This is a genomic window from Alicycliphilus denitrificans K601, assembly GCF_000204645.1.
GTDB lineage: Bacteria > Pseudomonadota > Gammaproteobacteria > Burkholderiales > Burkholderiaceae_C > Alicycliphilus > Alicycliphilus denitrificans.
In genome coordinates this window covers 3,560,998-3,670,096 of record NC_015422.1, presented here as the reverse complement: position 1 = coordinate 3,670,096, position 109,099 = coordinate 3,560,998, and the positions used below count along the sequence as shown (strand labels likewise).

The window sequence follows — 109,099 nt, the reverse complement described above, 5'->3', positions numbered from 1 at the left end:
CCAAAAAGCTCTCTCTGGGGTATGTGCACAACCTCTCGAAGCGCACCGCAATCTACGGCAGCTACGCGCGTGTACGCAACAGCGGTGGCGCCACAGTCGCCCTCAACGGATCGATTACCGGAGCTAATCAGTCCTCTTCCGGCGTCGATCTGGGCATCCGCCACGCTTTCTGAAATTTTCGTCTCCAAGGTTTGCACCGGGCGTCGACCCGGTGCCTTTTTCTGAAACGGTGTTCAATATGAAGCGATTTCTGTGCGGCGCAGCCGCAATGCTCATCCTGGCTTTGCCTTTAGCCGCGCGCGCCGAATGGCCGGAGCGCCCCATCAAAATTATTGTTCCCTTTCCTCCGGGAAACTCTTCGGATGTGGCCATGCGACTGTTGGGCGAAAAGCTCTCCACTCGGCTGGGGCAACCAGTAATCATCGACAACAAAGTTGGCGCAGGCGGCATAGTTGGCACAGGTCAAGCGGCGAAGGCTGCTCCTGACTGAACAGCCCCGGATTTCGAGGAGGCACCAACTCTTGAGAAGATGGAGCCATGAACAAGTCACCGAAGTTCTCCCCGGAAGTCCGCGAGCGCGCCGTTCGCATGGTGCAGGAGCACCGAGCCGACTACCCGTCGCTGTGGGCAGCCATTGAATCGATTGCGCCCAAGATTGGCTGCGTGCCGCAGACCTTGAATGACTGGGTCAAGAAGGCCGAGGTCGACAGCGGCCAGCGCCCCGGCACCACCACGGCAGACGCCCAGCGCATCAAGGAACTGGAGCGTGAGGTCAAAGAGCTGCGCCGGGCCAACGACATCCTGAAGACGGCCAGCGCGTTTTTCGCGCAGGCGGAGCTCGACCGCCGATTGAAGTCTTGAAGAACTACATCGACCGCCACCGTGATGACTACGGGGTCGAGCCCATCTGCCGGGTGCTGCAGATGGCCCCGTCGTGTTACTGGCGCCACGCAGCCCGGCAACGCAACCCGCAACTGCGCAGTCAACGCGTCCAGCGTGACGAGGGTTTGAAAGCCGACATCCAGCGCGTGTGGCACGCCAACTGGCAGGTCTACGGGGCCGATAAGGTCTGGCTGCAGATGAACCGCGAGGGCATCGCAGTGGCGCGCTGCACGGTCGAGCGCCTGATGCGTGCCATGGGCTTGCAAGGAGCACGCCGTGGCAAGACAGTGCGCACCACCACGCCGGACACATCGGCACCGTGCCCGCTGGACCACGTCAACCGGCAATTCAAGGCCAGCCGGCCCAACGAGCTGTGGGTGTCGGACTTCACCTACGTCTCCACCTGGCAGGGCTGGTTGTACGTGGCCTTCGTGGTGGACGTGTACGCCCGGCGCATCGTGGGCTGGCGGGTCAGCCGCAGCATGCAAACGGACTTCGTGCTGGATGCGCTGGAGCAGGCGCTGTATGACCGCCAGCCAGCAGCCCATGCCTTGACGCACCATTCCGACAGGGGCAGTCAATACGTTTCCATACGCTACACCGAACGCTTGGACCAGGCGGGTATCCAGCCATCAGTGGGCAGCCGGGGTGACAGCTACGACAACGCACTGGCCGAGACCATCAACGGGCTGTACAAGGCCGAGCTGATTCACCGCCGGGGACCCTGGAAGACCAGGGAATCCGTGGAGCTGGCCACCCTGCAGTGGGTGCACTGGTTCAATCACGTCCGACTGCTCACGCCGATTGGGGGCATCCCTCCGGCAGAAGCTGAGGCAAACTACTGGAGGCAACTCGCCGTCAGCGACACCTCGACAGAGGTGTCAACTTAAACCAATCGGCCTCCTTGAAAGCCGGGGCGGTTCAGTCGGCCGAAGACGGGGTTACCGCGAAAGCATCGCCCTTTTACCGCGCGCTTGTCGTAAAAGTTCCCGATGGAACCAAGCTGACCGCAGCGGAAACAGCCGTATGCGGCTGGCGAACCCATCTTGAATGAGGTGGTAAGGCTGAGCAAGATCGTGTGCACGCAACATTGGCGTGGACACGATGCTCAAAGACCCTCAGACCCCGCGCTATGCGCAGCGGCGCACGCACCGCACCTACACCCCGCAATTCAAGGCCGAGCTGGTGGCTGCCTGCCGACAGCCAGGCGCATCGGTCGCGGCGGTGGCCCTGCAACATGGCATGAACGCCAACGTGCTACACCGCTGGCTCAAGGAATGGGCGCAGGGATTTCACCGTCTTGAAGCTGGCGTCAGCACTGCAGTCGTTGCTTCCCCACCCCCGGCCTTTATCCCCATCGACCTGAGCGCAGTACCGCCGGCGTCTGCTGGTGAGCTGCCATCCGCGTCCTTGCCAACGCCAGCGGACGGCATCCGCATCGAATGCCAGCGCCCCGGCATGTCCGTGACCGTGCACTGGCCCTTGTCTGGCGCCGCCGAGTGCGCCCAGATGCTGCGGGAGTTGTTGCGGTGATCCGTATCGATGAGGCCTGGCTGGCCACCACCCCGCTGGACATGCGCGCGGGCACGGACACGGCCCTGGCGCGGGTGATCGCCACCTTCGGCGCGGCCCACCCGCACCATGCCTACGTCTTCGCCAACCAGAGAGCCAATCGCCTGAAGGTCCTGGTACATGACGGTGTGGGGCTGTGGCTGGCCGCGCGCCGGCTGCACCAGGGCAAGTTTGTCTGGGCACCTGCGGGCAGTCCGAACGTGGCGTTGGAACACGCCCAGCTCAACGCCCTGGTGCTGGGCCTGCCCTGGCAGCGTGTGGGCTCGCAAGGTGCCATCAGCGTGGTCTGAATCGTCGGCGCAAGGGCGTGGCCGTGGCAATCGGGAGATGCGTCAATGGCTGGACCCAGGGTGAGCGGGCACACTGCCAGCCATGGTGATCGACGAGCAAGCCCTGAGCGAACTGGACGCAGAGCAACTGCGCGAAGTGACCCAGCGCCTGCTGGCCGAACTGCGTCACCAGCGCGCGCTCAACGAGAAGCTCACCTATGAGTGCGCGCTGCTCAAGCGGCTGAAGTTCGCCGCCCAATCCGAGCGGCACAGCGCCGATCAGAAGAGCCTGCTGGAAGACGAGATCGATGCCGACCTGGCGGCGGTCGCTGTCGAGATTGAGCAACTCCAGCCGCCTGCGGCTGCGCCCGAAGCCAAGCAACAGCCCAAACGCCAGCCGCTGCCGGCCCACCTGCCGCGCCGCGAAATCCGCCACGAGCCTGAGTCGACCACCTGCGCCTGTGGCTGCCGGATGCAGCGCATCGGCGAAGACGTGGCCGAGAAGCTGGACTACGTGCCCGGCGTGTTTACCGTGGAGCGCTACATCCGTGGCAAGTGGGCGTGCACCCAGTGCGAAACTATCACCCAGGCGCCGGTCGAGGCCCATGTGATCGATAAAGGCATCCCGACTGCCGGCCTGCTGGCCCAAGTGCTGGTGGCCAAGTACCAGGATCACCAGCCCTTGTACCGGCAGGAGAACATCTTTGGTCGCGCCGGCCTGGCGATTCCAAGATCCACCCTGGCGCAGTGGGTAGGCACCTGCGGTGCGCGGCTGCAACCGCTGGTCGATGCCCTGAAGGCCGAGGTGCTCGGCCACCGGGTGTTGCACGGTGATGAGACCCCGGTGGCCATGCTCAAGCCGGGCAGCGGTAAAACGCACCGGGCCTACCTGTGGGCCTATGCCCCGGGAGCGTTTGAAGCCACGCGGGCCGTGGTCTATGACTTCTGCGAGTCCCGCGCCGGAGAACACGCCCGCGCCTTTCTGGGGGACTGGCGCGGCAGCCTGATCTGTGACGACTATGCCGGCTACAAGGCCAGCTTTAGCCAGGGCGTGACCGAAGCCGGTTGCCTGGCACACGCCCGGCGCAAGTTCTTCGACCTGCACGCAGCGGGCAAGAGCCAGATCGCCGAATTGGCCCTGATGCAGTTCGCCCGGGTCTATGAGATCGAACGGCAAGTTCAGCCCCTGGCGGCACCAGAGCGGTTGCAGGTGCGCCAGCAGCACAGTCGGCCCATTCTGGACGCGTTGCACCAGTGGATGGTGCTGCAACGCCAGCAGGTGGCGGGCAACTCGGCGACGGCCAAGGCGCTGGACTACAGCCTCAAGCGCTGGGCAGCGCTCACGCGCTTCGTCGATGACCCGCAGCTGCCGCCGGACAACAATTGGATCGAAAACCAGATCAGGCCTGTGGCCCTGGGGCGCTCGAACTGGTTGTTCGCCGGCAGCTTGCGCGCGGGCCAGCGGGCGGCCGCCGTGATGAGCCTGATCCAGTCAGCGCGCATGAACGGGCACGACCCATATGCCTATCTCAAGGATGTGCTGACCCGGCTGCCCACGCACAAGGCCAGCCGGATTGAAGAACTGCTGCCGCATCGCTGGCAACCCATCGATATCTGATCATCAGCCATGGCCGCCAGCGGCGGTCAACATGGGTTTGCCGTGCGCTTACAAACAGCCAACCTCAAGTCCCTCTGCAACGACTTGGTCCCTCTTTTTATCGAAGAGCTCCAGGCGCCTGGGTTCTGGAACAACGCGGTAAAAGTGAGTGGGTTACAAGGTGAGGTGACCAACAGGCTTTTGTACACAGGTGTCGATATCGCACTCGCCAACGCGGAGCCTTGGGCGCGAGACCTCGTCATGCTAGCCAAAGCACGCACCAACGACCTGCTGGCTCCGTAAGACGGCGGACAATCGGGGCCATGCAGGAAACGCCGATTTCTTTCACTGTTGAGCGCTCGAACCGCAAAACCATCGGGCTCTATGTTGAGCGAGATGGCTCTGTGCTTGTTCGAGCCCCCCTGACGGAAGCACTTGAGCGCATCAAGGCCGTGGTTGACGCTAAGCGGAAGTGGATTTATAGAGCACAGGCCCGATGGGCTGCCCTGAACCCCCTGCAGCCTGGTCGTGAGTTTGTTTCGGGGGAGTCGGTGTATCTACTCGGGCAGCCTCATCGCTTGGACTTTCGAACGGAGGCAAGTCGAGGGGTGCATAAAGAGGGAGACCTTCTCGTCATGCGAACGGACGACAAGCCGCGGGCCGAGGAGCTGCTCAAGAGCTACTTCCGCGCAGAGGGCTTGATGAAGCTTCCCGAGCTTGTTCAGCAGCATGCCCGGAGCATGGGTCTTTCGCCTGGAACGGTGCGGGTCCAAGAACTTGGACTCCGCTGGGGCTCTTGCTCAGACAAGGGAAACCTGAATTTCAACTGGAAAGCCATGGCAGCCCCAGTGGAGGTACTCCGCTATTTGGTAGTCCACGAACTCGCTCACCTGCGCCACAAAAATCACTCTCCCCAATTCTGGCGGGTGGTAGAGGCTGAAATGCCGGACTGGGCCAGGCATGCCGAATGGCTTACTGCCCACGGGGCCGAGATGGTTCTGTAGGTCGTCCGCTCAGTATCAAGGGCAGGCGCCTAATTTTCTTTCTGTAGCCCCAAAAAACATCATAAGTTGTTGTTTTTATTGGTTTTTGGTCATCTGCGTATTAACACCCGCGCAAAACAAAAAAACCGCCCGAAGGCGGTTTTTCTGCTTTGCTGACAGCGCACCCGTTGCAAACGGCGGGCGGCGGGGCCGCCCGGGCTGTTGCCTGAAAAGGTCAGGCGGCGAGTGCCAGGGCTTTCACCTTGGCGGACAGGCGGCTCTTGTCGCGAGCGGCCTTGTTCTTGTGGAAGATGCCCTTGTCGGCGATGGTGTCCAGCACGGACTGGGCCTTGGCGAACAGTTCGGTCGCCTTGGTCTTGTCGCCGGCCAGGACGGCCTTCTCGACGTTCTTGACGGCGGTGCGGTACTTCGAGCGCAGCGAGGTGTTGGCTGCGTTCAGCTTGAGTCCTTGGCGGGCGCGCTTGCGGCCCGATGCCAGGCGGGGGTTCTTTTTCTTCGGCTTTCCAGATGCCATGGTATGTGTTCCTTGTGTCTGAGGATGTTGTCAGCAAAGCCGGCCATTATAGTTCACGCCTCGTTTCAAGGCCAGGGCTGCGCCAAACGCATACACTCGCGCGGGTGTCTCTGTTCAAAGCCGCCTCCACCGTATCGCTCCTGACCCTGGCCTCGCGTGTGACGGGCCTGGTGCGCGACCTGCTCATGGCCTCGATCTTCGGGGCCAACGTTCTCACCGACGCGTTCAACGTCGCCTTTCGCATCCCCAACCTGTTTCGCCGCCTGTTCGCCGAGGGAGCCTTCAGCCAGGCCTTCGTGCCGGTGCTCGCGGCGCACAAGGCGCGCCATGGCGAGGAGGCCACGCGCGGCCTGGTGGACGCCGTGGCCACGGCGCTTTTCTGGGTGCTGCTGCTGACCTGCGTGCTGGGCGCGGTGGGGGCTCCCGTGCTGGTGTGGGCCCTGGCCAGCGGGCTGCGCCAGACGGCCGAGGGGTTCGACGCCGCCGTGTTCATGACGCGCTGGATGTTCCCCTACATCGGCTTCATGTCGCTGGTGGCGCTGTCGGCCGGCGTGCTCAATACCTGGCGGCGCTTTGCCGTGCCGGCGGCCACGCCCGTGCTGCTGAACCTGTGCATGATCGCGGCGGCCTGGCTCGGGGCGCCGCAGCTGGAGCGGCGCGGCATCGAGCCCATCTATGCCATGGTGGGCGGCGTGATGGCCGGCGGCGTGCTGCAGCTGGCGGTGCAACTGCCCGTGCTCTACCGCCTGGGGCTGCTGCCGCGCATCGGCATGACGTGGGGCAGGGTGCGCAGCGCCTGGCAGGACGAGGGCGTGCGCCGCATTCTCACGCTGATGGCGCCGGCGCTGCTGGGCGTGGGCGTGGCGCAGGTCTCGCTCATGATCAACACCCAGATCGCGTCCTATCTGGTGCCGGGCAGTGTGACCTGGCTGTTCTATGCCGACCGGCTCATGGAGTTCCCCACCGCCCTGCTGGGCGTGGCGCTGGGCGTGGTGCTCACGCCGCAGCTGGCGGCGGCCAGGGCGGCCGGCGATGCCGAGCGCTACTCCGCCATGCTGGACTGGGGCCTGCGCATCGTGGTGCTGCTGGCCGTGCCCTGCGCCGTGGGCCTGCTGACCTTCGCCACGCCGCTGGTGGCCACGCTGTTCCACCACGGCGCGCTGCACGACGGCGACGTGGGCCAGATCGCCGTGGCCCTGGCGGGCTATGGCGTGGGCCTGCTGGGCCTGGTGGCCATCAAGGTGCTGGCGCCCGGCTACTACGCCAGCCAGGACATACGCACGCCCGTGCGCATCGCCATCGTGGTGCTGGTCGCCACCCAGGCCATGAACGTGGCGCTGGTGCCGCTGCTGGCGCACGCGGGCCTGGCGCTGTCGATAGGCCTGGGCGCGCTCATCAATGCGCTGTGGCTGCTCGCCGGGCTGGTGCGCCGCGGCAGCTTCCGGCCCCGGCCCGGCTGGGGCAGGCTGGCGCTGCAGGTGGTGGGGGCCAGCGCGCTGCTGGCCGTGTTCCTGGCCTGGGCGTCGCTGCATTTCGACTGGCTGGCGCTGCGTGCGCACAGCGTGCAGCGCGCCGGCTTGCTGGCGCTGCTGCTGTGTGCGTCAGCCCTCCTCTATTTCGGCGCGCTGTGGGCCTGCGGGCTCAAGCTGCGCGATCTGCTGCGCCGGTAGGCGCCGGGCATTGGCGATGCCGCTGAGTTACTCCGTCCCCACGCCGCTGGAATATTTCGCCGCGCTGGTGCAGGGGGGGCAGGAGGAGGGCATCGCGCTGCTCGAGGCCGCCGCCTGCATCGCGCATGTCGAATACCCGGACGTCGACGTGCAGCAGTTCCTGGACGACATGGACAGGCTGCAGGCGCGGTTGCAGCGCCGCATGCCCGCAGGCGCCGCGCCCCTGCGGCGGCTCAATGCGCTCAACAGGTTCTTCTATGGCGAGCTGGGCTTCGGCGGCAACCTCAACGACTACTACGCGCCGGACAACAGCTACCTGCACATGGTGCTGCGCACGCGGCGCGGTATCCCGATCTCGCTGGCCCTGCTGTGGCTGGAACTGGCCCAGGGGGCGGGCCTCAAGGCGCAGGGGGTGTCGTTCCCCGGGCATTTCCTGGTCAAGGTGCTGATGCCGGCCGGGCAGGTGGTGCTCGATCCGATGACGGGGCATGTGCTCTCGCGCGAGGCGCTTAGCGAACGCCTGGAGCCCTTCCGGCTGCGCCAGGGCGCCGCGCAGGAGGAGGTGCCGCTGGGCCTGTACCTGCAGGCCGCGCCCGCGCGCGACGTGCTGGCGCGCATGCTGCGCAACCTCAAGGAGATCCACGGCGCTCGGCAGGACTGGCGGCGCCAGTTGGCCGTGCAGGACAGGCTCGTCACGCTGCTGCCCGATGCCTGGGGCGAGTGGCGCGACCGCGGCCTGGCGCATGCCGCGCTGGGCGACGCGCGGCTGGCCGTGCAGGACCTGGAGCGCTATCTGGCGCATGCCGCGGATGCCGGCGATGCGCAGGCCATCGCGCTGCGCGTGAAGGCGCTGCGCGGCTCCTGAATCAGGACGTTGCCTTGACGGCCAGCACCGGGCAGGCCACGTTGAGCAGGATCTCCTGCGCCATGCTGCCCAGCAGCAGCTTGCCCACGGGCGAGCGCTTGCGCAGGCCGATCACGAGCACGGAGACCTGCAGTGCCGAGACCATCTCTTCGATTTCCTCGATCGTGCTCTTGCCGCGCACGAACTGCTTGAACTCCGCTTCGATGGGCAGCGTGGCCAGACGCTCCTCGACACGCTCGACCTCGTAGCCGTTGACGATGTTGGGGTCGTCCTGGCGTCCGCCCGGGCCGGCGTTGACGACGACCAGGCGTTCATTGCGCCGGGTGGCGATTTCGATTCCCTTGTCCAGAGCGGCACGGCCTTCGGGGCGAGGAACGTAGGCGACGAGAATGGTCATGCAGTGTCTTCCTTGTGTGGTGTTGACGGTGTGTCCGGCGCAATGGCGCCAGCCGGCAGAATAGCCCAACCACCCCTGCGTTGGCGAGTGCCTGCGTCGCGCTCCGGAAATAAATCGCGCGGCGCGCTGGCTTGCTGGAAAATTCCAATGAAAAACGCGTCAAGCGCCTGCCTGGCAAGCGCTTGCAGCTCTTGAATCAGGAGCGAAAAGGGCAGGGCGCTGGGCGCAGGGCTACACCAGGCGCGCCGCCTTCAATTCCTTCTTGAGGTAGGCGTAGAACAGCGGCGCCGCCACCAGTCCGGCGGGGCCGAATACCGCCTCGGTCACGAACATCACGGACAGCAGCTCCCACACGCCCATGTGGGTGCGCTTGCCCACCACCTTGGCGTTGATCACGTATTCGGCCTTGTGGATCAGGATCAGGAAGGCCAGGCAGGCCACGGCGGCGATCGGCGACACCGACAGCCCCACCAGCGTGATCACCGCGTTGCACAGCAGATTGCCCACGATGGGCACCAGGCCGGCCAGGAAGGTCAGCGTGATCAGCGCCGGCGTGTAGGGCAGCCCCAGATCCCACAGGGGCAGCACCACCAGCAGGAACAGGGCGGTGAGCAGGGTGTTGAAGGCGGCTATCCAGAATTGCGCCGCCACGATCTGGCGGAAGGCCTCGCCCATGCGGGCGACGCGCAGCACCAGCTGCTGCGTGAGAGGCCCGCGCCTGGTGCCCGTGCCGCGCACCGCGGCCAGTGCGCCGATGAGCAGGCCCACGTAGGCATAGAGCAGGCCCGTGAGCCAGGCGCGGCCGGCCATGGCCAGGGCCCCGGCCTTGGCGGCCAGATAGGAGGCGATGACGTGCTGGATCTCGGCCGTGCCCGCGGGCAGCTGGGCGGCGATGTCGGGCGGCAGCTTCAGGCGCAGCTCCAGTACCGTGCGCGCCAGGTAGTCCAGCAGCTCGCGGTATTGCTGCGGCGCATCGACGATGTAGGTGCGCGAGTGCGACAGCGCCAGCGCCAGCAGCAGCAGGGGCGAGAGCATCACCAGGGCGGCGGCCATGCTCTGGCCGCTGTGCGAAAACCCCCGGCCCCGCGGGCCCAGGCGGCGCAGCCGGACCAGGCGCGGTGCCAGCCAGCGCGTGAGCAGGAAGCCCAGGCATACGCACAGCAGGCCCGGCAGCAGGCCGCGCAGCATCACGAGCAGCAGCGTGCCGGCCATCAGCAGATAGCTGGCAATCACCACGCCGCGGGTCGCCGGCGCCCATGCCTGCCTGTGCGCTGGCGGTGACTCGGGGGAACCTTGTGGCGGCAGTTCCGATGGCATCGTTGCTGCTGCTGCGTCGGCGGATCAGCCCACGACGACGGCCGGGCCCGTGCCGCGCTCGGCGATGGTGCCGATGGCGTACACGGCCTCGCCCAGCGCGCGTAGCGTGGCGGCCGTGGCCTCGGCGGCGGCGGCGGGCACTACGACGACCATGCCGATGCCGTTGTTGAAGGTGCGGTTCATCTCGATGTCGTCGATGCCGGCGGTCTTCTGCAGCCAGGCGAACAGCTCGGTCCTGGGCCAACTGCCGGCCTTCAAGCGCGCGGCCGTGCCCTCGGGCAGCACGCGCGGAATGTTCTCCAGCAGGCCGCCGCCGGTGATGTGCGCCAGGGCCTTGATCGGGTGCTGCTGCAGAGCGGCGAGCACGTTCTTCACGTACAGGCGGGTAGGTTCCATGACGGCCTGCCTGAACGGCTTGCCGTCCAGCGTGGCGGGAAGATCGGCGCCCGCGCGCTCGATGCACTTGCGCACCAGGCTGAAGCCGTTGGAATGCACGCCGCTCGACGCCAGGCCCAGCACGACGTCGCCCGCGGCCACGTCCTTGCCGGTCAGGATCCTGCTTTTCTCGACCGCGCCCACCGCGAAGCCGGCCAGGTCGTACTCGCCCGCCGGGTACATGCCGGGCATCTCGGCCGTCTCGCCGCCGATCAGCGCGCAGCCCGACAGCTCGCAGCCCTTGGCGATGCCTCCGACGACCGCGGCCGCGGTGTCCACGTCGAGCTTGCCGCAGGCGAAGTAGTCCAGGAAGAACAGCGGCTCGGCGCCCTGCACCAGCACGTCGTTGACGCTCATGGCCACCAGGTCGATGCCCACGGTGTCGTGCATGTTCCACTCGAAGGCCAGCTTGAGCTTGGTGCCCACGCCGTCGGTGCCGGAGACCAGCACGGGCTCCAGGTAGCGCTTGGGCACCTCGAACAGCGCGCCAAAGCCGCCGATGCCGGCCATCACGCCTTCGCGCAGGGTCTTCTTGGCCAGCGGCTTGATGCGCTCGACCAGCGCGTCGCCCGCGTCGATGTCGACGCCGGCGTCTTTGTACGAAATGGGAGGGGTGGCGGAGGAGCTCATGGGATTCAGGATAGGGTTGGCAGGTCGGCCCGCGGACCGGCAATTTTAGGGGCGCGGGCGGCCTGGGGCGCGGAGAATGCCCCCCGGCGCGGCCGGCTACCAGCAAAAAGCCCTGCCGCGGGGGGCAGGGCCTGGCAGTGGGGCGTCGGGGCGGGTTCAGAGCGACCCGTCGCCCAGCACGATGCCTTCGCGTCGGGGGTCGGCGCCGCCTTCCAGCAGGGTCCGGCCGTTCTTGGTCACGCGCATGATGGTCGCCACGCCGCTGGACTGGGCAGAGGTGGAGACGGTGTGGCCCTTGGCCTTGAGGCCATCGACCAGCGCCGCCAGGTCGAGCGTGGTGTTGGATCCGTCCACGCCCGTGGTGGGGCTGTTGGTCGCGCCGAAGTTCACCAGCGAGGTGGCCTGCTGGGCGTCCAGGCCCCAGTCGAGCGCGCCCACCACGGTCTTCATCACGTACTGGATGATGGCGCCGCCGCCGGGCGAGCCGGTGGCCATGACGAAGTCGCCCGGGGCGCTGCCCTTGAAGACCAGCGTGGGGGCCATGGTGCTGCGCGGGCGCTTACCGGGCGCCACGCGGTTGGCCACGGGCTGGCCGCTGCCGTCCACGGGGCTGGCGGAGAAGTCCGTCAGCTGGTTGGTCAGCAGAAAGCCCTCCACCATGTGGAAGGAGCCCATGCTCGACTCCACCGTCGTCGTCATGGAGACCACGTTGCCATAGGCATCGACCACCGAGAAGTGCGTGGTGCCGTGCTCCACCGTCTTGTCCACACCCTGGGGCACGGGGCCGAAGTCGCCCGCGGCGGCCGTACCCATGCTCCTGTCGGGACTGATCAGGCTGGCCCGCTGCCTGAGGTAGTCGGGGCTCAGCAGCGAGGACAGGCCCTGGGCCGGCAGCGGCACGAAGTCGGTGTCGGCCACGTACTTGTCGCGGTCGGCATAGGCCAGCCGCTCGGCCTCGGAGACCAGGTGCACGCCCATCACGCTGGGCACGCCGCCTTCGTTGGCCGGGTTCGCGAGCCCGTACTGCGCCAGGTTGAACTGGCCCAGGATGCCCAGCGACTGCGCGATCGCGATGCCGCCGGACGATGGCGGCGCCATGGTGCAGACGTAGTAGGCGCTGCGGTAGCTGGCGCACACCGGGTCGCGCTTCTTGGCCTTATAGCCGGCCAGGTCGGCCAGCGTCATCAGGCTGGGGGTGATCGGGGTCTTGGCGCCGTCGTCGCCCACGGACTGCGCGGCCTTGGCGACGATGGCCTTGGCCAGGTCGCCGGTGTAGAGCGCATCCGCGCCCTGCGTGGCTAGGGTCTTGAGGGTTTTGGCGTAGGGCAGGTTGGTCATGGTCTCGCCCGTGGTGCGCGGCGATCCGTCGGCGTGGAAGTACGTGGCCATGGCGTTGGCGTCCAGCGCCAGGTTGCCGGCATTGCTGGCGATGGCAGCGCCCAGGCGGCCCGGGATCTGGAAGCCATCGGTCGAGAGCTTGATGCCGTAGTCGAACAGGCCGCTCCAGGCGAGCATGCCGTGTTCCTTGTGCGCCATGTCCAGCATGCGCATCACGCCGGGCACGCCGATGGAGCGGCCGCTGCGCCGCGCCGACGGCACGGGCGCGGACGAGCCGGGGTCGCCCTGGTCCTGCCGCGAGAGGTAGTAGCCCGTGGCGGCGGCGGGTGCGGCTTCGCGCCCGTCGTAGGCCGTGACTTTCCTGGCCTTGGCGTCGTAGTACATCATGAACGCGCTGCCGGCGATCGTGCTCGACTGCGGCTCCACCAGCCCCAGCACGGCTTGCATGGCCACCGCGGCATCGACGGCCGAGCCTCCGGCCTTGAGGACGTCGCAGCCGGCCTTGGTCGCCAGGGGCGTGTTGGCCACCACCATGTATTTGCTGGAGTATTTCGCCGTCAGGCCCAGCCGGTAGCCGGAGGCGTTCTCCGGCGCGGCCGGGTCGCCGCTCACGCCCGATCCGACGACGATGGGGGCGCCGCCGCTGCTGCGTACCGTGCAGCTGTCGGGGTCGTTGTCTACGACGGGGAGTTGGCCGTGGCCGCCGCCGCAGCTTGCCAGGAAAGCCGCTGCCGCCAGCGGCGCCATGATCCAGAGCATCCGTTTACGCATAGGTCACCTCGTCTGTTGCCAAACCGTTCCCACGGCGTCGGAGGTGCGCCCGGCGCCACCATCGTTCGAGCCAGAAAGCTTAGCCATGGGCGCGGGGTGCGGTCGCTGGTAGATACCCTCGGGGTCTTCCCGGGGCGGGCAGGCGGCTGCGGGGGCGCGGTTGGCCGGCATGCCGGCACGCCGCGCAGGCGCCGACTAAAATCAGCCGTTTACGCTCCGTTTTGCACCCTGCTGCTGCTGCGTGCCGCAGGCGTCGCTTTCAAATGCCGCACTTTCCGCACATGCCCACATTCACCGCCAGCGCCATCGACCGGGGGCTGCCATGAGCCCCATGCGGCAGTTGGCGCTGGACATCGGCCTGGCGCCCGTACCGACCCTGGCGCGCTTCTTCGCCGGCCCCAACGAGGCCGCGCTGCAGCATCTGCGCCTGGCGGTCGAGGGCGCCAGCGGCGGCGCGCTGCGCTCCTGCCTGCCCGTGTACCTGTGGGGCGAGGCGGGCAGCGGCAAGACGCATCTGCTCAAGGCCGTGCAGGAGGCCCTGCGCACGCAAGGCGTGCGCGTGGGGTGGATGCAGGCCTCCACCGAGAACCCGCCCGCGTTCGACGAGGACTGGGCCGCCGTGCTGCTTGACGAGGTGCACCTGTACTCCACCGGGCAGCAGGCGGCGGCGTTCAACTGGTTCGTCAACGCCACCAGCCCGGCAACGGGCGCGCCGCGCTGGGTGCTGGCCGCCGGCGACCTGCCGCCGGCCGACCTGCCGCTGCGCGACGACCTGCGCAGCCGCCTGGGCTGGGGCCATGTGTTCCAGCTGCACCTGCTCGACGAGCCGGCCCGCCGCGCCGTGCTGCGCCAGGAGGCCGACGCGCGCGGCGTATTCCTGGGCGACGAGGTGATGGACTACATGCTCAAGCGCTTCTCGCGCGACCTGGGCAGCCTCGTGCAGCTGCTGGACCGGCTCGACAGCTTCGCGCTGCGCACCCAGCGGGCCATCACCATCCCGCTGCTCAAGACCATGCTGGAGACCGAATGAGACTGGCCCTGTTCGACCTCGACCACACGCTGCTGCCGCTCGATTCCGACTACGAGTGGGGCGAGTTCACCATCCGCATCGGCTGGACCGACCGTGAGGAGTTCGGCCGGCGCAACAAGGCTTTCTACGACGACTACGTGGCGGGCCGGCTGGATGTACACGACTACGTGCGCTTCGCCACCGAGGCCGTGCGCCAGCGTGGCGCGCAGGCCGCGGCCCGGGCGCACGCGCAGTTCATGCGCGACGTGATCGCGCCGGCCATCCACGACGAGGCGCGTGCGCTGCTGCAGCGCCACCGCGACGCGGGCGACGAGATCGTCATCATCACGGCTACCAACGAGTTCATCACGCGCCCCATCGCCCAGGCCCTGGGCGTGCAGCAGCTGCTGGCCCTGGAGCTCGAACGCGGCGCAGACGGCTGGATCACCGGCGGCATACGCGGCGTGCCCACCATGCGCGAGGGCAAGGTGCGCCGCATGGAACAATGGCTGGCCGAGCGCGGCCTGCGGTGGCAGGACGTGGACAGCACCTTCTACAGCGACTCCATGAACGACGTGCCCCTGCTCGAAAAGGTGGACCACCCCGTCGCCACCAACCCCGACCCGCGCCTGCGGGTGCTGGCCCGGGAGCGCGGCTGGCCCATCCTGGACCTGTTTCCCTCACAACAATGATCAAGACCTTCATCGACAAACTGCTGGGCAAGGGCGCCGCCGGCGCGGGCCGAGGCGCCAGGCGCCGCTTCGGCAAGCGCGAAGAGGTGCCCGCCTCGGTGCACGGCATCGACCCCGAACTCGTGGACCGCCGCGCCACCGACGTGGTGCGCACGCTCAAGCAGGCGGGCTACGAGGCCTACATCGTCGGCGGCGCCGTGCGCGACCTGCTGCTGGGCCTCAAGCCAAAGGACTTCGACGTGGCCACCAACGCCACGCCCGAGCAGGTCAAGGGCCTGTTCCGGCGCGCCTTCATCATCGGCAAGCGCTTTCGCATCGTGCACGTGGTGCACGGCCGCGGGCGCGAGCACGAGGTGATCGAGGTCTCCACCTTCCGTGCCTACATGGACAACGCCGCCGCCGAGCAGGTCAGCGGCAACGAGAAGACCAGCAAGGCGCAGCTTTCCGGCATGCAGCACGCCGTGGACGCCAGCGGCCGCGTGCTGCGCGACAACGTCTGGGGCCCGCAGGATGAGGACGCCACGCGGCGCGACTTCACCGTCAACGCCATGTACTACGACCCCGAGACGCAGGTCGTGGTGGATTTCCACAAGGGCATAGAGGACGCCAAGCGCCGCGTGCTGCGCATGATCGGCGATCCGGCCACGCGCTACCGCGAGGACCCGGTGCGCATCATCCGCGCGGTGCGCTTCGCCGCCAAGCTTAGCCCGCTGGGCTTCGCGCTGGAGCCCAAGACGGCCAAGCCCCTGCTGGCCTGCGAGCCGCTGCTGCAGGAGGTGCCGCAAAGCCGCCTGTTCGACGAGATGCTCAAGCTGCTGCAGACCGGCCATGCGCTGGCCTCCGTCGCGCAGCTCAGGGGCCTGGGGCTGGAGAAGGGCATCTACCCGCTGCTGGACGTGGTGGTGGGCCGCGCGGACCAGCCCTTCGTGCAGGCCGCGCTGGCCGACACCGACCGCCGCGTGGGCGAGGGCAAGACCGTGGCGCCCAGCTTCCTGCTGGCCTGCGTGCTGTGGCAGGACGTGAAGGCCGGCTGGGAGCAGCGCCTCGCCGCGCAGCAGCACGCCTTCCCGGCGCTGCAGGAAGCGATCGACGACGTGTTCGACAAGCGCATCGGCGACGTGTCCGGCCGCGGCAAGCTGGCGGCCGACATGCGCGAGATCTGGGTCATGCAGCCGCGCTTCGAGAAGCGCTCGGGCAGCACGCCCTTCAGCATGATCGCCCACATACGCTTTCGCGCCGGCTTCGACTTCCTGCGCCTGCGCGCCGACGTGGGCGAGGTCGAGGAAGGGCTGGCCGAATGGTGGCAGGAGTTCTCGCTGGCCGACGACGCGCGCCGCGAGGACATGATCGATCAGGTGCGCGAGGAACAGCGCGTGCGCCAGCGCAAGGCTCAGCCCGCCGCACGGCGCGCACCCAGGGCGGCCGAGGCCGTGGCCGATGCGCCGTCCGAGGAGGAGGCCGCCCCCGCCGACGCCGCGGCGCCTAAAAAGCGCCGCCGCCGTCGCCGCAAGAGCCCGGCCGGCGGCGCCAACGGCGGCCCGGCGTCCGCGGCCGGCGACGCGTGAGCCCCGCCCCGGCCACCGGGGAGGCCGACGGCGCGGCCGTGACCGCATGGATCGGCCTGGGTGCCAACCTGGGCGATGCGCGCGCCGCCCTGCGCGGCGCCGTGCGGGCCATGGGGGCGCTGCCGGACACCCGGGTGCTGCGGGTCTCCTCGCTGTACCGCAGCGCGCCCGTGGCTGCGGGCGGACCCGACTACCTCAACGCCGTGGCCGAGCTGCGCACCTGCCTGGCCCCGCTGCGCCTGCTGCACGCGCTGCAGGCCATCGAACAGGCCGCCGGCCGCGAGCGCCCCTACCGCAACGCGCCCCGCACGCTGGACCTGGACTTGCTGCTCTACGGCGAGCAGCGCCTCGGCGGCGCCGAGCTCACCGTGCCCCACCCGCGCATGTGGGAGCGTGCCTTCGTGCTGCTGCCGCTGGCCGAGCTGCGGCCCGGCTGGGTGGCCCCCGCACGGTTGCAGGCAGTGGCGGCGCAGCGCATCGAACGCGTGGATGCGCCGGCCGACTGGAAGGATTGAGCGCTTCGAGCGGGCGTAAAGCCTGATGTGCCGGTGCGGCGCATGAGAATTTTCATGCAATTCATGCTGGCGCCTTGTCTTGTTAAGGCTTCCTTCAGGGTCCGTGCGGCAGACTTCCGCGTTGCCCGATGTTCGTGGGTAGGGAGGGAGTTTTTTGTGAGCCACCCGCCGTTTCCATCAGAGACAACACTACCGATGGCAGCCTCGCACGAGGCGGCCGTGCAGCGCGCGCTGCCGTCGATCTCCTGCGTCGTGCCCTGCTACAACGAAGCCGATAACCTGGAGAACCTGCTGCCGTTGCTGAGCGCAAGGCTCGCGAGCCTGGCCCCGCAATGGGAGATCGTGCTGGTCGACGACGGCAGCACTGATGCGACTGGCGAGCGCATGGACCGGTGGATCCGGCAACCGGGAGTGCACGCGTTGCAGCTGTCCCGCAACTTCGGCAAGGAGGCCGCGCTGACCGCGGGCCTGGAGGCGGCCGCGGGTGCGGTCGTGGTGATGATGGACTCCGACATGCAGCACCCTCCAGCGCTGCTCGACACCTTCGTGCGCCACTGGCGCGCCGGGGCCGACGTGGTCTATGCCGTGCGCGAGCACCGCGAGGCCGAGACCGCCTTCAAGCGCGTGGGCACGGGCTGGTTCTACAGGCTCATTAACCACGGCGACCGCTTCGAGGTGCCGCAGGGAGCGGGTGATTTCCGGCTCATGGACCGCAGGGTGGTGCAGGCGCTGCTTGCGCTGCCCGAGCGCAACCGCTTCATGAAGGGCTTGTACGCCTGGGTCGGCTTCGAGTCGGTGGCCGTACCCTACCTGCCCGACGAGCGCCAGCATGGCCGCAGCTATTTCAACAAGCTGCGGCTCCTGCGGCTCGCGTTCGCAGGCCTCACGGCTTTTACCGTATGGCCGCTGCGTGCGGTGATCGCTCTGGGCTTCGTGCTGGCGCTGGCGGCGTTCGGCTACGGCGCCTACCTGACCCTGGTGTACCTGCTGTACGGCCATGACGTGAGCGGCTGGACTACCATCGTCGTGAGTCTGATGCTGTTCGTGGGCATACAGCTCGTGTCGCTGGGCGTGGTGGGTGAATACGTGGGGCGCATCTACGAGGAAGTGAAGCGGCGGCCGCTGTACGTGGTCAAGCGCGAACTCGGCCAGGGATTGCGGAAAGACGAAGCATGAGGGCCGCGGCTTCTCGCACGGCCTGGCAGGGCAGCCTGGCCGTGCTGGCACTCACTTTCGCCTGGCTGGCCGCCACGGCCTGGATGCGCCCGCTGATGCTGCCCGACGAGGGCCGCTATGCCACGGTGGCGTGGGAGATGCTGCGCTCGGGCGACTGGCTCACGCCCGCGCTGGACGGCATGCCGTTCTTCCACAAGCCGCCGCTGTTCTACTGGATCACGGGCGCGGCCCTGTCGGTGGCGGGGCTTACCGAGATCGCGGCGCGCGCCGCATCGCTCGTGGGCGCCACGCTGGGCGCGTTCTCGCTATACCTGTTCACGCAGCGCTGGAGCGGCGGCGCGGCCGCGCGCCGCGTGCTCGTGCTGCTGCTGGTGCAGCCGCTGTTCTTCGCGGGCGGGCAGTTCGCCAACCTCGACATGCTCGTGGCGGGCTGCATCACCGCCACGGTGCTGGCGCTCGCGCATGCGGCGCTGTGCTTCGAGCAGGGGCTGGCCTACCGCCGCGTGCTGTGGCTGGCCTATGGCCTCGCGGCGCTGGGCGTGCTGGCCAAGGGGCTGATCGGCTTCGTGATTCCGGCCATGGTCGTAGGCCTTTGGCTCGTGCTTCGCCGGCGCTGGCGCACGGTGGCAGCGCTGCTGTCGCTGCCGGGGCTGGTGCTGTTCCTGGCCGTGGCTGCGCCCTGGTTCGTGGCCATGCAGCAGCGCTTCGACGGGTTCCTGCACTATTTCTTCGTGGTGCAGCATTTCCAGCGCTTCGCGGCGGGCGGGTTCAACAATGCGCAGCCGTTCTGGTTCTATCCCGTGGTGGTGGCGGTATTCAGCCTGCCTGCCATCTTGTGGGTGCGCGGCGTGTTCGCGCGCGGCTACTTCACGGCTGGCGGGGCGCATGGTGCGGTGCGCCTCTTGATGGCGCTGGCGGTGGGCTGCGTGCTGCTGTTCTTCTCGCTGCCGCAGTCCAAGCTACTGGGCTACATCCTGCCGGCCGTGCCGCCGCTGGCCTGGCTAATCGCCGATGCGAGCATGCGCGCGAATGAATCCGCATCGCGCCGCAACCGGTGGCGGGCCACGCTGGCCTGCGGCGCGCTGCTGGGGCTGGGGCTGGTGGCCGGCTTGGCGGCAAGCCAGTACCACTCCACGCGCGGCCTGGGTCTGGCGCTGCGCGAGCATCACCAGCCAGGGGAACCGGTGTTCATGCTCAAGGCTTACCCGTATGACGTGCCCTTCTATGCGCGCTTGCGGGAGCCTGCGTTCGTGGTCGATGACTGGAACAGTCCCGACGTTGCACGGCGCGACAACTGGCGCAAGGAGGTGGCAGACGCCGGGGCGTTCGCTCCCCTGCTGGCGCAACGCCTGCTGTTGACCCCCGAGGCCTTGCCAGCGGCGCTGTGCCGCGAAGGCGTGGCATGGGTGGTGGGCGCGAGTCAGCTGAACGAGCACTATGCGTTTTTGGAGCAGGCCCAGGTCATGTACATGGACCGTGGCGAAAGCCTCTGGCGCGTCGATGCGCGCAAGGGTGCGCTGGCTACGGCACTGGACTGCGCAGAAAGGCCCAATGGCGGCTCAGCAGGTAGGTGACCCCGGCCACGCCGACGAGCACCGCGGCCAGCAGCACGTCGTAGCGGACGCTGGTCCAACGCAGCAGCAGGGCATAGGCCGACTCGTTGACGAGAAAACCCCCGGCTGATATCGCGAAGAAGCGCAACCCCGCGCGGCCGATGGAGCTACCATGCCCGCGAAAGCTGAGCCGGTGGTGGCCGGTGAACGAAACGCCCAGCGCCACGAGCCAGCCCGCGACATTGGCCCGCAGGGGCGGCCAGCCGGCCAGGGCGACGAGGGATGTGGCCACGCACCAGTGCACGGCGGCAGCGGCGCAGCCCACCACGATGAACCAGCCGATGCGGCCGTGCTGCAACCGGGTGCTGCGGCGCGACATCGAGGGAGAACGGGAACGATGGGGCATGAAACGCCGCAGCATAGCAGTTGGCGTCACATCAGTATTTGCGTGGATGACTTCGGCCTGCACGAGGGCATCAACGAGGCTGTGTTCGCTCTGACTCGCCAGGGGCGCGTGCAGGCTGTGTCCGCCATGGTGGGTGGGCGGGCATGGGAAGAGGGCGCCCGGGCGCTGCGCATCCTTGATCCGCGGCGGGTCGAGGTGGGGCTACACCTGGACCTGACCGAATGCCCGCTGCAACCTGCGCTGCGAACACCCTTGGGGCGCCTGATCGCGCGCGCCTACCTGCGCCGGCTCGACGCGGCGGACTTGCGCACCGAGATCAGAGCCCAGCTCGATGCCTTCGAGCGAGCCATGGGCCGCGCGCCAGCCTACGTCGACGGCCACCAGCATGTGCACCAGTTGCCTGTGGTGCGCACGCTGCTGTTGCAGGAGCTGGCGCGCCGCTACCCGGCGGGCGGGCTGTGGCTGCGTGCCACGCACAGCCCGCAGGGCGCAGCGCATGCCGATGCGCGCACGGGCTTCAAGAGCCATGTGATCGCGTTCCTGGGAGCACGCGCGCTGTCGGCGCTGGCGCGGCGCCAGGGGCTGCGCCAGAACGCGCGGCTGCTGGGTGTGTACGACTTCACCGGGGGCGCGCAGCAGTACCGCGCGCGGCTCGGCCGCTGGCTGCGCGCCGCGCGCGATGGTGACCTGCTGATGTGCCACGTGGGCCTGCCCGCCCAGGCACCCGACGTGCTGGCGCGCGCGCGGCAGGACGAATTCGCGGTGATCGCTGCACCAGACTTCGAGACCCTGCTGCAGGGCACACGCGTGCGCCTGCGGCCCATGGGACAAATGTTGTGCCAGCAGCTACTTTTTTGATAGCTACAAGCGCTCGCCAGTCAAGCGCTGGAAGTTAAAAAAGCATTAATCCACTTTGGCGCCCGAGGCCTTCACCACCGACTGGTACTTGGCGCGCTCGGCGGCCATGAAGGTGTCGAACTGCTCGGGCGAGGTGGGCACGGGCTCGGCCATCAGGGCCTCGAAGCGGGTCTTGGTCTCGGGGGCCTTGAGCGCGTCGGTGAAGGCCTTGTTCAGCCTGGTGATCACCGGCTTGGGCGTGCCGGCGGGCGCCACCAGGCCCCACCAGGTGTCGATGGAGAAGCCCTTGAAAGTGTCCGACAGCGGCGGCACGCCGGGCAGCATGGGGCTGGCTGCGAGCGACGTGACGGCCAGCGCCTTGAGCTTGCCCGCCTTGATGTTGGGCGCGGCGGCGGCCAGGTTGTCGATGTTGAAGTCCACCTCGCCGGCCAGCAGCGCCAGCTGCGCGGGGCTGGCGCCACGGTAGGGAATGTGCAGGGCGTAGATGCCGGCCTTCTGCTTGAACATCTCGCCGGCCAGGTGGCCGGCGCTGCCGTTGCCGCCGCTGCCGTAGTTGAGCTTGCCGGGGTTGGCACGGGCGTAGGCGATCAGGTCCTGCACGGTGCGGATCTTGAGCTGCTCGGCGCGCGCGGCGTTCACCACCAGCACATTGGGCACGCGCACCATTTGCGTGATGCCGGCGAAGTCCTTGGCCGCGTCGTAGGGCATGCGGCTGTAGAGCCAGGGGTTCACGGCATGCGTGGCCGTGGCGGCGATGCCGATGGTCAGGCCGTCGGGGGCGGATTTGGCAACCAGGTCGGCGCCGATGTTGCCGCCGGCGCCGGCCTTGTTGTCCACGACGACCACGCCCAGCGAGTCGCGTACGCGTTCGGCCAGGGCGCGCGCCGTGACGTCGATGGGGCCGCCCGGCGCGTAGGGCACGACCAGGCGGATCGGACCGTCCTGCGCATGGCCCATGGGAGTTGCGAGTGCCGCACCGAGGGCGGCGGCCGTAAGGAGGATGCTTCTGCGGTTCATAGCCCTCCATTGTGCAAAAAACGGCCAGGCGATGCCTGGCCGGCGCGGGCTACTGGACCTGGACGCCGCTTTCCTTGACCACGCGCGCCCACTTGGACGTCTCGGCCGCCAGGTGCTCGGCCAGGGCCTGGCGCGAACCGCCGAGCGGCGCGGCGCCCATGTCGGCCAGGCTCTTCCTGACCTCGGGGTCCTGCAGGATCTCGTTGACCTCGGTGTTCAGGCGGTCGAGGATGGCGGCCGGCGTACCCTTGGGCGCGAGCAGCGCGAACCACGTCGACGACAGCAGCTTCGGATGGCCGAGCTCCGCGGTGGTCGGGACATCGGCCAGCGCCGGCGAGCGCGTCGGCGACATCACGGCCAGGGCCTTGAGCCTCCCGGCCTTCACCTGCCCGACCACGCCGGGCACGAGCTGGAACATGGCCTGTATCTCGTTGGCCATCAGGTTCGTCGTGGCCTGTCCCGGCGCCGCATAGGGCACATGCACCAGCTGCGCGCCCGTTTCGCGCTTGAAGAGTTCGCCGGCCAGGTGCATGGAGCTGCCGTTGCCCGTGGAGCCGTAGTTCAGGCGCCCCGGATTTGCCTTGGCGAAATGGATGAACTCCGCCAGGTCACGCACCGGCAGCTCGTTGTTGACCACGAGGATGTTGGGCACGTCGGCGACGAGGGCGATGGGTGCGAAGCTTTTCTGTGGGTCGAAAGGCAGGCCGCGGTACAGGCTGGGGTTCACGGCTAGTGTGCCTGCCCACGAGAACAGCAGCCTGGATCCGTCGGCTGGGGCCGTCGCCGCGGCCGACGCGCCGATGTTGCCGTTGGCGCCGCCGCGGTTGTCCACGATGACGGAGGCCTTGAGCCTCTTGCCAAGGCGGTCGGCCATCAGGCGGGCGATCGTGTCGCCCGTGCCGCCGCCGCCCGGCGCCGGGACGATGATCTGGATCGGCTTGTCGGCCGCGGGCCATTCGGCGGCCGATGCGGGCGCGGCCAGGCCGGTGGCCAGCGTGCCGGCCAGCGCGAGGGAGAAGAGGGAATTGCGCATGGTTTGTCTCCTTGGGTCTTTGGTTGCCGATATCGCCGGCCTTGCGCTGGCGTCAGGCGCAGGCAAGGCCTTCCTGGAATTGGTGGGTGGCGCGCACGGCGGCGCGGATGCTGGCGTCCGTGGCCGCCACCGGCAGCACGCAGCCCGGGCCGATCATCAGGCGGCGCCCCGCGGCCTGGGACAGCGCCTCGTGCACCTGGTCTTCGATGTCCCGCTCGCTGCCGCGCAGCAGCGTGCCGTGCTCATCGATGCCGCCCACGAGCAGCCGGGGAAAGCGCTCCGCGGCCTGCGCGATCGTCGGATCGGTCAGGCGGTCGTGCCAGTTGAACATCTCCGCCGGGTAGTCCGAGAGCAGGTCGAACATGATGTCGTCGCCATGGGCGTGCAGCATGTTGAAGCGGGCCTTGTCGCGCAGCGCCTCGAAGACCATCAGGTCATAGCGCTTGCCGAAGCGCTCGTACTCCGCCGTGCTCAGCAGCCGGTGCGATGCCTGCTGCGTTGCGAAGAACACGCCGTGGGCGCCCAGGGCCAGCGCGTCCAGCGCGAAGCGGATCGTGACCTCGGTGATGACCATCAGCGCGCGCTCCAGCTCGTCGGGGAAGCACCGCAGGTCGGCGAACATCTTCTCGGTGGACATCTTGCGCGCCGTCGTCAGCGGGCTGAACACCGTCTGCAGCAGCGGCACCCGCCCCCCGAGTCCTCTGGCCGCGGCGGCAAGGGCCTCGTTCTGCCGGCCGTAGGAGCCCTGGCGCACGTCCAGGGGGGCGATGCGCCGCCAGTCCTCGGTGCGCAGGACGGCCGGCTGGACCACCTCGCGCGCGCCGTTGGCCGCCCCGCGGTACGCGCTGACCGCGCCCCAGTCCTCGACCCCGTAGGTTCCCGAGGGCATGAACTTCACGAGGTCGAACTGCCACTTGTCCTGCCACTGCAGCGTGTGCGCCACCAGCTTGTCGGGGTGCAGGTCGTCTTCGGGGAAGTGGCGCCACAGGGCGATCGGGGGGCGGTCGGTCGCTTCGCCGCCGATCGCCGCTTCGATGCGCTGCCAGTGGTTCATGGGCTGCATGGACTGTCTCCTTGGATTGCGTCGCCGGACTGCGGGCGGGTGCGCAAGGCGCCATGTTCCCGGGGGCGGGCCTGGCCCGGGCAGTTCTGCGACGAGGTTGAGATGCAGCCAGTCTTTCACGGCGCACGCGCCGGGACAAACGAGTTAATCCAACAGTTCAGTTTGTCAAAGGCAAACGCTCATCCAGGATGGCCCATTCGCGGCGGGTCTTCAGCCGGCCGCGGGGCCGCGATAGGCCCCGCGCAGCTGCTGCAGCAGGGCCAGGGCGTGGCTGGACAGCAGCTTCTCGTCGCTTCTGGCGCACACGCTCAGCTGGCGCACGGCCCAGGGCTCCAGCAGGGTCAGGGTTCTGACGCCGTCGTCCTGCAGATTGCGCATCACCGAGCGCGGCACGATGGCGATCCCGGCGCCCGAGCGTACCAGCGCGACGACGGCGGAAAAGCCTGCGACCTGTATGCGCACGTCGATCGGATAGCCCAGCGCCGCAGCCTTGCCGGCGATGAAGGTGTGGATCGCCGTTCCGCTGGCCAGGGAGACGATGGGGTGTGCAAGGCACTCGACGAACCGGACCTTGCCGTCCTGCCCCAGCTCGGTCGCGGCCGGCGCTACGATGACCAGCTCGTCCTCGTGGTAGGGCCAGAACGTCACGTCGGGGTGCTCGTCGCTCCAGGTGACCACGCCGATGTCCGCCCGGCCCTCGGCCACGGCCGCGACGATCTCGTGGCTGAGCCGTTCCTCCAGCGACACCCGCACGGCGGGGTAGGCGCGCAGGAAGACCGAGAGGTTCTCCGGCAGGTAGGACGCGATCGCCGTGCTGTTGGCGAACAGCGTTACGTGGCTCTTCACGCCCTCGGCATAGGGCGCCAGGTTGGCGTGCATCTGTTCGAGCTCGGCCAGGCAGCGGCGGCAATGTTCGAGCATCACCTGGCCCGCGCGGGTCAGCGATACGCCGCGGGCCTCGCGGACGAAAAGCCGGGTGCCCAGGCTTTCCTCCAGCTGCTTGATGCGCAGGCTGGCCGAGGAAGGGGCGAGAAAGCAATGCGCCGCGCCGCGCGAAACGTTGCCCGCATCGGCGACGGCGACGAAGAGCCGGATGTCGACCAGGCTGTAATGCATCAGCTTTTGCATTTGACAAATGCTGGTTGTGAGAAAGCCCGTTTGTACACCAGCCCCGGCAATGGAAGACTTTGCGCATCCGGGCACAGGGCCGTGCTCCGGACAACGACACGAAGGAACACCAGGAAATGCCATCGATTCAAGTGACGTCCAGAAGCTGGGTTCTGGAAGCAGTGCGGCGCATAGAGCGCGATTTCCAGCGCTCGTCCGACACCCATCTGCTGCAGCTCGACCTGCCCGCCATGCCGCAGGTGCGGCTCTACCTGAAGGATGAATCGACCCACCCCACGGGCAGCCTCAAGCACAGGCTTGCCAGGTCGCTGTTCCTCTATGGGCTGTGCAACGGCTGGATCCGCGAAGGCACGACCATCGTGGAGGCGTCCTCGGGCAGCACGGCCGTGTCAGAGGCCTATTTCGCGCGCCTTCTGGGCCTGCCCTTCGTCGCCGTGATGCCGCGCGGCACGTCGGCCGCCAAGATCGCGCAGATCGAGTTCTATGGCGGCCGCTGCCACTTCGTCGGCAGCTCCGCGCAGCTGTACGCCGAGGCCGAGCGGCTGGCGCGCGAGTGCAACGGCCACTACATGGACCAGTTCACCTACGCGGAGCGGGCCACCGACTGGCGCGGCAACAACAACATCGCGGAATCCATCTTCCAGCAGATGCGCGGCGAGCCGCACCCGACGCCGGCCTGGATCGTGGTCGGCGCGGGCACGGGCGGGACTTCCGCCACCATAGGCCGCTACATCCGCTATCAGGGATGCGCCACGCAGCTGTGCGTCGTGGACCCCGAGCATTCGGTGTTCCACAGCTACTTTCACCACCGCGATGCCTCCATCACCAGCGCGCGCGGCTCGGACGTGGAGGGCATAGGCCGGCCGCGCGTGGAGCCATCGTTCGTGCCCGACGTCATCGACCGCATGGAGCGGGTGCCCAACGCCGCGTCCTACGCCGCCATGCGCGTGCTGCAGCGCCTGGTGGGGCGTCGCTACGGGGGCTCGACCGGCACCGACTTCTACGTGGCCATGCAGCTGGCCTGCGAAATGGCGCAGCGCAACCAGGCCGGCTCCATCGTGGCCCTGGCGTGCGACTCCGGCGATCGCTACATGGACAGCTACTACGACGACGCGTGGCTGGCGTCGAACCACTACGACATCGCGCCCTATGTCGTGCAGCTCGAAGAAGCCTGGCTGCGCGGCGTCTGGCGCGATGGGGGCGGCTCCCGACCGGCTGCGCAGCCGAGCGCCAGCGAAGCTGCGGCACTGGCCGCCGCCGGGTAGTGCCGCTCAGCCTGCGAGCTTGTCCGCCTCGGACGTGAAGGCGTCGGCGTAGAACTCGTACTCCGGCAGGCCGGCCTGCTGGACGAAGTCGCGGCGCGCCGAGTCCACCACGATGGGCGCGCCGCAGGCATAGACCTGATGGCCCGAGAGGTCGGCGATGTCCTCCATGACGGCCTGGTGCACGAAGCCCGTACGGCCCGTCCAGCCGTCTTCGGGCAGGGCGTCTGACACCACGGGCACGTAGCGCAGCTGGGGCATGGCGGCCAGGCGCTCGCGCACCCAGCCGTCCATGTACAGGTCCTGCGGGCGGCGCCCGCCCCAGTACAGCGTGGCCGGGCGCACGATGTCCTTGTGCTGCATGTGCTCGATCAGCGCCTTGATGGGCGCGAAGCCCGTGCCCGAGGCCAGGAAGACCATAGGCTTGTCCGAGTCCTCGCGCAGGAAGAAGCTGCCGAACGGCCCCTCCACGCGCAGGATCTCCTTTTCCTTCATGTCGCCGAACACATGGGTGGTGAACTTGCCGCCGGGCATGTGGCGTATGTGCAGCTCCACGCCGGGCGCGCTCTCCTGCATGTGCGGCGCGGTGGCCATGGAGTAGGCGCGGCGCGCGCCGTCGCGCAGGATGAATTCGATGTACTGGCCCGCGTGGTAGCGGAAGCTGTCGTTCGCCGGCAGCTGCAGGCGCACCTGCATCACGTCGTGCGAGGCGCGCGTGAGCGCGGACACGCGCACGGGCAGCTTGCGTATGGGGTAGGCGCTTTCGTCCGTCACCTGGCGCGATTCGAGCACCACGTCGGTCAGGGGCTTCGCGCAGCAGGTGAGCACGTAGCCGGCTTCTTCCTCCTCGACGCTCAGCGCCTTGTGCTGGTGCTCGCCATGCACCACCGATCCGCTGAGCTTCTTGCATTTGCACGAGCCGCAGGCACCATCCTTGCAGCCGTAGGGAAGGCCCACGCCGCTGCGGATGGCGGCCGTCAGGATGGGCTCGCCGGCCTGCGCCTCGAATGCGCGGCCGCTGGGCTGCACGGTGATCTGGAAGGTCGCCTCTGCGGTCTGTGCGCTCGTCATGTATGGGTATCCTTGGCGTTCTGTCTTTTCTGGGGCCATGCCCCGCTCATCGCTCGACGGAGCCGATTTTGCCCTCAAACCAAAACCCTCTCGGCGCCCTGCCGGCGCGCTTTCGGCGCCAGCGCCTGCTCATCATCGGCTGCGGCGACGTGGGCTTGCGCGTGGCGCGCAGCCTGGGCGCGGGCGGCCCGCGCCCGCGCGTGCTGGCGCTGACTTCCTCGCCCGCGCGCGTGCCCCAGCTCCGCGCCGCCGGCGTCATGCCGCTCGTGGGCAACCTGGACGACGCGGCCTCGCTGGCGCGCCTAGCCGGCCTGGCCACGCGCGTGCTGCACCTGGCGCCGCCGCCGGGCGAGGGCGCGGTGGGGCCGCGCTGGTGGCTGGACCGGCGCAGCACGGCGCTCGTGCGCGTGCTGCGCCGGCGCGCACTGCCGCAGGCGCTGGTCTACGCTTCCACCAGCGGCGTGTATGGCGACTGTGCGGGCGAGTGGGTGGCCGAGTCGCGCCCCGTGGCTCCCGCCACGCCGCGCGCCCAGCGCCGGGTGAACGCCGAGCGCGCGGTGCGCCACCTGGGGCGCGCGGGCGTGCGCGCCAGCATTCTGCGCGTGCCCGGCATCTACGCCCCCGACCGCGAGGGCGGCACGCCCGAGGCGCGGCTGCGCCGCGGCACGCCCGTGCTGGCGGCGCCCGACGACGTGTATACCAACCACATCCATGCCGACGACCTGGCGCGCGCCTGTGTGGCGGCCCTGTGGCGCGGGCGGCCGCAGCGCGCCTACAACGTGGCCGACGACAGCCAGCTGAAGATGGGGGATTACTTCGACTTGGCGGCCAACCTGTATGGCCTGCCGCGCCCGCCGCGCGTGGCGCGCAGCCTGGCGCAGCAGCAACTGCCCCTGTCGCTGCTGAGCTTCATGGGGGAGTCGCGCCGACTGGTCACCACGCGCATGGCGCGCGAACTGCGCCTGCGGCTGCGCTACCCCACGGTGCGCGAGGGGCTTCAGCGCGGATAGGTGTTGCCCTGCGCGTCGTAGCAGCGGAACACGTTGCAGTGCGTGATCTCGCGCCGGGGCGCGGGCACGGCGGGGCGCGGCGGCACGACCACCATCGGGGGGCCGTAGTAGGAAGGGACGGAGCGGTAGCCGCGGCTGCGCTCGGCGCGGGCGTACTCGGCGTGGCTGAGGCAGGCCAGGTCGGCCTGGCGCTGGGCGGCGTCGAGCCTTGCCTGCTCGTCGTACATACCCTGGCCCATGGTCGCCAGCACGTCCTGCAGGCTCTTGCGCGCGCGCTGGCATTCCATCGACCGGGCGGGGTCGCTGCCCGCGGCGGGGCGGGCGGAGCGCTCGGCCTGCTGCGTCTCGCGGCGCTGCCGTGCTTCCATCTGCTGGCGCTCGTGCTTGCGCTCCAGGGCCTTGGCCGCCTGTTCGCGCTCCTGTTCTATCTCCTGCGGGCTCTTGCGCGCCTCGACCTCGCGGGCCGCCTCGCCGCGGCCGCAGTCGCCGTCGGTGTAGGTGACCTTGCCGGTGGCCGGGTCGGTGCAGCGCATGACCTGGGCCGCGGCCGGCAGCGCGCAGCACGCGGCGATCGCCATAGCCAGGGCCATGTGCGCGGCGGGCTGGAGCGAGATGGACATGGGGCGCGCTGTCGCCGGTGTGTCGTGGAAGGGGTCAGCGCCAATCGGGGCGCGGGCCGCCCGGTCGCTGGTCCATGCCCTGGTTGCGGCGCTCGCGCTCGGCCTCCATCTCGGCGCGGCGCTCGCGCTCGAACTGCTCGCGGCGTGCGCGCACGACGTTGGGGTCGGGGTGCTGCAGCAGGCGTTCTTCTTTGGCGCGGCGCTCCATCTCGCGGCGCCGGTCGGTTTCCCAGCGTTCGGCCTCCCGCCTATCGGCTTCCCGGCGGCGGTCGAACTCCCGGCGCTGCGCGTCGCGGCGCTGCTGGGCCTCGCGCCACTGGCGTTCGCGCCATGCGTCCTCGCGCCAGCCGGGCGGCGGCGGGGGATAGTCGCGCCAGCCCAGCGGGGGGGCGGTGTAGATCACGCCGGGCTGCTCGTACACCGTCATGGACGACGAGCCAGAGTAGTAGCCGCCGCCGTCATAGTAGGGATCGCCCGGCACGGCAACGCAGCCGGCAGCCAGCAGGCCAAGCATGCAGGCGGCGGCGGTGCGCGACGGGAGAGGGTGGAAAAGGGGCATGGAGGTCTCCCTGTGCAGTGGTGGCGGCTCGTGCCGGGGCTTTAGTGTCAGACGCGCGGCGGGGCTCTTTGGTTGACCCGGCGGCACCGGCTTTGCCGGGTTTTGCGCATTCTTCACCATTGTGTCGCCATGTTGCAGGGGCTCCAGCAAAAAGCCCCGCCGGGGGAGGGCGGGGCCTGCGGGCGTGCGCGAGCGGGGGAACTCAATCCATCGTGAGCTTCTGCTTGTCCACCACGTTCTTGTAGGCGGTGTACTCGGCCTTGATTTCCTGCGCGAACTTCTCGGGCGTATCGGCGACGATCAGCGAGCCCGTGTCCTCGATGCGCTTGCGGATCGCGGGGTCCTTGAGCACCTTGCGCACGGCGGCGTTCACCTTGTCCACGATGTCCTTGGGCAGGCCTTTGGGGCCGACGATGCCGTAGTACGCCATGCGGTTCACGTTGGGCGCGCCCACCTCGGCCAGCGTGGGCACGTCCGGCAGCACGGCCAGGCGTTGGGGCGCGGCCACCACGAGGGCGGTGAGGCGCTTTTCCTTGATGAAGGGCAGGGCTGAGGGCAGGTTGTCGAAGATCAGCGGAATCTGGCCCGCCACGGCGTCGTTGAGGGCGGGGCCGGAGCCGCGGTAGGGCACGTGGATCATCTGGGCGCCCGTCTCCAGCATGAACATTTCCATCATCAGATGGCCGATGCTGCCGGTGCCGGGCGAGCCGAACGAGTACTTGCCGGGGTTCTTCTTGACCTCTGCGAGGAAGCTCTTGTAGTCCTTGCCGGCGAACTGGGGGTTGGCGGCAATGACGTTGGGCGTGGCCGCGATGTTCACGACGGGCGTGAAATCCGTGAACACGTTGTAGGGGATCTTGGGGTTGATGGCCGGGTTGGTGGCCGTGGTGGAGACGGTGGCCACGCCCAGGTTGTAGCCGTCGGGCGCGGAGCGGGCGGTTTCGGCCGCGCCGATGGCGCCGCCGCCGCCGCCCTTGTTCTCCACCACCACGGGCTGGCCCAGTTCGCGGCCCAGCGGGTCGGCCACCACGCGGGCGATCAGGTCGGTGGTGCCGCCCGCGGCGAAGGGCACGAGCAGGCGGATGGGCTTGGTGGGGTAGCTCGACTGGGCATGGGCCGTGGTACCCAGCAGGGCCAGCATGCCCAGGGTGAGGGCGGTGCGACGGATCATGTGCTTATCTCCTTTTTTGAAATGTGCAAGCAATGCGATGCCAGTGATGGCGGGGGTGGGTGAAAAAATCAGACGGCCCTGCTTTCCCTGAGGGCGGCGATGGCCGGCGCGTCCAGGCCCAGTTCGCGCAGGATCTCGTCGGTGTGCTGGCCCAGCGCGGGCGGGGCGCCGCGGTAGGCCACGGGCGTGGCGGACAGACGCATGGGGCTGGCGACGGTGGCCACGGTGGCGATGCCGTCGCCGGCATCGCGCGGCAGGTCCACGCGGGTGCCGCGCGCGCGCACCTGCGGGTCGTCGAAGGCCTGGGCGATGGTGTTGATCGGGCCGCAGGGCACGGCCTTGTCCTCCAGCAGCGCGATCCACTCGGCCGTGCTGCGCTGGCGCATCAGCGGCGCCAGCCGCTCCAGCAGCGCGGCGCGGTGGCGCACGCGCGCGGTGTTGGTCGCGAAGCGCTCGTCCTGCGCCCAGGCGTCATGGCCCACGGCGGCGCAAAAGCGCGCGAACTGCCCGTCGTTGCCGATGGCCAGCAGCACGTTGCCGTCGCGCGTCTGGAAGTCCTGGTAGGGAGCCAGGCTCGGGTGGATGTTGCCGGCGCGGCCAGGGGCCTGGCCGGTAGCGAGAAACCCCGCGGCCTGGTTGGCGAGGACGGCCATGCCCACGTCCAGCAGCGCCATGTCGATGTGCTGCCCCTCTCCCGATGCGTTGCGGGCGTTGAGCGCGGCCAGGATGGCGTTGCTGGCGTACAGGCCGGTGAACACGTCGATCACGGCCACGCCCACCTTCAGCGGGCCGCCGCCGGGCTCGCCGTCGGCGTGGCCCGTGATGCTCATGAGGCCGCAGGCGGCCTGCACCATCAGGTCGTAGCCGGCGCGCCCGGCGTACGGCCCCGTCTGGCCGAAGCCGGTGATGGAGCAGTAGACCAGGCGCGGGTTCAGCGCCCTGAGGCTGTCGTAGTCCAGGCCGTACCGCGTCAGGCCGCCGACCTTGAAGTTCTCCACCACCACGTCGGCCTGCTGCGCCATGCGGCGCAGCAGGGCCTGGCCCTCGGGGTGGGCCATGTCCACGGTGATGCTGCGCTTGTTGCGGTTGCAGGCGGTGAAGTAGCTGGCCTCGCGCGTGTCGCGGCCGGCGCCGTCCTGCAGGAACGGCGGGCCCCAGTGGCGCGTATCGTCGCCGGCCGCGGGGCGCTCGACCTTGACCACGTCCGCCCCCAGGTCGGCCAGCATCTGCGTGCACCAGGGGCCGGCCAGCACGCGCGACAGGTCCAGCACCTTGATGCCGGCCAGGGCGCCCGGGGTGGGTATGCTCATTTTTAAAGAAAAAGTGTCCCCAGCGCTTACGCAGCAAGCGCCGGCAGCTATGGTTTTCGTTAGTTCGCGAACGCCGCGATGCCGGTCTGCGCGCGGCCCAGGATGAGCGCGTGCACGTCGTGCGTGCCTTCGTAGGTGTTGACCACCTCCAGGTTCACCAGGTGGCGCGCCACGCCGAACTCGTCGCTGATGCCGTTGCCGCCCATCATGTCACGCGCCAGGCGGGCGATGTCCAGCGCCTTGCCGCAGTTGTTGCGCTTGATCAGCGAAGTGATCTCCACCACGTTCTGGTGCTCGTCCTTCATGCGGCCCACGCGCAGCGCGGCCTGCAGGCCCAGGGTGATCTCGGTCTGCATGTCGGCCAGCTTTTTCTGGATGAGCTGGTTCGCGGCCAGCGGGCGGCCGAATTGCTTGCGGTCCAGCGTGTACTGGCGCGCGGTGTGCCAGCAGAACTCGGCCGCGCCCATGGCGCCCCAGGCGATGCCGAAGCGCGCGCTGTTCAGGCAGGTGAAGGGGCCTTTGAGGCCGCGGATTTCGGGGAAGGCGTTCTCCTCGGGCACGAACACATCGTCCATCACGATCTCGCCGGTGATCGAGGCGCGCAGGCCCACCTTGCCGTGGATGGCGGGGGCCGACAGGCCCTTCATGCCCTTGTCCAGGATGAAGCCGCGGATCTGGCCCACGGCGCCCGAGGGTTCCACCTCCTTGGCCCAGACCACGAACACGTCGGCCACGGGGCTGTTGGTGATCCACATCTTGTTGCCCTTGAGGCGGTAGCCGCCGTCCACCTTGTAGGCGCGCGTGGCCATGCTGCCGGGGTCGGAGCCGTGGTCGGGCTCGGTCAGGCCGAAGCAGCCGATGAACTCGCCGCTGGCCAGCCTGGGCAGGTATTTCTGCTTCTGCGCCTCGGAGCCGAACTCGTTGATCGGCACCATCACCAGCGACGACTGCACGCTGGCCATGGAGCGGTAGCCCGAGTCCACGCGCTCAATCTCGCGCGCCACCAGGCCGTAGCTCACGTAGTTCAGGCCGGCGCCGCCGTACTGCGCGGGAATGGTCGGGCCCAGCAGGCCCAGCTCGCCCATCTCGCGGAAGATGCTCACGTCGGTCTTCTCGTGGCGGAACATGTCCAGCACGCGCGGCGCCAGCTTGTCCTGGCAGTAGGCGCGGGCGGCGTCACGGATGGCGCGCTCGTCCTCGGTGAGCTGCTGGTCGAGTTGGAAGGGGTCGTCCCATTGGAAGGCGGCGCGGGTCATGGTGTCTCCAGTGCAAAACGCGGTGAACGTGGTGGGCGGATGGATCCATGCATGCGGAGGCGGCATGGAAAGGAGTGGCGGAAGTGATCGTATCTCCGTGGATGCGCCCGCCGCAAGCGAGTTATTCGCATCCAGAAATGAGTATTCGGAATGTTTGACTAAGATGCGCCCATGCGACGACATCTGCCATCCACCCAGGCGCTGGCCTGTTTCGAGGCCGCTGCGCGGCACGAGAGCTATACCCGCGCCGCGCAGGAGCTGGCGCTCACGCAAAGCGCCGTCTCGCGCCAGATCCTGGCGCTCGAAGAGCAGCTCGGCGTGCAGCTGTTCCGCCGCACGCGCCATGGCGTGGTGCTCACGCCCGCGGGGCGGCACTACGGGCGCCAGGTGGCGCGCTGGCTGCAGGGGCTGGAGCAGGACACGCTGGACGTGATGGCGCACCAGGGCCACGGGGGGGCGCTGTCGCTGGCGGCGGTCGCCACCTTCGCCACGCGCTGGCTGATCCCGCGCCTGCCGCTGCTGGCCGAGCGCCACCCGGAGATCGTGGTCCACATAGAGACCCAGACCCGCCCCTTCCTGTTCACCGACACCGGCTTCGATGCCGCGCTCTACGCCGGCACGCCCGAGCAGGTGGCCAACTGGCCCGGCGTGCAGGCGCAGCTGCTGATGCAGGAGGACGTGGTGCCGGTGTGCAGCCCGCGCCTGCTGGAGACGGCCGCGCAGCAGTCGGGCATGCCGCGCGGCACCGGGCGCGCGCACCAGGGCGTGCCGCCGCAGGTGCTGGCGCGGCTGCCGCTGATCCAGCAAAGCACGCGGCCCCATGGCTGGCGGCAGTGGTTCGATGCCATGGGCGTGCAGGACGCGCCGCGCGCGCTCGACGGGCCGCGCTACGAGCTCTTCTCCATGACGGCCGTGGCCGCGGCCCATGGGCTGGGCGTGGCGCTGATGCCGCCCATGCTCATCGAGGCCGAGATGGCGCGCGGCGAGCTCGTCGTGGCCTGCCCCCAGCCGCTGCGCGGCGAGCGCGGCTACTACCTCGTCAGCCCCGCGCAGCACCAGCCGCCGGTGCTGGCGGCCTTCGCGCAGTGGCTCGGGGAAATGGCCGCGGCCGGGGCTTCATAGCCAGCCCAGCAGCGCCACGCACACCGGCGCCAGCACCGCCGTGGCCACGCCGTCCAGCCCCATGGCCAGGGCCGTGAAGGCGCCGGCGGTGGGGTGCACCTGCAGCTCGCGCGCAGTGCCGATGGCGTGCGCCGTCAGGCCGATGGCGAAGCCCCGCACCGCCGGGTCGCGCACGCGCAGCAGGCGCAGCAGCGGCCCCGCCATCACTGCCTCCGCGATGCCCATGATGGCCACGGCCACGGCCGTCAGCACCGGGATCAGCAGCGGATGCGCGCCGCTGCGCCGGTACAGCGCCAGCGCCAGCGCGTAGGCCACAAGCGTCAGCACCAGCCAGGGCAGGGGCGAGGCGGCCAGCCAGGGCGCGAGGGTGCGCAGGGCGTCCATCATCAGGGCCGCTCCTGCTCATCGGGGCGTTCGCTCTGCGAGTCGCGCAGCAGCCAGTGCAGCGTCCCTGCGGTTGCCGCCAGCGTGATGGCCGCGCCCGCCACGCCGGCCACGAGAAAGGGCCGCCATTCCTGCGCAATGCGGTCGAAGTGCAGCATCACGCCGGTGATCGCCGGAATGAACAGCAGCATCGTGTGCTGCAGCAACCCGCCGGCGGCGCGCTCCAGCGCCTGGGGCACGCGGCCCAGCGCCAGCAGCCCCGCCAGCAACAGCAGCATGCCCGCCACCGCGCCGGGCAGGGGCAGGCCCAGCAGCTAGACGAGAACCTCCCCCAGCAGTTGAAAGGCCAGAAGCGCGGTGAGGGCGTAGAGCATGGGGCGGGGAGGGATCTGGGCGGGTTCGACGTGGCGCGATCATCCCCCATGGCGCAAGACTCGTGCACCCACCTGGGTGATTGGCCGATTGCGCGCCGCGCCCGGCCGCAATACCCTGGTGCGCACGCGGCGCCGGGCATGGCCGAATCCCGGTGGAACGGATCCGGCGCCGCGTGATCCAATCCCCATCGGAAAAGGAGAGCACATCATGGCCACAGCCCAGCCCCTGTACCACGCCCCGACGTTCGAACCCACGGTGGACGAGATCGCCACGCTCAAGCAGCTCGAAATGGGGCAGGCCATCGCCGTGCCCGACGCGCTCAAGCACCACCTGTCGGGGCGCCTGCTCGAATGGGGCTACATCGGCAAATCGCCGGCTGGGATCTTCCACATCACCGATACGGGGCGCAAGCTCATCAAGCGCCAGGACAATTGAGGCGCGGCGCGAGAAAGAGGAGACCGCAGGCCATGATCCCGCGCATCGCACACGCGCACCGCGAACCGGCGGACCAGCCCGTCGAGCCGGACATCCCCGCGCCGCCGCCCGAGCCCGCGGACACGCCGCCTCACGCGGCCTGCTGAAATCCACTCACCGGGGGTCAGCCGGCGGCGCCTTGCGTCAGGTATGCGGGCTGCCGCTGCCCCGTCTCCTTGTGCTTCTTGAGCGCTGCGATATGCGGCATTGGCGCCGCGGGCTGGGCAACCAGGGAGGCTTGCCGGTCTTCGGGGGCCAGTTCCGCCTCCAGCCGCGCAACGCGGTGGCGGTACATCTTGGCCAGGGCCATATGGTGCTCCGCGGCGTTTTCATGCTCCAGCGCGGCCATGCGGGCTTCGTCCAGGCAACTCTGGACGCGGCGGGCGTAGATGGTTGCGGGATCAAAGAATCGCTTGAGCATGATCGTCCTCCTGGGATGATGAGGCCATGCGCTTCGGATTGGAGCCAGGCCAAAGCGCTTGCGTCCGGCCGACGGAGGCAGTATCAGTTCTTCATTGACGCAAGGCAACGCATGCACGCCGCGCGAGCACGGTGTCGCGTACTTGTCCTACACGGTCAAGTCGAAGCTGCGACTGCAGCGGTGCGCCGGCGCTGGCGCACGCCGACCATCCCGACGAGGCCCACGCCCAGCAGGGCAAGTGCACCGGGTTCCGGCACTGCATACCAGACACCGGAATAGATCGGGCGATTGTCCGGGGTGGTCGGTCCACGATCCGAATTCAGGTACCCGGACCATAGATCGGATCCGTTCGTGGACATGAAAGTATCGGCGTACATCGTGCTGAGCGTTCTGATGATTCCCTGAAGGTATCCATCGTTTGCTTGCAGGGTTGCCACCATCTCGCACAGGACCGGGGACTCGCAACGCCCTTCCTGCATGTTCACAAAAATATCGAGGGCTGCGAAATCGACGGCGACGATGTTGGAGTTGTAGTACTGCGTGCTCTCGATGGGGGTTCCCCAATCGACCGTCCTCACGTTCAGCTCGCCAATGGGTGCCGACATGCTGATCGTCAAGGAGTTGAGTTCGCTGCTCCAGTCTTCGCAGTGCGACCCCGAGCACTCCATCGAAGTCACTTGAAACTGGTAGACGATCGTGGCGTTGGCCCCTGTCATCATGCAGCCAGCCATTGCAATGGCACCGAGAATCTTGCGCATACGTTTTGTCTCCGTATTGCCGACGAGGAGTCCGTCGATGTGACAAAAGTATTGCAGGTTGACTGCCTGGTGCCAAGGGCCGGTGGCCTGCCCGGAGGGACTCGAACCCCCGACCTATTGCTTAGAAGGCAATTGCTCTATCCGGTTGAGCTACGGGCAGCTGGTGAGGTCTGCCGCGGCCGATGCCGATGGCATGGCGCGGGCAGAAGTGTCGAATCATACCGGGTGAGGGCCGCCGATTCGCCCCTCGCGGGCGGCATTCTTCAGTCCGTGTCCTCGAACACCAGGGACGGCGGTGCCATGACGCGCGCGGTATCGCCCAGGTTGGGGATGAGGCGGTTGGCGAAGTAGCTGTTCTGCGTGTCGGGCTCCAGCGCCGCGACGGCCAGGTTGGCCAGGGGCTGGTTCAGCGGCACGTAGTAGCTCTCGGCGGGCACGTCGATGGCGCTGCGCGTGGGCGTGACCTGCACGCGGACGATGCCCTGGCCGCCGGCCACGGTGCCGCGCACGTCCTGCCGCTGCGCGGTCGTGCGGCCGGTTTCCTGGTAGGTGTCGGCCAGTATGGAGCCCGGCTCGGCCACGCGCATGACCTGCAGGCCCAGCAGCTTGAGGCGCTCCACCGCCTCGCTCGCGCCGCCCGCGAGCCAGTAGCCGCAGGGGCGCGGGCGTTTCTTCAGCGTGACCAGCTCCAGCGACGAATTCCAGTCCACGCGCAGCGTGCGGTCGGCGCCGGTGTCGGGGTCGAGCATGACCAGCTCGCGCTGGGTCGGCGTGGGGCCGGCCTCCACCACGATGTCGCCGCGGCAGGCTTGGGCGGAGATGTCGCGCGCTTCGTAGGAGCGCACCTGCTCCAGGTCGTTGGCGCGCTCCACCGTGCTGCGCAGTGCGCTGGTGATGGCGGTGACATGGGAGTGCACGCGGCGCTGGATGTGGGTGCGGCCGATGCCCACGCCGCGGGTCTCCAGCAGCATGCTGACGGCATTCTTCAAGCCGTTGACGTTGCGCCCGGTGTCGGGCTGGGTGCCGCCCATGGAGATGCGCAGGTCGTCGGGGCGGGTGGAGGTGGTGTAGTACCACTCCTGGGTCAGGCTCTCGGCGCCCAGCGCCTTCACCATGGGGGCGCGGTACCACTCCAGGGCCGCCTTGGTCATGAACTCGGGCAGGTTGGCGGTGGTCGCGTGCTGCAGCAGCACGTCATAGCGCTGGATGGCGTGGAACTTCTCCAGGAAGCGCCCGGCAACCGTGTATTCGTGCGCGTCGATGATGGCCATGGGGCGGTAGTTGCGCACCAGCCTGGCCAGCGCCTGGGCCTCGGGCGTTTGCAGCAGCAGGTGGTCGCGGTTCATGTCGGCGCCGCTTGCCGTGACGCGCGTGCCGGCGTCGGCGCCGTCGGGGTTGGCGCGCGGCACGACGATCACGTTGATGCGGTCGAGCATGGGTTCGAGCAGCCCCTGCGCGAGCTCCCGCGCCACGACCAGCAGGGCCTCGCTGCCCGCGGGCTCGTCGCCGTGCTGCTGGCCGATCAGCAGCACCGTGGGGCGGCGGCTGGCCTCCAGGGCCATGGCGTCCGTGCCCGCGGCGCGCGTGAGCACCAGCGCATGGATGGGCGTGCCGCGCTGGGACAGGCCCAGGTCCAGCATCTGCATGCGCGTGGCGCCATGCTGCGCTGCCGCCAGGTCGCGCAGCCATTGCGTGAGCTCGGCATTCGTGGTGAAGGCGCGCCGCCCCTCGGCCAGGCCCGGCGTCTCGTAGCGCACCGATGGATCGGGAAAGCGCGCCGCGACGGCCTCGCCGTAGGGCAGCGGGGCCGCTGCGGAGGGTTCGGGCGCGTTCGGTCCGATGGGCGTGATCGTGACCGGCGCGGCGGGCGCCTCGCCGCGCGGCGCCGTTCCCAGGGGCGGCGGCACCGGCCGCCTGGCCTGCGCGGCAGCGGGGGGCTGCGCCGCCGAGGGCGGCTGGGTGGTCCAGGGCGGCAGCGGCGTGCTGGAGCAGGCGGACAGCACGGCCGCGGCCACCAGCGCCCATCCCTGGCGCAGGGCCCGGGCGCTCGTGCTCTGGAGGGCAGCGGCGGGCTGCCATGCGGTGCTGTGGTGCGGGGCTTTGGGCGTCATCATGATCGCTGGATGTGTCTTTGGGCTGGTGGATGTTACCCGGCGCAGCGGCCAGCAAAAAGGCCCGGCATTTGCCGGGCCTCGTCGTCAGTGCGCCATGCCGTCAGCGGCCGAAGCCGCCGCCGCGCGGGCCGCGCCCGCCACCGCCGCCACCACCGCCGCTGCGAAAGCCCCCGCGGCGCCCGCGGTCGGCCATGCTGTCGACGCTGGTGCGCATGGGGTCGGGCTGGCTGGTGCGGTTGCCGCCGTGGCGCGGGCCCAGGTTCACGTGCGCGAGCTGGGTGCCCAGGTGGGCGTTCTCGCTGCGCGGCTGGCTGTCGTCGAAACGGCGGTTGCCGCCGCCACCGACATTGCCGCCGCCGCGGCGCCCTTCGCCGGCGTTGCGGGGCTGCTGCTGGCCGCGGCCGGCCGGCCGGCCGCCGTTGCCGCCACGGCCTGCGCCGCCGCCGCCCTGGCCCTGGGCCGCGCGCTGGCCTTCACCCTGGCCGCCGCCCTGACGGCCGCCGCGCGGCGTGCCCTGGGTGGCCTTGTTGGTGCGGATGCGGTCCATCATCTCCTGGCGCGCCGCCTTGGCGGCCGCCTGCATGACTTCGCGGCTCGGCGGCTTGCCGGCGCCGCCCCAGATGGTCTGGCGGCCCATGGCGATGGGTTCGGCCTTCTCGCCCTCGTCGGGGCCGAAGCCCTCGATGACCTGCACGGGGATCTCCTGCTTGGTGAAGCGCTCGATCTCCATCATGAAGCCTTCCTCGTCCATGCAGACCAGGCTCACGGCCTGGCCTTCCTTGCCGGCGCGGCCGGTGCGGCCGATGCGGTGCACGTAGTCCTCGGGCACGTTGGGGATCTCGTAGTTCACGACATGCGGCAGGTCGTCGATGTCGATGCCGCGCGCCGCGATGTCCGTGGCCACCAGGGCACGGATCTGGCCGCTCTTGAAGCCTTCCAGGGCCTGCGTGCGGGCGCTCTGGCTCTTGTTGCCGTGCAGCGCCATGGCCTGCACGCCGTGCTTGGTCAGGTATTCGGCGACGTTGTTGGCGCCGAACTTGGTGCGCGTGAACACCAGCACCTGGCTCCAGTCGTGCTGCTGGATGATGTGCAGCAGCACCTGCTTCTTCTTGCCCCGGCCCACGGGGTGGATGACCTGGCTGATGCGCTGCACCGTGGTGTTGCGCGGCGTGACCTGGATGCTTTGCGGGTCGTTCAGCAGGCCCGCGGCCAGTTCGCGGATCTCGTCGCTGAAGGTGGCCGAGAACAGCAGGCTCTGCTTGGCCTTGGGCAGCAGCGCCAGCACCTTCTTCACGTCGTGGATGAAGCCCATGTCGAGCATGCGGTCGGCTTCGTCGAGCACCAGGATCTCGACCTGGGACAGGTCCATGAAGCCCTGCTGCTGCAAATCCAGCAGGCGCCCGGGCGTGGCCACGAGCACGTCCACGCCGCGCTTGATGCGCTCGATCTGCGGGTTCATGCCCACGCCGCCGAAGATCACGGTGGACTTGATGTCCAGGTGCTTGCCGTAGGCGCGCACGGATTCCTCGACCTGCGCCGCGAGCTCGCGCGTGGGGGTGAGCACCAGGGCGCGCACGCCGCGGCCGCCGAACCTGCTCGTGGGGGCCTGGCCCTGGGCCAGGCGGTGCAGCATGGGCAGGGTGAAGGCCGCGGTCTTGCCGGTGCCGGTCTGCGCGCCGGCGAGCAGGTCATGGCCTGCGAGGACGGCGGGAATGGCCTGGGCCTGGATGGGGGTCGGGTTCTGGTAACCCTGTTCTTGCACGGCCTGCAAAAGGGCCGGCGCCAGCTTCAGTTCTTCGAATGTCATGTGTGAGTTGGATGCGCCCAACCGGGGCGCTGGGTATCGGCCTGTCGCCGGCGACTTTACGGGTCGCCGAGCCAGTTCTGACGGCTGATGATTTCGAGAGCGGGAGCCAGGATTTGCTTCCTTCGTCCCCAGCTTGTCTAGGCTGATGCCCTGGGCAACTGGAGCCCATGGCGGTCGCTATTGTCGCATGCGCCGATAATTCATGTTTGCGCGCCGTTTTCCGGGCGCCTTCCTTTGCTCATTTTTTTGAAGAATCCATGGCCCAATACGTTTTCTCGATGAACCGTGTCACCAAGACCGTGCCGCCCAAGCGGCAGATCTTGAAAGACATCTCCCTGTCCTTCTTCCCCGGCGCGAAGATCGGCGTGCTGGGCCTGAACGGCTCGGGCAAGTCCTCGCTGCTCAAGATCATGGCGGGCGTGGACAAGGAGTTCGAGGGCGAGGCCATCCCCATGCCGGGCCTCTCGATCGGCTACCTGCCGCAGGAGCCCCAGCTCAACCCCGAGCACACGGTGCGCCAGGCGGTGGAGGAGGCCATGGCCGAGGTGAACAACGCCCGCGCCCGTCTCGAAGAGGTCTACGCAGCCTACGCGGAGGAAGATGCCGACTTCGACGCGCTGGCCAAGGAGCAGGGCGAGCTCGAAGCCATCATCGCCGCCGCCGGCACGGACAGCGAGCACCAGCTGGAGATCGCCGCCGACGCCCTGCGCCTGCCGCCCTGGGACGCGGTGATCGGCAAGCTCTCGGGCGGCGAGAAGCGCCGCGTGGCGCTGTGCAAGCTGCTCTTGTCCAAGCCCGACATGCTGCTGCTGGACGAGCCCACCAACCACCTGGACGCCGAATCGGTGGAGTGGCTGGAGCAGTTCCTGCACCGCTTCCCCGGCACCGTGGTGGCCATCACCCACGACCGCTACTTCCTCGACAACGCAGCCGAGTGGATCCTGGAGCTGGACCGCGGCCACGGCATTCCCTACAAGGGCAACTACTCCGAGTGGCTGCTGCAGAAGCAGAACCGCCTGGAGGCCGAGCAGAAGGGCGAGGAGGCCCGCGCCAAGGCCCTGAAGAAGGAGCTGGAGTGGGTGCGCCAGAACGCCAAGGGCCGCCAGGCCAAGAGCAAGGCGCGCATCGCCCGCTTCGAGGAGCTGTCCGACTACGAATACCAGCGCCGCAACGAGACGCAGGAGATCTTCATCCCCGTGGCCGACCGCCTGGGCACGCAGGTCATCGAGTTCCACGGCGTCACCAAGAGCTTCGGCGACCGCGTGCTGATCGACAACCTCTCGATGAACATCCCGGCCGGCGCCATCGTGGGCATCATCGGCCCCAACGGCGCGGGCAAGTCCACGCTGTTCAAGCTCATCGCGGGCAAGGAAAAGCCCGATTCGGGCGAGGTCATCGTCGGCCAGACCGTGAAGATGGCCTTCGTGGACCAGTCGCGCGACGCGCTGGCCAACGACAAGACGGTGTGGGAAGACGTCTCGGGCGGGCTGGACATCATCAACGTGGGCAAGTTCCAGATGGCCAGCCGCGCCTACTGCGGGCGCTTCAACTTCAACGGCCAGGACCAGCAGAAGAAGGTGGGCAACCTCTCGGGCGGCGAGCGCGGGCGCCTGCACCTGGCCAAGACGCTGATCCAGGGCGGCAACGTGCTGCTGCTGGACGAGCCGTCGAACGACCTGGACGTGGAAACCCTGCGCGCGCTGGAAGACGCGCTGCTCGAATACGCGGGCACGGTGCTCGTCATCAGCCACGACCGCTGGTTCCTCGACCGCATCGCCACGCACATCCTGGCCGCCGAGGGCGACAGCCAGTGGGTGTTCTTCGACGGCAACTACCAGGAGTACGAGGCCGACAAGAAGAAGCGCCTGGGCGAGGAGGGCGCGGCGCCCAAGCGCATGCGCTTCAAGGCGCTGAAGTAACGGTCAGGCGCCGGGCACGCGCCTTTGCACAAGCTGTATGTGGTTGCGCAGTGCGTACAGCTCGTCGGCGTAGGACAGCGGCACGCTCACCTTCTCGACCTGCGCCTCCAGGCGGGCGAGCCGCTGGCGCAGCTCCTCGGGCGCGGCGCGGCCGGCCTCCATGTCGTCCTCGATCTCGCGCAGGTGCCCGTACCAGCGGAACACGCGCGAGCGCACGCGGAACTGGTACAGCGGCGGCACCACGCGCGACAGCGGCAGCATCACGGCGATCAGGATGCCCAGCACCAGCCACATGCGCTCGACGAGGTTGGCGATCCAGAACGGCAGGTAGCGCTGCAGCAGCGGCGTGGGCTCGTTGATGGCGCGCTCGCCCTCCTTGGCGATCGGCAGCTCCGCGTGGCGCGTGCTCGGGAACTCGCGCGCGCGGTTGAACCAGCCCGCGCCGCCGTGGATGGTCTGCGCCGCCTGCGCGAAGAGCTGCAGCAGCGCCGGGTGCGTGCCCTCGCGCGCCAGCAGCGAGGTGGTGGAGGCCACCAGCCGCACGTCGCGCGGCGGCACGTTGGCCGCCAGGTCCACCACGCCGCGCGGAAGCGTCACGGGCGTGAGGAAGGGAAAGCGCCGGCCGTAGGCCTCGTTCTGCGCGAAGCCCATGAGCTGCACGCCGGGCGTCTGCAGCAGCATCTGCACCATGAGCGACTCGGGTGCCGAGGCGAACACCAGCGCGTCCAGCCGGCCGGCGAGGAATTCCACCGTGGCGGGCGTCTGCTCCAGCTGCGTGAGCGCGAGGTCCGCGGGCGGCACGTGGTTGGCGGCCAGCAGCCGCTCCATGAGCGTGGGCACGCCGCTGCCGGGCGAGCCCACGTTCACGCGCATGCCGCGCAGCTGGTGCAGGCCGTCCAGCCTCGCCGTGCCGTGGGCGCGCCGCGCCGCGTCGCCGCGGTAGAACAGCCAGACCGGCTCGACGAACAGGCTGCCCAGCGAGACCAGTTCGTCGCCGTCCCCGGGGCGCAGCTCGCCCGTGCCGCCCTGCACGAAGGCCAGGTCCGCCTGGCCGCTGCGCAGCAGCTGCAGGTTGGCCGAGGAGCCGTCGCTGGGCAGCAGCCTCACCTCGATGCCATTGGCCGCCAGGGCTTCCTGGTAGCGCTTGCCGAAGGCCTCGTAGGCGCTTTGCGCGGGGCCGGTCGCCAGCGTCACTTGGTGCGGCGGCGTGGGCTTGAGCCACTGGAAGGCCAGCACCACCAGGCCCACGCCCAACACGGCCAGCGGCCCGGCGGAGAGCAGCAGGTCGCGCAGCGACAGCAGCAGCGTGCGCAGGCGGCGTGGCAGCCGTTCCATGATGGCCTATCCGCGCGCGGCCAGCTCGGCGTGGCTGGGCAGCACCAGACCTTCGGGAGTGGCCAGCGTGCGCGCGGCCAGCACGGCGCGCACCGTGGCGCGGGCCACGGCCTCGGCCGCCATGGTGGCCAGCACCAGCATGCCGGGGTGGCGCGGTGCGTGGCCCGTGGCCAGGGCGAACAGCGTGTCGCCGTCGCTCATGGTGTGCACGGGGTTGATGGCGCGCGCCAGGCCGTCGTGCCCGGCCACGGCCAGGCGCTGGGCCTGCACCTTGGTGAGCTGCGCGTCGGTGGCGATCACGCCTATGGTGGTGTTGCTGCCCGCCAGCAGCTGGTGCGGCGGCTCGCCGCGCAGCAGGGCGCGCCGCGCGTCGCGCAGGGCGCTGCCATCTGCGGTGCGCGCGCCGGCCAGGGGCAGGCCGGTGTCGGGGTCCACCACGTCGCCCACGGCGTTGCAGGCGATGAGCGCGCCCACCGTCACGCCGTCCACGGTGACCGAGGCCGTGCCCACGCCGCCCTTCATGGCGTGCTGCATGCCGAAGGTCTTGCCGACCACGGCGCCGCTGCCCGCGCCCACGTTGCCCTCGGCGGGGGGGCGGCCGCTGGCGGCGGCGCAGGCGGCGTAGCCTGCCGCGGCGTCGGGGCGGATCCTCATGTCGCCCACGTGGAGGTCGAACAGCACGGCTGCGGGCACCAGCGGCAGGCGGCCCACGCCCACGTCCAGGCCTATGCCTTGCTCCTCCAGCCAGCGCACGGCGCCGCTGGCTGCGTCCAGGCCCCAGGCGCTGCCGCCCGCGAGCATGACGGCATGCACCTGCTGCACCAGGTTGCCGGGCGCGAGCAGGTCGGTCTCGCGCGTGCCGGGCGCCGCGCCGCGCACGTCCACGCCCGCCACGGCGCCGCCCGGGGCGATGACCACGGAGCAGCCCGTGGGGCGGCGGGTGTCGCTGTGGTGGCCGACCATGATGCCGGCCACGTCGGTGATGGCGCCGCTGGCGCCGTGCGGGGAGAGGGCTTGCATGGGCGCCGATTATGGAGCCCCGGCCCGGCCCCGCCGCATCAGCGGTAGCTGGTGAACACGCGCGTGGACACGTCGCTGTTCATGAGGTTCTTGGTCACCAGCAGCACGTCATAGGGGTCCTTGCGGCCGTTGTAGGCGGGGCCGTCCATGCCGGGGCTGCCCACGGGCATGCCGGGCACGGCCAGGCCCAGGGCCTTGGGCTTTTCCTTGAGCAGCTTGCGCACGTCGGCGGCGGGCACGTGGCCCTCCAGCAGGTAGCCGCCCACGAGAGCCGTGTGGCATGAGCCCAGGCGCTGGGGCAGGCCCAGCCTGGCGCGCACGGCGGCGTTGCCGCTCTCGTGTGTGGTGACGGCGAAGCCGTTGGCCTGCATGTGGTCTATCCAGTCCTGGCAGCAGCCGCAGCTGGGGTCCTTCCAGACCTCGACGGCCGTGGCGTTGCTGGCGATAGCGGGCAGGGCGGTGCAGGCGGCTGCGGCGGCGATGGCCGTCAGCCATTGGCGGCGGTTGGTATCGTGCATGGTGCGGTCTCCAGACAAAAGGGGGGTCAAGGCGTGACGGTGAAGGTGCCGCGCATGCCGGCTTCGTAGTGGCCGGCGACCAGGCAGGCGAAGTCGAAGCTGCCGGCGCGGTTGAAGCGCCAGACGAGGTCCTGCGCGCCGCCCGGCGCCACGTGGGCCATGTGCGCCTCGGAATGCGCCATGCCGGGGTGCTCGCGCATCATGGCGGCATGCTCGGCCAGGCTGGCCTGCGTGCCCAGCACCACCTCGTGCAGCACCTTGCCCTTGTTCTCCACGCGCAGGCGCACCGTCTCGCCGACCCTGGCCTTGAATTGCGCGGGGGTGAAGCGCATGTCGTCCGTCATGCGCAGCGTGATGGTGCGCGTGGCCTCGCGGGCCTGGCCCGCAATGCCCCAGGCCTGCTGCTGCGGCGCGGGGGCGGCGTGGCTGCCATGGCTGGCGTTTTCATGGGAAAAAACGTGGCTTGTGCTTACCAGTAAAGCGCAAGCAGCTATGAATTTGATGGTCTTCATGCGGAATTCTTGAATGGGTTGAGGCGCATGGCCGCGGCGCCATGGCGCGCGCCGGCCGGGGGCGTGCGTCCTGCGGCAGACGCACCTTGGGTGTCAAGGCTCAGGCGATGGGCGGCTTGATGGCCTGCGCGGCCGGGGCGCTGGCAAAGCGCGCATCGCGCTGCGGGAGCGGGGCGCCGCCCGGCGCGGCTGGAGGCGCCGGCATCCACGCCAGGATCCCCGGCGCCGAATGGCAGGCCCCGCAGGCCGTGCAGTCGGCCTGGTGCTGGGCATGCTCGCCGGGGCTGCAGCAGTCCTGCCCGCTGTGCGCGCCATGGCTGGCGGCGTGGGCCATGTCCGCCGCCATGTGCGGCGCGGGCTGCGGCGCCACGCCCATGGCCATGGCGTCGCCCAGCAGGACCCGCAGGACCAGCAGGATGGCCAGGAAGATGGATGTGCAGCGGCGCATGGAGCCGATGATAGCGGTCAGGCCCCGATGTAGCGCCCGGGCCGGTGGTTCATGGCCAGCACGAGGTTCAGCGCCACGGCGCCGATCACCGACCACAGCACGCGCATCGGCTCCACCGTGGCCAGGGCCGCCAGCAGGATGCAGCAGTCCACGGCCATCTGCACCTTGCCGGCGCGCCAGCCGAAGCGGTCCTGCAGGTACAGCGCCAGTATTCCCAGGCCGCCCAGGCTGCAGCGGTGACGGAACAGTACCAGGAAGCCTATGCCCATGATGAGCCCGCCCGTGACGGCGGCGTACAGCGGCTGCGGCTGGGTGATCTGCAACAGCCGCGACTGCAGCTCGGTCAGGGCCGACAGCAGCAGCACCGCCACGAAGGTCTTGAGCGTGAACGCCAGCCCCAGCTTGCGCAGCGCCAGCCAGTAGAAGGGCAGGTTGAGCACGAAGAACAGCTTGCCCAGACCTATGCCCGTGGCGTAGTGCAGCACGAAGGCCAGGCCGGTGATGCCGCCTGTGAGCAGGCCCGCGCTGGCGACGAAGGCCACGCCCACCGAGACCAGGGTCACGCCCGTGGCGATGGCCACGGTGTCTTCGGTGCGCGTGTGGGCGAGCATGGTGGCAGGGACTGGAAGTGCGGGGGCGGACATGGTGGCGATGAGGCTGCGGCGGCGGGCCGGGATTGGGCCATGGCCAGGGGCTGCCCGCCTTGCGCTGCGTCAAGGCAGTGCAAGACTCTACTATCGAAAAGAGAGTGGCTTGCGCTTGCCGGGCGGGCGCTGCGGGCCGTTTTGGCCTATTTTTCTGCGGCGTGCCGCCAGCGGCGCAGGCGCAGCCCGTTGGCCACCACCAGCAGGCTCACGCCCATGTCGGCCGCCACCGCCATCCACATGCTTGCCTGGCCCAGCAGCGCGAGCACGCAGAACACGGCCTTGATGCCCAGCGCCAGCGCGATGTTCTGCCACAGCACGCGGTGGGCGCGGCGCGCCAGGAGCACGGTGTCGGGGATGCGGCGCAGGTCGTCATTCATCAGCACGATGCCGGCCGTCTCCATGGCCATGCCCGTGCTGTGCGCGCCGCCCATGGCGAAGCCCAGGTCGGCCTGGGCCAGGGCCGGGGCGTCGTTGATGCCGTCGCCCGCCATGGCCGTGGGGCCGTGGCTGCGCTGCAGCGCGGCCAGCGCGTCGAGCTTGTCCTGCGGCAGCAGGCCGCCGCGCGCGTCCTCGACGCCGGCCTCGGCCGCGATGGCCTGGGCGGTGGCGGGGTTGTCGCCGCTGAGCACCACCGGGTGCACGCCCAGCGCACGCAGCTGCTCCATGGCCTGGCGCGCCTGGGCGCGCAGCGGGTCGGCCACGGCGAACAGGGCGCGCACGCCCTGGCCGTCGGCCAGCAGGGTCACGCTGCGGCCCTGTCGCTCGTGCTGCGCCAGGGTGTCCTCCAGCGCGGCATCCACCAGGCCCTGCTCTCGCATCAGGCGCAGGTTGCCCAGCAGCCAGCGCCGGCCGCCGATCTCGGCCTGCACGCCGAGCCCGGGCAGGGCCTGCAGCTGCTGCACGCCGTTGGCCCCGGCCGCGGGCAGGCCGGCGGCGATGGCGCGCGACACGGGGTGCTCGGAGCGGCTGGCCAACTGCCAGGCCGCGGACGCGGCGGCGCTTGCATCCGCGCCGTCCAGGGCCTGCCAGTGCACCAGCGTGGGGCTGCCCGTGGTCAGCGTGCCGGTCTTGTCCAGCGCCAGGACGCGCAGGCCGCGCGCCGACTCCAGCACGCCGCCGCCCTTGATGAGGATGCCGCGGCGCGCCGCCGCCGTGAGCGCGCTGACCACCGTGACCGGCGTGGAGATGACCAGCGCGCAGGGGCAGGCGATGACCAGCAGCGCCAGCGCCTGGTAGACGGCCTGGGTCCAGCTCCAGCCCATGAGCGGCGGAGCCAGCAGCGCCAGCAGCACGGCCAGCGCGAACACGATGGGCGTGTACACGGCGGCGAAGCGGTCCACGAAGCGCTGGATGGGCGCCTTGCCGGCCTGCGCCTGCTCCACGGCGCGCACGATGCGCGCGAGCAGCGTGCCGGCGGGCTCGGCGGTCACCTGCATCAGCAGCTCGCCGTGCTGGTTCACGCTGCCGGCGTAGAGCGGGTCGCCCGCGGCCTTGTCGGCCAGTCGGCTTTCGCCGGTGATGGGGGCCTGGTTCACGGCGCTGCTGCCGTGCGTGACCGTGCCGTCCAGCGGCACGTGGGCGCCGGGCGCGATGCGCACGGTGGCACCCAGCGGCACCTGGGCCACGGGCAGGCGCTGCGTGCTCCCGTCGGCCTGGACCACGTCGGCTGTCGGGGGCGCGAGCTGCAGCAGGCCGCGGATGGCGTGGCGCGCGCGGTCCATGGCGCCGTCCTCGATGCGCTCGGCCGCCATGTACAGGGCCATGACCATGGCGGCCTCGGGCCATTGGCCGATGAGGAAGGCTCCGGTCACGGCCACGGCCATGAGCGCGTGGATGCCCAGGCGCAGCCGCGCCAGATCCTTCAGGCCGCTCTTGTACACGCCCAAGCCGGCCAGCGCGACGGCCGCCACGGCCAGCGCCATGCCGGCCATGTCCTGCTGCAGCCAGTGCGCGCCTTCCGCGCCGGCGGCCAGGGCCAGGGCCGCGGCGATGCGCGGCCAGCCGGGCAGCGCGCCGTGGTCGTGCCCGTCGTCGGCCTGCGCGCCGTGGCCGCAGGCGCAGCCGCTGCAGCCGGCGGGCGCATCCAGGGACGGCAGGGCGGCCGCCACGCCGGGGCCGGGGGAATGGGCGTGGGGCTGGGATGTGTGGCTGTGACTCATGCCATGATTGGAAACCCTGAAGCCACTCGAAGGTCAAGCCATGCTCAAGCAAAGCCCCCGCCACCGCATCGGCAATGCCGCCCGGCTCTCGGGCGTGCCGCCGGCCAACATCCGCTATTACGAAAAGGAAGGCCTGCTGCCGGCCCAGGCGCGCGCCGACAACCGCTACCGCCTCTACAGCGACGAGGAGGTGCACCGCCTGCGCTTCGTGCGGCTGTGCCGGGCCATGGACATGTCGCTCGACGAGGTGCGCACGCTGCTGGCCCTGGACGTGGCGGCGCCCACGGCCGACCATGCCGCCTGCGCCACGCTGGACGAGCACCTGGATCATGTGCGCACGCGCCTGGCTGAGCTGCGCACGCTGGAGCAGGAGCTGCTGGCGCTGCGCGAACGCTGCGACGGCACGGGCGGGCACTGCCACGTGATCGAGGCGCTGCACGAGCGCGCCGACGCCGATCCCGTGCCGGCGCCCGCGCCGCTGGCCAGGCGCCACGTGTGATCCCCTTCACTATGCAAGTGATAGCTGCTCGCGCTTGTCCATAGGGCGCTGCAGGCCAATTTGTTACTTGAAATACGGCATGTTCCCCTATGATGGCCCCATGACCACCACCGGCCTGCACCCCGCCAGCCTGCCCCGGCGCGCCTGGGCGCTGGCCGTGCGCTGGGCCCTGGCCTGGTGGCGCATCATCGACCTGGGCGCGGTGGTGCTGGTGCTGGTGCTCTCGCCGTCGAGCTACCGGCCCGCCGCGCGCGAGCGCCTGGCGCGCCAGATGCTGGCGGACACGGCGCCCATCCTGCTGGGCTTCACGGCGCTGGCGGCGCTCCTGAGCCTGGTCATCACCCACATCGTGGTCGTCACCGCGCTCAGCTACGGCCTGACGCGCTATGCGCTGGAGATGGTGATCCGCGTGCTGGTGCTGGAGCTGATCCCGCTGACCGCCGCGCTGTTCGTGGCCATGCGCACCACCATCCCCAGCGGCGTGCAGCTGGCGCGGCTGCGTCAGACGGGCCGGCTGCAGGCGCTGCGCGAGCGCGGCGCCGACCCGGTGCGCATGGAGCTGCTGCCGCGCGTGCTCGCGGGCGTGCATGCCAGCATCACGCTGGCGGCGCTGTCGTGCGCGGTGGCTCTGGTCATGGCCTACCTGGGCGTGTACGGATTCAACACCGCGGGCCTGCCCGCGTACACGCGCATGTTCGGCCAGGTATTCACGCCCTCGATCACGCTGGTGTTCGCGCTCAAGACCCTGCTGTTCAGCCTGGCCGTGGCGCTGATCCCCATGGCCTCGGGCCTGTACCCGCCGCACTCCGGCACCGCACGGGATCGGCAGGACCAGACCGGGCAGGGCGGCTTGGCGCGCATGTTCGCCGTGCTGCTGCTGATCGAGACGGTTTCGCTGATGGGCAACTACTACTGAAGAAATCCCGACCGGACCCACATGAACGAACCCCTGCCACCCCCCGCGCCCGAGGAACTGCTGCGCCCCGTGGCCCATCTGCGCCTGAAGGCGGCGGCGCTGCTGCTGCTCACGCTCGCGCTGATCGTGGGCTCGGTGCTCTACCTGCTGTATGCGCGCGGCGCGTTCGAGCCGACCCAGCCCCTGGTGCTGACCACCGACGACTCCGAAGGCGTCTCGGTCGGCATGGACATGACCTTCTCGGGCTTTCCCATAGGCCGCGTGCGGCGCATCGAGCTGGCGGGCGACGGCAACGTGCGCATCCTGGTCGACGTGGCCCAGCGCGACGCGCACTGGCTGCGCGAGTCCAGCGTGTTCACGCTGGTGCGCGGCCTGGTCGGCGGCACGGCCATCAAGGCCTACAGCGGCGTGCTGACCGACCCGCCGCTGGCGGCCGGGGCCGAGCGCCCGGTGCTGCGCGGCGACGCCACGGCCGAGATCCCGCAGCTCATGGCCACGGCGCGCCAGTTGCTCGACAACCTGCAGCAGCTCACCGCGCAGGAATCGGCGCTGGGCGCCACGCTGGCCCAGGTGCGCCAGCTGAGCGAGCGCATGAACGCGCCGGGCGGGGCGCTGGGCGTGCTGATGGGCAACGAGGCCGACGCGCGCAAGGTGCTGCAGACGCTGGAGCGCACCAACCAGCTGCTCGCGCGCATCGACGCCATGGCGGCCCGGGCCGACCGGCAGGTCTTCGGCGCGGCGGGCGCGCCCGGCCTGGTGCCCGAGCTGCGCGCCGCCGTGGTGCAGATGAACGGCCTGCTGCAGGACGCGCGCCAGAGCCTGCTGCGCGTGGACGCCGTGCTGGCCGAGGCCCAGGCCGTGGGCGCCAACGCGCGCGAGGCCACGACCGACCTGGGCGCGCTGCGCGCCCAGGTGGAGGCCAGCCTGCGCAAGGTGGACGGCCTGGTCAACGAGATCAACCGCAAATGGCCCTTCGCGCGCGAGACGGAGCTGCAATTGCCATGAAACGACACCCCCCTGAGTCGCTTCGCGCCTTCCCCCCGCTCTCGGCTTCGCCGGGCAGGGGGACGCAGCCAGCGCGGCGGGGCGGCCCTTGCGCGGCTGCCTTCGCCTCGGGCGCGCCAGTTTCATGCGCCGTGGGTGGCGCGCGGCGCTGTGGATAACTGCCATGAAACCCCTGCCATGCACTGTCCCCCTGGCCGCCCTGCTCGCGGCTTTGTTGATGACCGCCTGCGGCAGCAGGCCGCCCGTGCCCGACTGGCAGATGAACGCCCACGGCGCGGCCGAGCGCGCCACTGCGGCCTATCTCGCGGGCGAAGACCGCGTGGCGCAGCAGGAATGGGCCCGCGCCCGCGCCGAGGTGGCGCGCACGGGCCGCCCCGGACTGCTGGCGCGCGTGGAGCTGATGCGCTGCGCAGCCCAGGCGGCCAGCCTGGAGGACGGGGCGTGCCCGGCCTTCGAGCCGCTGCGCCCCGACGCCGCGCCGCCCGAGCTGGCCTACGCCGACTACCTGGCCGGCCGCGCCACGCCGGCCCAGGCCGCGCTGCTGCCCCCGGCGCAGCGCGCCGCTGCCGCGAGCGTGGATGCCATTGCCGCCATTTCCGACCCGCTCGCGCGCCTGGTGGCGGCCGGCGCCGCCATGCAGTCGGGCCGCGCCACGCCGCAGCTGCTGGTGCTGGCCAGCGACACGGCCGCGGCCCAGGGCTGGCGCCGCCCGCTGCTGGCCTGGCTGCTGCTGCGGGCGCAGCGGGCGCAGGCCGCGGGCGATACGGCGCTGGCCGATGCGCTCCGGCGCCGCATCGTCGTCATCGAAAGCGGTGGCGCGCCCGCCGCTCAGGCGCCGAAGAACTGATTGAGTTCCTTGCCCGGCAGCGCGCCGGCAAAGCCGTCGAAGCGCCCCTGCGTGGCCAGCAGGCGCGCGGCGCGGTCGAAGCCGCCCCAGGTCGCGCGCGCCAGCGCGCCGCCCACGCTCACGCGGCGCACGCCCAGTGCAGCCAGGTCCTGCATCGTCAGCGCGCCGGCCGCGCCCACCAGCACGTTTACCGGCCTGGGCGCCACCGCCGCCACCACGGCTGCGATCTGCTCGCGCGTGGCGATGCCGGGCGCGTACAGGCAGTCGGCGCCGGCCTCGGCATAGGCGCGCAGGCGGGCAATGGCGTCGTCGAGGTCGGGGCGGCCCACGAAGAAGTTTTCGGCGCGTCCGACCAGCATCACGTCCTCGCCCGATGCGTCGATGGCCGCGCGCGCCGCGCGCATGCGTGCCACTGCCGCGTCCAACGGCAGCAGCGGCGCGGCCGGGTCGCCCGTGGAGTCCTCGATCGACAGCCCCGCCACGCCGGTAGCGATGGCCTGCTGCACGTTGTGGGCCACGCCCTCGGCGTCCTGGGCGAAGCCATGCTCGAAGTCCGCGTTCACGGGCAGGTCGGTGGCCGCCACCATCTCGCGCAGGTGCGCCAGGACCTGCGGGAGCGTCATCTTCCCGTCGGGCAGGCCGCGCGACCAGGCCAGGCCCGAGCTGGTCGTGGCCAGCGCCGCGAAGCCCAGGCCCGCCAGCCAGCGGGCTGAACCCGCGTCCCAGGGGTTGGGAATGGCGAAGCAGCCCGCCGCGTGCAGTTGGCGGAAGGCGGCGCGGCGCGCGCGGATCTGGGCGGTGCCGGGGTGCTGCATGGCGTGGTTTCCTGCGGCCGTCTTCATGCGCGTCCCAGGGCCTGCGCCAGCGCCGACGCCGTCAGCGCGCGAGCCCGGGGCCATTGGTCCGCCGCGGCGCCGTGCAGCCAGCAGGCGTGGCTGGCGGCGTCGAATGCGGCCGCGGCATCGGCCTGGGCGGCCGCGGCCAGGCGGGCGCCGGCCAGGCCGGCCAGCACGTCGCCCGTGCCGCCCGTGGCCAGCAGCGCGTTGCCCGTGGGGTTGATGCGCGGCGGCTGGCCCGGCGTGGCGACCACGCTGCCCGAGCCCTTGAGCAGCGCGGTGCAGCCGAACCGGTCGGCCAGCGCGCGGGCGGCGGCCAGGCGGTCTGCCTGCACGGCGGCCGTGTCGCAGGCCAGCAGGCGCGCGGCCTCCAGCGGGTGGGGCGTGAGCACGGTGGCGCTCTCCGGGCGCAGTGCGCGCTCGCGCAGCTGCCGTTGCAGCTGCGGGTCGGCGGCGATGGCGTTGAGCGCGTCGGCGTCCAGCACCAGGCGCCGCGCCTCGCGCAGCACCTGCGGCAGCACGGCGGCCACGGCCGCGCCGCCGCCGCAGCCGCAGACCACGGCGCCGCTTTGCAGCGCCAGCGCGTCGAAGCGGCGCAGCATGAGCTCGGGCTGCTGGGGCAGGGCGGGTGCGGGGCCCGCCGTCCAGCAGGGCCACCATCACGCGCCCCGGCGCCGCCCGTGCAGGGCCGCGCAGGCGGCCAGCAGGGCCGCGCCCGTCATGCCCATGCCGCGCGCGGCCAGGCCCTCGCCGCCGACGATGGCCACGTCGCCGTAGCTACCCTTGTGGCTCGCATGGGCGCGCGGCGCGGCCGGCGGCGGCCCGGCGAGCCAGGCGCCGGGCGCCTCGGCGGGCGCGGCCACGCCCAGGTCGTCGAACCAGACGCTGCCCGCCGCGTCGCGCCCATGGCCGGTGAACAGGCCGCTCTTGAGCGTGAGCAGTGCCAGCGTGTGGCGCGCTGCGGCGGGGGCGCCGGCCGTGGCGGGTGCGAGCCCGGGCGCGAACTGGCCCGTGTCCGCGATCAGGCCCGAGGGCAGGTCCACGCACAGCGTGGGCGCGGGGCCGGCGTGCATTTGCGCCAGCCACGCGGTCAGGCGCGGGTCGGGCGGCTGGGGGCGTGCCTGCGCCGTGAGGCCTATGCCCAGCAGCGCGTCCACGCACAGGTCCTGCGGGCCGAGCGGCGGCGGCGCGTTGGCAAAGCGCACGCCCGCCTCGCGCGCGCGCTGCCAGGATCGGCGCGCATCGGCCGGCAGAGCGTCGGGCGTGCCCAGCCAGGTGACGACCACGGGATGGCCACCGCGCTGCAGCAGCATGGCGGCCTCCAGCCCGTCGCCGCCGTTGTTGCCGCCGCCGCAGGCGATCCAGATGGTGCGCGCGTGCGGCGCCAGGGCCAGGGCCAGCCGGGCGGTGGCGCGGCCCGCGCGCTGCATCAGCGTGTGCGGCGGCAGGGCCGCGGCGGCCGCGGCCTCGATGCGGCGCGTGGCCGCGGTGTCGAACAGGGCGTGGGGATGGGCGGGCGAAATGCGCTGCATGGGCGCATTGTGGCGCCCGTGCCGCCGGCCTAGAAGCGCTGGATGCCGAAGGGCTGCAGATCGACGTCGGGCGCGCGCCCCGCGATCAGGTCGGCCAGGGCGCGCGCGCTGCCGCAGGCCTGGGCCCAGCCGCAGGCGCCGTGGCCGGCGTTGATCCACAGGCCGCGGGGGCCGCCGGCGCCGATCACGGGGGCGCCGTCGGGCAGCGTGGGGCGGGCGCCGCGCCAGACCTGCACCTGGGGCGACGAGGTGAGCGCGCCGCCCGGAAACCACCCCGACAGCGCCAGGTACATGGTCTGCAGCGTGGGCGCGTGGTGCGCGCCGCCGGCGTGGCCCAGCTCCGCGCCGCCGGACACGCGCACGCGCTGGCCCTGGCGGGCGATGCTGAGGCGGTGCAGCGGGTCGATCACCACGCCCTGCGGCGCGTGGGTGTCCTCGCGCAGCGGCGCGCTGATGCTGTAGCCGTGCACGGCCGCCATGGGCAGGCGCAGGCCCAGGGGGCGCAGCAGAGCGGTGCTGGCCAGGCCCGTGCACAGCACCACGGCGTCGGCGCGCCGGGGCGCGTCCTCGCCCGCGACCTGCAGGCCAGCGGGGTTGCCGCCCAGCGCCTGCACGCGCGCGCCGAAGATGAACCGCGCCCCCAGGTCCTGGGCCGCCTGGCGCAGGATCTGGGCGAACAGGCGGCAGTTGCCGGCCTCGCCGTCGGGCGCGTGCAGGGCGCCGGCCAGCGGCGCGTCGGCGGACAGGCCAGGCTCGATGAGGCGGGCGGTGTCGGCATCCACGTCGCGCACGGCCGTGCCGGCGTCGCGCAACGTCTGCAGCGCGGGCTGCAGCTGCTCCACGTCCTCGGGCCTGCGCAGCAGCACCAGGGCGCCGCGGCTCGATTCGATGTCCACCTCCAGCTGCTGCACCAGCGCGCGCGTGCGCGCCAGGCTGTAGCGGCCTAGGCCCTCCAGCGCCGCGAGCAGCGCCGGCGCCTCGGGGCGGCGGCCGGCCTGGGTCCAGCGCCAGCGCCAGGCCAGACCCGCGGCGCCGCTGCCGCGCGCCAGGCGCGGCGCGGCAGGGCCGCCCCAGGCGCAGCGCTGCGGCCCGATGCCGGGCACCGCCCAGGGCACGAGCAGCGCGGGGGCGAGCAGGCCGGCGCTGCCGAAGCTGGCTTCTTCCGCGGCGGCGCCGCGCTGCTCGAATACGGTGACTTCATGGCCGTCGGCGGCCAGTTCATAGGCGGTGGCCGCGCCGACGATGCCGGCGCCCACGATCGCTATCTGCATGGAGTTTTTTTGAATGAAATTGGCCTCTGACGCCTGTATGGCAAGCGCTGGCAGCTATTGTTCTTGTAGTTCCCGCTCGATTAGCAGGCCGATGTTCAGCACCGCGTCGTCGTGCAGCGCGGCATGCCACGCCATCAGGCCCACGGGCAGCTCGCCCGCGTGGTGGCAGGGCAGCGACAGCGCACAGCCGTCAAGCATGTTGACCACGCTGGTGTTGCGCAGCAGCAGGCCGTTGACGCGGAAGAACTCCGCGTCGCGCTCGCCGCCCGGCGCGACCGATTCGATGGTGGGCGCCACGATGGGCACGGTGGGCGAGAGCAGGGCGTCGTAGCCGGCCATGGCCGCCTCCATGTGCGCGATCCAGGCGCGGCGCGCGTGCAGCAGGTCGATGTAGTCGGCGGCGGACATGGCGGCGCCGCGCTCGATGCGGCTCCTCACGCGCGGGTCGTAGGCACCGGCATGCCGCTGCAGCAGCGCGCGGTGCCAGGCGTGGCTCTCGGCGGCGGAGAAGCCGCCGGTGGCGTTGATTTGGGCCAGTTCCGCGGTCTCGGGCAGGGCGATCTCGTCGATGCGCGCGCCCGCGCGGCGCAGGGTGGCGAGCGTGCGCTCGAAGGCCGTGGCGACGGCGCCGTCCATGCCGTCCAGGAACAGCGTGCGGGGCACGGCCAGGCGCCAGGCGGCCAGCGGCGCCGGGCTGCGCGTGACGCGCCGCGCGGCCAGGATCTCGTGCGCCACGATGGCGTCGCGTACCGAGCGCGTGAGCGCGCATGCCGTGTCCAGCGTGGTCGAGAGCGGCACGGCGCCGTCGGTGGGCACGAGGCGCGCGGTGTTCTTGAAGCCCACGACGCCGTTGAGAGCGGCCGGTATGCGGATCGAGCCACCCGTGTCCGAGCCCAGGGCGATGAAGGCCGCGCCCGTGGCCACCGACACCCCGGCGCCCGAGGACGAGCCGCCCGGCACGCGCGCCGGCCCGGGCAGGGCGCCGTGGCGTGCGTCATGCGCGGCGGGCGTGCCGAAGTGCGGGTTCACGCCCACGCCGGAGAAGGCGAACTCCACCATGTGCGTGTGTCCCACGATGGCCGCGCCCGCGCGGCGCAGGCGCGCCACGGCCGTGCAGTCGGCCGGCGCGGGCGGCGCATCGGCCAGCACGGTGGAGCCGGCGGCCGTGACCATGCCCCGGATGTCGAACAGGTCCTTGACCGAGACGGCCAGGCCCGCCAGCGGCAGCCGTGCCACGCCCGGCGCGGCGGCTGCGGCGCGGGCCTCTTCGTGGCAGGTCTGGCGGAACACGTGGGCGCAGGCGGGGCCCTGGGCGGCGGCGATGCTGCGTTCGAGCTCTTGAGGTGCGCTGCAATGCCCTGCAGCCACCTGGCTGCGGGTGAAGACGAGGTCGGCCAACATGGGGGATATGCTAGAATCCTTGGGTTTTGCTGAGAGCTGCCCGCCTTGCGGTGCAGCGCGGTTCATGCGGCGCCACCATCGGAGGCGAGGCATGCGGCAGAACAAATCGCAAACCGGCCCTTTCAAGGTGTTGCGGCTTGCAAGAAACAACGCATTGCCGTTGTTGCATGCTGCAATTATTGGGGCCGGATTTTAGACCCAACCTTCGGAGAAACCTCATGTCCGTCACCATGCGCGAAATGCTGGAAGCCGGTGTCCACTTCGGCCACCAGACCCGCTTCTGGAACCCCAAGATGGCCCCCTTCATCTTCGGCCATCGCAACAAGATCCACATCATCAACCTGGAAAAGTCGCTGCCGATGTTCCAGGAGGCGCAGAAGTTCGCCAAGCAGCTGGCCGCCAACCGCGGCACCATCCTGATGGTGGGTACCAAGCGCCAGGCCCGCGAGCTGGTGGCCGAGCAGGCCCAGCGCGCCGGCGTGCCCTACGTGGACCAGCGCTGGCTGGGCGGCATGCTGACCAACTTCAAGACCGTCAAGACCTCGATCAAGCGCCTGAAGGACATGAAGGCCCAGCAGGAAGCCGGCCTGGAGTCCATGAGCAAGAAGGAACAGCTCATGTTCTCGCGCGAGCTTGAGAAGCTCGAGAAGGACATCGGCGGCATCCAGGACATGAACGCGCTGCCCGACGCCATCTTCGTGATCGACGTGGGCTACCACAAGATCGCAGTGGCCGAGGCCAAGAAGCTGGGCATCCCGCTGATCGGCGTGGTCGATTCCAACCACTCGCCCGAGGGCATCGACTACGTGATTCCTGGTAACGACGACTCGGCCAAGGCCGTGGCCCTGTACGCCCGCGGCATCGCCGACGCCATCCTCGAAGGCCGCGCCAACGCCGTGAACGACGTGGTCAAGGCCGCCGCCGGCGAAGGCTCCGACGAATTCGTGGAAGTGGACGAAACCGCCGCCTGACCTCCGGGCCGCGCGCGCGATGCGTCGCAAGAAAAGCGGGGCCCTGGTGAGCCCCCTTTTTTTTAGCTTCCTATCTCTGTAACGAACTGAACTGAAACACTGGAGAAATTACCGATGGCTGCTATTACCGCAAGCATGGTCGCCGAGCTGCGTGGCAAGACCGACGCCCCCATGATGGAGTGCAAGAAGGCCCTGACCGAGGCCGGCGGCGACATGGCCAAGGCCGAAGAGCTGCTGCGCGTGAAGCTGGGCACCAAGGCCGGCAAGGCGGCCTCGCGCGTGACGGCCGAGGGCGTGGTGGCCGCGAGCATCAGCGGCGACGTGGGCGCGCTCATCGAGGTCAACAGCGAGACCGACTTCGTTTCCAAGAACGACAGCTTCATCGCCATGGCCAATGCGGCCGCCAAGCTGGTGGCCGAGCACAACCCCGCCGACATCGAGGCCCTGGGCACCCTGGCCTACGAGCAGGACGGCTTCGGCCCCACGCTGGAAGACGTGCGCAAGGGCCTGATCGGCAAGATCGGCGAGAACATGTCCTTCCGCCGCTTCAAGCGCTTTGCCGGCACCAGCCTGGCGCACTACCTGCACGGCTCGCGCATCGGCGTGGTCGTCGAGTACGAAGGCGACGCGACGGCTGCCAAGGACGTGGCCATGCACGTGGCCGCCATGAAGCCCGTGGCGCTCACGAGTGCCGACGTGCCCGCCGAGCTGATCGAGCGCGAGCGCTCCGTGGCCACCGCCAAGGCGGCAGAATCGGGCAAGCCCGCCGACATCGTCGCCAAGATGGTCGAAGGCTCGGTGCAGAAGTACCTCAAGGAAGTGTCGCTGGCCGACCAGGTCTTCGTGAAGGCCGCCGACGGCAAGCAGACCGTGGCCCAGATGCTCAAGGCCGCCAACACGACCGTGAAGGGTTTCACCCTCTACGTCGTGGGCGAGGGCATCGAGAAGAAGACCGACGACTTCGCCGCCGAAGTGGCTGCCCAGGTCGCCGCCGCCAAGGCGGGCGCCTGACCGCCCTGCCAGCCAACCCGCCCCTGTGTCACTGCCTTACGGAGAAATAGCCCATGACCTCTGCCACACCGGCCCACAAGCGCATCCTGCTCAAGCTGTCTGGTGAGGCGCTGATGGGCGATGACGCCTTCGGCATCAACCGCAACACCATCGTGCGCATGGTCGGCGAGGTGGCCGAGGTCACGCGCCTGGGAGTGCAGGTGGCGGTCGTCATCGGCGGGGGCAACATCTTCCGCGGCGTGGCTGGCGGCGCCGAGGGCATGGACCGCGCCACGGCCGACTACATGGGCATGCTGGCCACGGTGATGAATTCGCTGGCGCTGGCCGACGCCATGGACAAGCAGGGCGTGACCGCGCGCGTCATGTCCGCCATCGACATCCAGCAGGTGGTCGAGCCCTACGTGCGCCCCAAGGCGCTGCAGTACCTCGAAGAGGGCAAGGTGGTGGTGTTCGCCGCAGGCACGGGCAACCCGTTCTTCACCACAGACACGGCCGCGGCCCTGCGCGGCGCCGAGATCGGCGCCGAGCTGGTGCTCAAGGCCACCAAGGTCGATGGCGTGTACACGGCCGATCCCATGAAGGACCCCCAGGCCACGCGCTACGCCCGGCTCACGTTCGACGAGGCCATGGTGCGCAACCTGGGCATCATGGACGCGACCGCGTTCGCGCTGTGCCGCGACCAAAAGCTGCCCATCCGCGTGTTCTCCATCCTGAAGCCCGGCGCGCTCAAGCGCGTGGTCATGGGTGAGGACGAGGGCACCTTGGTGTACGCTTGAACGCTTTGCCGCGCCTGGCTCGCGCTGGCTGCACGCTGGAGGATTTCACATGACGATTGCCGAGATCAAGAAGAACCTGGATGCCAAGATGGATCAGTCCATCGCCGCGCTCAAGAACAACCTCTCCAAGGTCCGCACCGGCCGCGCCAATCCGGCGCTGCTCGACTCCATCCATGTCGAGTACTACGGCTCCATGGTGCCGCTGTCGCAGGTGGCCAACGTGTCCCTGCTGGACGCCCGCACCATCAGCGTGCAGCCCTGGGAGAAGAACATGGGTGCCAAGGTCGAGAAGGCCATTCGCGAGAGCGACCTGGGCCTGAACCCGGCCTCCATGGGCGACCTGATCCGCGTGCCCATGCCGCCCATGAGCGAGGAGCGCCGCAAGGAGATGACCAAGCTCGCGCGCAACGAGGGCGAGAACGCCAAGGTGGCCGTGCGCAACCTGCGCCGCGACGCCAACGAGGCCGTGAAGAAGCTGGTCAAGGAGAAGCTCGCCTCCGAGGACGAGCAAAAGCGCGCCGAGGCCGACATCCAGAAGACCACCGACAAGCACATCGCGGAGATCGACGCCTTGGTCGCGGCCAAGGAGCAGGACATCCTGGCAATCTGATCCGGGCCTCGATGTCGACCACTGCACAGACCGCCATTCCCCACCACATTGCCATCGTCATGGATGGCAACGGCCGCTGGGCTACACGGCGCTTCCTGCCGCGCCTGGCAGGCCACCGCCAGGGTGTGGAGTCGCTGCGGCGCTGCGTGCGCGCCTGCGTGGCGCGCGGTGTCGGCGTGCTCACCGTGTTCGCGTTCTCCTCCGAGAACTGGAACCGCCCCGCGGACGAGGTCTCGGGCCTCATGGACCTGCTGGCCAAGGCGCTGGCGCGCGAGGTGCCTCAGCTCTCGCGCGATGGTGTGCGCCTGCACTTCGTGGGCGAGAAGTCCGGCCTGTCCGACAAGGTGCGCGACGGCCTGCGCCAGGCCGAGGCGGCCACGGCGGGCAACGACCGCCTGGTGCTCAACGTGTGCTTCAACTACGGCGGCCGCTGGGACATCGCCCAGGCCGCGGCGCAGCTCGCCGCGCGCGGCGAGCCCATCACCGAGTCCAGCCTGCACGCGGCGATGGGCATGGCCCACGTGCCCGACCCCGACCTGCTGATCCGTACCGGCGGCGAGAAGCGCATCAGCAACTTCCTGCTGTGGCAGGCCGCCTATACCGAGCTGTATTTCAGCGACCGCCTGTGGCCCGACTTCGACGAGGCCGCGCTCGACGAGGCGATCGCCGACTATGCCGCGCGCGAGCGTCGCTTCGGCCGCACCTCCGAGCAACTGCAGGCGGCGGCGCCCGGTTCGCTGCGCGCCTGACCGGCAGCGCGGCCTCCACCATCGCGAAAGGGGCTTCGATGCTCAAGCAACGTGTCATCACCGCCCTGGTCCTGCTGGCCATCCTGCTGCCGGCGCTGTTCTACCCGTCGCCCGTTCCGTTCGCCGCCGTGGCGCTCGTGTTCATGGGGGCGGGCGCATGGGAGTGGGGGCGGCTCAACGGCCTTGCCGGCGCGGCCAGCGTGGGTCTGGGCGCCGTCTGCGTGGCGATGTGCGGCGCGGCCTGGGCCACCGGCTGGCTCCACCAGCCGCTGCCGTGGCTCTGGGCCATCGGCGGCGGCGCGTGGGTGCTGGGCGGCGCGCTGCTGCTGCGCGGCGGCGTGGCGGGCTGGCCGCACGTGCCGCGCGCGCTGCGCGTCGTGGGCGGCGTGCTGGCGCTCTGGCTCGCATGGCTGGCCGTGGCGCAGGCGCGCGTGGCAGGCATCAACTACCTGCTGTCGGTGCTCACGCTGGTGTGGATGGCCGACATCGCCGCCTACTTCGCGGGCCGCGCGTTCGGGCTGCGCTTCACCAGGAGCAAACTGGCCCCCGCCATCAGCCCCGGCAAGAGCTGGGAGGGCGTGTGGGGAGGCATGCTCGGCGTGTTACTGCTGGCCGTGTGCTGGGCCTGGGCCGACGCGCACTGGCACGCGCAGGTGTCCAGTCTCTATTCGCATCTGGCGCGCCGGGGCTGGTGGCTGCTGCCCATCGGCGCGGTCTTCATGGCGGCCATGAGCGTGGTGGGCGACCTGGTGGAGTCGCTCATCAAGCGCAGCGCCGGAGTCAAGGACAGCTCCGGCCTGCTGCCCGGCCACGGCGGCGTGCTCGACCGCATCGACGCACTGCTGCCCACGCTGCCGCTGGCCATGATGCTTTCCCAGTTCTGACGCATGAAACAACGACTCACCATCCTCGGCTCCACGGGGTCCATAGGCACCAGCACCCTGGACGTGGTGGCGCGCCACCCCGACCGCTACGAGGTCTTCGCCCTGAGCGCGGCCACGCAGGTGGACCTGATGCTCGCGCAGTGCGCGCGCTTCCGGCCGCGCTACGCGGTGATGGCAAGCGCCGAGCACGCCCGCCAGCTCGATGAGAAGATCAAGGCAAACGGCCTTGCAACGCAGGTGCTGCAAGCGCCGGAAGCTCTTGAAACGATAGCTTCGCACGAACAGGTGGACGCCGTCATGGCCGCCATCGTGGGCGCGGCGGGCCTGGCGCCGTGCCTGGCCGCGGCGCGCGCGGGCAAGCGCCTGCTGCTGGCCAACAAGGAAGCGCTGGTGGTGGGCGGCGAGGTCTTCATGAAGGCCGTGCGGGACGGCGGCGCGACGCTGCTGCCCATCGACAGCGAGCACTCCGCCATCTTTCAGAGCCTGCCCGAGGACCCGGCCACCTGGGCGCGGCGCGTGCAGCACGTGCTGCTCACCGCATCGGGCGGGCCGTTTCGCACGCGCGACCCGGCCACGCTGCGCGGCGTGACGCCGGACGAGGCCTGCGCCCATCCCAACTTCTCCATGGGCCGCAAGATTTCCATCGACTCGGCCACCATGATGAACAAGGCGCTGGAGGTGATCGAGGCGCGCTGGCTGTTCGACCTGACGCCCGAGCAGATCAGGGTGGTGATCCACCCGCAGCAGATCATCCATTCCATGGTGCAGTTCAGGGACGCGTCCGTCATCGCCCAGCTGGGCACGCCCGACATGCGCGTGCCCATCGCCTGCGGCCTGGCCTGGCCCGAGCGCGTGGAGAGCGGCGCCGCCGCGCTCGACTTCACGCAACTGGCCGCGCTGACCTTCGAGGAGGCCGACGCGCGGCGCTTTCCCGGCCTGCACCTGTCCTGGCAGGCGCTCGCCGCCGCGCCCGGCACCACGGCCGTGCTGAACGCGGCCAACGAGGTCGCCGTGGAGGCCTTCCTGCAGCGGCGCATACGCTTCGACCAGATCCACGCGCTCAATCTTGCAACTCTGGAGGCGGTGCAGCCCTCCAACCCGGATACTCTGCAGGCCCTACTGGCGCTGGACGCCCAGGCGCGCGCCGCGGCGCGGAGCCTGGTGCAGCGCTTCAATTAAGTGAGCTGTCAGCGCTTGCCATGCAAGGATTTCACGATGCTTCCATGGTGAAACGCTTGTATATCAAGCGCAAGCAGCTATGAATTTCGAGGAGGCATCCGTATGCTGCTGACCATTGCCGCCTTTGCCGCTGCGCTCGGCGTGCTGATCGCCGTGCACGAATACGGCCACTACCGCGTGGCCGTGGCCTGTGGCGTGAAGGTGCTGCGCTTCTCCATAGGCTTCGGCAGGCCGCTGCTGCGCTGGCAGCCCAAGGGCTCGCCCACGGAATTCGTCATCGGCGCCTTTCCGCTGGGCGGCTACGTGCGCATGCTGGACGAGCGCGAGGCACCCGTGGCGCCCGAGGAGCGCCACCTGGCCTTCAACACCCGGCCGCTGCGCGCGCGCGCCGCCATTGTGGCCGCCGGGCCGCTGGCCAACCTGCTGCTGGCCGTGCTGCTGTATGCGGCCGTCAACTGGAGCGGCGTGGACGAGCCCAAGGCCATGCTCTCCAGCCCCGTGGCCGGCTCCATCGCCCAGCGCGCGGGTGTGCAGGGCGGTGAGCAGGTCGTGGGCGCCGCCATCGGCGAGGACGAGCCCGAGCCCGTGCGCTCGTTCGAAGAGCTGCGCTGGGTGCTCACGCGCGGTGCGCTCGACGCAGAGAACGTGCGCCTGCTGCTGCAGCCCGTGCGCGGCGCGCAGCGCGAGGTCGTGCTGCCCCTGGAAGGGATGCAGGTGCGCGAGGCCGACGCCCAGCTGTTTCGCACCATAGGCATCGTCGGCCCGTGGACGCGCCCCGTGCTCGGCGAGGTGATGGCGGGCGGCGCGGCCGAGCGTGCGGGCCTGCACCCCGGCGACCTGGTGCTGCGCCTGGGCGGCACCGACGTGGTGGATGGCGCCCAGCTGCGCGACCTCATACGCGGTTCCGTGCGGGACGGCAAGCCGCTCACCCAGGTCTGGCGCGTGGATCGCGAGGGGCGCATGCTCGACGTGACCGTGACGCCGCAGCTGGTGGCCGATGCCACGGGCCCTGTGGGCCGCATAGGCGCCTACGTGGGCAACCCGCCCGAGATGGTGAACGTGCGCTACGGCCCCGTGGAGGGGCTGTGGAAGGGCGTGGAGCGCACCTGGGAAGTCTCGGTGCTCACGCTGCGCATGATGGGCCGCATGGTGATCGGCGAGGCGTCCATCAAGAACCTGAGCGGGCCGTTGACCATCGCCGATTACGCGGGCCGCTCGGCCAGCATGGGTCTGACGCAATACCTGGCGTTCCTGGCCCTCATCAGCGTCAGCCTGGGGGTGCTGAACCTGCTGCCGCTGCCGGTCCTCGATGGGGGGCACCTGATGTATTATCTTTGGGAGGGGCTGACGGGACGCAGCGTATCCGAAGCCTGGATGGACCGGTTGCAGCGCACAGGCGTCGTGGTGCTCCTCCTCATGATGTCCATCGCCCTGTTCAACGATCTCACCCGGCTATTTGGCTAACCTTTTCGCCGCCGCTGTCCTGTAGCGTCGGCTCCAGCTTCACCCATGAGAAAACACATCAATCGCCTGGGCGTGCGCACGGTATCGGCCGTTGCTGCCATGGTCTTTGCCGCCAACGCAGCGTGGGCCCTGGCGCCATTCAAGGTGCAGGACATTCGTGTGGAGGGCCTGCAGCGCGTGGAGCCCGGAACCATCTTCGCGTCGCTGCCGCTGCGCGTGGGCGACGAATACAACGACGAGAAGGGCGCCGCCGCCATCCGCGCGCTGTTCGCCCTGGGCCTGTTCAAGGACGTGCGCCTGGAAGCGTCGGGCAACGTGCTCGTGGTCGTGGTGGAGGAGCGCCCCACGATCGCCGACGTCGAGTTCGCCGGCACCAAGGAGTTCGACAAGGACACGCTCAAGAAGGCCATGCGCGACGTGGGCCTGACCGAGGGGCGCCCCTTCGACAAGGCCCTGGCCGACCGCGCCGAGCAGGAGCTCAAGCGCCAGTACATCAACCGCAGCCTGTACGGCGCCGAGGTGGTGACCACCGTCACGCCGATCGAGCGCAACCGCGTGAATCTCACCTTCACCGTGACCGAGGGCGAGCCCGCCAAGATCAAGGAAATCCGCATCGTCGGCAACCAGGCCTTCGGCGAATCCACGCTCAAGGGCCTGTTCGACCAGGACACGGGCGGCTGGATGAGCTGGTACACCAAGTCCAACCGCTATTCGCGCGCCAAGCTCAACGCCGACCTGGAGACGCTGCGCTCGTACTACCTGGCGCGCGGCTACCTGGAGTTCCGCATCGACTCCACACAGGTGGCGATCTCGCCGGACAAGCAGGACATCTCCATCACCATCAACGTGACCGAGGGTCAGCGCTACGTGGTCTCCGGCGTGAAGCTGGAGGGCAACTACCTCGACCGCGACGACGAGTTCAAGTCGCTCGTCACCATCCGCCCCGGCGAGCCCTATAACGCCGACAGGGTGGCCGAGACCACCAAGGCCTTCACCGACCACTTCGGCAACTTCGGCTTCGCCTTCGCACGCGTGGAGGCCGTGCCCGAGATCGACCGCGAGAACAACCGCGTGGCCCTGGTGCTGCGCGCCGAGCCGTCGCGCCGCGCCTACGTGCGCCGTATCCAGGTGAGTGGCAACAACCGCACGCGCGACGAAGTCATCCGCCGCGAGTTCCGCCAGTACGAGGCCTCGTGGTACGACGGCGACAAGATCAAGCTCTCGCGCGACCGCGTGGACCGCCTGGGCTTCTTCACCGAGGTTAACGTGGAGACGCAGGAGGTGCCGGGCGCGCCCGACCAGGTGGACCTGGTCATCAACGTCGCCGAAAAGCCCACGGGCTCGCTGCAGCTGGGTGCGGGCTTCTCCAGCGCCGAGAAGGTCGCCCTGTCGTTCGCGATCAAGCAGGAGAACGTTTTCGGCTCCGGCAACTACCTGGGCGTGGACGTGAACACCAGCAAGTACCGCCGCACGCTGGTGTTCTCCACCACCGACCCCTATTTCACGCAGGACGGCATCTCCAGGACGCTGGACGTGTACTACCGCACGGCCAAGCCCTACGAGAACCAGGGCGGCAACTACGAACTCGTTACGGCGGGCACGAGCATACGTTTCGGCGTGCCGTTCAGCGAGACCGACACCGTGTTCTTCGGCGGCGGGCTGGAGCAGACCCAGATCAAGGTCGGCACCAACATCCCGGCCGCGTATCTGGTGTACGCGGAGAAGTTCGGCGACACCAGCTGGTCCCTGCCGCTGACCATCGGCTGGTCGCGCGACGACCGCGACAGCGCGCTCGCGCCCAATTCGGGCCGCTACCAGCGCCTGAACACCGAGTGGTCCGTGGCCGGCGATGCGCGCTACGTGCGCGGCAACTACCAGATCCAGCAGTACATACCGCTCAACAAGCAGTACACCCTGGCCTTCAATGGCGAGCTGGGCATGGGCAAGGGCATGAACGGCCGGCCGTTCCCCGTGTTCAAGAACTTCTATTCGGGCGGCCTGGGCTCGGTGCGCGGCTTCGACCAAGGCACGTTGGGTCCGCGTGACGTGACGGGCGCCTCGCTCGGCGGCCCCAAGAAGATCACGCTCAATGCCGAGTTCATCGCGCCGGTTCCCGGCGCCGGCAACGACCGCACGCTGCGCTGGTTCGCCTTCGTGGACGCGGGCAACGTGTATGGCGAAGACGAAAATTGGGAGCTGAGCGACCTGCGCGCCTCGGCGGGCCTGGGGCTGAGCTGGATTTCCCCGTTGGGCCCGCTGCGCATCGCCTTTGCGCAGCCGGTGCGCAAATTCGCCGGCGATAGAATCCAGAAACTGCAATTCCAGATCGGAACATCCTTCTAATGAAATCCCTTTCCCGCCATATTCCCCTGGTCCTTCTGCTGGGCTCCCTGGCTGCCGCAGTGCCAGCCCAGGCCCAGGAGTTCAAGGCCGGCTTCGTCAACACCGACCGCATCTTCCGTGAGGCCAACACCGCCAAGGCGGCGCAGGCCAAGCTGGAGCAGGAGTTCTCCAAGCGCGAGAAGGAGCTCGTGGACATGGGCAACGCCCTCAAGAGCGCCACCGAGAAGTTCGAGCGCGAGGCCCCCACGATGGCCGAGAGCCAGCGCGTCGCGCGCCAGCGCCAGCTGGTGGACCAGGACCGCGACTTCCAGCGCAAGCGCCGCGAGTTCCAGGAAGACCTGGGCGCGCGCAAGAACGAGGAGTTGGGCCAGGTGCTCGAGCGCGCCAACAGGGTCGTCAAGCAATTGGCTGAGGCCGAGAAGTACGACGTGATCCTGCAGGAAGCCGTCTACATCAACCCCAAGCACGACATCACCGACAAGGTGATCAAGGCCATGAACGCTGCCGGCAATTCCGGCAAGTGAAGCCTCGGGCACACAAGGGCGGTAGCGCGTGAGCTTGCGACTCGGGCAGATCGTCGATGCACTCGGGGGCAGGCTTGAGGGGGCGGACAGGGACACCGAGATCCAGCGCATCGCGCCGCTGGAATCGGCCGGTCCCGGCGACCTGGCCTTCCTGAGCAATCCGCGCTACCGGTCCCAGCTGGCCGCCTCCAGGGCGGCCTGTGTCATTGTGGCGCCCGGCATGCGCGAGGCCGCGCTGGAGCGCGGCGCATGCATCGTCGCGGACCAGCCCTACGTCTACTTCGCGCGCGTCACGCAGCTGTGGGTGCACGCGCAGGGGCTGGGCGCCCGGGCGGGCATCCACCCGAGCGCCGTCGTCGATGCGCAGGCGCAGGTGCATCCCACGGCAACCATCGGCCCGCTGTGCGTGGTCGAGCGCGGCGCGGTGATCGGCGCGCACACGGTGCTCAAGTCGCGCGTCACGGTCGGCGAGCGCTGCACCGTGGGTGCGCGCTGTATCCTGCACCCGGGCGTGGTGATAGGGGCGGACGGCTTCGGCTTCGCGCACGAGCGGGGCGAGTGGGTCAAGATCGAGCAGCTGGGCGCCGTGCGCATCGGCGACGACGTGGAGATCGGCGCCAACACCTGCATAGACCGCGGCGCCCTGGACGACACGGTGATCGAGGACGGCGTCAAGCTCGACAACCTCATCCAGATAGCCCACAACGTGCACATAGGCCGGCACACGGCCATGGCCGGCTGCTCGGCGGTCGCGGGCAGCACGCGCATCGGCGCGCACTGCACGATCGCGGGCGCCGCGTCCATCGTCGGGCACTTGGAGTTGGCGGACAATGTGCACATTTCCACCAACACGGTGGTCACGCACTCGATTGCACGGCCCGGGCAGTACACGGGGGTGTTTCCCATGGACGACAATGCGAAGTGGGAAAAGAACGCGGCCACGCTGCGGCAGCTGTACCGGCTGCGCGAACGCATCAAGGCCCTTGAACAAGCACGAAAAGACGACCAGAGCGCTACACAACAATGATGGACATTCACCAAATCCTCAAGCTCCTGCCACACCGCTATCCGTTTCTGCTAGTGGACCGTGTGGTCGAGCTCGACCGCGGTAAGCGCATCCAGGCGATCAAGAACGTCACCATCAACGAGCCGTTCTTCACGGGCCATTTCCCCGCCCGTCCGGTCATGCCCGGCGTGCTGATGCTGGAGGCTCTGGCCCAGGCCGCCGGCCTGCTGTCCTTCGACATGATGGGCGAGGCGCCCGGCGACGACAAGGTGTTCTACTTCGTCGGCATCGACGGCGCACGCTTCAAGCGCCCCGTGGAGCCGGGCGACCAGCTGATCCTTGACGTATCGCTCGACCGCATCAAGGGCGGCATCTACAAGTTCAAGGGCGTGGCCCGCGTGGGCGACAGCATGGCCTGCGAGGCCGAGATCATGTGCACCATGCGCACGGTGGCTTGACGGCCGTGTGTACGGGGGCGGCCCAGTGACCACCATCCATCCGACGGCCATCGTCGATCCCGCGGCGCAGCTCGATCCATCCGTCACCGTGGGGCCCTATGCGGTCATCGGGCCGCACGTGCGCATCGGCGCGCGCACCAGCGTGGGCGCGCACTGCGTGATCGAGGGCCACACCACGATCGGCGCGGACAACCGCATCTTTCAGTTCGCCTCGCTGGGCGCGGAGCCGCAGGACAAGAAATACGCGGGCGAGCCCACGCGCCTGGTGATCGGCGACCGCAACACCATCCGCGAGTTCTGCACCTTCAACACCGGCACGGTGCAGGACCAGGGCGAGACCCGCGTGGGCGACGACAACTGGATCATGGCCTACGTGCACATCGCCCACGACTGCGTGGTGGGCAGCCAGGTCATCCTGGCCAACAGCGCCACGCTGGCCGGGCACGTGCACGTGGGCGACCAGGTCATCATCGGGGGCCTCACGGGCGTGCACCAGTATTCCAGGGTCGGCGCCCATGCCATGGCGGGCTTCGCGAGCCATGTCTCGCAGGACGTGCCGCCCTTCATGATGGTGGACGGTAACCCGCTGGCCGTGCGCGGCCTGAACATCGAGGGCCTGCGCCGCCGCGGCTTCTCGGCCCAGCGCGTGGCCGCCCTCAAGCAGGCCTATCGCCTGCTGTATCGCCAAGGCCTGACGCTGGAGGCCGCGCTCTCGGCCATGGGCGAGCTGCCGCATTCGCATCCCGAGGCCGAGGGCGACATCGCCCTGCTGCGCGACTTCGTCGCCGCCTCGCGCCGCGGTATCGCGCGCTGACGGGGCCGGGCATGGAGCATCCACCACGCGTCGCCATGGTGGCCGGCGAGACGTCCGGCGACCTGCTGGCCGGCCTGCTGCTCGACGGGCTGCGCGCCCGGTGGCCCGGCGTGGCCAGCATGGGCATAGGTGGGCCGCGCATGCAGGAGCGCGGCTTCGACGCCTGGTGGCACAGCGAGCGCCTGGCCGTGCATGGCTACAGCATCGAACTCGTGCGGCGCCTGTGGGGCATCCTGCAGATCCGCAAGGCACTGCGCGTCAGGCTGCTGGCGGACAGACCGGACGTGTTCATCGGCGTGGACGCGCCAGACTTCAACCTGGGCCTGGAGCGCGACCTGCGCGCCGCCGGCGTCAAGACCGTGCACTTCGTCTGTCCGTCGATCTGGGCCTGGCGTGCCGACCGTGTCGAGAAGATCCGCGCCGCCGCCGACCACGTGCTCTGCATCTTCCCGTTCGAGCCCGAACTGCTCGCGCGCCACGGCATCGCTGCCACCTACGTGGGCCATCCGCTGGCCAGCGTCATTCCCATGGCGCCCGACAGGCTGGCCGCGCGTGCGCAGCTGGGCCTGACGGCGGATGACGAGGTTCTCGCTATCCTGCCCGGCAGCCGATCGGCCGAGGTGGCCTACATCGCGAGGCCGTTCTTCCAGGCCGCGGCGCTCATCAGGAAAGCGCGGACAGCTATCAAAATAGTAGTCCCCGCAGTGCCCGCGCTGCGTGGGCGCATCGAGCAGATCGCGCGCGAATGCGGCGTGCTGGAGAGCCTCGCCATCGTCACGGGCCAGTCGCACCAGGTGCTGGCCGCCTGCGACTGCACGCTGATCGCCAGCGGCACGGCCACGCTGGAGGCGGCGCTGTTCAAGCGCCCCATGGTCATCGCCTACCATATGCACCCGGTCAGCTGGCGCCTGATGCGGCGTAAGCAACTGCAGCCCTGGGTGGGCCTGCCCAACATCCTGTGCCGCGACTTCGTCGTGCCCGAGCTGCTGCAGGACGCCGCCACGCCCCGGGCGCTGGCCGCGGCCGTGCAGCAATGGCTGGATGCGCCCGCCCGGGACCCCGGGCGCATCGCACGGCTGGAGCAGCGCTTCACGGCCCTGCACGAAGAACTGCAGCGCGACACCCCGCGCCTCGCCGCCCATGCCATTGCCCAGATCCTTGCCTGAACAGGCCAGCTTCGACTGGCATCCGGGCGGCCTCGTGGCCGGCGTGGACGAGGCCGGCCGCGGCCCGCTGGCCGGGCCCGTGGTCGCGGCCGCGGTCATCCTCGACGACCAGCAGCCCATTGTCGGCCTGGCCGACTCCAAGGCCCTCACGGCCGCGCGGCGAGAGCGGCTCTTCGACGAGATTCGCGCCAAGGCCCTGTGCTGCAGCGTTGCCGAGGCCAGCGTGGAGGAGATCGACCGGCTCAACATCCTGCAGGCCACGCTGCTGGCCATGCGCCGCGCCGTGCAGGGCCTGCGCCTCAAGCCCACGCTGGCGCTGGTGGACGGCAACCGGCTGCCGCGGCTGGACATGCCCGCCGAGGCCATCGTCAAGGGCGATGCGCGGGTGGCGGCCATCTCGGCGGCCTCCATCCTGGCCAAGGTCACGCGCGACCGCTGGTGCGCCGAGCTGCACGCGCAATACCCGCAATACGGCTTCGCGGGCCACAAGGGCTACGGCACGGCCGAGCACCTGGCCGCCTTGCAGGCGCATGGCGCCTGCCCGCAGCACCGCCGCTCGTTCGCCCCCGTGGCGCGCGCCCTGGCCCTCCCATGACAGCCATGCAGCCCGTCACCATCCATTCGCGCGACAACGCGCTGCTCAAGGACCTGCGCCGCCTGTCGCAGGACAGCACGGCCTACCGCAAGCAGGGCCGCGTATGGCTGGAGGGCGACCACCTGTGCAGCGCCGCCCTGGCGCGTGGCCAGCGCCCGGCCATCGCGGTGTTTTCAGAGTCTTTCTGGCCTCTAGCGCCCGAGGAGTATGCGCAGGCAGCTACCAAAAACGTAGTGATCGCCGACGCCTTGTGGCAGGACATCAGCGGCCTGGAATCGCCCGCGCGCATGGGTTTCGTGCTGCCGCTGCCGGCGCAGCAGGCGCTCGATGCGCAATCGCCCACGGTGGTGCTCGACCGCCTGCAGGACGCGGGCAACGTGGGCTCCATCCTGCGCAGCGCATCGGCCTTCGGCTTCGCGCAGATCGCGGCGCTCAAGGGCACGGCGGCGCTCTGGTCGCCCAAGGTGCTGCGCGCCGGCATGGGCGCGCACTTCGCCCTGCGCTTGGTCGAGGGCCTGGACGTGCAGGACATCGACCGCCTGCGCGTGCCGCTGCTGGCCACCAGCTCGCACCAGGGCGACTGGCTGCACCGCGCCCAGCTCCCTTGGCCCTGCGGCTGGATCATGGGCCACGAGGGGCAGGGCGTGTCGCCCGACCTGCAGCGGCGCGCAAGCCGGCACATCCGCATCGTGCAGCCGGGCGGCGAGGAGTCCCTCAACGTGGGCGCGGCCGCCGCCATCTGCCTGCACGCGAGCGCCGCGGCGCGTGCTTGAGTCCAGCGCGCTCCCGGGATGCCGGGCACCCCAAGAAAAAACCCCTGACTCTTGCGAATCAGGGGTTTTCATTTGGTGCCGGTGAGATGAATCGAACACCCGACCTTCTCATTACGAAAGGCTCGGGATCGGAGTCTTCTAGGCACCGCAATGCACTATGAGGTAGCATATATCTCAGACGAACCAAGGCATGCCCTTGGATTGTTTGTGCATCGCAGGCCCTGTAGATCAGTCCCTGTGCATGCCATTTGGACCACGGGTGGACCACGAAAACGGAATGAAGCCCTCAACCCCCTAGCGGGAAGAGGACTCTTTCGTGAAAGCAAAAATTACCAACCAGTTGTTGGCAGCCCTGTCGCCCAGCAATACCACTTACGAAGTCAATGACACCGAACTGCGCGGCTTCCAGCTTCGCATTCAACCTACGGGGACCAAGACTTTCCTCGTTGCCTATCGGTTGCGCGATGGCCGTAAGAACCGTTACGTCATCGGCCGCACGCCGCCGTTGACCCCGGCGCAGGCCCGCGACGAGGCCAAGAAGGTTCTCGGCGACGTGGCGCGTGGCATCGACCCCAATGATGACAAGCGCCAGCAACGCCGCGAAGAGCGCAAGCCGACGCTTGAAGCGTTTATTGACGAGCATTACGCCCCTTGGGCGCTGGCGCATCTTGGGACGGCCGAGAAAACCTTGGCACGCATGCGCGTTGCGTTCAAGGAGCACCTTGACAAGCGGCTCGACAGTCTCACCGCGTGGCAGTTCGACAAGTGGAAGTCCGAGCGGCTCAAGAGCGGACTGAAACCCACATCCGTCAACCGCGAATTGGCATCGCTGCGTTCCGCACTGACGAAAGCCGTTGAATGGGAGTTGATTCCCGAACACCCGTTGCGCAAAGTCAAGCAGGCCAAGGTTGACGAAGATCACCGTGTCCGCTTCCTGTCTGACGCAGAGGAAACCCGGCTGCGCGAAGTTTTGGACGCTCGGGAGGCCAATGCCCGCGCAGCGCGCGTGCGACACAACGAATGGAGGATGCAGCGCGGACATGAAGCTCGCCCGCTGATCGCCGAAGGCGAGTTCATCGACCATATTCGGCCGATGATCCTTGTCACCATCAATACAGGCTTGCGGCGGGGTGAACTGTTCAAGCTCAAGCGTTCTGATATCGACATGGAGAAGCGCATGCTCAAGGTCCGCGCAGCCGCTGCCAAGAGCGGCAAAAGTCGTTTCGTTCCGTTGAACGAAGAGGCCGCCGCCATGCTGGCGCGCTGGATGGACCAGCATCCCGGCGAGGACGAGGAACTTGTTTTCCCCGGCAAGGATGGCGCACCGCTGACCAATGTGGACTCCGCTTGGGGTTCGATTGTCAAGGCGGTGAAACTCCAAGATTTCCATTGGCACGACATGCGGCATCACTTTGCCTCGCGGCTCGTGATGGCCGGTGTTGACCTCAACACCGTACGCGAACTGCTTGGCCATGCCGACTTGAAGATGACTCTCCGGTACGCCCATCTCGCACCGGAGCACAAAGCGCAGGCAGTCGCCAAGCTGGTGCGCGCGGCATAGGGGGTGACATGACGAATCGGTACATTCCACCCGCATGGATCAAAGCGTATGACGGTGGCCCTGAGTTCTGGCCACCGTATTGGGACCGCGCCGTGCTGGTGCGCATTCTGGATAGCCCGCTGCTTTGTCGTCGCTTGGAGGTGATATCGGAACAGTGCGGCGAGGACGTGGCGCGGGAGGTCATGGAGGCTTGCTTGTCGGTGCGTGGAATGTGGGAGGGCGCTCCCAAGGCATCGACCAGCGAGCAGGATAAAGCCGTCAAAGAGATTCGAGGGCTCGCGAAGAGGTTGGTAGCGGCGATGGGGCGCCATGAGCAGGCGCTTCGCGCGTACTGTGCGGTGCCGCTGACGGTTGAAGCGTTGTTTCCCGAACCTGATCGTGCCTATTTGCGGAATATCCCCGGCGAGGCATCCCCGCTGTATGTGGAGGCGGTCTTGCATCGACTTAACGGCGTGCTGCGCGAGCGCACTGATTGGGAGGGCGGAATGTCGCTGCCATCCAAGCCGAATCACAGCAGTGCGTTTCGGACCTATGCCGTGCGGCATCTGATTCGATTGCTACGCGATAGGACCGGCAGCCCGCAGCACAGCGTCATTGCAGACCTCGTCAACGCCATCATTGATGAGGCGGACAACCCCATCCATCCAACGCATGTAGCCAAGCTCGATCCGGGCGGATAGGGCGGTCGCGGGAGCGGCATGCACCAGCGGTTCATGTCAAGGAACGGAATATGCCTGTTGGGCGATTCCGTTCCTAACAGCACCCCCGCGCTCTCGGCGACTCTTGCGGCATGGCGGGGGTGTTCCCCGCACTGAGAGGATCAACCATGCCGACCACTGAACTGACGCGCGGGATGACGGAAGAGCAAGCCGCCGCGTATCTGGGTATCTCCCGCTCCACACTGCGCCACGGCCGCTCCGAAGGTGCCCGCCGCAACCGCATGACCCCGCCTCCCTTCGTTAAATTGGGTCGCAAGATCGTCTACCTGAAGGACGATTTGGATACGTGGCTGCTCAAGCACCGTAGCGACCTTGCGACCGGGAGCGTCAGCCATGTCTAAGAACACTCAGTCCTACGACGACGATATCGAGCGCATGCCCGATATTCCGTTTGCGATTCCCTGCACTGCTTCGATCCATCGCCTTCGTGTTCCGGGTGGCTGGATTGTTATCGGTGGCTTCTTCGCTGCGGACGCGGAGCGCGCCACCTCGTCCATGTCGATGGTGTACGTGCCCGATGGCGAGCACGTTTGGAAGATTGGGGGGCAGCATGACGGCCTCTGATCTGCACCCCGACATCGACCACGCCCGCCAGTTCCTTGAACTGCTGGATGCTGACCCGGACAGCTTCACTTTTCAAATTTTCGCCGAGCGCACCGGTAGCAAGGAGTTTCCGCGCATCCTGCACGGCTCCCTGACCCAGCATGCCGACACCTTGGTCAAAGCCAATTTGAACGGTGCCGGTATCTTCGTTATGGTGAATGCGGGCGACCTGAGCGGCCGCAAGGCCGAAAACGTCCGCCGCGTTCGCGCCCACTATGTGGACTTGGATAAGTGCGGTATTGACCCCCTGTTCACCGCAGAGCTGCCCCCGCACATTGTTGTGGAGAGCAGCCCCGGCAAATGGCATGCGTACTGGTTGGCGGCGCCCGAAACGGCCCTCGACGAGTTCCCGGCTGTCCAGAAGGCTTTGGCCAAACGCTTTTCTGGCGACCCTGCCGTCAGCGATCCGGCGCGTGTGATGCGCCTTCCCGGCTTCTATCACCAAAAGAAGGATGGCGATCCTTTCATGACGTTGATGCAACAAGGGAAGGAAGCCTGAATGTTGCCGATCAAATTTGCCGATCCGTCCCGCCTCTATTCGTCTGGCGACTTGAAAACACAACTGCGCTTGGTGGTCACGAACGGTGGCCCGTCCGCCAGCCACGGTACACGTCCGCCGCAACTGGCCGTGCACGAGGACAATCCCTTTTTGAATTCGTACCCCGATGGCGAGCGCACCGCTGCATTGACGAAGGTTGTTGGAGATCTGCTTTCAAAGAGCCATCCTGTTGATATGGTGCACCAGATCGCCTTAGACTGGAACGCCCGCCAGAGCCCGCCGCTTGACGTGGACAAGGTGCGTCGCACGGTGGAGAGCCTTGCGAAGACCGATGCACGCAACCACCCCGAACGCCACAAGGTGCCGCTGACCCCGCTGTTTGACATCGCCGACGCCAACATCGATCTTCTGCTGCGCACGAGCCCGCCTGTTCGCCGCTGGCTCTTGAGCGGCATGCTGCCCTTGGGGATTGTCGGCATGATCGTCGCTCCGGGCGGCACCGGCAAGAGCCAGTTCGTGCTGCAAATGGGAGTGACCGTAGCAACGGGCATCCCCCTTTGCGACGTGTGGCAGGGTGGCGAGCGTGGCACGGCGCTGCTGCTGTTGGCCGAGGATGAGATTGACGAGGTGCACCGCCGCCTTGACCGCATCATCACGGAGTTGAGCCCGAGCCATCCAGCGATGGCCGCCGATCTGCGCAAGGGGCTTTTCATCAAGTCATTGACGGCCAGCAATAACCTGATGACCCGCGCACAGCGCCGTGGCGATGTGGAGGCCACGGACTATGTTGACCGCCTGCTTTTGACGGTTGCAGGCATCCCCGACCTGAAACTCATCGTGATCGACCCGGCCTCACGCTTTCGCGGTGGCGATGAAAATGCCGCCGACGACACCACCCGATTCATTGAGCAGTTGGAGCGCCTGCGCCATGCCACCGGGGCTACCGTGCTGGTCTGCCACCATGCAAACAAGGCCAGCATGAACCCCACGACCGGCACCCGTGGGCAGGCCGCCACGCGCGGCTCCAGTGCCATGACGGACGGCGTTCGCTGGCAGCTCAACCTTTCACCGGCTACGAAAGAGGCAAAAGTTGGACTGGACGCCAGCAAGCACTATCTCAGTGCCGAACTGACCAAGAGCAACTACGGCCCACCCATCGATGCAGAAATCTTGATCCGCAAACCGAACGGCTATCTGGTCGGCCTGCGTGCCAGCGGGGTACCTGTGACTCTCGAAGATCGTGTATTGCAACTGATCCGCGACGAAGCAGCTCTTGGAAAGAGCTATTCAGCCAACCAGATCGAGAACACGTTTGGTGGCGAGGGCGGCAGTCTGAAAGCAGGGAAGAACTCTGTACGGAAAGCCGTCAATGCGCTGCTGAATGCCGGGAAGATTCGCCGCGATCACGGAAAGCTCGTTGCCATGCCGGACAAACCGATCAATTTTCCCTCTGCCGCCGGTTCGATACCTTGATGCCTCGATGGCATCGAACGCGCTGCCTATCGAACAAAAATCCCTTTCGGATCAACGACTTGGACTCGATACCCATCAAATCAGAACGCCGAAAAACACCAACAAAATCAACCACTTACGCTTGATGGCCGTTCTATATAGTGTCTGCCGCCATCGAAGCGGCAACTGGCGCAAGGAATGAAAAGGTGCAAGCAGATTTGCCCGCTCAATCGTTGGCCTCGTAATATCCCATCATCCGCCCCAACTCCCGCAGCCCCACGATCATCGCCATCGGGTCTTGCTTGACCCGCGCGAAATCGATTGCGTCCTGTAGTTGCCCAATCACCGCTTCACGACTGAGTGACAACCGCTCGGCATCCGCCTGCTGAATCTGCCGCAGCGCCCGCTGCACGTTAGCCTTGGTTAGCAGCCGACTCGCCGTCACCTTGGCCGAGCGCGGCGAATAGCCTGCCCGCACCGCCGCCGCCGCGCCGTTGCAGTCCACGGCGTATTCGCGCACAAAGCGAGTCTGCTTCGCGCGTTGTTCCCGGTTTCGGTTACGACTCTGCATTTAGCCTTCTCCACATGCCGTCAAGCTCGAGATGAACAAAGTCTGCTTCCGGCGACGTGCGCCACTTGCTCTCCATCCAAGCCCCAGCCATCCACAAGGCGTAGGCTTCGGCTAAATTAAAATCGAGACATTTGCGCGCTTCTTTTTGAAGCGCGCGTGCCATTTTGATACACCCTTCCCGCGTCCAGTTCTCCGAGTGTGTTTTTAGCTTTGAAACCTTGTCGACGTAATTAATCAGAGTCAGCGCCAGCACCTTCTCATTAAGACCCCGAATTCCTAGCATCGTGCTTTCATAATCACGCAACAACGCCGCTCCTCGCGCAGCTTCATTTGCCTCCGATGCAGCCGCCGCAACAGCTGTCACGCCATAGACCAGCCTACCAAAAAGACCGCCTTTGGCGTTGACCGCAGGAATTGCGGAAGGTGACTGACCCAGCACATCAATATGAATGGGCCTTTTCTTATCTTCAACAGGAGGAGTATGGCGATTTTTGCTGGCAGTCTTCGCAAGCTCCTTCTCAGGTGGACGAGCGACAGAGACTTCCATAAAAACCTGGCCGTGATGATTAACCGAATAGCTCTGTCGGCAGGACACACATACAAATTCAATCTCTCTACGCGCCGGAATTCGAAGTTTTTGGGTGCATTTTTTACACACAAAATGCCAGTTCTCGATTGTCGGATTCACGCGCATGGAGCCGTTGCCGACCTCAGCAACAACACCGATTTGCATTTCAGTTTTCGCTTTCACTCACGCACTCCACGTTTGCGGCTCGTGCCAAAACCCCTCCGTTTTGCTCATCTCCGCCGATTAAAATTTCTAAATCCCATACCGACTGTCAAAGCATGGCCTGATGTTCTTGAGAAGGCTGTTCCGCTGGAACTTTACCAACTGCTTGACGTTATCAGCCATGGTCGAGCATCCAATCCTCGTTCAAGTCCCCGCCCAGCGAATACGCTTCTTCTCCCGGAAATTTGGGGTCGTCCATCAAGCGTTGTCTTTCCTGATACGCGATTTCTTCGTCATACGGGTCAGTGCGTTCGCTGTACTCATGCCCACAAAAATCTACATCATGCGTACCGCGCTCAGCGGCCAAATTTTCAACCAGCCATCCGCGAGCGTCAGGCCACAAGCGTACAACCTTGGCTGATCGTTTGGCCAGTTGCCGAGCGAAAAGCGATGCTTCGGGGAACGTTTCAAACAGTAGCACTTCGATTGTGCGAGGCGACCCCATCAGGGTTCACCTTTTGCACACGTCACTGACGTTCTGATCCAGTCTGCGCCGGTATTCGTCCGGCATGGCACGGCCCTGTTTGCGATGGCTCTCTTCCGATCGGTCGCGGCGTGCCTTCGCCTCCTGACAGGCTTCGCCTTTGTCGATCACCTCTTGCTGCATCGGTGCCCAGAATCCCCCAGTGGCCGGTGCGCCGCTGGTAGTTGTTCCGTTGACGGCCACATGCCCTCGTTTTGGACATGGCGTGCTGCTGACATACGAGGTGCCATCGAGCCTCGTACAACGGTACGCCGCATTGCGCGGATCGACAGCTCGGGGCTGGTTCTGCTCACGCGGTTCGACTTGACCTCCACCGGCAACAGGTTGACCGGGACTCGCCGGACCACCTTGCAGAAGCCGTTTGGCCTCTTTCGGCGTCATCCCTGCCGCGTAGGCCGCCGCATTGAATTTTTCCTCGTCGGTCAACGTGGGGGAATCAAGGATGACGGGGCGCGACTCCTGTTGTGCTGCTGCGCACGGCGTGCTTTGGTACGCGGTTTTGCCGGACGCATCCTTGCACTTGAAAACCTGTGCCATGGATGCCGATGGCAACAGGACGATGCAGAGCACCAGTGCCCCAACGACATTGAAGATGTACTTGCTGTTCATTTTTTCCCTCGATGTCGCACCGGCAGGCCCTTGCCCGCGCAGCACATGATTTATTTGTAGCGTTCAACATCCCGAACCTTGGCGCCTTGCCCGTTCAGGAAAAATTCGCAGAATTTCTTGCCTCGAAAGTACAGGACATTGCGCTTGGTGCCATTGGGCTCGTGCAAGATCAGGCTCAGGAACTGAGCCGGTTCACTACCCTTGTCCTCCACGACTTGGTACGTCCAGCCCTGATCGGCCGCGTGTTTCATCGCTTCTGCAGGAGAAAACTGGGAAGGTGCGCACTCCGACATCGGCGCCCCATCCAACGTTCTTTGCGCCGTGCCCCGTGGCGTGTACCAGCCGTCGTTCGGCGTCAAGGAAGATCCGACAGGCACCTCGCGCGCCGCGCGGCTCTGATACACGGCATCCAGCAAGTACGCACCGCCGACGACAACCGCCACGCCAGCGGCCCAGATAGCAATTTTTCTTCCCAAGGAAAACTCAATATGTCTAACCTAGACATATCAGATTCTGGTCGAAGTGTCATGTAAAAACAACCATATCTGTTGTCAAAAAACCCAACAGATATGGTCAAGAAGAAGCATCCGGGCAAGCCGTTGGCGCAGCGCCTCGGCACCCAGATCGCCACACTGCGCAAGACCAAGGAATGGACTCAGGCCGATCTGGCCGAGCGCATTGGTGTCGAGCCAGAAACCATCAGCCGTGTCGAACGCGGCGCGACTACGCCATCCCTACAGACACTCGAAAAAATCAGCCATTGCCTGCGCGTGCGCATCGGCGAGTTGTTGGCCGAGACATCCGCTCAGCCGGACGATCAGGCCACCAAAATTGCAGCGTGGCTTGCCGAGTTGGATGAGCCTCACCGATCCTTCGTAGTCGATCTGGTCAAGCGCACCTGCGACCATCTGCGCAGCGCATAGAAGTCCCTCCGAAACCGCGTCCTGCTACACCCCCCGCCGGTATCAAAAGGCCCGGGGTAGTTTCGGTTTCGGTTTCCTGATACCCAAAAAGGAGTCTCTTCGCAGCTGATGCAAGAGACTCCTTTTTCATTTCCATCATTCCCAGAAGCCGCGCGCTTCGCACGCGTGCCTGTCGGCTCGTGAGTTCATTACGAATTGCCTCGGCAACTTCGTGAGGATCGCAAGGCCACCGCGCCCGACCGATCCACTCGCCCCGCGCCAGCTCATCCGGGTTGGCATGTACTTTCCACTTCGGGAGTTCTCACCATGTTCGCAACCGGCTTCGCCATCTTTCTCGGTCTCGTCTTCATCTTCATCAAACTCGGGCGGCGCACCATGCTGCGCATGCTCGGCCATGACGTGTGGCTGGACATCGGCGTCACGATGCTGACGCTTGCCATCCACTGGGGTAGCTTCTCCGGTGTCATGGCGGCCACCTTTGCCGGTCTGCTGACCAGCGCAGGCACCACCATCGCCAAGCGTTGCTTCGGCTACATCAAGCGCGGCCAGTACACGCCCGGTCTGCTTCGCCTGCATGTGTAACCCCGGCGTAGTTGATTTCCCCTTGTCCTCACCCATCGGAGCCCGCCACGTGCGGGCTTCGTCGTTTCTGGAGCATCACCATGACCGACCTGTACCAATCCATCACCGAGCGCATCATCGGCGCCCTCGAATCTGGCGCCATCCCGTGGCAGTTTCCGTGGAAGCGGGAACCGGGCGGCGCCATGCCCGCCAACCTGAGCACCGGACGCCTGTATCGCGGCATCAACACCCTGTTGCTCAACATGACCGCCATGCACGAAGGCTACCGGCGCAATCGCTGGCTGACCTACCAGCAGGCGCGAATGCTGGGCGCCCACGTGCGCCGGGGCGAAACCGGCACACCCATCGTCTTCTTCAAGATGCTGGAAGTCGATGAGACCGGGCGATCCTGCGCCGCCAACGATGCCCCGGCAGCCAAGGATGTGCCCATGCTGCGCTCGTTCACGGTCTTCAACGCCGATCAGATCGAGGACTTGCCGCCAACGCTGGCGCAGCCTGAACAGGCTCCCGACTGGAGCCCGGTCGAGGAAGCCGAGCGCCTGCTGGCCGCTTCGGGCGCCGTCATTCGCCATGGCGGCGATCAGGCGTTTTACCGACCTTCCGATGACGTGATCCAGTTGCCGCTGCGCGGCGCGTTCCCGCAGGCCACCGGCTACTACGGCGTGGCCCTGCACGAGTTGACGCACTGGACAGGCCATGCCTCCCGCTGCAACCGCCCCATGCAGAGCCGCCAGCACCTCACGGCCTACGCCTTCGAGGAGTTGGTTGCCGAGATGGGGGCGGCATTTCTGTGCGGTCACTGCGGCATTGATGCCGAGCTTCAGCACGCGGGCTACATCGCCCACTGGCTGGAAGCCCTGCGCCATGACAAGCGTTTGGTCTTCACCGCTGCGTCCATGGCGCAGAAGGCAGCGGACTTCGTGCTCGGTAACGAGGTCACGGAGCCCATTCCAGATACTGTCGTGCTAGCTGCTTAAACCCCGACACGCCTCACACCTCATGCTCCGCTCAAGCAGATAGGGTGCCCATAACGGCACCTTGGGGCAGGAAACCGCCAGTGTCTACGTTCTCCTCCGCGAGATTGGGGGCAGGGGCTGCTTCTTGCAGCTCTGGAAGTAGGGCAGAACATGTGAATTGCAAGCGCGTTCTGCAGCTGCTCTGGGCACTCGGGGAACACTAGTTTCCTAGACTACATCCGCCGTGGCTTGCCACGGTGGGCATATCACCCAACCGGGCTTCATGCCGCTTCGAGAAACATTCATGGACCATATTTGGACCACGGGACTTTCGAGCCAAAAGAAAAAGGGGCTAGGCGTGAGCCTAACCCCTTGATTCATTTGGTGCCGGTGAGATGAATCGAACACCCGACCTTCTCATTACGAATGAGCTGCTCTACCGACTGAGCTACACCGGCGAAGCCTTGGATTATATACCGTTATGGTAGCCTGTCACGCGTTCGACCTCGTTTTTCGAACCCAGGATCACGCTCACGCGCTCGTGCAACTGGGTGGGCTGGATGTCGAGGATGCGCTGTTTCCCGTTCGTCGCGGCGCCGCCGGCCTGCTCGACCAGCCAGCCCATGGGGTTGGCCTCGTACATCAGGCGCAGCTTGCCGGGCTTGTTCGGCTCGCGCTTGTCCCAGGGGTACATGAAGATGCCGCCGCGGCTCAGGATGCGGTGCACGTCGGCCACCATGCTGGCGACCCAGCGCATGTTGAAGTCCTTGCCGCGGATGCCTTCCTTGCCGGCGAGGCACTCGTCGATGTAGCGGCGCACGGGCGCGTCCCAGTGGCGCATGTTGCTCATGTTGATGGCGAATTCCCTGGTGTCCTCGGGGATCTGCACGTTCTCACGGATGAGCACGAACGAGCCCTGCTCGCGGTCCAGCGTGAACATGGCCACGCCGTCACCCACGGTGAGCACCAGCGTGGTCTGCGGCCCGTAGATGCAGTAGCCGGCCGCCACCTGGCAGCGGCCGGGCTGCAGGAAGTCCTCGTCGTGCACGCCGGGGTGGCCTTCGGGCTTCTTCAGCACGCTGAAGATGGTGCCTATGCTCACGTTCACGTCGATGTTGCTGGAGCCGTCGAGAGGGTCGAACATCAGCAGGTATTCGCCCTGAGGGTAGCGGTTGGGTACGACGTAGATGCCTTCCATCTCCTCGCTGGCCATGGCCGCGAGGTGGCCGCCCCATTCGTTGGCCTCGATCAGGGTCTCGTTGGCGATGATGTCGAGCTTCTTCTGGACTTCGCCCTGCACGTTCTCGGTGCCGGCGGTGCCCATCACTTCGCCCAGCTCGCCCTTGTTGACGGCCTGGGCGATGCGCTTGCAGGCGCGGGCCACCACTTCCAGCAGCAGGCGCAGCTCGGAGGGGATGTGCCCGTGCACGCGCTGCTGCTCGACGAGGTAGCGGGTGAGGCTGATGCGTTCTGGCATGGATAGATCCTTTCCTTCAATCAATCGGCAAGGGCGCGCGTGACGACTTCGCGCACGTCGTTGGACAGGTCGGGCTTGGCGGCCACGCGGGCGATGGCCTCGCGCGCGGCCGTGCGGTAGGGCTCGGCGAGCCTATTCCAGCGGTCGAGCGCGCGCGCCAGGCGGGCGGCGACCTGCGGGTTCAGGGCGTCGAGTTCGAGCACGCGGTCGGCCCAGAACACGTAGCCCGCCGCGTCCTGGCGGTGGAAGGCGCCGGGGTTGGCGCTGCAGTAGCTGAAGATGACGCTGCGCGCGCGGTTGGGGTTCTTGATGTGGAAGTCGGGGTGCTTCATCAAGGCCTTTACGGCGGGCAGCACGTTGCCGCCGCGGTCGGTGCTGCCGGCCTGCAGGGCGAACCATTTGTCGAGCACCAGCGCGTCGTCCTTGAACATGGCGTGAAAGCGCGCCAGTGCGGGCGCGGCCAGTTCGTGGCCGCTCATGACCAGGGCCGACAGCGCGTTGAAGCGGTCGGTCATGTTGCCCGCATCCTTGAAGCGCTGGTAGGTCTTGCCGGGCCATACCGCGTCGCCGCTCTGGCGCGCGGCAAGGCACAGCATGGAGAGGGCCAGGCCGGCAAGCGCGCGGCGGCCGCTGCTCACGGCATCGGGGCGGTGGGCGCCGCCGGCGTGGTGCTCCTCCCAGGCCCAGGCCCAGTCGGCCTGGAGCGCCACGGCCAGCTGCTGGCGCAGCGCCTCGCGCACGGCGTGGATGCGCTGGGGATCGACCACGCCGAGCTGCTCGGCGATGTAGCTCTCCGACGGCAGCGTGAGCACCAGCTCCTTGAACGCGGCGTCGAGCTGCGGGTGGCGCAGCACGTCGCGCATGGCCTGCGCCAGCGCGGCGGGCAAGATGTTTTGGTGGATCTGGCCCGCAGCGTCCGTGGTGACTGCCTCGTCAGCTATTGCATTGATAGCGATGCGCAGCATCAGGCGCTGGCCGGCCTCCCAGCGGTTGAAGGCGTCGCCGTCGTGCGTCAGCAGGGCGAGCAGTTCGGCGTCGCCATACTCGCAGTCCAGGATCACCGGGGCGCTGAAACCGCGCAGCAGCGAGGGCACGGGCGGGCTGTCCACGTTCACGAAGGCGAGCGTCATGCTCGGCTCGGTCAGCACCACGGTGCGCTCGGTGCCGCCTGCCGCGGCCTCGCCTTCGAGCTGCAGGGGCAGGGCGCGGCCGTCGGTGCCCAGCAGGCCCAGGGCCACGGGGATGACGAAGGGGTGCTTCTCCGGCTGGCCCGGCGTGGCGGCGCAGCTTTGCGACAGCGTGAGCGTGTAGCGGCGCGCGTCGGCGTCGTACTGGCCCACAGCCTTGACGTGCGGCGTGCCGGCCTGGGAGTACCAGCGCTTGAACTGCTCCAGGTGCAGGGCCAGGGGGCTGGCGGGGTTGGCGTCGGCCATGGCCTGCACGAAGTCGTCGCAGGTCACGGCATGGCCGTCGTGGCGCTCGAAGTACAGCTTCATGCCGCGCGCAAAGCCTTCGCGGCCCACCAGGTTGTGCTGCATGCGCACGACCTCGGCGCCCTTCTCGTAGATGGTGACGGTGTAGAAGTTGTTGATCTCGACGTAGCTGTCGGGGCGCACGGGGTGGGCCATGGGGCCCGCGTCCTCGGGGAACTGGGCGGTGCGCAGCACGCGCACGTCCTCGATGCGCTTGACGGCGCGCGCCGAGGGGCTGCCCGCCATGTCCTGGCTGAATTCCTGGTCGCGGAACACCGTCAGGCCCTCTTTCAGCGAGAGCTGGAACCAGTCGCGGCAGGTGACGCGGTTGCCCGTCCAGTTGTGGAAGTACTCGTGGCCCACCACGCTTTCGATGTTGGCGAAGTCCACGTCGGTGGCGGTGGCCTCGCTCGCCAGCACGTACTTGGTGTTGAAGATGTTCAGGCCCTTGTTTTCCATGGCGCCCATGTTGAAGTCGCTGGTGGCGACGATCATGAAGCGCTCCAGGTCGAGCGAGAGGCCGAAGCGCGCCTCGTCCCAGGCGATGGCCGCCATGAGCGAGTTCATGGCGTGCTCGGTCTTGCCCAGGTCGCCCGGGCGCACCCAGACCTGCAGCAGGTGGGGCTTGCCGGCGCGGCTGACGATCTGCTGCTCGCGCGCGACGAGCTTGCCCGCCACCAGGGCGAAAAGGTAGCTGGGCTTCCTGTGCGGATCGGCCCAGCGCGCGAAATGGCGGCCGCCGTCGAGCTCGCCGCTCTCCACCAGGTTGCCGTTGGACAGCAGCACCGGGTACTGGGCCTTGTCGGCGCGCAGCAGCACCTGGTAGCTGGCCATCACGTCGGGGCGGTCGAGGAAGTAGGTGATGCGCCTAAAGCCCTCGGCCTCGCACTGCGTGAAGAAGGTGTCACCGCTCACGTACAGGCCCGACAGCTGGGTGTTCTTGGCGGGGGCGCAGGTGGTGAAGATCTCCAGCTCGAAGGGGTCGTTGCCTTCGGGCAGGTTCTCCAGCACCAGCTTGTCGCCCTCCATCTTGAAAGAGCTGCCGGCGCCGTTGACCATGACGCGCGCCAGGTTCAGCTCCTCGCCATCGAGGCGCAGCGGCTGGGGCGCCACGCCGGGGTTGCGGCGCAGGCGCATCCTGTTCAAGACGCGGGTCTTGGCCGGATCGAGGTCGAACGTCAGCTCGACGCTGTCGATCCAGTACGCAGGCGGCGCATAGTCCAGGCGCTGCGTGGCCTTGGTGTGTCCTTCTTTCATCACGCTTGTCCTTATATGCCCTGCTTGAGCGAGGCTTCGATGAATACGTCCAGGTCGCCGTCCAGCACCTTCTGGGTGGCCGATACCTCCACGTTGGTGCGCAGGTCCTTGATGCGGCTGTTGTCCAGCACGTAGGAGCGGATCTGGTGGCCCCAGCCCACGTCGGTCTTGGTGTCCTCGAGCTTCTGCTGCTCCACCATGCGCTTTTGCATCTCGTGCTCGTAGAGCTTGGAGCGCAGGCGCTGCCAGGCCACGTCGCGGTTGGAGTGCTGGCTGCGCCCGTCCTGGCACTGCACCACGATGCCCGTGGGGATGTGCGTGAGGCGCACGGCCGAGTCGGTCTTGTTGATGTGCTGGCCGCCCGCACCGCTGGCGCGGTAGGTGTCGGTGCGCACGTCGGCGGGGTTGATGTTGATCTCGATCGAGTCGTCCACCTCGGGGTAGACGAACAGGCTGGCGAACGAGGTGTGGCGCCCGCCCGAGCTGTCGAACGGGCTCTTGCGCACCAGGCGGTGCACGCCGGTCTCTGTGCGCAGCAGGCCGTAGGCGTATTCGCCCTCGATGTGGATGGTGGCGCTCTTGATGCCGGCCACGTCGCCGGGCGTCTCTTCATCGACCGTGGCCTTGAAGCCCTTGCGCTCGGCGTACTTGAGGTACTGGCGCAGCAGCATGCCGGCCCAGTCGCAGGCCTCGGTGCCGCCCGCGCCGGCCTGGATGTCGATGTAGCAGTTCAGCGGGTCGGCCTCCTTGCTGAACATGCGGCGGAATTCGAGCTCCTCGATCAGCGGCAGCAGCTTGGCGGCCTCGCCCTCGATCGCGAGCAGGCCGGCCTCGTCGCCTTCCTCGCGGCTCATCTCGTAGAGCTCGGCGTTGTCGGCCAGCTCGGCGGTCAGCTTCTGCAGCGTGAGCACCACGCCGTCGAGCAGCTTCTTTTCCTTGCCGAGTTCCTGGGCCTTCTTGGGGTCGTTCCAGACGTTCGGGTCTTCCAGCGATGCGTTTACCGTGCGCAGGCGCTCGTACTTGGCATCGTAGTCAAAGATACCTCCGTAGCTCTTGCGTGCGGTTGGCCAGGTCTTCGAGGGTGGCGCCGATCTGATTGATGTGTTCTGCTTCCATGGTGCGGGTCGTCCTGTTTCTTACGGAATAACCCGCGATTTTCTCATGGTGCGCACATCGGGGCGCGGTTACAGCAGCTGCGCGCGCAGCTCGGCCGCGCTCCTGGGCGACAGCAGGCCCGGCGCCACGTCGAACACGGTCTTGCAGCCCCATTGGCCCGCCTGCTGCATGCGGTGCACGGCGCGCGCGTAGGCCACGAGCACGCTGGAGGTGAACTCGGGGTTGCTGTCCAGCTGCAGGCGGTATTCGATAACCTGCTTGTTCTCCTGCGAGGTGTTGCCGCTGCGGATCACGAAGCCGCCGTGCGGCATGGCACCGTGCTCGCGCGCCAGCTCCTCGGCGCCGATGAAGTGCACCGTGGTGTCGTACTCGTCGAAGTAGTGCGGCATGGTGACGATGGTCTTGCGCACGGCGCTGGCGTCGGCGCCCGCCTCCAGCACCACGAAGCATTCGCGCCGGTGCTTCTCGCGCGTGGTGAGCGCCGGGCGCAGGCCGCTGCGCACCTGGGCCACGGCCTCGTCTACGGGGATGGTGTACTGCACGCCGCCGGCCACGCCGGGAACGCGGCGCACGGCATCGGAATGCCCCTGGCTCAGGCCCTTGCCCCAGAAGGTGTAGGTGGCGCCGTCGGGCAGCAGGGCCTCGCCCATCACGCGGTTGATGGAGAACATGCCCGGGTCCCAGCCCGCCGAGATCAGCGCCGTGGTCCTGCCGGCCTGCGCGGCGGCATCCACGGCGGCGAAATGCTCGGGGATGCGCGCATGGGTGTCGAAGCTGTCCACCAGGCTGAAGTGCGCGGCCAGCTCGGGGCTCTGGCGCGGCAGGTCGTCCTTGGAGCCGCCGCACAGGACCAGCACGTCGATGCCGCCCTTGTGGCCGGGCAGGCTGTCCATGGCGTGCACCGGCACGCCCGCGCCCATGGGCTCGATCTGCGCCGGATCGCGGCGCGTGTAGATGCCGGCGACCGCCATGTCGGAGTTCCTGGCGACCGCCGCCTCCACGCCGCGCCCCAGGTTGCCGTAGCCCACGATGCCGATGCGGATGGCGGTGCGGGCGTTGTTGTCGAGACCCATGTGTTGCTTGCCTTTCTGATTCAAAACTTATAGCTTCTGACGCTTGCTACACAAGCGTTCAGGCATGATTTGGCTGATGAGGCGGTGGTGCGCCGGGGCGCGGGCCGGGCGGCGGGCAATTGTCAGCCAGCGGGCGTGGCCGCGGCCACGAAGTCCTCGATCAGCCGCGCCACCTGCGCGGGCTGGTCGTGGTGCAGCATGTGGCCGGCGTCGTGCACCACGGCCGTGCAGTGGTCGCGCACATGGGCCAGGCGCTGGAGGTATTCCTGCAGGGTGTAGCGCTCCCCCCAGCGGCCCAGGCTGCCGCTGCTGGCATGCACCGACAGCACGGGGGCGGTGATGGCTTCGTACAGGGCCAGGGCCTCGTCCACGCGGTAGATCTGCGGGTTCACGATCTTGTGCGCGGCGTCGCCCATGATGTGCCAGCGCCCGTGCGCATCCTCGTGCGCCCAGTGGCGGGCCAGCCAGGCGGCCTTGCCGGCGTCCAGGCGCGGGTTGGTCTTCATCAGGCGCTGGGCCACGCCGTCGGCGCTGTCGTAGTCCTTGAGCGCCATCTCGCCGCGCTCGAACTGCCGTAGCTCGTCCATCCACTGCGCGTAGCGGCCGGGCGCCTGCGCGGGCTGCGTGGCCGGCAGGCCGAAGCCCTCCAGGTTCACCAGGCGGCGGATGCGCGCGGGCCGCGCGCCCGCATACATCATGGCCACGTTGCCGCCCATGCTGTGGCCCGCCAGGTCCACTGGCGTGCCGCCCGCGTAGTGGTCCAGCAACTGGTCCAGGTCGGCCAGGTAGTCCGCGAACGGGTAGCCGTCGCAGGGCCCGGGCAGGCGCGAGCGGCCGAAGCCGCGCCAGTCGGGGGCGATGATCAGGCGCCCCGCCGCGAAGGCCGCGCCGAAGGCATCGACCACGAACTGGTAGGAGGCGCCCACGTCCATCCAGCCGTGCAGCAGCACCAGGGGCGGCTGGCCGGGCAGGGCATCGCCCCACAGGCGCACGTGGTAGCGCAGCGTGCGGATGGGGACGGACTCGGTACGGGCATGGCGCAGGGCTTGGTACATGGGCCGATTATTTCCTCTTCCGCAGCATGCCACGGGCGCCAGCGCAAACCATGATTGGCAGCCGCGCCGCGAGGGCTTTACAGTGCCAGTCATACCAATGACACGCAGAGGAGACAGCAATGCAGCGCAGCATTCTCGCCATGGCCCTGGCCGCCGCAGGCCTGTGGGGCGCGGCCCAGACCGCGGCGGCCGGCACCGTCACGGTGATCACGTCCTTTCCGAAAGAGCTGACCACCGCCTACCAGAAGGCCTTCGAGGCCGCCAACCCCGGCATCAAGGTCGAGATACTGAACAAGAACACCACGGCCTCGGTGGCTTACATACGCGAGCTGCCCGAGGGCCAGCGCCCCGACGTGATGTGGGCCAGCGCGCCCGATGCGTTCGAGGTGCTGGCCAGCTACAAGCTGCTGCAGGGCGCGCCCGAGGTCGTCAACCGGAGCGCGCCGGAGAAGATCGGCAACTACCCGCTCAACGACCCCAAGGGCATGTACTACGGCCAGGCGCTGGCCGGCTATGGCATCGAGTGGAACACGCGCTACCTGAAGGCGCACAAGCTGCCCGTGCCCAAGGAGTGGAGCGATTTAGTGCGGCCCGAGTACTTCGGCCACATCGCGATCTCGTCGCCCTCGCGCTCGGGCACGACGCAGCTCACGGTGGAGACCATCCTGCAGGGCGAGGGCTGGGACAAGGGCTGGACGCAGCTGCTGCAGATCATGGGCAACGCCGCCGCCGTGACCGACCGCAGCTTCGCCGTGCCCGACGGCGTGAACAACGGCCAGTACGGCATAGGCATCGTGATCGACTTCCTGGCGCTGGCTGGCAAGTACTCGGGCTATCCGGTGGACTTCACCTACCCGAGCATGACGGCCGTGGTGCCGGCCAACATCGCCCTGATCGCCGGCGCCAAGAACGCCGACGAGGCCAAGAAGTTCATGGCCTACACCATGTCGGTGCCTGGCCAGCAGCTGCTGTTCGACCCCAAGATCGGGCGCCTGCCCATACTGCCCTATTCGATGCTCAAGCCCCCGGCCGGCTACCCCGTGCCGCAGGACATCGCCAAGCGCGCCAAGGTGCAGTTCAACACCGAGCTGTCGGGCCAGCGCTACCCCGTGGTGATCAGTCTGTTCGACCAGATGGTGACCTTCCGCCTCAAGGAACTGCAGGCCGCCACCAAGGCCATCCATGAGGCCGCGGCCGCCCTCAAGGCCCGGCCCAACGCGCGCGGCGGCGAGCTGCTGGCGCAGGCGCGCAGCCTGGCCTACACATCCCTCGTGGGCGCGGACAACGTGAAGAACCCCGAGTTCCTGGAGCTGTTCCGCAAGAGCCGGCGCGACGTGGCCGTGTCCAAGCAGCTTACGGGCATGGAGCAGATGTGGTCCGAGAAGGCGCGCGCCAACTACGAACGCGCGCGCCAGCTGGCCGAAGAGGCGCGTGGCCTGGCCAAGTAGACCCGCACGCCCTGACCACCATGCGCCCGCCCCGCATGGCGGCGGGCGCGACCGGGAGCCTGTATGCCCGCAACCACCCTTCAGACCGGCGCCCGCGCGCGATCGCCCCGCACCCTGGCCAGCCCCGGGCCCTTGATCGCCTTCGGCCTGATCCTGGCCTTCCTGCTGTGCTTCCTGGTGCTGCCCGTGGGCACGGTGATCTACACCGCCTTCGTCACCGAGACCGGCGCGCCCACCCTCGGCCACTTCGGCAACTTCTTCGGCCAGCTGGTCTTTCGCGAGTCTTTCTTCAACAGCCTGTGGGTGGCGCTGGCCAGCACGTTCTTCGCCAGCGTGATCGCCGTGCCGCTCGCGTACCTGACGGTGCGCTTCGAGTTCCGCGGCGCGCTTCTGATCCAGACCCTGGGCGTGCTGCCGCTCATCATGCCGCCCTTCGTGGGCGCGGTGGCGCTGCAGCTCATCTTCGGGCGCAGCGGCTCGGTGAACCTGTTGCTCGACGACTGGCTGGGCTTCACCGTGCCCGTCATGGACGGCCTCGTGGGCGTGACCTTCGTCGAGAGCATCCACTACTTCCCGTTCATCCTGCTCAACCTCGTCGCGGCCATGCGCAACATCGACGGGGCCATGGAGGAATCGGCCCTGAACCTGGGCGCGCGGGGCCTGCGGCTGTTTCGCCGCGTGATCTTTCCGCTGGCCATGCCGGGCTATCTGGCGGGCGCCGCGCTGGTGTTCGTGAAGGTGTTCGACGATCTGGGCACGCCGCTGGTCATGGGGGTGAGCAACATGCTCGCGCCCCAGGCCTATCTGCGCATCACCTCGGTGGGCGTGGACGACCCGCTGGGCTACGTGATCAGCGTGATCATGATCGGCTTCTCCATCCTGGCGCTGTGGCTCGCCGCGCGCGTGATGAAGGGGCGCGACTACGCCACGCTGCAAAAGGGCGGCAACGCGCTGCAAAAGCGCCGCCTGGGCCGGTGGGAATCGCTGCTGGCCTACGGCTGGATCCTGCTCGTGCTGGCCGTGGTGCTGGCGCCGCACGCGGGCATCCTGCTGATGTCGTTCGCCAAGGTGTGGAGCTTCTCGGTGCTGCCCGACGCCTACACGCTGGAGCACTACGCCACCGTGTTCAGCGACGCGGGCGGCATGATCGGCAACACGCTGCTGTACTGCCTGCTGGCCGCGGGGCTGGACGTGGTGATAGGCACGGCCATCGCCTACCTGATCCTGCGCACGCGGCTGCCCGCGCGCCAGTGGCTGGACTGGCTGGCATCGGCTGCGCTGGCCATTCCCGGCCTGGTGCTGGCCATCGGCTACCTGCGCCTATTCAAGGGCGTCCAGCTTCCGGGCAGCGACCGGCTGGTGGTGCAGACCTGGGTGCTGATCATGCTGGCCTACGCCGTGCGGCGCCTGCCGTACGCGCTGCGCTCGTGCATGGCAGCGCTGCAGCAGGTGCACGTGTCGCTCGAAGAGGCGGCGCAGAGCCTGGGCGCCTCGCGCCTGTCCACCATGCGGCGCGTGATGGTGCCGCTGATGGCCGGCGGCATCCTGGCGGGCTTCGTCACCAGCTTCATCACCGCGGCCGTGGAGCTGTCGGCCACGCTGGTGCTGGTGTCCACCGAAAGCCAGGCGCCCATGAGCCTGGGCATCTACCTGTACATGCAAAGCATCGCCGGGCGCGGGCCGGGCGCGGCCCTGGGCGTGCTGGCCGTGGCCGTCGTCGGCCTGGGCACGTATTTCTCGCACCGCTTCGTGGAGCGCTCGCGCGCCGCGGTGCAACCATCATCCAGGGCATAGCGCATGAACCAAGCCTCCCTCGAATGCCGCCACATCAGCCTGAGCTACGGCACCACGCCCGTGCTGCGTGACATCGACCTGAGGATCGAGCCGGGCGAGTTCTTCGCGCTGCTCGGCCCCTCGGGCTCGGGCAAGTCCACGCTGCTGCGCCTGATCGCGGGCTTCAACCAGCACCAGAGCGGCGAGCTGCTCGTGGACGGCCAGGACATCAGCGGCGTGCCGCCGCACCTGCGCAACATCGGCATGGTGTTCCAGAACTACGCGCTGTGGCCGCACATGACGGTGTGGGACAACGTGGCCTTCGGCCTGGTGGAGCGGCGCGAAAGCCGCGACGCCATGCGCCGCAAGGTGGGCGCGGTGCTCGACCTCGTCGGGCTGGCCCAGTACGCCAGGCGCCGCCCCGCGCAGCTGTCGGGCGGCCAGCAGCAGCGTGTGGCGCTGGCGCGCACCATCGTCATCGAGCCCAGACTGCTGCTGCTCGACGAGCCGCTGTCCAACCTGGACAAGCAGCTGCGCGTGCAGATGCGCGAGGAGCTCAAGAACCTGCAGCGCAAGCTGGGCCTGACCACCGTCTTCGTCACCCACGACCAGGAAGAGGCCATGACCACGGCGGACCGCATGGCGGTGCTCGACAAAGGCATCCTGCAGCAGGTGGGTACGGCCGCGGGGCTGTACGACTATCCGCACAACCGTTTCGTGGCCGGCTTCGTGGGCACGGCCAATCTGCTGGAGGGCGAGGTCACGGCGGTCTCGGCCGATACGCTGACATTCCACGCCCGCGGCCTCGGGCCGCTCGCGCTGGCGCGGCCCGCAGAGCCGCCGGCCATCGGCCCGGCGGCGCTGGCCTTCCGGCCGCACCAGGTCAGCATGCGCCCGCGCGGCGAGCCGGGCGACGGCGCGCGCGTGTGGCTCGACGGCCTGGTGGAGAGCGCCGAGTTCCTGGGCGAGTTCTCGCGCTACCGCGTGCGCGTGGGCGAGGTGGCGCTGACCAGCGACCAGCCGCACTACGCGGGCAGGGGCATGTTCGCGCCCGGCGCGCAGGTGCGCCTGGGGCTCGACCCCGCGCAGCTGCGCTATCTCGACCGCTGAGCGGGCTCCTGCACGGATGGGTGCGAATCCGTACACTGCGGCGCTGGTTTTTCGAAGAAGAGAAAGCGCATGAACACCCTTCCACTCGGCCGCAGCGACCTGCGCGTCACCCCCATCTGCCTGGGCACCATGACCTTTGGCGAGCAGGTGAATGAGCCGGACGCCCACGCCATCCTCGACCGCGCCGTGGAGCGCGGCGTGAACTTCATCGACACCGCCGAGATGTACGCCGTGCCCGCGCGCGAGGCCACCTGCGGCGCCACCGAATCCATCATCGGCCGCTGGCTTGGAAAACGCCCCGGCATGCGCGGGCGCATCGTGCTGGCCACCAAGGTCGCCGGCCCCTCGCGCGGCATGCCGTGGATCCGCGAGGGCAAGGGGATGACGGCGGCCGACATCGTGGCCTCGTGCGAAGGCAGCCTGCGGCGCCTGCAGACCGACGTCATCGACCTGTACCAGATCCACTGGCCCGAGCGGCACGTGCCCGCGTTCGGCAACCTGTACTACGACCCGGCCAAGGAGGTGAGCGCCACGCCGATCCAGGAGCAGCTGGAGGCGCTCGCGGGCCTGGTGCGGGCGGGCAAGGTGCGCCATGTGGGCCTGTCGAACGAGACGCCCTACGGCGTGCACGAGTTCGTGCGCCTGGCCGAGCAGCACGGCCTGCCGCGCGTGGCGTCGGTGCAGAACCCGTACTGCCTGCTCAACCGCAGCTGGGAGAACGCGATGGACGAGAGCTGCCACCGCCTGGGCGTGTCGCTGCTCGCCTATTCGCCGCTGGGCTTCGGGCTGCTCACGGGCAAGTTCGACCGGCACGCGCCCACCGACCCCGGCGCGCCGCAGGATGCGCGCATCGCGCGCTACGAATCGGTGCGCAAGCAGCGCTGGGGCCGCCCCGAGGCGCTGGCCGGGGCGCGGCGCTACAACCAGCTCGCGCGCGAGCACGGCCTCACGCCCACGCAGCTGGCGCTGGCGTTCTGCTACCGGTCCTGGCGCGTGGCCAGCACCATCATCGGCGTGACGACGCTGGCGCAGCTCGACGAAAACCTCGACGCCTGGGGCACTCAGCTCTCGCCCGAGCTGCTGGCGGCGATCGACGCAATGCGCTGGGAGCTGCGCGACCCAGCGCAGTGATTCGAAGATAAAAAAGGCTCTAGCGCCCGCCCATAAGGCGCAGGCAGCTATTATTTTTGATATATGGCGAAGAAAGACAAGACCGTCCACGTGAGCGAGACACCCGCCACGCAGATGCTGCGCGCGCACGGCGTGGAATTCACCGAGCACCCCTACGACTACGTGGAGCACGGCGGCAGCGCGGAGTCGGCGCGCCAGCTGGGGCTGGATGAGCACATGGTGGTGAAGACCCTGGTGATGCAGGACCAGGATGCCAGGCCGCTCATCGTGCTCATGCACGGCGACCGCAAGGTATCGACCAAGAACCTCGCGCGCCAGATCGGCGCCAAGAGCGTGGAGCCGTGCAGGCCCGAGGTGGCCAACCGCCACAGCGGCTACCTCGTGGGCGGCACCTCGCCGTTCGGCACGCGGCGCGAGATGCCGGTGTTCATCGAGGAAAGCATCCTGCAGTTGCCGCGCATCGCCATCAACGGCGGGCGGCGCGGCTTCCTGGTGCAGCTCGACCCGCAGGTGTGCGTGCAGCTGCTGGGCGCGCGGCCCGTGCGGTGCGCGCTGGCAGAATAGCCGTCCCTCCCATCCCGCACTTCGATCCGCCGTGAGCTCCGTCCTGCTGTCCCTCGCCGCCACCGTGGCCGCCTACCTGCTCGGTTCCCTGTCGTTCGCCGTCATCGTGAGCCGCGTCATGGGGCTCTCGGACCCGCGCACCTACGGCAGCAAGAACCCCGGCGCCACCAACGTGCTGCGTTCCGGGTCGAAGGCGGCCGCGGCCGTCACGCTGCTGTTCGACGCGGCCAAGGGCTGGCTGCCCGTGGCGCTGGTGCGCTGGTTCGGCGCGCCCTACGGGCTGGAGGAGGGCACGATGGCCCTGGTGGGCCTGGCGGCCTTCCTGGGTCACCTGTGGCCGGTGTTCTTCCGCTTCCAGGGCGGCAAGGGTGTGGCGACGGCGCTGGGCGTGCTGCTGGGCATCAGCGGCTGGCTGGGCCTGGCCACGCTGCTGACCTGGGCCATCATCGCGTTCTTCTTCCGCTATTCCTCGCTGGCATCGCTGGTGGCGGCGGTGTTCGCGCCGTTCTTCTACGTGCTGGGCGGCGGCGTGGCCTGGTACATGGATGCGCGCGTGGGCGTGGCCATCGCCGTCATGGCGGGCCTGCTGGCCTGGCGCCACAAGGCCAACATCCAGCGCTTGATCCAGGGCAAGGAGTCGCGCCTGGGCTCCAAGAAGACCTGAAGTCAGCCCGTGATGGTGTTGGTGCGGTGCGCCGCGTACAGGCCCAGGCGCACCATCACGCGGTGGGGTAGCTGCACGGTGACGGCCGAGCGCGCCAGCGCCGACTGTATGCGCGGCTGCCCGCGCACCGTGTGGTAGAGCGTGGGCGAGGAGTGCGGCTCGCCCCTGGCGTCCACCACGCTGGCCACGAGCGGGAAGTTGGCGCGCTCGCTGCGGCGCAGCACGATGGCCGTTTCGGCGTTGTCCAGGCGCACGAAGGTGCCCGGCGGGCACAGGCCCACGGTGCGCACCAGGGTCAGGCCGACCTCGTCGCGCAGCTCGCGGTCATGGCCCACGATGGCGCGCACCGAATCGGTGGCGCTGCGGCCCGTGCGCGATTTGCGCGGGCTGATCATGGCGGCGTAGCGGTCTATGGTGCTCAGGATGCGGGCGAGCCGCTCGGGAGCATGCAGATCCGCGAGCTGTGAGGCCTCGGGCTGGGGTGCGTGGTGCCGGGCCACCACCTCCAGCCACAGGTCGTCGGTGATGCGCAGCGCCTCCAGCAGTTCCACGCCGGCCTGCGGGTGGCGGGCCACGGCCTGCTGCTGCTCGGGGGTGAGCTCCTCGCGCTGCAGGGCCAGCGTGTCCTGCAGGGCCGTCATGCCGATGTTCATGGTGAAGGCCGCGCGCACCAGGCTGTTGCGCTCGTGCGCGGGCAGCCTGAACTCAGGCGCCAGGATGTGGCACAGCGTGGCGCACACCAGCGCGTGCGATGCGCTGTAGCCCACCGTGGATGTGGCGGCGAGCTGGAGCATCAGGTACAGCGCCGCGTCGATGTCGTGCGCCACCAGGTCCTGCAGCCAGAGGTCGCACTGGCGCAGCTTGGAGGGGAAGTTCTGCACGCTGCGCGGCCGCGCCAGCAGCACGGACAGAGCGGATTCGAGGTCGGACCACTGGCCCAGCAGGTCCTCGTACTCGCTGTCCGCTGCTTCGGGGGGGCTGGCTTGCGCTGAAGGGGCCATGGGAGGTGGAGCGGATTTCGCGGCCCGTGTCAGCGGCGCTTGTGCAGCACCATCTCGTCGCCGTTGCGGCTCATCTGGAACTCGCGCAGGAAGCTGTTGCCCAGCAGCACGTAGGGCATGGGCTGGGGGGTGACGATGGCGTCCACGCCGCGCAGCTCCACGTCGCCCACGCGTACCGAGTCGAGCCGCAGGCGCCAGCCCTGGGCCACGCCGTTGGCGGTGTTCATCATCACGCTCTGGCCCTCTTCCTCGAACTTCAGGCCCATGCGCTGTGCGTCCGGGCGGCCTATGGCTACCGTGGAGGCGCCCGTGTCTACCATGTACTGCATCACGCGGCCGTTGATCATGCCGCTGCTCACGAAATGCCCGCGCGCATCGGCCTTGAGCACGACGCGCTGGCCTGCGCCGCTGCCGCCCACGCTCACCGGCGCCTCGCCCAGCCGCACGGTGCGCAGGCCGCCGGCGCTGTCCACCACGGCCTCGTCGCGGCCCACGGAGACCACGCGCACGCCCCTGTGGGATTCGCCCGGCGCCACGCCGCGCGGCGCGCTGCCGTCCACCACCAGCAGGGCCTTGCCGCCCAGGATGCCGGCCAGCGCCACGTTCTGCGCATGCGCGGGCATGGAGGCGGCCAGCGCCAGCACGGCGCTCAGGCAGGGTAGCAGGGCGCGCTTCATTCGCGCCCGCTCAGTCGCGGAAGTTGTCGAAGGACAGCGGCAGGTCGGCCATGTCCTTGCGGATCAGCGCCATGGCGGCCTGCAGGTCGTCGCGCTTGGCGCCGGTGACGCGCACCTTCTCCTCCTGGATGGCGGCCTGCAGCTTGAGCTTGCTGTCCTTGACGAGCCGCTGGATCTTCTTGGCCTGCTCGCTGTCGATGCCGCTCCTGACCTTCACCACCTGCTTGAGCTTGTCGCCGCCGATCTTCTGGGGCTTGCCCGCGTCCAGGAAGCGCACGTCCACGCCGCGCTTGGTGAGCTTGCCCCGCAGGATGTCCTCGACCTGCTGCAGCTGGAACTCGGCGTCGCCGAACAGCGTGATCTCCTTGTCCTTGAGCTCGATGGCGGCGGACGTGCCCTTGAAGTCGAAGCGCGTGCCGATCTCCTTGGCGGTGTTCTCCACGGCGTTCCTCACTTCGACGAAGTTGGCTTCACAAACGGTATCAAAAGACGGCATGGCGGCACTTTCAGCAATTCGGTACAACCCGCACCGCCGGGGGGGGGTGCGACAATCCAGGCGATGTTAGTCGAGAAAAACGTCCCCCTGCAGAGTTGCAACACCTTCGGCATCGCGGCGCGCGCGCATACGCTGGTGCGCGTGCGCACGCCGCAGGATGTGTACGACCTGCTGGCCGACCATCGCCTCGCGCGCCAGCCGATGTTCGTGCTCGGCGGGGGCAGCAACATCGTGCTCACGGGGGATGTCAAGCCCGTGGTGCTGAAGATGGAGATCATGGGCCTGCGCCTGCTCGAAGAGACCGCCCAGGCCTGGGTCGTCGAGGCCGGCGCCGGCGAGAACTGGCACGACACCGTGGACTGGACGCTGTCCCAGGGCTGGCCGGGGCTGGAGAACCTGGCGCTGATCCCCGGCACCGTGGGCGCGGCGCCGGTGCAGAACATAGGCGCCTACGGCGTGGAGCTGCAGGACCGCTTCCACTCGCTCGTCGCCATCGACCTGGCCACGGGCCGGCCCTTCACGCTCGACGCCGCGCAATGCGCCTTCGGCTACCGCGACTCGGTGTTCAAGCACAGCGCGCCGCTGGCGGAGCACGAGGGCGGAGGCCTGCCCGGCCACTGGGGCCGGGGCATGGGGCTGGCGGGCCGGGCGGTGATCACCCATGTGCGCTTCCTGCTGCCCAAGGCGTGGAGGCCCGAGCTGGGCTACCTGGACCTGGAGCGCCGCCGCGCCGAGGCCGGCGTGGCCCGGCCCACGGCCCGGCAGATCTTCGACTGGGTGTGCGAGATCCGCCGCGCCAAGCTGCCCGACCCGGCCGTGATCGGCAATGCCGGCAGCTTTTTCAAGAACCCCACGGTGACGCCCGAGCAGTGCCAGGACATCATCGCGCGCGATCCCAAGATCGTGCATTACCCCATGGCCGACGGCAGCATCAAGCTGGCCGCGGGTTGGCTCATCGACGCTTGCGGCTGGAAGGGCAAGACCGTGGGCAAGGCCGGCGTGTACGACAGGCAGGCCCTGGTGCTGGTCAACCGCGGCACGCGCGAGGACAGCGTGACCGGCGGCGAGGTCATGACGCTCGCCAAGGCCATACAGACCAGCGTGTACGAGCGCTTCGGCATCCGGCTGGAGCCCGAGCCGGTGGTGGTGTGACCGGGAATTGCTAGTGTTTTAATAGCTTCTAACGCTTGATGGGGAATCGTTTGATGCCGAAAAGCGAAAAAACCGCCCGGGGGCGGTTTTTTCGTGGACGGGCGGCGTCAATGGGCCGCGCCGTGGTGCATCCAGGTGCTGTAGTCCTTGTCGGTGGCCAGCACCCACAGGGCCAGGGCCAGCACCACGATGCCCGAGGCGACGGCCACGCGCATGACGTCCATCTGGCCGCTGAAGCCCAGCACCCAGGGGGAGGCGATCATCCACACGCCCAGCGCCGCCTGCGTCCACTCCTCCCAGGCGCGCGGCACGAACACCGCGCCCAGCGACACGGCGATCAGCGCAAGCCCGGCGACCACGCTGCTGGCGGTGGGCACCATCTGGCTCTCGAACCCCATCACCCAGGGTGACAGGGCCAGCCAGACGCCCAGCAGCGCGTTGAGCGGGTCCTGCCAATGCTTCATGCTCTTCATGTTCCTCATGGCTGTAACCTCCTGCCGCAATACCGACCAAGCCGCGGCAGCCTGTTAGACAGGCCGGGGGGCCGGCAGGTTCCGTGGCCGCGCGGCCCGTCCGCCTATAATCGCGCCCCGGCAATTTCGCCAGCATGGGTTCCCTCGCCCCCATTCGCCAAAAAGGATCGTCATGACGCTCGTCCAGGCGCCGCATTCGCGCGTGCCCTTCTACCTCTCCCTCCTGGTGGCGTTCCACATCGCCATCGTCATCGCCAGCAACTACCTCGTGCAGCTGCCCATCACGCTGCTGGGCTTTCACAGCACCTGGGGCGCGTTCAGCTTCCCGTTCATCTTCCTGGCCACCGACCTCACGGTGCGGCTCATCGGCAAGGCGTCCGCGCGGCGCGTGATCCTGCGTGCCATGCTGCCGGCGCTGCTGGCCTCGTACGTGGTGGGCGTGCTGTTCCACGAGGGGCGCTTCAACGGCGCAGGCGCCCTGGGCGACTTCAACACCTTCGTGTTCCGCATCGCCTTCGCCAGCTTCGCGGCCTACGTGCTGGGGCAGCTGCTCGACATCCAGGTGTTCGACCGCATCCGCCAGAAGAGCAGCGCCTGGTGGCTGGCGCCCGCGGCGGCCTCGGTGTTCGGGCAGGCGCTGGACACGGCGGCGTTTTTCGCCATCGCCTTCTGGCGCAGCTCCAACGCCTTCATGGCCGCACACTGGGTGGAGATCGCCTGGGTGGACTACGCCATCAAGCTGGGCGTGAGCCTGCTGCTGTTCGTGCCCGCCTACGGCGTGCTGCTCGCGGCCGTCGTGCGCTGGCTGCGCCAGGATCCGCTGCCGCTGGCAGCCGCGCGATGAGCGCACCCGACCGGCGCCGCGCGCTGGTGCTGCTGTCGGGCGGGCAGGACTCCGCCACCTGCCTGGCCTGGGCGCTGGCACGCTACGCCCACGTGGAGACGATCGGCTTCGACTATGGCCAGCGCCACCGCGCCGAGCTTGACTGTCGCCAGCGGCTGCGCGCGGGCCTGCAGGCCATGCCGTGGTCGGGCCGGCTGGGGCCGGACCACCTGCTGACCGTGGACGTGCTGGCCCAGCTGGGCGGCAGCGCCATGACCGAGGAGGTGGCCATCGCCATGCAACAGGACGGCCTGCCCAACACCTTCGTGCCGGGGCGCAACCTGCTGTTCTTCACGCTGGCCGCCGCGCTGGCCTACCGGCGCGGGCTGCAGGTGCTGGTGGGCGGCATGTCCGAGACCGACTACTCCGGCTACCCCGACTGCCGCGACAACACCCTGAAGGCCCTGCAGGTGGCGCTGAGCCTGGGGCTGGACCGGCCGCTGACGCTGGAGACGCCGCTCATGTGGATAGACAAGGCCGGCACCTGGGCGCTGGCGCACCAACTGGGCGGCGACGCCCTGGCCGAGCTAATCAGGCGCGATTCCCACACCTGCTACCTCGGCCAGCGCGACCGGCTGCACGACTGGGGCTACGGCTGCGGCAGATGCCCGGCCTGCGAGCTGCGCGCCCAGGGCTGGGCGCAGTGGGCAGAAAAAAACCGCCCTGCTTGCGAATAGGGCGGTTATCTTTTTGATAGCTGCCAGCGCTTGATGGATAAGTGCTGGAGCCTGATTTTCTTCAAAAACTACAAATCAAGCCCCTCGCGCCATGCCATCGGGCTGGCGCAGAGGCGTCGTTGAGCGCGGAGTGATCGCGGCTTGCCTGCCCGAGAGGCCGCGAAACCGACCGGTTTCTGGCTGCTCGACCGGAAATCGGACGGTCGCCCGAGCCTGCGGATCGGCGTCCGCCATATCCTCGTAAACCCTGGGGACATTCCTGGAATCAAGCACTTACACGGCCCGGGCACTCCCGGGCGGGGCACTGGCATGGTCGTTGCGGTAGCTGTCACGAGCGCAGCAGACGCTCGTTCGATCCACGATTTACAGGAGACCCTTCATGCAAGTGCAATCGAGAGTGCAGGTGTTGGGCATCGATGCCGGCGGCACGATGACCGACACCTTCTTCGTCCGAGACGACGGCCGCTTCGTCGTCGGCAAGGCGCAGAGCAACCCTGGCGACGAGTCGCTGGCCATCTACCAATCGTCGCAGGACGCCCTGGCCCACTGGAAGCGAACCGTCGAAGACGTGTACCCGGAGCTCGTGACCGGCGTCTATTCCGGCACGGCCATGCTCAACCGCGTCCTGTCGCGCAAGGGGCTGGACGTGGGGCTGATCTGCAACAAGGGCTTCGAGCAGACCCATTCGATGGGCCGGGCCCTGCAAAGCTATCTGGGCTACGCCCTGGAAGACCGCATCCACCTCAATACCCACCGCTACGACGAACCACTGGTGCCGGTGTCGCGCACCCGCGGCGTGACAGAGCGCACCGACGTGCAGGGCAAGGTGGTGATTCCCCTGCGTGAGGACGAGGTGCGTCAGGCCACGCGTGAACTGGTGGATGCAGGCTCACAGGCCATCGTCATCTGCCTGCTGCAGTCGCACAAGAATGAATCGAGCGAGCAGCGTGCCCGCGACATCGTCCGGGAGGAATTGCGCAGGCTGAAGTCCGACATCCCGGTCTTTGCTTCGGTGGACTATTACCCATCGCGCAAGGAAAGCCACCGGATGAACACCACCATCCTGGAGGCCTATGGCGCGGAGCCTTCGCGCCAGACGCTCAAGAAGGTCAGCGACCGCTTCAAGAAGCACGGCGCCAAGTTCGACCTGCGCGTCATGGCCACGCATGGCGGCACGATCAGCTGGAAGGCCAAGGAACTGGCGCGCACCATCGTGTCCGGCCCCATTGGCGGCGTGATCGGCTCCAAGCTGCTGGGCGAGGCCTTGGGCGACGAGAACATTGCATGTTCCGACATCGGCGGCACCAGCTTTGACGTCGCCCTGATCACCAAGGGCAACTTCGCGATCAAGTCCGACCCGGACATGGCGCGCCTGGTGCTGTCGCTGCCGCTGGTGGCCATGGATTCGGTGGGCTCGGGCGCCGGCAGTTTCGTGCGCCTGGATCCCTACAGCAAGTCGATCAAGCTCGGCCCCGACAGCGCAGGCTACCGCGTGGGAACCTGCTGGCCCGAGAGCGGGCTGGACACGGTCTCCGTCTCGGACTGCCACGTCGTGCTGGGCTACCTGAACCCGGACAACTTCCTGGGCGGCGCCATCAAGCTGGACGTGGAGCGCGCGCGCCAGCACATCAAGGCGCAGATCGCCGATCCGCTGGGGCTGTCGGTGGAGGACGCGGCTGCCGGCGTCATCGAACTGCTGGACCTGACGCTCTCCGAGTACCTGCGCGCCAACATCAGCGCCAAGGGCTACAACCCTGCGGACTTCACCTGCTTCTCCTACGGCGGGGCCGGCCCGGTGCACACCTATGGCTACACCGAGGGCGTGGGCTTCAAGGATGTGGTGGTGCCCGCCTGGGCGGCCGGTTTCTCGGCCTTTGGCTGTGCCTGCGCCGATTTCGAGTACCGCTACGACAAGTCCGTGGACGTCGGCGTCGCGCAGCATGCCCCGGACGCGGACAAGGAGGCCGCCTGCCAGGCCCTGCAGCAAGCCTGGTCCGAGCTGGCCGTCAAGGTCATCGATGAGTTCGTGCTCAACGGCTACAAGCCAGAGGACGTGCTCCTGATCCCCGGCTACAAGATGCAGTACATGGGCCAGCTGAATGACCTGGAGATCGTCTCGCCCGTGACCAGCGCGGCCACCGCGGCCGATTGGGACAGGATCGTCGAGGCTTACGAGGCCACCTACAGCCGCGTCTACGCCCGCTCGGCGCGCTCGCCGGAGCTGGGTTTCTCGATCACGGGCGCCATCCTGCGCGGCACCGTCGTGACGCAAAAGCCCGTGCTGCCAGAGGATCCCGATGCCGGCAGCACGCCGCCCAAGGAGGCCTATCTCGGCACCCGCCCGTTCTACCGCAAGAAGCACTGGGTCGATGCCGCGCTGTGGCGCATGGAAGGGCTCAAGAGCGGCAATCACATCGTTGGCCCGGCCATCATCGAATCCGATGCCACCACCTTCGTGGTGCCGGAAGGCTTCGAGACGACGATTGACAAGCACCGCCTGTTCCACCTCAAGGAAATCAAGTAAGGAGACACACCATGAACATGATGAGCAGCAAGGAAGTGGGCTTTGCCGATCTGCTGAAGAACGGCCAGACCCTCAAGCAATTCCGCGACGGCATCGTCGAGCGCACCCAGGCGACGGGCCACTACAACGGCCTCGACAGGCTGGAGTTTCGCGATACCGACCCCATCGGCTACGAGAAGCTGTTTTCCAAACTGCGCGGCGGCCTGGTGCACGCCCGCGAGACGGCCAAGAAGATCGCCGCCAGCCCCATCGTCGAGCAGGAAGGCGAGCTGTGCTTCACGCTCTACAACGCCGTCGGCGACTGCGTGCTGACCTCGACCGGGATCATCATCCACGTCGGCACCATGGGGGCGGCGATCAAGTACATGATCGAGAACAACTGGGAGGCCAACCCCGGCATCAACCCCGGTGACATGTTCACCAACAACGACTGCTCGATCGGCAACGTCCACCCCTGCGACATCGCCACCATCGTGCCGATCTTCTGGGAAGGCAGACTGATCGGCTGGGTGGGCGGCGTGACGCACGTCATCGACACGGGCTCGGTCACGCCGGGCTCCATGTCCACCGGCCAGACGCAGCGCTTTGGCGACGGCTACATGATCACCTGCCGCAAGACGGGGGTGAACGACGTGCCGCTGCGCGACTGGCTGCACGAGTCGCAGCGCTCGGTGCGCACGCCCAAGTACTGGATCCTCGATGAAAAGACGCGCATCGCGGGCTGCCACATGATCCGGGAGCTGGTCGAGGACGTGATCCGCGCCGATGGCATCGAGGCCTACGAGAAGTTTGCCTACGAAGTCATCGAGGAAGGCCGGCGCGGCCTGCAAAGCCGCATTAAGGCCATGACGATGCCGGGCAAGTACCGCAAGGTGTCCTTCGTGGACGTGCCGTACAAGCACGAGGACGTGCAGGTCTCCAACGCCTTCGCCAAGCTCGACTCGATCATGCACTCGCCCTGCGAGATGACGATCAAGGCCGATGGCAAATGGCGCCTGGATTTCGAGGGCGCGAGCCGCTGGGGCTGGCACACCTTCAACGCCCACCAGGTGGCCTTCACGTCCGGCATCTGGGTGATGATGTGCCAGACGCTGGTGCCCACCCAGCGCATCAACGACGGCGCCTACTACGCCACCGAGTTCCGCCTGCCCAAGGGCACCTGGTGCAACCCGGACGACCGCCGCACCGGCCATGCCTACGCCTGGCACTTCCTGGTCTCGGGCTGGGCTGCGCTGTGGCGCGGCCTGGGCCAGTCGTACTTCAGCCGCGGCTACCTGGAAGAGGTCAACGCGGGCAACGCCAACACGTCCAACTGGCTGCAGGGCGGGGGCATCAACCAGGACGGCGAGATCCATGCGGTCAACAGCTTCGAGGCCAGCTCCTGCGGCACCGGCGCCTGCGCGGTGAAGGACGGCCTGAACCATGCCGCCGCCATCTGGAACCCTGAAGGCGACATGGGCGACGTCGAGATCTGGGAGATGGCCGAGCCGCTGCTCTACCTGGGCCGCAACGTGAAGGCCAACTCGGGCGGCTATGGCAAGTACCGCGGCGGCTGCGGCTTCGAGACCCTGCGCATGGTCTGGAATGCCCAGGACTGGACCATGTTCTTCATGGGTAACGGCTACATGAACAGCGACTGGGGTCTGATGGGCGGCTACCCCGCGGCCACGGGCTATCGTTTCGAAGCCCACGCGACCGGCCTTGAGCGCCGCATCGCCAACGGGGAAAGCGTGCCATTGGGCGGGGACATCGACCCGAGCGCGCCGATCTACGAGCACCACATCGATGCCACGGCCCAGGTCAAGCGCGACAAGCAGTGCATGACCACCGAGGACTGCTACGACAACCACGACCTGTACCTGAACTATCTGCGCGGCGGCCCCGGCTTCGGCGACCCGATCGATCGCGACCCCAAGGCCATCGAAACCGACCTGAACCAGAAGTTCCTGTTGCCCGAGTATGCGCAGAAGGTCTATGGCGCAGTGTTTACCCAGGATGCCAAGGGCGCCTACACGGTCGATGCAGCCAAGACCCGGGCCCGCCGCGCGGAAATGCGCAAGGAACGCCTGGCGCGCGCCCTGCCTACGCGTGAATGGATGAAGGAAGAGCGCGAGCGCATCCTCAACAAGGACGCTTCGACCCAGGTGCAGCACATGTTCGCCACCAGCTTTTCGCTGTCCGAGAAATTCACGAAGCAGTTCAAGGACTTCTGGAGCCTGCCGGACGATTGGGAGCTGCGCGAAGAAGACCTGGGCGTGCCGACCTACGGATCCAAGTACCGCATGGATCTGTCGCTGCTGCCCGACGTCACGACCGTCGTGCAAGTGGAAGAGTAATCACATCAATCAAGGAGTCAGCAAATGTCCACCTATACCAACGAGCAGGTCGCTCGCCTTGTGGATGGTTCCCTGGATTGGGAGACCACCTTTCGCATGCTCTCCATGCCCAAGGACGGCAGCCGCTTCGAGCAATACCTGGCTGCGTTGCAGGCGCAGGTGAAGTTCCCGGATCGCATCGTCCTGCCCCTGGGGCCGCACCTCTACATCGTGCAATCGGCCAAGACCAAGCAGTGGGTGACGCAGTGCGACTGCGGCCATGTCTTTGGCGACTACCGCGAAAACTGGAAGATGCACGCCCATGTCTACGTGCGCGACACGGAGGCGGCCATGACCGAGGTTTATCCCAAGCTGATGGCCCCGGACACGAAGTGGCAGGTGTACCGCGAGTACTACTGCCCCAGCTGCGGGACCATGCATGACGTGGAGGCGCCGACGCCCTGGTACCCGGTGATCCATGACTTCGAGCCCGATATCGAAACCTTCTACAAGGAGTGGGTGCATATGCCACTGCCTGAGCGGGCCGGTTGACCCGGTAGTGGAGCGGACGCGGCTTGGCTGGCGGCACTTGCGTCCGGCCAGGCTGCGCTCGCCAAACTTCGAAGCTCCGACCGTGTGTCGTGGACAGCCTCTGCGCCGCGGGCTGTGCTGTGGGTTTGGAATAATCCGGCGCATCCCCCCGAAATAGGCCGGGCACACGGCCGCAGGAGACAAGCATGGCGCCTGAAAGAAAGGATTTTTTCTCCAATCCCCAGGATGAATCCGATGTCATGAATGCGTGGCACTCGTTCCTGGGCGGAGGGGAGCGGCCCGTCGACACGCTGCGTGCCTTGGTGGATGCCTCCTGGCAGCGCTCCCTGGAGGCCAGGGTCGATCCACGCATGCGCAGCGGCCCCAGGCCGCTTGCCGAGGGCGAGCTGTACCTGCTGCGTGAGCGGCAGCGGGAACTGCTCGAAGCCAGCGCCCCCGTGATGGCCCATGCGCGTGACTTTCTTACGGAAACCGGTACCTTGATGGCGCTGGCCGATACCCGCTGCACCATCCTGAACACAGAGGGCGACCTGCCGGCCATCGACTCTGCCGAGACCATCCACCTGATGCCAGGCGCTACCTGGTCGGAGGGCGCGTGCGGCACCAACGCCATTGGCACAGCACTCGCCGTGGGCAAGCCGGTACAGATTCATAGCGCCGAGCATTTTTGTGAAGGCATCAAACGCTGGACATGTTCGGCTACCGTGATGCGCCATCCGCTGGACGGCGAGGTGGTGGGTGTGCTCGATGTATCAGGGCTGTCCCAGACCTACAACCGTCAGACGCTGGCGCTGGTGGTCACAGCCGCCAGCCGCATCGAGGCCCGGCTGGCGGCCGCGGAAATGGAGCGGCGTTATCGCCTGCTCGACCGGGCCATGGGGCGTCTTTCCGGCGGCGATGGCGTGGTGTTGTTTGATCGGCGCGGAAACGTGGTCAGGGCCAATGAGCATGCCGCCCTGGCCATCCGTTCGGCAGACGGTGAGATGGAGCTGGCACAGGGCCTGCGCCGTGTGCCCGGGTTTGCCGTGGGGCAGCAGGGACAGCTTGCCGCAGGCCTGCTGCCGTCCTGGGTGAAGCCAGAATGGATAGAGCCCCTGATCGTCGATGGCAAGCCCTTGGGCACGCTGCTGGTCGTGCCTCGCTCTCCCGCTTCAGGGTGGCGTGCCGACGCAGGCGGTGCAGCGGTCGGCGCCGTGCCTTGCAGTGGCATGGCTGCCGATCCGTTTGCCGCCATCGTCACCATGGATGCGGGCATGAATGCCACCATCGCCAAGGCCCGCCA

Annotated in this window: 112 protein-coding genes, 2 tRNA genes and 1 other annotated feature (2 of these 115 running past the window's edge); of the genes, 64 read left to right on the top strand and 50 right to left on the bottom strand. The window is 68.3% G+C overall.

The window, feature by feature from the left end; all coding sequences use genetic code 11:
• The 8 genes from ALIDE2_RS17510 to ALIDE2_RS24635 form a co-directional block, all read left to right on the top strand.
• Positions 1 to 173: the end of a porin gene (locus ALIDE2_RS17510; RefSeq protein WP_013722767.1), read on the top strand. The gene continues 901 nt to the left of window position 1, outside the view; 173 of the gene's 1,074 nt are visible here — the last part of the coding sequence; the start codon falls outside the window, past its left edge; its stop codon occupies positions 171 to 173.
• Positions 174 to 211: 38 nt separating this feature from the next.
• A complete protein-coding gene (locus tag ALIDE2_RS24640; protein WP_238530044.1) occupies positions 212 to 490 on the top strand; it encodes a Bug family tripartite tricarboxylate transporter substrate binding protein in 279 nt (92 codons plus the stop codon).
• Positions 491 to 537: 47 nt separating this feature from the next.
• A protein-coding gene (locus ALIDE2_RS17500; RefSeq protein WP_085945337.1) for an IS3 family transposase occupies positions 538 to 1,772 on the top strand; the annotation gives its coding sequence in 2 pieces (ribosomal slippage) (positions 538 to 826 and positions 826 to 1,772; 1,236 coding nt in all).
• Positions 816 to 932: a sequence feature (AL1L pseudoknot), on the top strand. (Overlaps the previous gene by 117 nt.)
• A gap of 214 nt (positions 1,773 to 1,986) precedes the next feature.
• Entirely contained in the window at positions 1,987 to 2,415 is a 429-nt protein-coding gene (gene tnpA, locus ALIDE2_RS17495; protein WP_013516301.1) for an IS66-like element accessory protein TnpA, read from the top strand.
• A complete protein-coding gene (gene tnpB / locus ALIDE2_RS17490; protein WP_013516300.1) occupies positions 2,412 to 2,744 on the top strand; it encodes an IS66 family insertion sequence element accessory protein TnpB in 333 nt (110 codons plus the stop codon). Before tnpA ends, tnpB begins: the two co-directional genes overlap by 4 nt.
• A gap of 82 nt (positions 2,745 to 2,826) precedes the next feature.
• Complete coding sequence (gene tnpC, locus ALIDE2_RS17485) at positions 2,827 to 4,341, top strand: IS66 family transposase (RefSeq protein WP_013516299.1); 1,515 nt, start codon at positions 2,827 to 2,829, stop codon at positions 4,339 to 4,341.
• A gap of 9 nt (positions 4,342 to 4,350) precedes the next feature.
• Complete coding sequence (locus ALIDE2_RS17480) at positions 4,351 to 4,623, top strand: hypothetical protein (protein ID WP_013722766.1); 273 nt, start codon at positions 4,351 to 4,353, stop codon at positions 4,621 to 4,623.
• A 20-nt stretch (positions 4,624 to 4,643) separates the two neighbouring features.
• A complete protein-coding gene (locus tag ALIDE2_RS24635; RefSeq protein WP_013722765.1) occupies positions 4,644 to 5,324 on the top strand; it encodes a M48 family metallopeptidase in 681 nt (226 codons plus the stop codon).
• Positions 5,325 to 5,538: 214 nt separating this feature from the next.
• Here the strand turns inward: ALIDE2_RS24635 and rpsT are convergent, their stop codons facing one another.
• The gene (rpsT, locus tag ALIDE2_RS17470; protein WP_013518273.1) at positions 5,539 to 5,838 is read right to left on the bottom strand and encodes a 30S ribosomal protein S20; all 300 of its coding nucleotides are present in this window, start codon (positions 5,836 to 5,838) and stop codon (positions 5,539 to 5,541) included.
• Between the two features lie 104 nt (positions 5,839 to 5,942).
• On the opposite strand from rpsT, the gene murJ reads away from it, so the two are divergent.
• Entirely contained in the window at positions 5,943 to 7,508 is a 1,566-nt protein-coding gene (murJ, locus tag ALIDE2_RS17465) for a murein biosynthesis integral membrane protein MurJ (protein ID WP_013518274.1), read from the top strand.
• Positions 7,509 to 7,524: 16 nt separating this feature from the next.
• Positions 7,525 to 8,373, top strand: coding sequence for a SirB1 family protein (locus ALIDE2_RS17460; RefSeq protein WP_013518275.1), 849 nt, complete (start codon positions 7,525 to 7,527; stop codon positions 8,371 to 8,373).
• Between the two features lies 1 nt (position 8,374).
• Here the strand turns inward: ALIDE2_RS17460 and ALIDE2_RS17455 are convergent, their stop codons facing one another.
• The 4 genes from ALIDE2_RS17455 to ALIDE2_RS17440 all read right to left on the bottom strand — a co-directional run bounded on the left by ALIDE2_RS17455 (position 8,375) and on the right by ALIDE2_RS17440 (position 13,261).
• Positions 8,375 to 8,770 (bottom strand): universal stress protein, encoded by a 396-nt coding sequence (locus ALIDE2_RS17455; protein ID WP_013518276.1) that lies wholly within the window; start codon positions 8,768 to 8,770, stop codon positions 8,375 to 8,377.
• A 231-nt stretch (positions 8,771 to 9,001) separates the two neighbouring features.
• Entirely contained in the window at positions 9,002 to 10,087 is a 1,086-nt protein-coding gene (locus ALIDE2_RS17450; protein ID WP_013518277.1) for an AI-2E family transporter, read from the bottom strand.
• Between the two features lie 24 nt (positions 10,088 to 10,111).
• Positions 10,112 to 11,152 (bottom strand): phosphoribosylformylglycinamidine cyclo-ligase, encoded by a 1,041-nt coding sequence (purM, locus tag ALIDE2_RS17445; protein WP_013722764.1) that lies wholly within the window; start codon positions 11,150 to 11,152, stop codon positions 10,112 to 10,114.
• Positions 11,153 to 11,308: 156 nt separating this feature from the next.
• The gene (locus tag ALIDE2_RS17440) at positions 11,309 to 13,261 is read right to left on the bottom strand and encodes a gamma-glutamyltransferase family protein (protein WP_013518279.1); all 1,953 of its coding nucleotides are present in this window, start codon (positions 13,259 to 13,261) and stop codon (positions 11,309 to 11,311) included.
• Between the two features lie 331 nt (positions 13,262 to 13,592).
• Here ALIDE2_RS17440 and hda point away from each other — a divergent pair, with 331 nt between their 5' ends.
• The 6 genes from hda (at position 13,593) to ALIDE2_RS17410 (ending at position 19,792) form a co-directional block, all read left to right on the top strand.
• Positions 13,593 to 14,291 (top strand): DnaA regulatory inactivator Hda, encoded by a 699-nt coding sequence (hda, locus tag ALIDE2_RS17435; protein WP_041701069.1) that lies wholly within the window; start codon positions 13,593 to 13,595, stop codon positions 14,289 to 14,291.
• A complete protein-coding gene (locus ALIDE2_RS17430) occupies positions 14,288 to 14,962 on the top strand; it encodes a histidinol-phosphatase (RefSeq protein ID WP_013518281.1) in 675 nt (224 codons plus the stop codon). The genes hda and ALIDE2_RS17430 overlap by 4 nt, the downstream gene beginning before the upstream one ends.
• Entirely contained in the window at positions 14,959 to 16,527 is a 1,569-nt protein-coding gene (pcnB, locus tag ALIDE2_RS17425) for a polynucleotide adenylyltransferase PcnB (protein ID WP_013518282.1), read from the top strand. The genes ALIDE2_RS17430 and pcnB overlap by 4 nt, the downstream gene beginning before the upstream one ends.
• The gene (folK, locus tag ALIDE2_RS17420; RefSeq protein ID WP_013722763.1) at positions 16,524 to 17,042 is read left to right on the top strand and encodes a 2-amino-4-hydroxy-6-hydroxymethyldihydropteridine diphosphokinase; all 519 of its coding nucleotides are present in this window, start codon (positions 16,524 to 16,526) and stop codon (positions 17,040 to 17,042) included. The genes pcnB and folK overlap by 4 nt, the downstream gene beginning before the upstream one ends.
• A gap of 195 nt (positions 17,043 to 17,237) precedes the next feature.
• On the top strand, positions 17,238 to 18,218 hold the full coding sequence (locus ALIDE2_RS17415; RefSeq protein ID WP_013722762.1) for a glycosyltransferase family 2 protein: 981 nt from the start codon (positions 17,238 to 17,240) through the stop codon (positions 18,216 to 18,218).
• The gene (locus ALIDE2_RS17410) at positions 18,215 to 19,792 is read left to right on the top strand and encodes an ArnT family glycosyltransferase (RefSeq protein WP_013722761.1); all 1,578 of its coding nucleotides are present in this window, start codon (positions 18,215 to 18,217) and stop codon (positions 19,790 to 19,792) included. Before ALIDE2_RS17415 ends, ALIDE2_RS17410 begins: the two co-directional genes overlap by 4 nt.
• Here ALIDE2_RS17410 and ALIDE2_RS17405 read toward each other — a convergent pair.
• Positions 19,740 to 20,150: a GtrA family protein gene (locus ALIDE2_RS17405; RefSeq protein ID WP_013518286.1), complete on the bottom strand. Its 411-nt coding sequence runs from the start codon at positions 20,148 to 20,150 to the stop codon at positions 19,740 to 19,742. The two genes, ALIDE2_RS17410 and ALIDE2_RS17405, sit on opposite strands and share 53 nt — an antisense overlap.
• Before the next feature lie 69 nt (positions 20,151 to 20,219).
• Here ALIDE2_RS17405 and ALIDE2_RS17400 point away from each other — a divergent pair, with 69 nt between their 5' ends.
• A complete protein-coding gene (locus ALIDE2_RS17400; protein ID WP_238530043.1) occupies positions 20,220 to 21,035 on the top strand; it encodes a ChbG/HpnK family deacetylase in 816 nt (271 codons plus the stop codon).
• 45 nt (positions 21,036 to 21,080) lie between these two features.
• Here ALIDE2_RS17400 and ALIDE2_RS17395 read toward each other — a convergent pair whose 3' ends face one another.
• The 4 genes from ALIDE2_RS17395 to ALIDE2_RS17380 form a co-directional block, all read right to left on the bottom strand.
• Positions 21,081 to 22,052: a tripartite tricarboxylate transporter substrate binding protein gene (locus ALIDE2_RS17395; RefSeq protein ID WP_013722759.1), complete on the bottom strand. Its 972-nt coding sequence runs from the start codon at positions 22,050 to 22,052 to the stop codon at positions 21,081 to 21,083.
• A 49-nt stretch (positions 22,053 to 22,101) separates the two neighbouring features.
• Positions 22,102 to 23,085, bottom strand: a complete 984-nt coding sequence (locus ALIDE2_RS17390) for a Bug family tripartite tricarboxylate transporter substrate binding protein (RefSeq protein ID WP_013518289.1) — start codon at positions 23,083 to 23,085, stop codon at positions 22,102 to 22,104.
• A 52-nt stretch (positions 23,086 to 23,137) separates the two neighbouring features.
• Positions 23,138 to 24,148: a uroporphyrinogen decarboxylase family protein gene (locus tag ALIDE2_RS17385; protein WP_013518290.1), complete on the bottom strand. Its 1,011-nt coding sequence runs from the start codon at positions 24,146 to 24,148 to the stop codon at positions 23,138 to 23,140.
• Between the two features lie 210 nt (positions 24,149 to 24,358).
• Positions 24,359 to 25,276, bottom strand: a complete 918-nt coding sequence (locus ALIDE2_RS17380) for a LysR family transcriptional regulator (RefSeq protein WP_013722758.1) — start codon at positions 25,274 to 25,276, stop codon at positions 24,359 to 24,361.
• A 116-nt stretch (positions 25,277 to 25,392) separates the two neighbouring features.
• Here ALIDE2_RS17380 and ALIDE2_RS17375 point away from each other — a divergent pair, with 116 nt between their 5' ends.
• Positions 25,393 to 26,541 (top strand): PLP-dependent cysteine synthase family protein, encoded by a 1,149-nt coding sequence (locus ALIDE2_RS17375; RefSeq protein ID WP_013722757.1) that lies wholly within the window; start codon positions 25,393 to 25,395, stop codon positions 26,539 to 26,541.
• 6 nt (positions 26,542 to 26,547) lie between these two features.
• Here the strand turns inward: ALIDE2_RS17375 and ALIDE2_RS17370 are convergent, their stop codons facing one another.
• Positions 26,548 to 27,609 (bottom strand): CDP-6-deoxy-delta-3,4-glucoseen reductase, encoded by a 1,062-nt coding sequence (locus tag ALIDE2_RS17370; RefSeq protein ID WP_013722756.1) that lies wholly within the window; start codon positions 27,607 to 27,609, stop codon positions 26,548 to 26,550.
• A 68-nt stretch (positions 27,610 to 27,677) separates the two neighbouring features.
• On the opposite strand from ALIDE2_RS17370, the gene ALIDE2_RS17365 reads away from it, so the two are divergent.
• Positions 27,678 to 28,619, top strand: coding sequence for an NAD-dependent epimerase/dehydratase family protein (locus ALIDE2_RS17365; RefSeq protein WP_013518294.1), 942 nt, complete (start codon positions 27,678 to 27,680; stop codon positions 28,617 to 28,619).
• Here the strand turns inward: ALIDE2_RS17365 and ALIDE2_RS17360 are convergent.
• The 5 genes from ALIDE2_RS17360 to ALIDE2_RS17340 form a co-directional block, all read right to left on the bottom strand.
• Complete coding sequence (locus ALIDE2_RS17360) at positions 28,607 to 29,239, bottom strand: DUF4124 domain-containing protein (RefSeq protein WP_013722755.1); 633 nt, start codon at positions 29,237 to 29,239, stop codon at positions 28,607 to 28,609. The two genes, ALIDE2_RS17365 and ALIDE2_RS17360, sit on opposite strands and share 13 nt — an antisense overlap.
• Positions 29,240 to 29,273: 34 nt before the next feature.
• Positions 29,274 to 29,798 (bottom strand): hypothetical protein, encoded by a 525-nt coding sequence (locus ALIDE2_RS17355; protein WP_013518296.1) that lies wholly within the window; start codon positions 29,796 to 29,798, stop codon positions 29,274 to 29,276.
• A 202-nt stretch (positions 29,799 to 30,000) separates the two neighbouring features.
• Complete coding sequence (locus tag ALIDE2_RS17350) at positions 30,001 to 30,969, bottom strand: tripartite tricarboxylate transporter substrate binding protein BugE (protein WP_013518297.1); 969 nt, start codon at positions 30,967 to 30,969, stop codon at positions 30,001 to 30,003.
• 68 nt (positions 30,970 to 31,037) lie between these two features.
• Positions 31,038 to 32,279 carry a CaiB/BaiF CoA transferase family protein gene (locus tag ALIDE2_RS17345; protein ID WP_013722754.1) on the bottom strand — a complete coding sequence of 414 codons (1,242 nt, stop codon included), beginning with the start codon at positions 32,277 to 32,279 and terminating at the stop codon, positions 31,038 to 31,040.
• Positions 32,280 to 32,338: 59 nt separating this feature from the next.
• Entirely contained in the window at positions 32,339 to 33,535 is a 1,197-nt protein-coding gene (locus ALIDE2_RS17340; RefSeq protein ID WP_013722753.1) for an acyl-CoA dehydrogenase, read from the bottom strand.
• A 171-nt stretch (positions 33,536 to 33,706) separates the two neighbouring features.
• Between ALIDE2_RS17340 and ALIDE2_RS17335 the strand changes: the two genes are divergently transcribed.
• The gene (locus ALIDE2_RS17335) at positions 33,707 to 34,657 is read left to right on the top strand and encodes a LysR substrate-binding domain-containing protein (RefSeq protein ID WP_013722752.1); all 951 of its coding nucleotides are present in this window, start codon (positions 33,707 to 33,709) and stop codon (positions 34,655 to 34,657) included.
• On the opposite strand, the gene ALIDE2_RS17330 is transcribed toward ALIDE2_RS17335, so the two are convergent.
• Positions 34,652 to 35,044: an LrgB family protein gene (locus ALIDE2_RS17330; RefSeq protein WP_013518301.1), complete on the bottom strand. Its 393-nt coding sequence runs from the start codon at positions 35,042 to 35,044 to the stop codon at positions 34,652 to 34,654. The two genes, ALIDE2_RS17335 and ALIDE2_RS17330, sit on opposite strands and share 6 nt — an antisense overlap.
• Positions 35,044 to 35,355 (bottom strand): CidA/LrgA family protein, encoded by a 312-nt coding sequence (locus ALIDE2_RS17325; RefSeq protein ID WP_238530160.1) that lies wholly within the window; start codon positions 35,353 to 35,355, stop codon positions 35,044 to 35,046. The genes ALIDE2_RS17330 and ALIDE2_RS17325 overlap by 1 nt, the downstream gene beginning before the upstream one ends.
• Positions 35,356 to 35,623: 268 nt before the next feature.
• Between ALIDE2_RS17325 and ALIDE2_RS17320 the strand changes: the two genes are divergently transcribed.
• Positions 35,624 to 35,851 carry a hypothetical protein gene (locus ALIDE2_RS17320; protein ID WP_013518303.1) on the top strand — a complete coding sequence of 76 codons (228 nt, stop codon included), beginning with the start codon at positions 35,624 to 35,626 and terminating at the stop codon, positions 35,849 to 35,851.
• 163 nt (positions 35,852 to 36,014) lie between these two features.
• Here the strand turns inward: ALIDE2_RS17320 and ALIDE2_RS17315 are convergent, their stop codons facing one another.
• From ALIDE2_RS17315 to ALIDE2_RS17295, 5 genes are all read right to left on the bottom strand, one after another.
• Positions 36,015 to 36,311 carry a hypothetical protein gene (locus ALIDE2_RS17315; RefSeq protein ID WP_013722751.1) on the bottom strand — a complete coding sequence of 99 codons (297 nt, stop codon included), beginning with the start codon at positions 36,309 to 36,311 and terminating at the stop codon, positions 36,015 to 36,017.
• Positions 36,312 to 36,466: 155 nt separating this feature from the next.
• The gene (locus ALIDE2_RS17310) at positions 36,467 to 37,069 is read right to left on the bottom strand and encodes a PEP-CTERM sorting domain-containing protein (protein WP_013518306.1); all 603 of its coding nucleotides are present in this window, start codon (positions 37,067 to 37,069) and stop codon (positions 36,467 to 36,469) included.
• Between the two features lie 83 nt (positions 37,070 to 37,152).
• Positions 37,153 to 37,229: transfer RNA gene (locus ALIDE2_RS17305), tRNA-Arg, on the bottom strand.
• 103 nt (positions 37,230 to 37,332) lie between these two features.
• Positions 37,333 to 39,183 carry a M14 family metallopeptidase gene (locus tag ALIDE2_RS17300; RefSeq protein WP_013722750.1) on the bottom strand — a complete coding sequence of 617 codons (1,851 nt, stop codon included), beginning with the start codon at positions 39,181 to 39,183 and terminating at the stop codon, positions 37,333 to 37,335.
• A 100-nt stretch (positions 39,184 to 39,283) separates the two neighbouring features.
• On the bottom strand, positions 39,284 to 40,990 hold the full coding sequence (locus tag ALIDE2_RS17295) for a DEAD/DEAH box helicase (protein WP_013722749.1): 1,707 nt from the start codon (positions 40,988 to 40,990) through the stop codon (positions 39,284 to 39,286).
• 257 nt (positions 40,991 to 41,247) lie between these two features.
• Between ALIDE2_RS17295 and ettA the strand changes: the two genes are divergently transcribed.
• Positions 41,248 to 42,909 (top strand): energy-dependent translational throttle protein EttA, encoded by a 1,662-nt coding sequence (gene ettA / locus ALIDE2_RS17290; protein ID WP_013722748.1) that lies wholly within the window; start codon positions 41,248 to 41,250, stop codon positions 42,907 to 42,909.
• Between the two features lie 3 nt (positions 42,910 to 42,912).
• Here ettA and ALIDE2_RS17285 read toward each other — a convergent pair whose 3' ends face one another.
• The 7 genes from ALIDE2_RS17285 to ALIDE2_RS17255 all read right to left on the bottom strand — a co-directional run bounded on the left by ALIDE2_RS17285 (position 42,913) and on the right by ALIDE2_RS17255 (position 49,548).
• Positions 42,913 to 44,244, bottom strand: a complete 1,332-nt coding sequence (locus tag ALIDE2_RS17285) for a TAXI family TRAP transporter solute-binding subunit (RefSeq protein ID WP_013722747.1) — start codon at positions 44,242 to 44,244, stop codon at positions 42,913 to 42,915.
• A gap of 6 nt (positions 44,245 to 44,250) precedes the next feature.
• A complete protein-coding gene (locus tag ALIDE2_RS17280) occupies positions 44,251 to 45,264 on the bottom strand; it encodes a P1 family peptidase (protein ID WP_013518325.1) in 1,014 nt (337 codons plus the stop codon).
• 38 nt (positions 45,265 to 45,302) lie between these two features.
• Positions 45,303 to 45,782, bottom strand: coding sequence for a DUF411 domain-containing protein (locus tag ALIDE2_RS17275; RefSeq protein ID WP_013518326.1), 480 nt, complete (start codon positions 45,780 to 45,782; stop codon positions 45,303 to 45,305).
• A gap of 26 nt (positions 45,783 to 45,808) precedes the next feature.
• Complete coding sequence (locus tag ALIDE2_RS17270) at positions 45,809 to 46,294, bottom strand: cupredoxin domain-containing protein (RefSeq protein ID WP_013722746.1); 486 nt, start codon at positions 46,292 to 46,294, stop codon at positions 45,809 to 45,811.
• Positions 46,295 to 46,394: 100 nt separating this feature from the next.
• Positions 46,395 to 46,742 carry a hypothetical protein gene (locus tag ALIDE2_RS17265; protein WP_013518328.1) on the bottom strand — a complete coding sequence of 116 codons (348 nt, stop codon included), beginning with the start codon at positions 46,740 to 46,742 and terminating at the stop codon, positions 46,395 to 46,397.
• Positions 46,743 to 46,759: 17 nt separating this feature from the next.
• The gene (locus tag ALIDE2_RS17260) at positions 46,760 to 47,386 is read right to left on the bottom strand and encodes a YitT family protein (protein ID WP_013518329.1); all 627 of its coding nucleotides are present in this window, start codon (positions 47,384 to 47,386) and stop codon (positions 46,760 to 46,762) included.
• A 146-nt stretch (positions 47,387 to 47,532) separates the two neighbouring features.
• Positions 47,533 to 49,548 carry a heavy metal translocating P-type ATPase gene (locus tag ALIDE2_RS17255; RefSeq protein WP_013722745.1) on the bottom strand — a complete coding sequence of 672 codons (2,016 nt, stop codon included), beginning with the start codon at positions 49,546 to 49,548 and terminating at the stop codon, positions 47,533 to 47,535.
• A gap of 40 nt (positions 49,549 to 49,588) precedes the next feature.
• Between ALIDE2_RS17255 and ALIDE2_RS17250 the strand changes: the two genes are divergently transcribed.
• The 4 genes from ALIDE2_RS17250 to ALIDE2_RS17235 all read left to right on the top strand — a co-directional run bounded on the left by ALIDE2_RS17250 (position 49,589) and on the right by ALIDE2_RS17235 (position 52,815).
• Complete coding sequence (locus ALIDE2_RS17250) at positions 49,589 to 50,047, top strand: Cd(II)/Pb(II)-responsive transcriptional regulator (protein WP_013518331.1); 459 nt, start codon at positions 49,589 to 49,591, stop codon at positions 50,045 to 50,047.
• A 100-nt stretch (positions 50,048 to 50,147) separates the two neighbouring features.
• Positions 50,148 to 50,963: an MlaE family ABC transporter permease gene (locus ALIDE2_RS17245; RefSeq protein WP_041701610.1), complete on the top strand. Its 816-nt coding sequence runs from the start codon at positions 50,148 to 50,150 to the stop codon at positions 50,961 to 50,963.
• Positions 50,964 to 50,984: 21 nt separating this feature from the next.
• Complete coding sequence (locus ALIDE2_RS17240) at positions 50,985 to 51,968, top strand: MlaD family protein (RefSeq protein ID WP_013518333.1); 984 nt, start codon at positions 50,985 to 50,987, stop codon at positions 51,966 to 51,968.
• Positions 51,969 to 52,131: 163 nt separating this feature from the next.
• Complete coding sequence (locus tag ALIDE2_RS17235) at positions 52,132 to 52,815, top strand: hypothetical protein (RefSeq protein WP_013518334.1); 684 nt, start codon at positions 52,132 to 52,134, stop codon at positions 52,813 to 52,815.
• On the opposite strand, the gene ALIDE2_RS17230 is transcribed toward ALIDE2_RS17235, so the two are convergent.
• The 5 genes from ALIDE2_RS17230 to ALIDE2_RS17215 are packed head-to-tail and all read right to left on the bottom strand — an operon-like array spanning position 52,797 to position 57,855.
• A complete protein-coding gene (locus tag ALIDE2_RS17230; protein WP_013722743.1) occupies positions 52,797 to 53,630 on the bottom strand; it encodes an isocitrate lyase/PEP mutase family protein in 834 nt (277 codons plus the stop codon). The two genes, ALIDE2_RS17235 and ALIDE2_RS17230, sit on opposite strands and share 19 nt — an antisense overlap.
• 23 nt (positions 53,631 to 53,653) lie before the next feature.
• Positions 53,654 to 54,253 (bottom strand): ADP-dependent NAD(P)H-hydrate dehydratase, encoded by a 600-nt coding sequence (locus ALIDE2_RS25800; protein WP_420796263.1) that lies wholly within the window; start codon positions 54,251 to 54,253, stop codon positions 53,654 to 53,656.
• A 57-nt stretch (positions 54,254 to 54,310) separates the two neighbouring features.
• Positions 54,311 to 55,183: an NAD(P)H-hydrate epimerase gene (locus tag ALIDE2_RS25795; protein ID WP_420796262.1), complete on the bottom strand. Its 873-nt coding sequence runs from the start codon at positions 55,181 to 55,183 to the stop codon at positions 54,311 to 54,313.
• A 29-nt stretch (positions 55,184 to 55,212) separates the two neighbouring features.
• Positions 55,213 to 56,454, bottom strand: coding sequence for an FAD-dependent oxidoreductase (locus tag ALIDE2_RS17220; RefSeq protein ID WP_013722742.1), 1,242 nt, complete (start codon positions 56,452 to 56,454; stop codon positions 55,213 to 55,215).
• A gap of 54 nt (positions 56,455 to 56,508) precedes the next feature.
• Entirely contained in the window at positions 56,509 to 57,855 is a 1,347-nt protein-coding gene (locus tag ALIDE2_RS17215; RefSeq protein ID WP_013518338.1) for an amidase, read from the bottom strand.
• A gap of 218 nt (positions 57,856 to 58,073) precedes the next feature.
• Here ALIDE2_RS17215 and rpsB point away from each other — a divergent pair, with 218 nt between their 5' ends.
• The 22 genes from rpsB (at position 58,074) to ALIDE2_RS17105 (ending at position 78,033) form a co-directional block, all read left to right on the top strand.
• On the top strand, positions 58,074 to 58,826 hold the full coding sequence (rpsB, locus tag ALIDE2_RS17210) for a 30S ribosomal protein S2 (RefSeq protein WP_013518339.1): 753 nt from the start codon (positions 58,074 to 58,076) through the stop codon (positions 58,824 to 58,826).
• 114 nt (positions 58,827 to 58,940) lie between these two features.
• A complete protein-coding gene (tsf, locus tag ALIDE2_RS17205) occupies positions 58,941 to 59,837 on the top strand; it encodes a translation elongation factor Ts (protein WP_013518340.1) in 897 nt (298 codons plus the stop codon).
• 53 nt (positions 59,838 to 59,890) lie between these two features.
• The gene (gene pyrH, locus ALIDE2_RS17200) at positions 59,891 to 60,613 is read left to right on the top strand and encodes a UMP kinase (protein WP_013518341.1); all 723 of its coding nucleotides are present in this window, start codon (positions 59,891 to 59,893) and stop codon (positions 60,611 to 60,613) included.
• Between the two features lie 49 nt (positions 60,614 to 60,662).
• Positions 60,663 to 61,223, top strand: a complete 561-nt coding sequence (gene frr, locus ALIDE2_RS17195) for a ribosome recycling factor (RefSeq protein WP_013518342.1) — start codon at positions 60,663 to 60,665, stop codon at positions 61,221 to 61,223.
• 11 nt (positions 61,224 to 61,234) lie between these two features.
• Positions 61,235 to 61,972, top strand: coding sequence for a polyprenyl diphosphate synthase (gene uppS, locus ALIDE2_RS17190; RefSeq protein WP_013518343.1), 738 nt, complete (start codon positions 61,235 to 61,237; stop codon positions 61,970 to 61,972).
• A gap of 38 nt (positions 61,973 to 62,010) precedes the next feature.
• Positions 62,011 to 62,856, top strand: a complete 846-nt coding sequence (locus ALIDE2_RS17185; protein WP_013518344.1) for a phosphatidate cytidylyltransferase — start codon at positions 62,011 to 62,013, stop codon at positions 62,854 to 62,856.
• A 3-nt stretch (positions 62,857 to 62,859) separates the two neighbouring features.
• Positions 62,860 to 64,035, top strand: a complete 1,176-nt coding sequence (gene ispC / locus ALIDE2_RS17180) for a 1-deoxy-D-xylulose-5-phosphate reductoisomerase (RefSeq protein ID WP_013518345.1) — start codon at positions 62,860 to 62,862, stop codon at positions 64,033 to 64,035.
• Positions 64,036 to 64,137: 102 nt separating this feature from the next.
• Positions 64,138 to 65,499 carry an RIP metalloprotease RseP gene (gene rseP, locus ALIDE2_RS17175; RefSeq protein WP_013518346.1) on the top strand — a complete coding sequence of 454 codons (1,362 nt, stop codon included), beginning with the start codon at positions 64,138 to 64,140 and terminating at the stop codon, positions 65,497 to 65,499.
• 45 nt (positions 65,500 to 65,544) lie between these two features.
• Positions 65,545 to 67,842 (top strand): outer membrane protein assembly factor BamA, encoded by a 2,298-nt coding sequence (gene bamA / locus ALIDE2_RS17170; protein WP_013518347.1) that lies wholly within the window; start codon positions 65,545 to 65,547, stop codon positions 67,840 to 67,842.
• Positions 67,842 to 68,366: an OmpH/Skp family outer membrane protein gene (locus ALIDE2_RS17165; protein ID WP_013518348.1), complete on the top strand. Its 525-nt coding sequence runs from the start codon at positions 67,842 to 67,844 to the stop codon at positions 68,364 to 68,366. Before bamA ends, ALIDE2_RS17165 begins: the two co-directional genes overlap by 1 nt.
• Positions 68,367 to 68,394: 28 nt before the next feature.
• Complete coding sequence (gene lpxD / locus ALIDE2_RS17160; RefSeq protein WP_013518349.1) at positions 68,395 to 69,393, top strand: UDP-3-O-(3-hydroxymyristoyl)glucosamine N-acyltransferase; 999 nt, start codon at positions 68,395 to 68,397, stop codon at positions 69,391 to 69,393.
• Positions 69,390 to 69,830 carry a 3-hydroxyacyl-ACP dehydratase FabZ gene (gene fabZ, locus ALIDE2_RS17155; RefSeq protein WP_013518350.1) on the top strand — a complete coding sequence of 147 codons (441 nt, stop codon included), beginning with the start codon at positions 69,390 to 69,392 and terminating at the stop codon, positions 69,828 to 69,830. The genes lpxD and fabZ overlap by 4 nt, the downstream gene beginning before the upstream one ends.
• A 25-nt stretch (positions 69,831 to 69,855) precedes the next feature.
• The gene (gene lpxA, locus ALIDE2_RS17150; RefSeq protein ID WP_013518351.1) at positions 69,856 to 70,644 is read left to right on the top strand and encodes an acyl-ACP--UDP-N-acetylglucosamine O-acyltransferase; all 789 of its coding nucleotides are present in this window, start codon (positions 69,856 to 69,858) and stop codon (positions 70,642 to 70,644) included.
• Positions 70,645 to 70,655: 11 nt separating this feature from the next.
• Positions 70,656 to 71,810, top strand: a complete 1,155-nt coding sequence (gene lpxB, locus ALIDE2_RS17145; RefSeq protein WP_013518352.1) for a lipid-A-disaccharide synthase — start codon at positions 70,656 to 70,658, stop codon at positions 71,808 to 71,810.
• Positions 71,785 to 72,405, top strand: a complete 621-nt coding sequence (rnhB, locus tag ALIDE2_RS17140) for a ribonuclease HII (protein WP_013518353.1) — start codon at positions 71,785 to 71,787, stop codon at positions 72,403 to 72,405. Before lpxB ends, rnhB begins: the two co-directional genes overlap by 26 nt.
• Positions 72,402 to 73,178, top strand: coding sequence for a TrmH family RNA methyltransferase (locus ALIDE2_RS17135; protein WP_013518354.1), 777 nt, complete (start codon positions 72,402 to 72,404; stop codon positions 73,176 to 73,178). The genes rnhB and ALIDE2_RS17135 overlap by 4 nt, the downstream gene beginning before the upstream one ends.
• A gap of 316 nt (positions 73,179 to 73,494) precedes the next feature.
• Positions 73,495 to 74,739 (top strand): site-specific integrase, encoded by a 1,245-nt coding sequence (locus tag ALIDE2_RS17130; protein WP_013722741.1) that lies wholly within the window; start codon positions 73,495 to 73,497, stop codon positions 74,737 to 74,739.
• Positions 74,740 to 74,747: 8 nt separating this feature from the next.
• The gene (locus ALIDE2_RS17125; protein WP_013722740.1) at positions 74,748 to 75,419 is read left to right on the top strand and encodes a hypothetical protein; all 672 of its coding nucleotides are present in this window, start codon (positions 74,748 to 74,750) and stop codon (positions 75,417 to 75,419) included.
• 146 nt (positions 75,420 to 75,565) lie between these two features.
• Positions 75,566 to 75,799, top strand: coding sequence for a helix-turn-helix domain-containing protein (locus ALIDE2_RS17120; RefSeq protein ID WP_013722739.1), 234 nt, complete (start codon positions 75,566 to 75,568; stop codon positions 75,797 to 75,799).
• Entirely contained in the window at positions 75,792 to 76,022 is a 231-nt protein-coding gene (locus ALIDE2_RS25080) for a hypothetical protein (protein ID WP_013722738.1), read from the top strand. The genes ALIDE2_RS17120 and ALIDE2_RS25080 overlap by 8 nt, the downstream gene beginning before the upstream one ends.
• Complete coding sequence (locus ALIDE2_RS17110; RefSeq protein WP_013722737.1) at positions 76,009 to 76,560, top strand: DNA-primase RepB domain-containing protein; 552 nt, start codon at positions 76,009 to 76,011, stop codon at positions 76,558 to 76,560. Before ALIDE2_RS25080 ends, ALIDE2_RS17110 begins: the two co-directional genes overlap by 14 nt.
• Positions 76,561 to 78,033, top strand: coding sequence for an AAA family ATPase (locus ALIDE2_RS17105; RefSeq protein WP_013722736.1), 1,473 nt, complete (start codon positions 76,561 to 76,563; stop codon positions 78,031 to 78,033).
• 205 nt (positions 78,034 to 78,238) lie between these two features.
• Here the strand turns inward: ALIDE2_RS17105 and ALIDE2_RS24085 are convergent, their stop codons facing one another.
• From ALIDE2_RS24085 to ALIDE2_RS25060, 5 genes are all read right to left on the bottom strand, one after another.
• Positions 78,239 to 78,583, bottom strand: a complete 345-nt coding sequence (locus ALIDE2_RS24085) for a terminase small subunit (RefSeq protein WP_013722735.1) — start codon at positions 78,581 to 78,583, stop codon at positions 78,239 to 78,241.
• Positions 78,570 to 79,334 carry a hypothetical protein gene (locus tag ALIDE2_RS25075; protein ID WP_148262982.1) on the bottom strand — a complete coding sequence of 255 codons (765 nt, stop codon included), beginning with the start codon at positions 79,332 to 79,334 and terminating at the stop codon, positions 78,570 to 78,572. The genes ALIDE2_RS24085 and ALIDE2_RS25075 overlap by 14 nt, the downstream gene beginning before the upstream one ends.
• Before the next feature lie 154 nt (positions 79,335 to 79,488).
• Positions 79,489 to 79,818 (bottom strand): hypothetical protein, encoded by a 330-nt coding sequence (locus ALIDE2_RS25070; protein WP_148262981.1) that lies wholly within the window; start codon positions 79,816 to 79,818, stop codon positions 79,489 to 79,491.
• Between the two features lie 6 nt (positions 79,819 to 79,824).
• Positions 79,825 to 80,466 carry a DUF4124 domain-containing protein gene (locus ALIDE2_RS25065; RefSeq protein WP_148262980.1) on the bottom strand — a complete coding sequence of 214 codons (642 nt, stop codon included), beginning with the start codon at positions 80,464 to 80,466 and terminating at the stop codon, positions 79,825 to 79,827.
• Positions 80,467 to 80,516: 50 nt separating this feature from the next.
• Complete coding sequence (locus ALIDE2_RS25060; protein ID WP_148262979.1) at positions 80,517 to 80,942, bottom strand: hypothetical protein; 426 nt, start codon at positions 80,940 to 80,942, stop codon at positions 80,517 to 80,519.
• A gap of 93 nt (positions 80,943 to 81,035) precedes the next feature.
• Here ALIDE2_RS25060 and ALIDE2_RS17080 point away from each other — a divergent pair, with 93 nt between their 5' ends.
• The 3 genes from ALIDE2_RS17080 (at position 81,036) to ALIDE2_RS17070 (ending at position 82,948) form a co-directional block, all read left to right on the top strand.
• Positions 81,036 to 81,389, top strand: coding sequence for a helix-turn-helix domain-containing protein (locus tag ALIDE2_RS17080; RefSeq protein ID WP_013722732.1), 354 nt, complete (start codon positions 81,036 to 81,038; stop codon positions 81,387 to 81,389).
• A gap of 306 nt (positions 81,390 to 81,695) precedes the next feature.
• On the top strand, positions 81,696 to 81,971 hold the full coding sequence (locus ALIDE2_RS17075; protein ID WP_013722731.1) for a hypothetical protein: 276 nt from the start codon (positions 81,696 to 81,698) through the stop codon (positions 81,969 to 81,971).
• A gap of 80 nt (positions 81,972 to 82,051) precedes the next feature.
• Complete coding sequence (locus ALIDE2_RS17070; RefSeq protein ID WP_081471096.1) at positions 82,052 to 82,948, top strand: ArdC family protein; 897 nt, start codon at positions 82,052 to 82,054, stop codon at positions 82,946 to 82,948.
• Between the two features lie 361 nt (positions 82,949 to 83,309).
• On the opposite strand, the gene ALIDE2_RS17065 is transcribed toward ALIDE2_RS17070, so the two are convergent.
• From ALIDE2_RS17065 to ALIDE2_RS17040, 6 genes are all read right to left on the bottom strand, one after another.
• Positions 83,310 to 83,385 (bottom strand) — tRNA-Thr (locus ALIDE2_RS17065).
• Positions 83,386 to 83,396: 11 nt separating this feature from the next.
• A complete protein-coding gene (locus ALIDE2_RS17060) occupies positions 83,397 to 84,404 on the bottom strand; it encodes a class 1 fructose-bisphosphatase (RefSeq protein WP_013518356.1) in 1,008 nt (335 codons plus the stop codon).
• A 20-nt stretch (positions 84,405 to 84,424) separates the two neighbouring features.
• The gene (gene pepN, locus ALIDE2_RS17055; protein WP_013722729.1) at positions 84,425 to 87,133 is read right to left on the bottom strand and encodes an aminopeptidase N; all 2,709 of its coding nucleotides are present in this window, start codon (positions 87,131 to 87,133) and stop codon (positions 84,425 to 84,427) included.
• A gap of 11 nt (positions 87,134 to 87,144) precedes the next feature.
• A protein-coding gene (gene prfB, locus ALIDE2_RS17050) for a peptide chain release factor 2 (protein WP_013518358.1) occupies positions 87,145 to 88,249 on the bottom strand; the annotation gives its coding sequence in 2 pieces (ribosomal slippage) (positions 87,145 to 88,167 and positions 88,169 to 88,249; 1,104 coding nt in all).
• Positions 88,250 to 88,317: 68 nt separating this feature from the next.
• Positions 88,318 to 89,322: a diaminopimelate dehydrogenase gene (locus ALIDE2_RS17045; protein ID WP_013722728.1), complete on the bottom strand. Its 1,005-nt coding sequence runs from the start codon at positions 89,320 to 89,322 to the stop codon at positions 88,318 to 88,320.
• Between the two features lie 122 nt (positions 89,323 to 89,444).
• Positions 89,445 to 90,377 carry an alpha/beta fold hydrolase gene (locus ALIDE2_RS17040; protein WP_013722727.1) on the bottom strand — a complete coding sequence of 311 codons (933 nt, stop codon included), beginning with the start codon at positions 90,375 to 90,377 and terminating at the stop codon, positions 89,445 to 89,447.
• A 119-nt stretch (positions 90,378 to 90,496) separates the two neighbouring features.
• Between ALIDE2_RS17040 and ALIDE2_RS17035 the strand changes: the two genes are divergently transcribed.
• The 6 genes from ALIDE2_RS17035 to plsY all read left to right on the top strand — a co-directional run bounded on the left by ALIDE2_RS17035 (position 90,497) and on the right by plsY (position 97,067).
• Positions 90,497 to 91,825, top strand: a complete 1,329-nt coding sequence (locus ALIDE2_RS17035; protein ID WP_013518361.1) for an ABC transporter substrate-binding protein — start codon at positions 90,497 to 90,499, stop codon at positions 91,823 to 91,825.
• 63 nt (positions 91,826 to 91,888) lie between these two features.
• The gene (locus tag ALIDE2_RS17030; RefSeq protein WP_013722726.1) at positions 91,889 to 93,619 is read left to right on the top strand and encodes an ABC transporter permease; all 1,731 of its coding nucleotides are present in this window, start codon (positions 91,889 to 91,891) and stop codon (positions 93,617 to 93,619) included.
• Between the two features lie 3 nt (positions 93,620 to 93,622).
• On the top strand, positions 93,623 to 94,708 hold the full coding sequence (locus ALIDE2_RS17025; RefSeq protein WP_013518363.1) for an ABC transporter ATP-binding protein: 1,086 nt from the start codon (positions 93,623 to 93,625) through the stop codon (positions 94,706 to 94,708).
• Between the two features lie 69 nt (positions 94,709 to 94,777).
• A complete protein-coding gene (locus tag ALIDE2_RS17020) occupies positions 94,778 to 95,839 on the top strand; it encodes an aldo/keto reductase (protein WP_013722725.1) in 1,062 nt (353 codons plus the stop codon).
• A 63-nt stretch (positions 95,840 to 95,902) separates the two neighbouring features.
• Positions 95,903 to 96,403: a Cys-tRNA(Pro) deacylase gene (ybaK, locus tag ALIDE2_RS17015; protein ID WP_013518365.1), complete on the top strand. Its 501-nt coding sequence runs from the start codon at positions 95,903 to 95,905 to the stop codon at positions 96,401 to 96,403.
• 31 nt (positions 96,404 to 96,434) lie between these two features.
• Entirely contained in the window at positions 96,435 to 97,067 is a 633-nt protein-coding gene (gene plsY, locus ALIDE2_RS17010) for a glycerol-3-phosphate 1-O-acyltransferase PlsY (protein WP_013518366.1), read from the top strand.
• Between the two features lie 2 nt (positions 97,068 to 97,069).
• Here plsY and ALIDE2_RS17005 read toward each other — a convergent pair whose 3' ends face one another.
• From ALIDE2_RS17005 to ALIDE2_RS16995, 3 genes are read right to left on the bottom strand one after another with little or no spacing between them, the layout of a single operon-like run.
• Positions 97,070 to 98,068 carry an HD-GYP domain-containing protein gene (locus ALIDE2_RS17005; RefSeq protein WP_013518367.1) on the bottom strand — a complete coding sequence of 333 codons (999 nt, stop codon included), beginning with the start codon at positions 98,066 to 98,068 and terminating at the stop codon, positions 97,070 to 97,072.
• 29 nt (positions 98,069 to 98,097) lie between these two features.
• Positions 98,098 to 98,745: a retropepsin-like aspartic protease family protein gene (locus tag ALIDE2_RS17000; RefSeq protein WP_013518368.1), complete on the bottom strand. Its 648-nt coding sequence runs from the start codon at positions 98,743 to 98,745 to the stop codon at positions 98,098 to 98,100.
• 10 nt (positions 98,746 to 98,755) lie between these two features.
• A complete protein-coding gene (locus tag ALIDE2_RS16995) occupies positions 98,756 to 99,241 on the bottom strand; it encodes a YajQ family cyclic di-GMP-binding protein (RefSeq protein ID WP_013518369.1) in 486 nt (161 codons plus the stop codon).
• 63 nt (positions 99,242 to 99,304) lie between these two features.
• On the opposite strand from ALIDE2_RS16995, the gene murB reads away from it, so the two are divergent.
• Positions 99,305 to 100,393, top strand: coding sequence for a UDP-N-acetylmuramate dehydrogenase (gene murB, locus ALIDE2_RS16990; protein WP_013518370.1), 1,089 nt, complete (start codon positions 99,305 to 99,307; stop codon positions 100,391 to 100,393).
• Between the two features lie 107 nt (positions 100,394 to 100,500).
• Here the strand turns inward: murB and ALIDE2_RS16985 are convergent, their stop codons facing one another.
• Positions 100,501 to 100,866, bottom strand: coding sequence for an SPW repeat protein (locus tag ALIDE2_RS16985; RefSeq protein WP_041701599.1), 366 nt, complete (start codon positions 100,864 to 100,866; stop codon positions 100,501 to 100,503).
• A gap of 172 nt (positions 100,867 to 101,038) precedes the next feature.
• Here ALIDE2_RS16985 and ALIDE2_RS16980 point away from each other — a divergent pair, with 172 nt between their 5' ends.
• The 6 genes from ALIDE2_RS16980 to ALIDE2_RS16955 all read left to right on the top strand — a co-directional run.
• Positions 101,039 to 101,710, top strand: a complete 672-nt coding sequence (locus ALIDE2_RS16980; protein ID WP_013518372.1) for a 7-cyano-7-deazaguanine/7-aminomethyl-7-deazaguanine transporter — start codon at positions 101,039 to 101,041, stop codon at positions 101,708 to 101,710.
• On the top strand, positions 101,707 to 102,426 hold the full coding sequence (gene queC, locus ALIDE2_RS16975) for a 7-cyano-7-deazaguanine synthase QueC (protein ID WP_013722724.1): 720 nt from the start codon (positions 101,707 to 101,709) through the stop codon (positions 102,424 to 102,426). The genes ALIDE2_RS16980 and queC overlap by 4 nt, the downstream gene beginning before the upstream one ends.
• A gap of 379 nt (positions 102,427 to 102,805) precedes the next feature.
• Complete coding sequence (locus ALIDE2_RS16970; protein WP_013518374.1) at positions 102,806 to 104,950, top strand: hydantoinase/oxoprolinase family protein; 2,145 nt, start codon at positions 102,806 to 102,808, stop codon at positions 104,948 to 104,950.
• Positions 104,951 to 104,961: 11 nt separating this feature from the next.
• The gene (locus ALIDE2_RS16965) at positions 104,962 to 107,286 is read left to right on the top strand and encodes a hydantoinase B/oxoprolinase family protein (RefSeq protein WP_013722723.1); all 2,325 of its coding nucleotides are present in this window, start codon (positions 104,962 to 104,964) and stop codon (positions 107,284 to 107,286) included.
• A 24-nt stretch (positions 107,287 to 107,310) separates the two neighbouring features.
• The gene (locus tag ALIDE2_RS16960) at positions 107,311 to 107,817 is read left to right on the top strand and encodes an acetone carboxylase subunit gamma (protein WP_013518376.1); all 507 of its coding nucleotides are present in this window, start codon (positions 107,311 to 107,313) and stop codon (positions 107,815 to 107,817) included.
• A gap of 185 nt (positions 107,818 to 108,002) precedes the next feature.
• A protein-coding gene (locus ALIDE2_RS16955; protein ID WP_013722722.1) for a sigma-54-dependent Fis family transcriptional regulator crosses the window boundary here: on the top strand, positions 108,003 to 109,099 show its 5' portion. The gene runs 886 nt beyond the window's last position; 1,097 of the gene's 1,983 nt are visible here — the first part of the coding sequence; its start codon is at positions 108,003 to 108,005; its stop codon lies off the right edge, out of view.

Excerpts from the sequence above, each read along its gene's own strand:
- ALIDE2_RS17035 (WP_013518361.1), top strand. The coding sequence starts at position 90,497 with ATGCAGCGCAGCATTCTCGCCATGGCCCTGGCCGCCGCAGGCCTGTGG.
- ALIDE2_RS17410 (WP_013722761.1), top strand. The coding sequence starts at position 18,215 with ATGAGGGCCGCGGCTTCTCGCACGGCCTGGCAGGGCAGCCTGGCCGTG.
- ALIDE2_RS16960 (WP_013518376.1), top strand. The coding sequence starts at position 107,311 with ATGTCCACCTATACCAACGAGCAGGTCGCTCGCCTTGTGGATGGTTCC.
- ALIDE2_RS17455 (WP_013518276.1), bottom strand. The coding sequence starts at position 8,770 with ATGACCATTCTCGTCGCCTACGTTCCTCGCCCCGAAGGCCGTGCCGCT.
- rpsT (WP_013518273.1), bottom strand. The coding sequence starts at position 5,838 with ATGGCATCTGGAAAGCCGAAGAAAAAGAACCCCCGCCTGGCATCGGGC.
- ALIDE2_RS16980 (WP_013518372.1), top strand. The coding sequence starts at position 101,039 with ATGACGCTCGTCCAGGCGCCGCATTCGCGCGTGCCCTTCTACCTCTCC.
- ALIDE2_RS17335 (WP_013722752.1), top strand. The coding sequence starts at position 33,707 with ATGCGACGACATCTGCCATCCACCCAGGCGCTGGCCTGTTTCGAGGCC.
- queC (WP_013722724.1), top strand. The coding sequence starts at position 101,707 with ATGAGCGCACCCGACCGGCGCCGCGCGCTGGTGCTGCTGTCGGGCGGG.
- tsf (WP_013518340.1), top strand. The coding sequence starts at position 58,941 with ATGGCTGCTATTACCGCAAGCATGGTCGCCGAGCTGCGTGGCAAGACC.
- ALIDE2_RS17285 (WP_013722747.1), bottom strand. The coding sequence starts at position 44,244 with ATGGAACGGCTGCCACGCCGCCTGCGCACGCTGCTGCTGTCGCTGCGC.
- ALIDE2_RS17240 (WP_013518333.1), top strand. The coding sequence starts at position 50,985 with ATGAACGAACCCCTGCCACCCCCCGCGCCCGAGGAACTGCTGCGCCCC.
- ALIDE2_RS25065 (WP_148262980.1), bottom strand. The coding sequence starts at position 80,466 with ATGAACAGCAAGTACATCTTCAATGTCGTTGGGGCACTGGTGCTCTGC.
- pcnB (WP_013518282.1), top strand. The coding sequence starts at position 14,959 with ATGATCAAGACCTTCATCGACAAACTGCTGGGCAAGGGCGCCGCCGGC.
- ALIDE2_RS17080 (WP_013722732.1), top strand. The coding sequence starts at position 81,036 with ATGGTCAAGAAGAAGCATCCGGGCAAGCCGTTGGCGCAGCGCCTCGGC.
- uppS (WP_013518343.1), top strand. The coding sequence starts at position 61,235 with ATGTCGACCACTGCACAGACCGCCATTCCCCACCACATTGCCATCGTC.
- ALIDE2_RS25795 (WP_420796262.1), bottom strand. The coding sequence starts at position 55,183 with ATGCAGCGCATTTCGCCCGCCCATCCCCACGCCCTGTTCGACACCGCG.
- ALIDE2_RS25080 (WP_013722738.1), top strand. The coding sequence starts at position 75,792 with ATGTCTAAGAACACTCAGTCCTACGACGACGATATCGAGCGCATGCCC.
- fabZ (WP_013518350.1), top strand. The coding sequence starts at position 69,390 with ATGATGGACATTCACCAAATCCTCAAGCTCCTGCCACACCGCTATCCG.
- ALIDE2_RS17250 (WP_013518331.1), top strand. The coding sequence starts at position 49,589 with ATGCTCAAGCAAAGCCCCCGCCACCGCATCGGCAATGCCGCCCGGCTC.
- ALIDE2_RS17070 (WP_081471096.1), top strand. The coding sequence starts at position 82,052 with ATGACCGACCTGTACCAATCCATCACCGAGCGCATCATCGGCGCCCTC.
- pyrH (WP_013518341.1), top strand. The coding sequence starts at position 59,891 with ATGACCTCTGCCACACCGGCCCACAAGCGCATCCTGCTCAAGCTGTCT.
- ALIDE2_RS17005 (WP_013518367.1), bottom strand. The coding sequence starts at position 98,068 with ATGGCCCCTTCAGCGCAAGCCAGCCCCCCCGAAGCAGCGGACAGCGAG.
- ALIDE2_RS17345 (WP_013722754.1), bottom strand. The coding sequence starts at position 32,279 with ATGAGCATACCCACCCCGGGCGCCCTGGCCGGCATCAAGGTGCTGGAC.
- ALIDE2_RS17165 (WP_013518348.1), top strand. The coding sequence starts at position 67,842 with ATGAAATCCCTTTCCCGCCATATTCCCCTGGTCCTTCTGCTGGGCTCC.
- ispC (WP_013518345.1), top strand. The coding sequence starts at position 62,860 with ATGAAACAACGACTCACCATCCTCGGCTCCACGGGGTCCATAGGCACC.
- bamA (WP_013518347.1), top strand. The coding sequence starts at position 65,545 with ATGAGAAAACACATCAATCGCCTGGGCGTGCGCACGGTATCGGCCGTT.
- ALIDE2_RS17480 (WP_013722766.1), top strand. The coding sequence starts at position 4,351 with ATGGCCGCCAGCGGCGGTCAACATGGGTTTGCCGTGCGCTTACAAACA.
- ALIDE2_RS17390 (WP_013518289.1), bottom strand. The coding sequence starts at position 23,085 with ATGCGCAATTCCCTCTTCTCCCTCGCGCTGGCCGGCACGCTGGCCACC.
- ALIDE2_RS17395 (WP_013722759.1), bottom strand. The coding sequence starts at position 22,052 with ATGAACCGCAGAAGCATCCTCCTTACGGCCGCCGCCCTCGGTGCGGCA.
- ALIDE2_RS17230 (WP_013722743.1), bottom strand. The coding sequence starts at position 53,630 with ATGCAGCACCCCGGCACCGCCCAGATCCGCGCGCGCCGCGCCGCCTTC.
- ALIDE2_RS17350 (WP_013518297.1), bottom strand. The coding sequence starts at position 30,969 with ATGATCCGTCGCACCGCCCTCACCCTGGGCATGCTGGCCCTGCTGGGT.
- ALIDE2_RS16995 (WP_013518369.1), bottom strand. The coding sequence starts at position 99,241 with ATGCCGTCTTTTGATACCGTTTGTGAAGCCAACTTCGTCGAAGTGAGG.
- ALIDE2_RS17450 (WP_013518277.1), bottom strand. The coding sequence starts at position 10,087 with ATGCCATCGGAACTGCCGCCACAAGGTTCCCCCGAGTCACCGCCAGCG.
- ALIDE2_RS17075 (WP_013722731.1), top strand. The coding sequence starts at position 81,696 with ATGTTCGCAACCGGCTTCGCCATCTTTCTCGGTCTCGTCTTCATCTTC.
- ALIDE2_RS17185 (WP_013518344.1), top strand. The coding sequence starts at position 62,011 with ATGCTCAAGCAACGTGTCATCACCGCCCTGGTCCTGCTGGCCATCCTG.
- ALIDE2_RS16985 (WP_041701599.1), bottom strand. The coding sequence starts at position 100,866 with ATGAAGAGCATGAAGCATTGGCAGGACCCGCTCAACGCGCTGCTGGGC.
- ALIDE2_RS17405 (WP_013518286.1), bottom strand. The coding sequence starts at position 20,150 with ATGTCGCGCCGCAGCACCCGGTTGCAGCACGGCCGCATCGGCTGGTTC.
- ALIDE2_RS17320 (WP_013518303.1), top strand. The coding sequence starts at position 35,624 with ATGGCCACAGCCCAGCCCCTGTACCACGCCCCGACGTTCGAACCCACG.
- ALIDE2_RS17020 (WP_013722725.1), top strand. The coding sequence starts at position 94,778 with ATGAACACCCTTCCACTCGGCCGCAGCGACCTGCGCGTCACCCCCATC.
- ALIDE2_RS25070 (WP_148262981.1), bottom strand. The coding sequence starts at position 79,818 with ATGGGGTCGCCTCGCACAATCGAAGTGCTACTGTTTGAAACGTTCCCC.
- ALIDE2_RS17440 (WP_013518279.1), bottom strand. The coding sequence starts at position 13,261 with ATGCGTAAACGGATGCTCTGGATCATGGCGCCGCTGGCGGCAGCGGCT.
- ALIDE2_RS17310 (WP_013518306.1), bottom strand. The coding sequence starts at position 37,069 with ATGCGCAAGATTCTCGGTGCCATTGCAATGGCTGGCTGCATGATGACA.
- purM (WP_013722764.1), bottom strand. The coding sequence starts at position 11,152 with ATGAGCTCCTCCGCCACCCCTCCCATTTCGTACAAAGACGCCGGCGTC.
- ALIDE2_RS16965 (WP_013722723.1), top strand. The coding sequence starts at position 104,962 with ATGAACATGATGAGCAGCAAGGAAGTGGGCTTTGCCGATCTGCTGAAG.
- ALIDE2_RS24085 (WP_013722735.1), bottom strand. The coding sequence starts at position 78,583 with ATGCAGAGTCGTAACCGAAACCGGGAACAACGCGCGAAGCAGACTCGC.
- ALIDE2_RS17000 (WP_013518368.1), bottom strand. The coding sequence starts at position 98,745 with ATGAAGCGCGCCCTGCTACCCTGCCTGAGCGCCGTGCTGGCGCTGGCC.
- rpsB (WP_013518339.1), top strand. The coding sequence starts at position 58,074 with ATGTCCGTCACCATGCGCGAAATGCTGGAAGCCGGTGTCCACTTCGGC.
- ALIDE2_RS17260 (WP_013518329.1), bottom strand. The coding sequence starts at position 47,386 with ATGTCCGCCCCCGCACTTCCAGTCCCTGCCACCATGCTCGCCCACACG.
- ALIDE2_RS17355 (WP_013518296.1), bottom strand. The coding sequence starts at position 29,798 with ATGCCCCTTTTCCACCCTCTCCCGTCGCGCACCGCCGCCGCCTGCATG.
- rnhB (WP_013518353.1), top strand. The coding sequence starts at position 71,785 with ATGCCATTGCCCAGATCCTTGCCTGAACAGGCCAGCTTCGACTGGCAT.
- ALIDE2_RS17110 (WP_013722737.1), top strand. The coding sequence starts at position 76,009 with ATGACGGCCTCTGATCTGCACCCCGACATCGACCACGCCCGCCAGTTC.
- ALIDE2_RS17360 (WP_013722755.1), bottom strand. The coding sequence starts at position 29,239 with ATGTCCATCTCGCTCCAGCCCGCCGCGCACATGGCCCTGGCTATGGCG.
- ALIDE2_RS17120 (WP_013722739.1), top strand. The coding sequence starts at position 75,566 with ATGCCGACCACTGAACTGACGCGCGGGATGACGGAAGAGCAAGCCGCC.
- frr (WP_013518342.1), top strand. The coding sequence starts at position 60,663 with ATGACGATTGCCGAGATCAAGAAGAACCTGGATGCCAAGATGGATCAG.
- ettA (WP_013722748.1), top strand. The coding sequence starts at position 41,248 with ATGGCCCAATACGTTTTCTCGATGAACCGTGTCACCAAGACCGTGCCG.
- ALIDE2_RS17460 (WP_013518275.1), top strand. The coding sequence starts at position 7,525 with ATGCCGCTGAGTTACTCCGTCCCCACGCCGCTGGAATATTTCGCCGCG.
- ALIDE2_RS16970 (WP_013518374.1), top strand. The coding sequence starts at position 102,806 with ATGCAAGTGCAATCGAGAGTGCAGGTGTTGGGCATCGATGCCGGCGGC.
- ALIDE2_RS17235 (WP_013518334.1), top strand. The coding sequence starts at position 52,132 with ATGAAACCCCTGCCATGCACTGTCCCCCTGGCCGCCCTGCTCGCGGCT.
- tnpC (WP_013516299.1), top strand. The coding sequence starts at position 2,827 with ATGGTGATCGACGAGCAAGCCCTGAGCGAACTGGACGCAGAGCAACTG.
- ALIDE2_RS17315 (WP_013722751.1), bottom strand. The coding sequence starts at position 36,311 with ATGCTCAAGCGATTCTTTGATCCCGCAACCATCTACGCCCGCCGCGTC.
- ALIDE2_RS17275 (WP_013518326.1), bottom strand. The coding sequence starts at position 45,782 with ATGCACGATACCAACCGCCGCCAATGGCTGACGGCCATCGCCGCCGCA.
- ybaK (WP_013518365.1), top strand. The coding sequence starts at position 95,903 with ATGGCGAAGAAAGACAAGACCGTCCACGTGAGCGAGACACCCGCCACG.
- ALIDE2_RS17040 (WP_013722727.1), bottom strand. The coding sequence starts at position 90,377 with ATGTACCAAGCCCTGCGCCATGCCCGTACCGAGTCCGTCCCCATCCGC.
- tnpA (WP_013516301.1), top strand. The coding sequence starts at position 1,987 with ATGCTCAAAGACCCTCAGACCCCGCGCTATGCGCAGCGGCGCACGCAC.
- ALIDE2_RS24635 (WP_013722765.1), top strand. The coding sequence starts at position 4,644 with ATGCAGGAAACGCCGATTTCTTTCACTGTTGAGCGCTCGAACCGCAAA.
- ALIDE2_RS17255 (WP_013722745.1), bottom strand. The coding sequence starts at position 49,548 with ATGAGTCACAGCCACACATCCCAGCCCCACGCCCATTCCCCCGGCCCC.
- ALIDE2_RS17025 (WP_013518363.1), top strand. The coding sequence starts at position 93,623 with ATGAACCAAGCCTCCCTCGAATGCCGCCACATCAGCCTGAGCTACGGC.
- ALIDE2_RS17105 (WP_013722736.1), top strand. The coding sequence starts at position 76,561 with ATGTTGCCGATCAAATTTGCCGATCCGTCCCGCCTCTATTCGTCTGGC.
- ALIDE2_RS17340 (WP_013722753.1), bottom strand. The coding sequence starts at position 33,535 with ATGACCCGCGCCGCCTTCCAATGGGACGACCCCTTCCAACTCGACCAG.
- ALIDE2_RS17300 (WP_013722750.1), bottom strand. The coding sequence starts at position 39,183 with ATGATGACGCCCAAAGCCCCGCACCACAGCACCGCATGGCAGCCCGCC.
- ALIDE2_RS17270 (WP_013722746.1), bottom strand. The coding sequence starts at position 46,294 with ATGAAGACCATCAAATTCATAGCTGCTTGCGCTTTACTGGTAAGCACA.
- ALIDE2_RS17330 (WP_013518301.1), bottom strand. The coding sequence starts at position 35,044 with ATGATGGACGCCCTGCGCACCCTCGCGCCCTGGCTGGCCGCCTCGCCC.
- lpxB (WP_013518352.1), top strand. The coding sequence starts at position 70,656 with ATGGAGCATCCACCACGCGTCGCCATGGTGGCCGGCGAGACGTCCGGC.
- ALIDE2_RS17375 (WP_013722757.1), top strand. The coding sequence starts at position 25,393 with ATGCCATCGATTCAAGTGACGTCCAGAAGCTGGGTTCTGGAAGCAGTG.
- ALIDE2_RS17220 (WP_013722742.1), bottom strand. The coding sequence starts at position 56,454 with ATGCAGATAGCGATCGTGGGCGCCGGCATCGTCGGCGCGGCCACCGCC.
- ALIDE2_RS17385 (WP_013518290.1), bottom strand. The coding sequence starts at position 24,148 with ATGCAGCCCATGAACCACTGGCAGCGCATCGAAGCGGCGATCGGCGGC.
- ALIDE2_RS17215 (WP_013518338.1), bottom strand. The coding sequence starts at position 57,855 with ATGTTGGCCGACCTCGTCTTCACCCGCAGCCAGGTGGCTGCAGGGCAT.
- ALIDE2_RS17370 (WP_013722756.1), bottom strand. The coding sequence starts at position 27,609 with ATGACGAGCGCACAGACCGCAGAGGCGACCTTCCAGATCACCGTGCAG.
- ALIDE2_RS17280 (WP_013518325.1), bottom strand. The coding sequence starts at position 45,264 with ATGCAAGCCCTCTCCCCGCACGGCGCCAGCGGCGCCATCACCGACGTG.
- ALIDE2_RS17430 (WP_013518281.1), top strand. The coding sequence starts at position 14,288 with ATGAGACTGGCCCTGTTCGACCTCGACCACACGCTGCTGCCGCTCGAT.
- rseP (WP_013518346.1), top strand. The coding sequence starts at position 64,138 with ATGCTGCTGACCATTGCCGCCTTTGCCGCTGCGCTCGGCGTGCTGATC.
- ALIDE2_RS17380 (WP_013722758.1), bottom strand. The coding sequence starts at position 25,276 with ATGCAAAAGCTGATGCATTACAGCCTGGTCGACATCCGGCTCTTCGTC.
- ALIDE2_RS17135 (WP_013518354.1), top strand. The coding sequence starts at position 72,402 with ATGACAGCCATGCAGCCCGTCACCATCCATTCGCGCGACAACGCGCTG.
- ALIDE2_RS17415 (WP_013722762.1), top strand. The coding sequence starts at position 17,238 with ATGGCAGCCTCGCACGAGGCGGCCGTGCAGCGCGCGCTGCCGTCGATC.
- pepN (WP_013722729.1), bottom strand. The coding sequence starts at position 87,133 with ATGAAAGAAGGACACACCAAGGCCACGCAGCGCCTGGACTATGCGCCG.
- ALIDE2_RS17245 (WP_041701610.1), top strand. The coding sequence starts at position 50,148 with ATGACCACCACCGGCCTGCACCCCGCCAGCCTGCCCCGGCGCGCCTGG.
- murB (WP_013518370.1), top strand. The coding sequence starts at position 99,305 with ATGTTAGTCGAGAAAAACGTCCCCCTGCAGAGTTGCAACACCTTCGGC.
- ALIDE2_RS17030 (WP_013722726.1), top strand. The coding sequence starts at position 91,889 with ATGCCCGCAACCACCCTTCAGACCGGCGCCCGCGCGCGATCGCCCCGC.
- hda (WP_041701069.1), top strand. The coding sequence starts at position 13,593 with ATGCGGCAGTTGGCGCTGGACATCGGCCTGGCGCCCGTACCGACCCTG.
- ALIDE2_RS17295 (WP_013722749.1), bottom strand. The coding sequence starts at position 40,990 with ATGACATTCGAAGAACTGAAGCTGGCGCCGGCCCTTTTGCAGGCCGTG.
- ALIDE2_RS17045 (WP_013722728.1), bottom strand. The coding sequence starts at position 89,322 with ATGGGTCTCGACAACAACGCCCGCACCGCCATCCGCATCGGCATCGTG.
- ALIDE2_RS17265 (WP_013518328.1), bottom strand. The coding sequence starts at position 46,742 with ATGCGCCGCTGCACATCCATCTTCCTGGCCATCCTGCTGGTCCTGCGG.
- ALIDE2_RS17125 (WP_013722740.1), top strand. The coding sequence starts at position 74,748 with ATGACGAATCGGTACATTCCACCCGCATGGATCAAAGCGTATGACGGT.
- ALIDE2_RS25800 (WP_420796263.1), bottom strand. The coding sequence starts at position 54,253 with ATGCTGCGCCGCTTCGACGCGCTGGCGCTGCAAAGCGGCGCCGTGGTC.
- ALIDE2_RS17060 (WP_013518356.1), bottom strand. The coding sequence starts at position 84,404 with ATGCCAGAACGCATCAGCCTCACCCGCTACCTCGTCGAGCAGCAGCGC.